The sequence below is a fragment of the Paenibacillus sp. sgz302115 genome (genome assembly GCF_056120445.1).
This window is the reverse complement of the sequence record NZ_JBVYOK010000008.1, coordinates 1-115,343: the sequence shown is the minus strand read 5'-3', so window position 1 is coordinate 115,343 and position 115,343 is coordinate 1. Positions and strand designations below refer to the sequence as shown.

Genomic DNA, 115,343 nt, shown 5'->3' with positions numbered 1-115,343 from the left:
GCGTGCTGTTCTCAAAAAACATATTCGCCACAAAATGCGATCTCAGCACCGGTGTCAGCTTCTCGGCCTGATTGTCCCAGTAGGCCGTTCTGTTCAAAAGCTGCAGAATCTCCGTCCGGTCCAGATCCTTTATTCCCAACAGACTGCGTTCCTTCACCTTGGTTGCTGTCATCATGTTATCGTTCCTCCCGGTTGGAAATAATGTATACCTCGTCCTTGCCATCGAACTCAGTCAGCGCCACTTCAATCTGCTCATGCCTGGAGGTAGGTACGTTCTTGCCGATATAGTCGGGCCGGATCGGAAGCTCCCGGTGTCCACGGTCCGCCAGTACAGCCAGCTGAATCATCCGCGGCCGTCCGCAATCCATCAGCGCATCCATCGCGGCGCGGATTGTGCGTCCGGTGTATAGCACATCATCGAACAAAATCACTTTTTTGTCGTGGATGCCTCCGCAGTTAGCTGGCAGCGTCAGATTGCTGTTCACCACCGCAAGGTCCATAGCTTCGCGGTTGTCGCCACCCTCACGGTCATCGCGGTAATGCGTGATGTCCAGCTCGCCGTAAGGAATTTCGACTCCTTCAATCTCCCTGATGCGTTCCGCAATCCGCTGCGCCAGATATATCCCGCGTGTGCGGATGCCCACCAGCAGACAGTTCTCAATACCTTTGTTCTTCTCCAAAATCTCATGGGCAATGCGTGACAACGCCCGGCGGATTGCCGTTTCGTCCATAATGACATTTTTCTCAGTAACCATAATCCCTGCCATCCTCCTGCTTGATCGCCTGTTCAAGTTCCCCGGATAACAAAAAACTCCTTGCCCAAAGCAGGCAAGGAGTGAAATCCGCAGATTCAAAAAGATGGCGTGTCCGCGCGCAGAGAAAGACCCTCCGTACACATACGGATTCCTCTCTAAAGTCGCGAACCTCGATTCACGTTACCTTGCCAGCCTCACGGGACTGAATTAAAGGCGCATATTCAACTAAAAGAATTATGACAGATGTTGTGGCGGGTGTCAAATGGGTGAAGGAACAAAAAACATAGTTTGTTATGGTGACGGCCGCAGCTGCGGGGAATGTTTGGACTTCCGGCCGCTGTTAGGTTTGGATTTCTTGATTTTATTCCGCTGTCTGCGGTAGAAATCCAAACCTAAAGGCGGACGCTACGCTCCTACAGTTCCAAACTTCCCCTCCACTGCTTACACCATACAATTTGGTTTTTAGTTCAAAGGATAGAAGCAAAAAAAAGCTGCCGCAGATTTCTCCGCGGCAGCTTTTGAGGAAAGCAAGTTAATTAAAATTCAAATTCAACGTCGCTCAGGCGGCGCTTGATTTCGGAAATGACACGCTTCTCTTCCTCTTCGCCCTTGGCGATGAAGGTGACGGAGAAACGGACGAATGCACCGGCATCATCCCAAGGCACGGTGGAGATCAGCTTCTCGCGGATGAGGTATTGTGAGAAATCCTCACCGGATTCAAAGCGGCGTCCGCCCTTAACACCTTTCGGTGCAGCTACGTAGAGGAAGAAAGAGCCCTTAGGCTTCTCAGCATGGAAGCCCAGGCTGTTCAGCGCGTCTACCAGCATGTTGTGGCGGCGGGAATACTTGTCGGCAATCGCTTCGGTGATCTCTGGATGGGCGAGGCCGTAGGCTGCTGCCTTTTGAATAGCGATGAATTGACCGGAGTCATTGTTATCCTTCACATCGCTGAACGCTTTGACAACGAGCGGATTACCGGCTACGAACCCGATTCTCCAGCCTGTCATGTTGTAGGATTTGGACAGGGAGTGCAGCTCTACGCCGACATCCTTCGCACCAGGCACAGACAGGAAGCTAAGAGGCTTCAAGCCGTCATATGTCAAGGCAGAATATGGAGCATCGTGAATAACTACTACATTATATTTCTTCGCCCAGGCTACAACCTCGCTGAAAAATTCTGGAGTTGCGCTTGCGCCTGTCGGATTGTTCGGATAGTTCAGGTAGAGCAGCTTTGCCTTATGGGCAACGTCCTCAGGAATAGAGTTCAGGTCAGGCAGGAAATTGTTTTCCTTCTTGAGCTCCACTGAGTACACTTGTCCACCCAGATATTTGGTGTGGGTGCCCAGCACCGGATAACCCGGAACTGTCATGATGGTAATATCGCCCGGATTGATGAAGCAGGATGGCAGCATCGCCAGTGCCGGCTTCGAACCGATAGAGTGCACAACCTCAGTAACAGGGTCGATGCCTTCCACACGGAATACTTCCTTCAAATAAGCTGCGGCAGCAACTTTAAACTCTGGAATCCCGTTGTCGGAATATCCGCGGTTTTCTTCTTTGGCAGCTTCGGCAGCAAGCTTCGCAACAATGCCTCCATCCGCCATTTCATCCGGTTCACCAACACCCATATCGATAAGCTCAATATTCGGAAAATCCTGCTTCGCCGATGCTTTGGCGCGTTTGATTTTCTCAAATTTGTAGATGGCTGTGTCTTTGCCATAGTTCGCACCGCCGATGCGGTCCGCAAAATTAGTCTGAATAAAAGTATCCTGATATTGTTCAATACTCATAATCTTCATTTCATCTCCTGGTTTGTATTATTCTCATAATCTAAATATGAAGCAAAGCTGCCTTCAAAACCATAGATTTATAATCACTTAATTTGTATTTATCTGCTGCGCAGCATGAACAGCACTTCTTCCATATCCGCCGGGATTGGCGCACTGTACTCCATATATTCACCGGTGGAAGGATGCACAAATCCCAGTACAGCGGCGTGCAAAGCTTGTCCGTTCATCGTGATCCCCTTGCTGCGTCCATAGACCGGATCGCCAACGAGCGGATGACCGATAAACTTCATATGCACACGGATCTGATGGGTACGTCCGGTTTCGAGCTGCAGCTCCAGCAAGGTGCAATCCCCAAATCGCTCCAATACGGTAAAATGGGTCACGGAACGTTTACTGTTCTTCTCCGTTACCGTATACAGCTTGCGGTCATGCGAATCACGGCCGATAGGTGCATCCACCGTTCCCTGATCATGGGACAGATTGCCGTGCACAATCGCTATGTATCGGCGTGTTACACTATGCTCCTTAAGCTGGGCGGCGAGTGAAGCGTGGCTCAGATCATTTTTGGCCGCCATAATCAGCCCTGAGGTGTCCTTGTCGATTCGGTGCACAATGCCCGGACGGATCTCGCCGTTAATGCCGGACAGATCCTTGCAGTGATACATCAGCGCGTTGACCAATGTGCCGGAAGGGTGACCAGCCGCCGGATGCACGACCATGCCGCGGGGTTTGTTCACCACAATAACATCGCTGTCTTCATATGCCACTTCAAGCGGAATATCCTCCGCAATCAAATCTGTTACCTCGGCTTCTGGAACCGTAACAACGACCACATCGCCTTCCGCCAGCTTATAGTTGGCTTTTACCGGGCCTCCGTTGACTGTAACATGTCCGCCGCTGATCCACTGCTGCACCTGGGAGCGCGAAATCTCCTCTTCCCAGGACTCCGTAATGTATTTATCAATCCGCTCCCGGGCATTCTCCCCGGCAACCGTCCATTCGGTGACGTCCCTTTCTTCTTCGAGGGCAGCGGATGCCGCCTGCTCATTGACGTCCTTGTTCAAGCTATTCATTCCCTTCCTTAACATCCTTGGATTCCTTGACTTCGGTAATTTCTTCTCCGCCCTTCATATCGCGCAGTGTATCGAGAATAATCAGCGCCACCCCAATGACAATGCAGGAATCGGCCACATTAAAGATCGGAAAGGTGTAGCTGCCGAAATTGAACATCAGAAAGTCAACCACTTCGCCGTTAAGCATCCGGTCCAGAAAATTGCCCACAGCTCCGCCCAGAACCAGTGCTAATGCGGTAGGCAGCAGCTTCCGGGTGGCTTTGGCCTTATTGAGGTACCAGACGATACCAGCAACAACTATAACGGTGATCAGGAAAAAGAACCACTGCTGTCCCTGAAGAATCCCAAAAGCGGCTCCTTGGTTGCGGTGGGAGGTGATAATGAAGAAATCCTTGATAACCGGAATCTGTTCAGCGATCTCCAGCCGGGTAGCAATCAAATACTTAGTACCCTGGTCGATCAAAAATACGATTAGCGCTATCAGATAGTACACCACAGAAGTTGTCACTCCGTTCTTATTTTTCCCGCTGAGGGCGGTGCGAATTCTGTATAAAGACTTGTATATTGTAGCACAGGCCTCAAGAAGCCGTCTATTGCGCGCGCATACAATGCATCCGGTCATAGGACTATTTTCCAGCGCTAAAAATGGGCTTCCCCGGTCAAGCTATCAGAGAAGGAAGCCGGTGTACGCCGGTGAAAAGCCTGCCTTAAGCAATAGAAAGGAGCGACCTCCTATGAGCCATCTGACATCACAGCAGCTCTCCGGGCTGCATGTAGAACTACTGCGGCAGCAGCAGGAAATCAGCCACAGACTGCGGAACAATGAGCACTACGGATTGCAGGATGCCATGCGCGATTCAACCGGAGAGCTGTCCGAAATCGACAACCATCCCGGCGATGCCGCCACGGAGCTGTACAACCGCTCAATAGATATCTCCCTGCTGGAGCGGGATGAACATGAGCTGGATAATATTGAAGCCGCACTGTCCGCCATGAAAAAAGGAACCTACGGGAGCTGTGCCGTTTGCGGTGAAGCGATTTCCTTCGAACGTCTGTCGGCAGTCCCGGCTACCCGTTTTTGCAAAGAGCATAACCCCCGCCAAAACGCGCATTTCACGCGCCCGGTTGAAGAAGAGCTGCTGTCTCCGCCCTTTGGACGCACCAGCCTGGACGAGCGCGAGGATCAAAATGGCTTTGACGGCGAGGACGCCTGGCAAATTGTTGAAAGCTGGGGCAGCTCGAATTCCCCTGCTATGGCCGAGGACAGTGACATTTCTTCATACAATGATATGGAGATTGAAGCTGACGAAAATGAAGGCTTCGTGGAGCCTTGGGAGAACTTTATTGCCACAGATATCGCCGGAAACCATGTGACTGTCATCAAGGGATCAAGCTACCGCCACTATATGGACAGTGAGGAAGGCAGCCATCTGCTGGACCCGCTGAGTAAAAGAGAAAGGGAGTAGCCGGTGCTGCTCCTTTTTGTTGTTGATCTCCCGTCAAAAGGTCTTCAGCTCAAGCTGATGCTGTACAATCCGCACGATGTCAGCAATATAATCGCCGATGATCGGCAGATTTAGCGCACCAAGGACCTGAAGCACATAAATAATCGTCGCCGCAAAAAAAGTAAAGCCCAGCGCAATCCCCAGTCCACGCGCGACGCCTGACAAAATATTCAGCCAAATCAGCCTCAAGGGAGAATTGAGCAGCTCTGTATACTCGGCAATCCTGGCCTTCTCCATTTGCTGGACCAGTCCCCTGGTCAGCCGGTAGACGGCGTTCAGCTTCTCTTCCTGCGGCATGTCTTGCAGATCACGGTTTCCCCCACCGGAATCCGCCGGAGAATGAACATTGCGGGCTGCATTCCGGCTCTCTGAGCGTTGCTGCTTATGCTGAACCGGCTCTGAGGAATGAACCTCCCGCCGGATCTCCCCAAGCCTATCCGTGCCGCTGCCTGCCCCTGCTGTCCGAACCGAAATTCTCCCGGTTTTCCAAGTGCCCTGCTTGTCCTCTTTCCGTCCCTCCATGGCGTTTGATTCCTCCCTAGCGTCACTTCTTTAGTTCCACAAAGTAAACGAGCCCGGTCAAAAGAGAGAAGACTCTCTTTAAGCACCGGGCTCGCCGTTTTGCTTCTAACCCATAGAACCTTTTCCTTTGCCGCTAGTATGCCTGCGAACTGTAGTTGAATGATCAACAGCGGCATTTTTATCAGCAAAACGGAAGTTTATATACTATTTGCGCTGAACGCATACTTAGTATATGCCATTTAGGGACAGGTAATGCAGAGGATTAGACTCCGATATGAATTCCGATGGTTTTGCCGCCGGCATCCACCGACTCAAAGGTTTGCTCCCCGTCAAAATCAACCGTGGTCACCAGCACATTCTCGCGAAGCACATGTTCAAACGCCGTTACCGCAGCCTTCAGCTCATCGTCTACCTTCAGAGTCAGCGCAACCCGCTTCTCGATTGGCAGATCCAGACGTTTGCGGTAATCCTGGACCGCCCGCACGACCTCGCGGACCCAGCCTTCCTGCACCAGCTCAGGCGTGATTTCGGTATTCAGCGCCACAGTAAGCCCGTAGCCGGATGCCGCAGCAAAGCCCGATTTGGCCTGTTTCTCCACAAGCAGCTCCTCGGCGGTGATTTGCAGCTCTTCCCCTTCAGGCGAAACAATGGAAATAGCGCCATCCTGTACCGTTTTACGGGTAGCGCCGCTGTCCAGCCCTTTCAGGAAGCCTTGCAGGAAGCCAACGTTTTTGCCGTATTTTTTTCCGGCTACCTTGAGGTTCAGCTTGAGTGTAAAATCAACAAACCCGCTGTCGCTGTTCTCCACCACAATCTCTTTGACATTGATCTCATCCTTGATGATCTCTTCATAATCCGCCACATGGAAGCTGCGGTCAATCGACACAATCAGCTCAGACAACGGCTGGCGCGTCTTGATGCCCGATTCGTTGCGGACGTTGCGGGCCAGCTCAACGATTTGTCTCGCGCTCTCCATGTCACGTTCCAGCTCAAGATCGATCAGGCTCTCATCGGCAGCCGGATAATCAGCCAGATGCACGCTTTCTCCGCCGCCCAGGTTCGTAAAGATATCCTCGGACAGCATCGGCATAAATGGAGCCAGCAGTGTAGCTGTAGTCAAAAGCACATGCGTCAATGTACGGTAAGCGTCAAGCTTCTCTTCTCCAAGGCCGCTGCCCCAGAACCGGTCGCGCGAACGGCGGATATACCAGTTGCTCAGCTCATCCACGAAATTCTCAACCGCTTTGGACGTATTGACAAAATCATTGACGGACAGGCCCTTATCGACCACAAGGATCAGACTGTTCAGGCGGGACAGAATCCAGCGGTCCAGCTTGTGCTTGGATACCTTGAACGGATGATCCGCAGGATCATAGCCGTCGATGCCGGCATACAGCGTCAGGAACGCATGCGTGTTGACGAGCGTATCCACAACCTTGGATTTGGTCTCACCGACCAGGCCGCGCGAAAAGCGTTTGTTGTTCCAAGGCGCGCTGTCGGACAGGATCGCCCAGCGGAAGGCGTCAGTGCCGTATTCGTTCATGATTTCCCAAGGGTCGATGACATTGCCTTTGGATTTGGACATTTTTTGGCCATTCTCATCGAAGATATGGCCGTGCGCGATAACCGCTTTGTAAGGCGCTTTGCCCTTGAACAGCGTAGATACGGCAAGCAGGCTGTAGAACCAGCCGCGGGTCTGGTCGATCCCTTCGCAGATCATATCCGCCGGATACTGATCCTCGAACGTATCTTCATTCTCGAACGGATAATGGCTCTGCGCGAACGGCATCGAGCCGCTATCGAACCAGACGTCGATGACCTCGGAGGTCCGTACCATCACTCCGCCTTCACTGAACGGGCTGCGCAGCTTGATGTTGTCTACATACGGCTTATGCAGCTCGATATCCTCGGCGACTTCGCCAATCGCCATTGAACGAAGTTCCGCGATGCTGTGCGGCGCAAATTCCTTGCCCGTGTCCTGGCAAACCCAGATATTCAGCGGAGTCCCCCAGTAGCGGTTGCGGCTGATATTCCAGTCCACCAGCTCCTCCAGGAACTTGCCGAAGCGGCCTTCACGCACATGTTCAGGATACCAGTCCACACTGTTGTTGTTCGCAATCAGCTCATCCTTGATGGCTGTTGTTTTGATGAACCAGCTGTCTGTTGCATAGTAGAGCAGCGGAGTATCGCAGCGCCAGCAGAACGGATAGCTGTGCTCGTATTTCTCCTTGCTGTACAGCAGCCCTTTCTCGGAGAGCACCTTCACGATATCCAGATCGCATTCCTTCACGAACCGTCCGGCAAAATCCGAAACCACATCGGTATATTTACCGGAAGCATCCACCACATTCACGAAGCTGATGCCGTTCTCACGGCAGCTCTTATAGTCATCTTCGCCATGCGCCGGAGCCATATGCACGATCCCGGTACCACTGGAATCCGTAACAAAAGATGCACCGACGATTACATTGTGTTTCTCCGCCTTGATGTAGCCAAACGGCGGAGTGTAGCTTTGGCCGATAAAATCCGTACCCTTGTGTGTGGACAGGATTGTAAAATCACCCTTCAGCACATCATCCACAAGGTTCTTCGCGAGTACATACACGCCGTCTTCCTGCTGAGCGCGGACATATTCCATGTCCGGGTTCATCGCCAGCGCCATGTGCGCCGGAAGCGTCCAAGGCGTGGTGGTCCAGGCCAGCACATAGTCGCCGCTGCCAGCCAGCTTGAACTTGGCGGTTGCACTAAGATCCTTGACCGTCTTGTAGCCCTGCGCCACTTCATGCGAGCTTAGGGTAGTCTGACAGCTCGGGCAATACGGGCTTACGCGGTGTCCGCGGTACAGAAGCCCTTTCTCATGCACCGTAGCCAGGATGTTCCATACACTCTCAATGTAGGTGTTGTCCAGGGTAACATACGGATTATCCAAATCAGTCCAGTAGCCGATGGCTTCCGTGAACTCGCGCCACTGCTTCTCATACCCAAATACGCTGTCCTTGCACTCCTTGATGAACTTCTCTACACCATATTCCTCAATCTCCTGCTTCCCGGAGATCCCCAGCTTCTTCTGTACGCCCAGCTCTACCGGCAGGCCGTGTGTATCCCAGCCCGCTTTGCGTATAACGCGGTAGCCCTTCATCGTCTGGTAGCGGCCGACAAAGTCCTTGATTACGCGGCCCAGCACGTGCCCGATATGCGGTACGCCATTTGCGGTAGGCGGCCCTTCATAGAACACGTAGTTCGGACGGCCTGCGCGGTTCTCCATAGATTTGCGGAACGTATTTTCGTCGCTCCATTTCTTCAGAATGCGGACGTCTCTCGCCCGCGCTTTTTCTCTGACATCTACTTTTTGCATAGTGATGGTCAATCCTTCCTTAGTGATTTCGATCCCTCCCAAACCCTCCCTTAGCCAAGGGAGGGCCCCAAGGGCTCCGCCCTCTGGACACCTGGAATGTTGTCTAAGTTCCGGGGAGAGAGGGATTTTGAGTTACTGTTGTTGTAATGCCCGCTTATCGCCGCAAGCGGCACGCTCCACCTCAGGCCCCCCGGCCCGCGAACCCGTCAGGGCAGCACTGGGCCGGGGGCCTCTTGCGGCGTGGGGCGAAGCCCGCCGCTGCTCTTTGCTTTGCCTTGGGCACCCGGCCCGCGAACCCGCAGGGCAGCACTGGGCCGGGGGCCTCTTGCGGCGTTGGCGAAGCCCGCCGCTGCTTTTTGCTTTGCCTTGGAGACCCGGCCCGCGAACCCGAAGGGCAGCGATGGGCCGGGGACCTTTGCGGCGTGGGACGAAGCCCGCCGCTGGGGTTGCACTTACGCATGTAAGGCCCCGCAGGCGTCCCCGCCAGGGGAGCCTAAGAAGGGCCGCTCGCCCGCCGAACAAATCCTTTCCCTTCCGCAGACGCCCATCTTTCCGCGATGATCCCTTGTTGCGGGTGTCCAGAGGGCGGCCAGCCCTTGGGGTCCCCCTTAGAAGGGGGATTTAGGGGGATGCCCACACACAAAAAGGCGTCCCCCCACCCCCAAAGGGGCGAGACGACGCTCGCGATACCACCCTAATTCTGCGCCTCATGCACGTCCTCAGGGGAAGTGTATTCAGCACAATCTCAGTTCCGCGCACAGATTACCGCGCGGGTCCGGGATAACGTCCGGCAGACGGCCAGGCTTACACACGTATTCTACGCTTCAGCTTGGCTTCTAGGGGAAGATCTTCTGAACAAGGCTTGAACCATCGGCTCGCAGCAACCACCGACTCTCTGGAGAACGTTACCTTGCCCTTACTTGTCCCGTCATCGAATAGATATAACGATACAGATATGATCTAGTTATAGACGTTTTCGGGTGAAAAGTCAATATTGGAGGAGGTGTGCAGCATGAGCTCTCCGGCAATACAGGATGTACCCATTACAACCTTTACAGCGCGTTCTCACTCACTTCACGGCTCTCCAAAGCATTCCAGTCATCTGTGGACAGCAGCTCCAGTTGTGCTTCCAGCAGGGTCCGGAACCGGGTACGGTAGATCGAAGCCTGCTTACGCAGCTCCTCCGTCTCAATCGCTACCTTGCGGGATTTGGACAAGGCTTCGTTAATGATCCGGTCTGCGTTTTTCTCAGCTTCCTTGATGATCAATTGTGATTCTTTTTTGGAGTTATTCTTCACATCATCTGCAGCTTCCTGAGCAACGAGGATCGTCTTGGACAGGCTCTCTTCGATATTCACAAAATGATCGAGACGCTCCTGCATGGACAATAGCTGGTTATGCAGCTCTTTGTTCTCACGGATGACGCTCTCGTAATCCTTGATGACCTGATCCAGAAATTCGTTGACCTCGTCTTCATCATAACCGCGGATTCTCCGGGAGAACTCCTTGTTATGTATATCGAGCGGTGTTAATGGCATGCTGTGCACCTCCTAGAAATTTCGGACCTCTTATGCCCCTGAACTCTAATCTGTCCCGCAGACATAGAAGAAAGACTGTATCAAGTAAAAACGGCTGCGCCGTCCGCACATCCATATAGTTCAAGTATACGGCGAATGGCAAGATTTCATTCGGCTGCCGCTTCAGGGTCCGCCTCTTCTACAAATATCGGCGTACAGCATTCAAAATGTTTGCTTCCCTAGAGATAATCAATTTCGACAAGCAAAGCCGGATTCCTGCATGCCTTTCAGACAAATTTGCCGATCCGGACACGGTAGCGGCCTTTTTTCGTCAAACTGCCGATCTCCAAAACCTTAAACCGTCCAAAGCCTTGGATAGAGATCATATCACCGTCTTTAAGCCCGCAGGAAGGGTCCTCTTCCACTTTCCAGTTGACACGGACTCTTCCGGCTTTGATAGGTGCAAGAATTTTACTCCGGCTTAGCCGGGTAACATCCGCAGCGATGCCATCCAGCCGCAGGGAAGCGACTGTCAGCTCCATCATCTCCAATTTGACACTGCTTCTGCGCAGAGCAGACAGCGGCAAGATTTCCGTACTGACGTTAATCCGGTGCACACCGGTTAAATTCATAGCCAAATAATCCGCAATGTCCGCTGCCACAACAACATGACAACCGTCCTCCAGCACATGGATGTCGCCGATTTTTCCTCTTTTAATACCAAGTCCAAGGATAGCGCCCATATAATCGCCATGCTCCAGATCCAGAAATTTCTGTTCTCCCGAGGAAATGGCCAGAACCTTCAGCTCCATATCCTCACCTGCGAGCTCGCGGTAATCAGGGGCCACCAGCGCCCGCTTTCGCTCAGCCTCTTCAGAACCGCCTTCCCATCTTACCGATACGTCGGGATGCCGGTTCACAAGCGTCTGCAGTATATAGCACTGCCGGGGGTCCAGAAATTCAGTCAGCTTCGTCTCATGATACTCACCTGCATGGGTAACCCATTCCCAGGCCTTATCTACAAATTGCCGCTCATCGGGGTGAAAATGTCCGTAAATTTCATTCTTCATCTTAGCTGCCTAAAATATATACCAAATTAGATACTTCAATCCGTTCTTAGCGAACTCAAGCACGAACAGCGCAATGATTGGAGAGACATCAATCGTTCCGAAAAGTGCCGGAATGAACCGCCGAAACGGAGTCAGGTAGGGCTCTACCAGCTTGCCCAGCAATTCTCCGATAAAGCTGTCACGAACATTCGGCAGCCAAGACATAAGAACGTAGAGAAAGATCATTGCAAAGTAGATGTTGTAGAGAATATCAATAATTAGATTTATTTGGGACAAAGCCCATTCACCTCATTCTGTTATAGTCTTGATCGTCACTCAGAATTTCCGTAATGGAGCCTTGGATTTCAACCGTATCCGGTGTGCACATAAATATATTGCCCCCAATTTTGGAGATTCCTCCACCCAGGGCATAAACAGTTCCGCTGAGAAAATCAATAATACGCATCGCCTGATCATTGCGCACCCGCTGCAGGTTGATGACCACCGTACGGTGGGATCTCAGATGATCGGCAATTTCCTGTGCTTCCTCGTATGAACGTGGCTCATACAGCACGACCTTCACATTTTTCTGCGAATGGATACTGACGACGTTGGCCCGCTGATTTTTGCGGGTTTCTACAGGGGCGGGCTCGTATTCTTCCTCATCGCGGGAAATTTGCTCCCGCTCTACAATTTCCTCTTCCTCCTGCAAGCCCAAAAAACTCATAAACCGGTTCATCACGCCCATCAGGCTCCCTCCTCATGACCTACTAATACCGTACCCAGGCGCACCTGGGTGGCTCCTTCCTGAATAGCCACTTCAAAATCATTCGACATTCCCATCGACAGCTCTTGTATAGGCTCAGGTGTCAAAGCTAGCAGATTGAGCTCATCGCGCAGCTCACGGAGCCCCCGGAATACCGGGCGGGTCTCCTCTGGTTCAGCTTCATAAGGCGCCATCGTCATAAGTCCAACCACCTTAATGCGGTCTAGGCCTGAGATTTCACGCAGAAACCCCGGTACCGCTTCAGGCGGCAATCCAAACTTTGTATCTTCTCCTGAAATATTCACCTGGAGAAAAACGTTTACGGTAAGTCCCAAAGCCTCAGCCTTTTTATGCAATTCCCGGGCCAGAGACAAGCGGTCAAGCGAGTGTATATATTGAAATTTACCGATAACATCCTTAACCTTATTGGTCTGCAAATGTCCGATGAAATGCCAGGTTCCCTTATGCCCCAGGGCGTTCCATTTGTGTTCGGCATCCTGCCAGCGGCTTTCCGCAATATCCTCAAGACCGGCGTCCAGCACAGCGGATACTGTTTCCAGAGACACATATTTTGTCACTGCGATAACCTTGACGTCCGCCACATCCCTGCCGCTTGCCGCACAGGCCCGTGCTACACGTTCCTCTACCCCGGCTATTCTTTCCTGTAGTGTCGCCAAGTTTCAACTCTCCTTTATTCCGATCCAGCTCGTCATTCTCCCTGTAACACCATTTTCCTTCCGGTAAGAAAAGAACAAATCGTGATTACAGCTTGTACACCATGATGTACATTCGATATGAGTCGGCAATATTCCTGCTTTAATCATAATGCGTCGATTCATTTCTTTCAAGTTCAGCATGCTTTTGCCTGCGTCTGCTTCCGACTTTCTGTATAAGCTCTGTCCAGCCCCGTTAGCAATCCCTGCCAGTTCCACCTCAAGGCGACGGACGTGATTCATCACATAATCATCCACCTCATAGCAGCAGTCGCCGATAGAGGGACCGATACCCGCAAGAATATCCTGAGGGCGGCTGCCGTACACCGATTCCATTCTGGCCACCATCGCAGCAGCAATCTCCGCCACCGTTCCTTTCCAGCCTGCATGAGCCAAACCAATCACCTGCTGATGCGGATCGTAGAAATACAGAGGGACACAATCGGCATAAAAGGAGGTCAGCAGCACTCCAGGCACATTGGTAAGCAGACCATCCGTAGCTTGAAAAGCAGATGCTCTATCCTGGCTGCCGCGGCCGCAGTCTTCCGCTTTAACCACTGCTATATCTTTTCCATGTGTTTGCTCTCCGCAGGTCCAGTCCTGTAATGTAAAGCCAAGGCTCTCGGCAAGCAATGAACGGTTCCCGAGCACAGCCTCCGGCTGATCCCCAACATGAAAGGCACAATTAAAGCTGTCATAAGGCGCCTTGCCTATACCGCCCTGCCTGCCTGTGAACCCTGCTGTGATTGCTGAATGCTTCGTACGCCAAGGCTCCAGATGAAGCAGTGCGGGCGTTCCGCCCTTTTGCATAAACGGTTCCATATCCTCACCTCCGCCTAAGTGTACCACAAGATTCCTTCCCTTTCCGCCACGACTCCATGATTTAATACATCCCCAAAATCCAGAAAAAAGACGCACCCCTCAATAAGTGCGCCGTTCACTGCGGTCTCCCCGCTCCAGATACATCGTTTCCCGTTCCTCCTGCCCTTGAGACATCCTCGGCTCTTCGATCCTCACAAGAACGACATCAGCGCCGATCTTCACAATATTCCGCCACGGAATAATCAGATCGGTTCCGCCTCCGAACAGCCCCATGAAGCGCGTGAAACCCGGGACAATGATTGCATCAATGACGCCGCGGCGAAGATCCAGCTCCAGATCACTGACTTGCCCGAGCCGCTTCCCGTCGACTATATTGATCACATCCTTCGTCTGAAAATCGGAGATTTTCATTTTTTTGCCGCTTCCCAAGGAATCCTCGTTCACCTCGCCACCCCTGTACATTCAGACGTATAGTCCAATATATGTTCCCCGGGCTTGGCAACATGCCAATCTGGATTGGATTCCCCCGCACAAAGGGGCATCCCGTGCAGCAACGCCGCTCCCGGAATACCCCTGTCACTTTCCGCTAGGTTTGTTTAAGACTTAACATGCTTCTGCATTTGCTGGATAGCCGATTTCTCAAGCCGCGACACCTGAGCCTGGGAAATGCCGATTTCATCCGCTACCTCCATTTGGGTTTTCCCTTCAAAAAACCTCATCGACAAAATCCGTTTCTCCCGCTGGCCCAGCCTCTGCATAGCTTCACGCAGTGCAATTTCCTCGATCCACGATACATCCTTGTTTTTGTCATCGCTGATCTGGTCCATCACATAAATCGGATCGCCACCGTCGTGGTAAATCGGCTCGAACAGGGAAACCGGGTCCTGGATAGCATCAAGCGCAAACACTACATCTTCTTTGGGAACACCAAGCGCTTCGGAAATTTCAAATATCGTCGGCTCCCGTGAATTCTGATTCGTCAGGCTGTCACGTACCTGAAGCGCTTTGTAGGCAATATCGCGCAGTGAACGCGACACCCGGATCGGGTTGTTGTCACGCAGGTATCTGCGGATTTCACCGATGATCATCGGCACTGCGTAGGTAGAGAATTTCACATTTTGCGATAGATCAAAGTTATCAATGGCTTTCATCAGACCAATGCAGCCTACCTGGAACAGATCGTCAACGAACTCTCCCCGATTATTGAACCTTTGAATAACGCTAAGAACGAGTCTAAGGTTACCGTTTACCAATTTCTCTCTGGCGGATCGCTCGCCCTGCTGCTGCAGCGAAGTGAACAGTTCCCGCATTTCCACGTTGGTCAGAACGGGCAGCTTGGCGGTGTCCACACCGCAAATCTCGACTTTGTTTCGGGTCATGATGATTTACCTCCCAAGGAGAAACATTACTGTACATTATCTCCCCGGCCGGGCATTTTATTCCTTGCTTTCATAAGCTTACACCATCTTGTTGAACTCCTTGCGGAGCCGCTTGATAATTCTTTTCTCCAGGCGCGAGATGTAGGATTGGGAGATGCCGAGCAGATCGGCTACGTCCTTTTGTGTCTTTTCTTCGCCACCGCGCAGCCCAAAACGCAGCTCCATAATCAGCCGTTCCCGCTCGCTGAGCTTCTCCAGCGCCTTTTGCAGCAGCTTGCGGTCTACCTGCTCTTCGATGTTCCGGTAGATGGTGTCATTCTCCGTCCCCAGCACATCCGAGAGCAGCAGCTCGTTGCCGTCCCAATCAATGTTCAGCGGCTCATCAAAGGAGACCTCGCTCCGGGTTTTGCTGTTGCGCCGCAGGTACATCAAAATCTCATTTTCGATGCAGCGCGAGGCATAGGTCGCCAGCTTGATTTTTTTCTCCGGGTCAAAGGTATTAACCGCCTTAATTAGACCAATCGCCCCGATCGAAACCAGATCTTCGATATTGATGCCGGTATTCTCGAATTTACGGGCGATATAGACCACCAGCCGCAGGTTGCGTTCAATCAGCATGGCCCGGACTGCCGCATCGCCGCTTGACAGCCGCTGCAGCAGGTACTCTTCTTCTTCCCGCGTCAGCGGGGGTGGCAACGCCTCACTGCCGCCGATATAATAGATTTCCTGGCTCTTCAGCCCCAGCAGAAACAGCATGCGGTAATATTGCAGTTGCAACGCAATCTTCCATTTGACCATTATTGTTCCTCCTCCAAGAAGTGCACAGTTACCCTGAGTTAGTTGCTCGATCCCATATTCCCATTTCGGAAGCAGCTTGCGGCATAAGCGATGCTCAGGAAGGCACCGCCGCCTCTGCAGCAGACTCTTTTTGAGTCAGGTCAGGATGGATGATCGCCCGGTACGCTCCTTCTCCCGACAGTGTCCCGCCATCCAGCCCGATAAGAACCCTCTGAATATAAAAACTCTCTTCACCCAGCTTTATCGTCACCAGATCAGGCTTCAGCGCCAGCATAAATGATGCCCCGCGGTTAACCCCCCTATAGGGTACAAGCCGCATTCTGTCCTGCCAGGCAAAAGACTGCCCGTCCGTTTCCAGCAGAAGCTTATCGGCGCTCATTTGAGTCATTTTCCCTTTCCATGAGGCCGGCAAATGCCCCTCCCAAAGTGACGCCTCCATCACCATCACCGGTATCCTAGTCAGAGGATCGTTCAGACGATTGCCGGTGTCCAGCAGGCCGGGGCAGGTCACACTCACCCCATCAATCTCAACGCACACTTCGCCGATGTACGTTTCAAGCCGCTCTCTCCTGTTTTTTGAGGACTGGATGAACTTGAAGATGAGCAGCACCAGAGGCAGGACCGCAAGCACGAACCAGAAGCCGATTTTTAGGCGGTAAGCTTGGCCTCCCGAAGAGGTGAACAGAATACCGTTCCAGATTTCGCCGGAGCTCTGCAGCAAATAGTGAATCCCGACAATCCCGCCCGCTGCTGCAAAATTAATAATATAAAAAGCCCCCAGCACCCGAAGGTAGCTTTGCAGACTCCTGAATCCAAAAGCAATCCACAGCATCACCACCGACAATCCAAACTTGATGAGGAAGGTGTACAGGAAAGAAAGCTCCGGCACAAACATCATCACCACATAAAGTGCGCCAACCAGCGCGGAGAGGGAGAGCCGCCACCAAGAGACTTTAAGCTTGACCAGCCAGCCCGTCAGCCATAAAAGAATTCCGTCGATCAGCAGATTGGCAGCGAAAATCAAGTCAATATAAACAACCAGTGTACTCACCTGCCTGCAAACGGATAGTATGCGAAAGACTGAAGATCAGGCTCTCTTTTTGGACGATATGATTAGTATAGAAAGACCCGCATCCAAAGTCTGTCTAAACTTGGGGGGCATTCCTGAGGTTTTTTTGTCGATTTATAGAGGCATCCCCCATTCTCACCTATATATTCATAGCGGTCCTTTCTGTCCTTACCGCTTTGTCACAATACGCTCACAACCCCCGCCAACCGGTGAAAATCTCAAACACTTCCCACAAGATATTCCATTCTTGAATAAATCAGCAGTCCGTATAATGAGGTCACGCCCCGCAGCAAAACGGCTTCAGATCTCTTCATGTGAAATAAAGTGCAAACCAAGCGACTGGGGCTTAAATAACAACGAGGAGTGTTAAACCATGAGTATGGCTCTGAAAGAGGGATATGATGAGCTGGAGCAGTCGGTGACCGGGAAGAACCAGAGACTTAGTATGAAAGAGAAGATATCCTATGGATTCGGAGACTTCGGCAATGGCTTTATGTTTGACCTGGGGCAATTGTACCTGCTGAAATTTTTCACGGATGTAGCAGGAATTCCGGCAACGGCGGCAGGAGGAATCTTTCTGGCCAGCAAGCTGTTCGCCGCCGTCTGCGACCCAATCGTAGGCTCTTCCATCGACTATCGCAAAAACATCGGCCCCCGCGGCAAGTTCCGTCCCTATCTTTTAATTGGCAGCATTATTCTTGCTATATTGACTGTGCTGACGTTTATTTCGCCGAATGTCTCGCCCACCGGCAAGCTGGTCTACGCCTATGCTTCTTATATGCTTTGGGGCCTTGGCTATTCCTTCGCGAACATTCCCTATGGCTCCCTGAGTGCATCTATGACACAGAATTCAGCAGAACGGACCTCCTTAGCCTCCTTCCGGCAGGCGGGCTCCCTGGGCGCCCTGTTCTTCACCAGCGTCATCGTCATGCCGCTTATCCTGCTGTTTTCCAACGCACATCTGGGATATCCGGTAGTAATGGGAGCCATGTCGTTAATCGGCATCGCGTCCTTCTATATCTGCTACCGCAACTGCAAGGAGCGGATTGTTCCGCAAAGCCCGCCCAAGGAGAAGCTCAGCGCCAAAGCCATTATCAAGACCTTTGCTGCCAACAAACCGCTGCTTGTCCTGGTGCTGATGACCGTCTTCACCATCTCGGCCTATAATCTGAAATCGGCTATGCTAATTTATTTCGCGCAATATAATCTGGGCAATGTGAAGCTTATGTCTTACATGAACTTTATCATCATCGGTTCCTCCTTCCTCGGCGTATTTCTTTTGCCCAGACTGGTTAAGCGGTTCGGTAAAAAGCAGACCGCCATTCTCGGAATGCTGATCAGCGTCGCGGCGGACAGCCTCAACTTCTTTATGCCGTCCAACATCTATATCTTCACTATTCTCGCAAGCATTGCCTTCATCGGCATCAGCATCCCGAACGGCATCACCTGGGCGCTTGTGTCCGATATTATCGACTATGGCGAATGGAAGTCGGGAGAGCGCAAGGAAGGCACCACTTACTCCCTGTTCAACTTCTCCCGGAAGCTGGCCCAATCGCTGTCCGGTTTTCTCTCGGGGATTGGCCTGGGCTTGATCGGATATATTCCGAATGTGGCGCAATCTGCCGGCACCCTGCTTGGAATCAAAGGACTGCTGCTCCTGTATCCGGCATTTGCTCTGACCATTGCCATGCTGGTTATCGGCCTCATGTATAAGCTCACGGACCAAAAGCATGCAGAGATTGTCTCCGAGCTTCAGACCCGCGGCTAAGCAGCTCCACAACGCAAAGAGGATGTACCTAAAGCCAAGCATGGCTGTCGGTACATCCTCTTTGTTTTGCCGCCCTTGTATAATTTTTTGCAGCACTGTTACCGGGACTGCCGAAATTCCGACGGAGTCATGCCGGTATGCTTCTTGAAGCTGACACTGAAATACTGCGGGTTCCCGTACCCTACCCGCTCTGCTACCTCGTAGGTCTTTAAATTCTCTTTGCCCAGCCATTCCATAGCCGCCTGCAGGCGGGTCTCCGTCAGGAAATCGCTGAAGTTCACCCCGGTTATCTTTTTGAAAATGGTGCTTAAATAGGTAGTGCTCACATGCACGTGATCCGCCACCTCCTGAAGAGACAGGCCCTCCTTGCCATACCACTCCCGGATGTAGGCTACCGCCTGGTCGGCCAGATGATTCTGCTGGCTGCAGCGGCGCTCCCGCACAGCCGCCGACAGCTTGATGACAAAGAGGCGGATACGGTCAAATATCTCCTTCGCGGTGCGGAGACGGCGGATTTCATCAAATAGGATCTCCGCTGCATTATGCGGATAAGGCGGCTCCTTCCAATCCGAGAAAGCATTAATCAGTATAAATGCCATTTCCATGCCAAAGAGATGCAGGCGCTCCAAAGTCACGTTTGCTCTGACCCGTATTTCTTCCTCCAGCCGGTCTATGACGGTTAGCGCCTCCTGCTCGAGGCCGGCCTTGATTTTCATGGTCAACTGCGCTTCCCACCCCGCCAACTCTCCCGGCGCAATCTCAACAGGCGGGCGGATCAGGCTGTCCCGGTACAGGAACACCTGGTTGGTTCCGGTTAAATGCCGGTATTCGGTAGCAGCCAGAGCACCCCGGTAAGATAAGGCCAGTTCTTCCAGCCGGTTGACTACAGAGCCGATGCCGACCGTTACCGTTGTTTTCAGATAAGTCTCAACATGGCACCGAATCAGCTCGGCCAGGAGCAGTGCCTCGCGTTCTGACACCGAATCATCAGCACCGTGCTCATGACCATACAATATGATGATGGCCTCCTTGATGGATTCAAAGACCAGACTGCCATTCCCACCGGTACACGGCACTCCTCCTTCGCCTTGGAGAACCTCTTCAGCCACATTATGAATGCAATATTTCAACAGCTCCTGGCTGTAGCGGCTCTGTTCCCCTGTCTCATAATACTCATCGGCCAGCAGCAAAATTACCGAATAACGGGAGCAGTGCAAATGCAGGTCAAGAAAAGCCAGCTCCCGCTCGATTTCCTCCTGCTTGTAGCGCCTGTACAGCAAATTCTCAAGGAAACGCTGTTTTAACAGCGGCACTCCTTCCATGACCTTTTTGGCGAGAACATGCTCCCGCTCCCACTCTTCAGCCGCCCGGTTGACGGTTTCGATCAGCCGGTCTTCGTCAAGAGGCTTCAAGATAAAATCAAATACCTTAAGCTTCAGCGCCTTCTGCGCAAATTCAAATTCATCATAGCTGGTCATCATGATGATCTTGATGTCCGCATACCGCTCTTTAAGCAGCTCCGTCAGCTCCAGCCCATCCATAAACGGCATTCGTATGTCCGTCAGCACAATCTGGGGGCGCTCCCGTTCAATGGCAGCCAGTCCGTCCTCCCCGTTGGTATGGGCAGCCACAAGCTCAAACCCATGCTGCTCCCAGGCTATTCCCTTGGAAAGTCTTCTTAATATGATCTGGTCATCGTCCAGTATCACCAGCTTCCTCATGGCTTCTTCCCCTCTCCGACCTAATCTCAGACGGCTCTTCCAAGCTTTATCAGCATTCAGCACTCCTTGGATGACGCCTCTGCAAGCGGCGGCTGAACAGCGAATTTCACCGTCACCGTCGTTCCTTGTCCCAGCTTGCTCTCATAAGTGAGGCCGTAGCCCGGCCCATAGTGAAGCCGGAGCCGACGGTGCACATTGCGGACCCCGTAGCCTACCTGTGAGGACTCCTCGGCATGGACGTCTGCTGCAGCAGCATCCTGCTCCAGCCCTTCGCGGAGCGCCTGGAGACGCTCCGGTTCCATGCCATATCCATTGTCCCGCACCTCGAAGTAACCGTCGGCCCCCGACAACCAGCCCCGCACCTCAATCAGTCCCGGATGCCGGATCTTTTTCACCCCATGATAGATGGCATTCTCCACCAACGGCTGCAGTGTCAGCTTCACCACGGGACAAGAGAGCATCCTCTCCTCCAATTCCAGCTCATAACGAAAGGTGTCGCCATACCGCATCTGCTGAATGTACAAGTACTGAATGATATGCTCCCTTTCACTTGTAACGGGTATAATTCGGCTGCCCTTGCTAATGCTGATCCGGTAATAATGGGACAGCGCCGTCAGCATGCGTGAAGCGTCTTCTATTTCATTCATTTCGCACAGGCTTTTAATTGAATACAGCGTATTGTACAAAAAATGGGGCTGAATCTGCGCCTGCAGCACTGACAGCTCGGTCAGCCGTTTCTGCTCCTGCTCCTGCTCAACCTGGCCGAGCAGCTCCTGGATACGTCGGAGCATATCCCGGATGCTTTTGTTCAGAATGGAAATTTCCTGATTGGGATGCTCGAACAGCTTCACCTCCAGATGGCCCTGGTCGATGGCGTTCACCGCCCGGGTGAGCTGGGATAGCGGTTTTGTGATTTTGCCGGCAATCCATCCCGACAGGATCACGGCGAGAAAAAGTACAGCTCCCATAACAGAGAGGATCGCCACCCTGATCGAACGGAACTTGGTGTACAGATCCTGCTGGGGATAGACGGCTGCAAGCTTCCACTTGTTCATCCCTATGGTATCGTATATCACCGTCAGCTTGCGGCCGGTCAGACTCTCCGTTTCAAAACGCCCTTTCCCGGCGGGAGCTGCCAGCAGCTTCTTCTGAAGTGCCGTTTCATCCATCGCATAGAGGTTTTTCACTGTCTTGAAGCGGACAAGCCCGTCCTGGCTGGCAGCCAGCAGGTAGCCGTTAGGACTGATCTCAGGCGCGGACAGCAGGCTTTGAAGGAGCCGTTCCTTCAATTGGATCACCAGAATGCCTTCCCGGGGCCCCTCCTTGCCCTCCTCCCATTTGTACAGGCTGATCACCTGCTCCCCCGCTGCATCCCTTTGACTCGGATGAAGATTCAGCCAATACACCCAGGAGGAGGTGGTGTAAGGCAGGGACTCGAATTCAGCAGGAGGCCTGACATTCTCTGTCTGCAGATAATCCTTGCGGTAGAAAGCAAGCTGCCCGTCTTTGTAGTAAAAATAGACCGAATCAATGATGCTGTACAGATTGGCGTATGCCGTATCCAAATGGCGGCTCAGCACCAGATAATCCTCCGGTGTCATTTGAAAATCGGGCTTATCCGCCCGCTGCATCAGAGCGCGAAGCTCGCTGCTGTTGTCGATAGCCGTTAACTCGGCCAGTACAACGGATAATTTCTCATTCAGGTAATTCTTGGTCTGGGTCAGCGTATCCTGAATGCTGGATTCCGCATTAGCCCGCAGTTGTGATGACGCAAGAAAGTAGGATACCATGCCAGTCACAGTAACAAACACCAGAATAAGCGGAATGAAAAACAGCAGAAAGGTCGATTTCAGCGTTCGTTTGAACATGTGATTCCAGGTCCTCCTCTTTCCGGTCATGCATACAGCAGGATCATTGATGATAATGGGAATAGGCCTGCTCCATTACCTGCGCCCAATCGTTGAGAAAATCCTCTGCCGTCATGGAGCCGGACAGAACCTTCTGAAAATTAGGCTCCAGCCGCTGTTGGATAATGTCGGTATAATTGGGCAAATTATAAGGAACCCGCAGCATCACTGTACGGCTGTCCTCCATTGCCAATAAAGCCTCTTTCAAGAAAGGGGTGTCCTGAATAAAGTTCTGCAGCAGCGCCTGCTGATTCGTAGGGAGCTGTCCCACATTGCGGTTCCAATAGGTTTGGCTCTCTTCCGACAGCAGAAATTTCACAAGCTCCCAGGCAGCGTCCGGATTGGCAGAGGAGCGGAATATCCCATAGCCGTTGGCGGTCAACGTCATCACGCGATTCCCGTTTACCGACCGGGGTAATAGCGCTGCTCCTACGTTGGCTGCTCCAAGAGCGGACAGATGGTCCCGATAGGAGCCAAAATTATGGGTGAACATAGCCGAGGCTCCCGAATCAAATGCCGCCACCATCTCCTTGTAGCCGTTCAGAATATCGCTAGTTTTCGTGCGGCTGCCGTAAAGAGCCGTATACCGGCGCAGAAACTCCAGATGGCGCGGATCGTTGATCGTGCAGCGGCCATCCTTCGTGAAATATTCCGTAATGCCGGAATATGCATAGAGCAGAGACGTGAGCTGTGTAATACTGCCCGCCCCACCGCGGAGGCTATAGCCGTGCCGGCCCTGATCCGGCTTATCCAAACGGTCCACTGCCTGGAAGAAGCCATCCCAGGATTGCGGAACCGCAAGCCCCTCCTCCCGCAGCAGGTCGCTTCTGTACCACAATACATCGAAGAAGAACGTGCCGGGAATTTGATACAGCTTGCCGTCCGGGGCCAGCCCCCGGTTGAACGCAATGAACCGGTCCGCGATTTGCTCACGTTCAGGCCACTGCGCATAATAGCCGTCCAGTGGAAGAAGAACGCCCTTCTCAGCAAATCCGGCCAACCACTCCGCGTTCATTGAGGCCACATCCGGCGTATCGCCGGACAGGATGGCCATATCGAACTTCAGCTTATTGAAGCTGACCGGAATCCCCGCATACTCTACCTTGAGATTTGGATGCAGCTTCTCGAAGCGGCGGAACAGCTCCAGGTAATATGGAGTGCGGCTCGGACCGGCATTCTCATCCCAGAAACGGATGACAGTCTTCTCCGCCTTCGCCGCTTGTTTGTCTCCATGAAAGGGAAAGTAGCTGCAAGCCGACGTGAGTGCAAGCATTACCGCAACGAGTAACGCCTTGCCGGTTGTTGAATTTATTCTGTTACCCATCAGCTTCCCCTTCTTCATACAGCCTCCGCAACGGATACGCCTCTCAGGCTTCCATCTTCCAAAAGCATCATATTAACAGCGCTTTCAACTAGAGCAATCAAACGTATATATTCGTCAGCCTTCTTAAAATACTCCGGTCCTTATCAGCTTCATACTCCGGGTTATGCCCGGGCTGCAATGTCCCGGCCCCGCCAATAGATAGATCTACACGCCGTTCTCGCCAAGACTCACTAACATCGAAGAGGCTGTCCCAAGCACCTGTTTACTGGTCTAATGGACAGCCACCCTCACTGAATTTTACGTGCATTCACTACTTACTGGATCTTCGGTGATCTCTGCTGGGAGTGCTGTTTATTTGTATCAGATAGACTTCATTTCCTCATCCGTCAGCCCTGTCGCTGTCTGTATAGCTGAGCGGTCTAGCCCCATAGCCAGCAGATTCCTTGCAACTTCCAGTTTTCCTTCTCTTAAGCCTTCTACTTTTCCTAATTCTAAGCCTTCTTCTTTCCCTAATTTCAAGCCTTCCACTTTACCTAACTCTAAGCCTTCCTTCTTACCTTCTTTAATCCCTTCCATTCTTCCTTCCTTAATCCCTTCCTTAATCCCTTCTTGCAATCCTTTAGCAAAACCTTCTCTTTGTGCACCGTCCCGTTGCGAGGCTTCGTCATGCAGGAACTTCTGACGGTCTTCATATTTACGCCGGGCTTCCGAATCCTGACTCAAAAACTCCAGCGTTTCCATCGCCTTTCTCAAAGCCGGTTCGTTCATCCTGAGTACCTCCCAATTCGAATTATCGTTCCCTTTCAAAAAAAGCAGCCAGTTGATCAGACCGCCTTCACCGGGGACAGCAGGCTGAGTCAGCTTGGGCAGTTCCAGAAAATGAATCTCTATGTCGTCGTTAAGCGGGGCTCCACTGCTATCTTCCCGCAGATGAAAAACGCTGTGGGTGTGTTCATTCGGCAGCACCTTATAATTCAAAATATTTATCGTCACACATTTTTTGAGTTCCGAGTATCTGCCCCCGGTCTGCAGTTGGCCTGAGTACCGCTTGCTCCAGTAATATAAGGTCCGCTTTTCCATATCATATTTGTTGAAGAGCTGCATCTCAATATTAATCAGCTTTCCATCTACTGTCTTAGCCCATATGTCAAAAATAGATTGTTTATCCAGAGGATCATCCTTATCCGTATACGGATTGAGCAGCACCACTTCTTCCAGCGGTGAGTCTCCGGCATCCATAAATACACGGTTCAAAAAGGCGAGCAGTACATCCTTATTATTCTCGCTTGCAAATATTCTTTTAAACACAAAATCCACCCGGGGGTCCAGCAATTCCATCATATTCACTCCCGTTATCCGTATTATAACAGCCTGTAAATCAAAAAAACACCGTATCCGGCATAGCTGTTCGCTATGGCAGATACGGTGCTTCCGTAAGTTGGTATAAAATTAGGGCTAGTCGTTGTTGCCGCGTGTCCGGTTGCGCAGGAACGTCGGAATATCGAGCTGATCAGACGTGGTCTGATTGCCGAAAGGGCGCAAATTAGCATTCTTGTCTGCTGCTGCAGGCTCACTGCCCGCCGCCGGACGTCTATTTGGGGCAACAGGGGATGTCTTATGCTCAAAGCCGGTGGCAATCACCGTAACTTTAATTTCATCCTTCATGCTCTCCTCAATAATGGCCCCGAAGATCATGTTGACTTCAGGATCAGAAGCAGAGGTCACAATCTCGGCAGCTTCGTTGACTTCATACAAGGAGAGGTTCGAGCCGCCAGTTATGTTCATGATAACACCGCGCGCACCCTCGATAGAGGTTTCCAGCAGCGGGCTCATGATAGCTTTGCGGGCCGCCTCCGAGGCACGGTTCTCGCCGGTGGCAATTCCGATGCCCATCAGTGCCGAGCCGCGTTCTGTCATAATCGTCTTCACATCGGCAAAGTCAAGGTTGATCAGACCCGGAACGGCAATAAGATCGGAGATCCCTTGCACAGCTTGCCGGAGCACGTTGTCCGCTTCGCGGAAGGCCTCCAGCATCGGTGTTTTCTTATCAACAATTTCAAGCAGGCGGTCATTCGGGATGACAATTAAGGTATCTACCTTTTCTTTCAATGCTTCAATGCCAAGCTCTGCCTGGTTAGAGCGTTTTCTTCCTTCAAAAGTAAACGGGCGGGTTACAACTCCAACGGTCAGCGCTCCGCATTCTCTGGCGATTTCAGCAATAACAGGCGCTGCGCCTGTACCTGTACCGCCACCCATGCCAGCGGTCACAAATACCATATCTGCGCCCTTGAGCGTATTGGAAATCAGATCGCGGGATTCTTCGGCCGCTTTCTTGCCCACCTCAGGATTGGCACCAGCACCTAGTCCCCTGGTCAGCTTGTCCCCGATTTGCAGCTTATGCTCCGATTTGGCCATATGCAGCGCTTGGGCATCTGTATTAACTGTGATGAATTCAACACCCTGAACGCCGTTTTCAATCATCCGGTTGACAGCATTGCTTCCGCCGCCGCCCACGCCGATGACTTTTATTTGAGCCAAGCTCTCCATTTCAAAATCAAATTCCAACATATTGTTCCATCTCCCCCTAGAATAGTGCTTGGATGGCCGGTCCAAGTATATCTGGACTTACACTTATATGAACTCGCTGAACATATTCTTTAGACGTTCTACCAAGCCGGGCTTCTTCGCAGTATCCTGGCTTGGTACGGCGTTCTGCTTGTTTCGGCTAACCGTCTTCTTGTTGCCGCTTCCGCCGCCGCTGCTCCGCCCGCGAAATCTGCGGACGACAGTGTGCAGAATGCCTACACCACCGGTAAATCCGGGATCCCGGACACCGATATAATCCGGCACAGCAATGCGCACAGACGCAGCCAGCTCGGTCTGAGCCGCCTTCAGGACGCCCGGCATGGATACCGTGCCGCCCGTAAGGATATAACCTCCCGGAAGCTCAGTGTAGCCAAGCCGCTTCACTTCCTGACGGATCAGGTGAAAAATCTCCTGTACCCGCGGCTCAATAATCGCCGCCAAATCTTCCTGATTGAATTCCTTTTCCACATTGCTGCCGATACGCAGAACCTTGAACACTACGTCAGAAGCGGCATCGTCTATCCAGGCGCAGCCATATTTCAGCTTTACCTTCTCCGCCTGATCGGTAAGTGTACGGAGTCCGTATGCAATATCATTGGTAACAAATTCTCCTCCGATCGGGATCGTGGAGGTTGCACTAAGGGAACCCTCTTCATATACGGCTATCGTCGTTGAACCTGCACCGATATCTACCAGTACAGCGCCCATGGATTTCTCATCTTTGGAAAGCGCCAATCCGCCGGCTCCAAGAGACATCAGCACAAGATCTTTAACTTTCAGCCCTGATTTCTCTACACAGCGAAGCAGATTATGTATTGGCGTTTTGGCTCCGGTAATGATCGTCGCTTCAACCTCCAGACGAACACCTATCATTCCGCGAGGATCCTGGATGCCTTGAAGACCGTCAACGATATATTGTTTGGCGACAACATCGATCACTTCACGTTCAGGAGGCAGTGCAATGACTTCCGCAGCCTTAATTACGCGGTCGATATCATCCTCGCCGATCTCACGGTCCTCATTCTGGACGGCTACAACACCATGACTGGACTGCAGACCGATATGATTACCGGATATGCCGACGTAGACCTCGGATATTTGAATGCCGACCATTTGCTCCGCATGATCCACAGCACTTTTGATAGATTGAACGGTCTGGTCGATATCTACGATCGCACCTTTGCGGATTCCTTCCGAATCGGCAGATCCAACGCCAATAATATTAAAGGTTCCATTGGTAACTTCCCCAATAATTGCCCGAACTTTGGATGTACCGATGTCCAAACTAACAATGATGTCATTGTTGCTCAAGCTCTATGGCACCTCCTGTTATAATCAAAATAAAAATGTAATAAAATTTCTCGTTCCCGGTCCCGGGAAACATCTCTGTACATATTCAACATACCTAATCCTTTCCCTCTTTTTTCTACAAATTTTTTGAGTGGAATAATATGACAAGCATTCCGCATATACATAGATGCTTACTAGAATCTGTAAAATAAGCGTTTTTAGCAAGAAATATATATATAATAAAGAAATGATATCCAAATTTATGCCTTCACTTCAAAAAATCCGGAGAAAAAAGAGGGATAGTGCTTATTGCCCGTAAATCCGATTGTAGCATTTTTTCGGTCCTAATAGTAGGGACTATTTACTCTAGTGTGTCCGCATTCTCTTCATTAGCAGCCGGTGCAGCTTGAAAAGGAACATACGAATCCGCTTCAAGCATCTTGATCAGCCCGGGCTCTTCCGTCTCTATGACCTTATTCAAATATTCCACCTTATCCTTAAGCAGGGATATTGCCGTTATGACTTCAAAATGAGAACGTGTGTACAGCTTAATCCGGTCTGGAAAAGAGAGCGTCGGCGACGGCACAATTTCCGAGATGTCACTCGTAAGCTCATTGGGAATGTCGGCGAGCGCCTGGCACAGCTTAGCCTTGTACGGGTCGGAATCTTTCCAATTGGTCAAGATAGGCTTCTCCACGGCAATTCCGGTCTCATTTACGGATACAGCAGCTCCACTGGATAAAATCGCCTTAAGCGTACCTCCCTGGTCCAATTCGTAAGCGACCGCAGGATACTCATCAATGCTTATGGTTACAACTCCGGGAAATTTCTTCTGCACACTTACATCCTGTATCGTCTTAAGCTTTTTCAGAGAGTCCTTAACAGACGCCTTGGAGACGGCAAAAAACTGTCCTCCAATCGTAAGGCCGCTCTGAGACAGCAGCTCCTCCCGGGTGGTATATTTGCCCCCTTGGAAATGGATCTCAGTAATGCGGCTGACGGACGAGCGAAAAAATATCACGGCCAGCAGCGCAATGAACAGCAGCAGCAGGATGATTGTAATTTTGCGGCTCACTTTCTTAGGTGGCTTGTCCTCTTTAAGTAGAGGTAAACGGGTTTTAGGCATTCTCATATCTCCGTAATAAGGCCCTGTCTCCTTCCCTCACAACAAGCCGAAGGAGACAGGGAGCTTTAGTTGGCCAAATCTAACGGACCCGGCACAGGTATTTTGCGAGTGATGTGTGCGCCAAGCTTCTGGAACAGCTTCTCAATGCCGTCATATCCGCGGTCAATATGGTGTGCCTGCTCAACAACCGTAGTGCCTTGAGCCGCGAGACCGGCGATCACCAGGGCAGCCCCCGCCCGCAGGTCGGTAGCTTCCACAGTGGCACCGTACAGCCTTTGCACCCCGCGGATAAACGCACGGTTAAGGTCTATGGAGATATCGGCACCCATCCGTGCCATCTCCTCCACATGCTTGAAGCGGCCCTCAAATACCGTTTCTTTGATAACGCTGAATCCGTCGGCCAGCGACAGCAGAACCATAATCTGAGATTGCAGATCAGTGGGAAAAGACGGGTAGGGAGAGGTTACAATCCTCTCCACCGCACGGGGACGCCCCATGCAGCTAATATTAATTATATCATTGCAAACTGTGATTTGAACACCAGCCCGCCTGAGCACATGAATGAGTGAGGATAAATGCCCGGCATTGGTATGGGTCAATGTCACACTTCCCCGTGTAGCTGCAGCGGCGATCATAACTGTTCCGGCTACAATCCGGTCGGGTATGACCTCGTACGTACAGGGGGAGAGCTTCCTGACACCTTGAATCGTAATGGTATCGGTACCCGCACCGATGATCTGAGCCCCCATTTGGTTCAGATAGTTTTGCAAATCCTGGATTTCCGGTTCTCTGGCCGCTCCGGATATCGTAGTCGTGCCTTCCGCCATGGCAGCGGCCATCATGATATTCTCCGTCGCTCCTACGCTGGGATAATCGAGATGAATATCGTTGCCGATCAGCCTTGCGGCCCGGCAGGAAATCTGCCCGCCCGATTCCTCGATTTCCGCGCCAAGCAGCCTCAGCCCCTGCAAATGCAGGTCAATTTTGCGTTCTCCGATTGCACAGCCCCCAGGCTGGTAAATCGTCACCTCTCCAAACCTGGACAACAACGGTCCCATCAGAAAAATGGAGGATCTCATCTGCCGCATCAAATCCTCAGGAACATGGGAGGTAAAGGCAGCCGAAGTATCTAACGTTACTGTCCCTTCAGCATGCACTCCCCTGCACCCCAGCCGTTCCAGAATATTCAGCATGGTTTCGATGTCCAGCAGCTCCGGCACATTATGCAGTGAGTGAACTCCTTCGGCCAGCAGGCTAGCCGCCAGAATCGGCAGTGCCGCATTTTTTGCTCCATGGATACGTATGGTGCCTGACAGGGGATTTCCACCCTCAATCACCAATTTGTCCAATGTATCACCTCCGAGATTACCGCTCACCCACCACCGGGCACTTTCCATACGGGGATTAGCGAAATGTCTGTGAGAGCTTTCCCGCCCCGCATTTCACAGTCCGAAAGTGCTCTGGGTGATTGTCACGATTATAGGATTATCCTATGTTCGTAGCCTCAGGTGTGTGACAATGAAGGCCAACAACCAGCTACAGCCTTCAGCAGCCATGTGCAAAAATATTCATATCTGGCCACAGCGGCGCCAGAAGAAGTGGTTAAGACCGCTTCTTCTGGGCCGCCAGTCTGCGCAGCTCGCTGACTACCAGCGCAGCGGCGTCTCTTTTGCCAAGACGCCGGGAGGCTTCCGACATTTGAGAGCGTACAGACTCCGCACTGATAATCTTCTGAACCGCCTCCATAAGAGACTGGCCGGTCAAGTCCTTCTCAAGCAGCACTGCGGCCGCGCCTTCGCGCTCCAGTTGTCTAGCATTCGCCTCCTGGTGATTGTTCGTCACATTAGGGGACGGAATGAGGACAGAGGGAATTCCCAGCGCTGTAATCTCAGCCAGAAAAGAAGCGCCCGCCCGGTTCACGATAAGGGAGGTACAAGCCAGCACCTCGGGCATATTGTGAACATACGGGAGAAGGTGCAGCCAGTTCGGCACGCCGCCCAGCTTCTGGCGCAGAGCCTTGCGGGTTTCTTCGAAATAGGACTCACCGGTCACATATACATAGTGGACACCATTCCCCTTACCTACAAGCGGGGCCATTTCGATCATTGCCTGGTTAATCGCTCTTGCTCCGCCGCTGCCGCCAACCATAAGCACAACCGTACTGCCCTCAGGAATGCCCAGGGAAGCGAAGCCGCGCTGCGGATTGGCGGTTGTTACAGTGGTCGCCCGGGGATTCCCAGTATAGATCACATTTTTCCCTCCGGGAAAAGCCGATTCCGTTCCTTCGAAGCTCACGGCAACCGTGTCGGCATAACGGCTGAGAAAACGGTTCGTCAGCCCCGGAATTGCATTCTGCTCATGAATGAGCGTGGGAATGCCCAGCTTGGAGGCCGCATACACCACAGGGCCGCATACGTATCCTCCGGTGCCAATCACGACATCCGGCTTAAACTCCCGGAGCATCTCCTTGGAGGCTTTAACCCCTTTCAGAAAACGCATCACGGTCTTCACATTGTCCATTGAAATCTTGCGGCGGAAGCCGGTAATATCTATTGATTTGAACGGGAGATTCTCTTGGGGTACCAGCTTGCTCTCCAGTCCCCGCTTCCCTCCAATATACAAAAAGGACGAGTCTTCCTCTTCAGCCTCAAGCTGCCTGGCGACGGCTACGGCGGGATAGATATGTCCGCCTGTACCGCCGCCGCTTAATACGATACGCATGTCGTCTTTCACCTCGCATAACGGGATAAATTAAGCAATATTCCAAGTGCGGTGAGCATCAGTGTCAGCGATGAGCCCCCGTAGCTGATCAGCGGAAGCGTAATGCCGGTGACCGGCATGAGGCCGATGACAACGCCGATGTTGATGATAACCTGAACAGCCACCATACAGACAATCCCAACCGCCAAGTAGCTGCCAAAACGGTCAGGCAGGCTCATCGCCACCTTCATGCCGCGCCAGATCAGAATCAGAAACAGGACCAGCACAATCAGCCCGCCGATGAACCCCAGCTCCTCCGCCAAGATGGAAAAAATAAAATCGGTCTGCGGCTCAGGCACGTAGCTGTACTTTTGCCGGCTCATGCCAAGCCCCAGCCCGCCAAGCCCGCCGGGACCAATCGCATATAGCGACTGGATAATCTGATAGCCCGCCCCCAGCGGATCAGACCAGGGATCGAGGAATGCCGTAATCCGCTTAAGCCGGTAAGGCGCTGCAGCGACCAAGCCGGCGAAGCCAACGACTCCCAGCGCGCCCAGAGAGAACAAATGCTTCATCCGTGCCCCTGCTGTAAAAACCATCATCAAGGCAGCGCCGAACATGACGGTACCAGTGCCGAGATCCGGCTGGAGCATAATCAGCGCAAATGCGGAGCCGATCAGCGCCAGCGGCGGGAGCAATCCGCGTGTGAAGGTGGAGATGTCATAATCGTCTTTTCCAAGCCAGTTAGCCAGAAAAAGAATCATCCCCATCTTCATGAACTCGGAGGGCTGAATCCCGAAGGAACTGATCCCCAGCCAGCTGCGCGCTCCGCCGCGTACAACGCCGATTCCGGGAATCAGCACCAGAACGAGCAGTATGAAGCAGACGATCAGGGCCGGTCTGGCGAATTTCTTTAGCACCAGATAGTCGGTGTTCGCGGTGACGAACATGGCTCCCAGCCCGAGCCCTGCGAACAATAGTTGCCTTTTGACAAAATAAAACGAATCTCCATAATTGCGGAAGCCCAAAACGGACCCGGCGCTGTATACCATCACCATACCGATGGCCAGCAGGGAGAGTATAGCCACCAGTATCCAGATATCGGGCGCATGACGGGATTTATTCATCAGGAGCACACCTCTTGCATCCGTAGTAGGGGCTTATCCACCCCCCTACTTAAAGGTTATGCACCGCCTCTTTAAAAATACGCCCGCGCTCCTCATAGGATGTAAACATATCCCAGCTGGCACATGCAGGAGAGAGAAGAACAATATCTCCCGCTTCCGCCAAGGCGGAAGCCTCCCGCACAGCCTCCTGCAGCACGGCGGCGGCGCTCTCCCCAGTATCGACGGAGATAATCCGCTTTACTCCTGCTAACTGCGCGACTTTAACAAGCTTGTCCTTCGTTTGACCCAGAGCCACCAGCGCTTTGACGCCGCCAAGGACAGGCACAAGCTCCATATAGTCGGAGCCGCGGTCTAAGCCCCCGGCAATCAGCACAACCGGTGACCGGAAGGAGGACAGCGCCATGGCTGTTGCTTTGGAGTTGGTAGCCTTGGAATTGTTATAATAGACGGCTCCTGAATGATCGGCCACATATTCAAGCCGGTGCTCCACCCCCCGGAAGGAAGCCAGCACTCCGCCCAGCACTGCCGGGTCAGCCCCGGCGGCGATGGCAATTCCGCAGGCAGCCAGCGCATTCTCCACATTGAACCGCCCCGGCAGGCCGATGGAAGCGACATTGGCTATTTCCGTCTCACTCTCTGTGTAATCACGGTAAATGATAACCCGCTTCAGGTCATCATTGGTACCCGGCACAAAGGCCGGGCGGACAAATATCCCCTGAACCAGCTCCTCGGTCATCGAGAAAGGCAGAATCCCGGCCTTCATATAAGGCACCAGTTCCCGGCAGACCGGATCATCCCAGTTCAGCACCGCCGTATCGCTTGGCTCCTGATTGGCGAACAGCTTGGCTTTGGAGGCTACATAATCCTCCATACCGCCATGATAATCCAAATGGGTTTCGGCCACGTTCAGCAGACAGCCCACTTTGGGGCGAAACGTCTCTGTCCCCTTAAGCTGGAAGCTGCTGAGCTCAACGACCATCCAATTGTCCTCGTGGGCCTCTTGAGCGGCCTGGCAGAGCGGTGTGCCTATGTTGCCAGCAACGATAGGGTTCATCCCGGCAGCCTCCAGCATACGGCCCACCCAGGTTGTTGTTGTCGTCTTCCCGTTCGAGCCGGTAATTCCGATCATTGGTGCCGCGCAGAGACGGTACGCCACTTCTACCTCGGTCACAACTTCGATGCCCAGTTCCAGCGCCCGCACTACAGGTGCTGCCGAATAGGGAATGCCGGGATTTTTGACCACAAGGCTGACTCCCTCGTGAATCAGCCCCTCGGGATGCCCGCCGCATATAACAGAAATTCCCAAAGACTCCAGTTCGGAAGCTTCGGGACTTTGATCTCTTTCCTTTTTATCATTGACCGTTACGATTGCGCCGCGCTCATGCAGCACCTTGGCCACCTGGACGCCGCTTTTGGCAAGCCCCAGGACCACCACCTCTTCACCACGGTACTCATCTGGATGTTTCATTCTTTACAACCCCTTGCTGATATATAGTCCAACAGCCGCCAGGACCAGGCTCACCGCCCAGAAGGAAACGACAACCCGCCATTCCGACCAGCCGCCAAGCTCAAAGTGATGATGGATCGGGCTCATTCTGAATATACGTTTGCCGCGCGTCTTGAAAGAGGTCACCTGCAAAACAACAGACAGCATTTCAATGACAAATACCCCGCCGATCACGATAAACAGCAGCTCGCTTTTGGTCACGATGGCGATAGCGCCGATCGCGCCGCCGATGCCGAAGGAGCCAAAATCACCCATGAACACCTTGGCCGGATGTGCATTAAAGACCAGAAAGCCAAGCACCGCCCCGATCATCGCAGCCGCGCAGACTCCAGCCGCAATAGAGGTAGCCTGCATAGCCACCACAGCAAAAGCAGCCAGTGCAATCGCGCTGACACCCGACAACAGCCCATCTACACCATCGGTAAAATTAACCGCATTTGTTACAGCCATCATCATGACGATAATAAACGGATAGTAGAACCAGCCGCCCCAGTCAAAGCTCAGGTCAGTTCCCGGTATGCTTATGCCGGTGTTGTGACCGGCGGAGATCAGCAGGCCGCACATTACTGCCCCGACCAGCAACTGGCCCAGCAGCTTCTGCCGCGGCGTCAGTCCCAGTGAGCGTTTGAATACGATTTTGATATAGTCATCCAGGAAGCCGATCAGCCCGTAACCAAGCGTAGCTACCAATAGAACATAAAAGTCTGAGTCCACTACAGAAAATTTCAGAAAAGACAAGGTGAACGCCACCATGATGATAATTCCGCCCATCGTAGGGGTTCCGGCTTTTTTCAAGTGAGATTGAGGTCCGTCATCGCGAACCTGCTGTCCGAATTTCATCCTCCGCAGCAGCGGAATGAAGAGCGGAGCGGCAATGACCGCAAGGATAAAGGATACGGCAATAGTCAGCAAAAGTAGTTGATAATCCATGGGTACACCCCCTCCATTAGTTTAGATCTGCCCGAGAATGCTCATTTAAGCTGTGCAGCACTTCCTCCAGGCGCATTCCCCTGGAAGCTTTGAACAATACAACATCCTTGGGACTGCATTTGCCAATTAAGGCAGAAGTAAGCTCCCCTTTATCTGAAAAAGCAAACACCCGCTCCGGTCCGAATCGCGCTAAAGCTGCATCGGCGATATGTGCAGACAACGGCCCGTAGGTAAACACCAGATCCGTTTCTGCAGGGTTCAAATAGCCGCCGATTTCCGTATGGAAACGCACTTCGTCCGGCCCAAGTTCCAGCATGTCCCCCAGCACAGCGATTCGGCTTCCGGCGCATTTCATAGACTGAAGCACATCAATTGCTGCTCTCATGGAGGTGGGACTGGCATTATAAGCATCATTCAGCAAAATAAGGCCGGATGCCGCCTGAATCATTTCAATCCGCATACCGGTCAGTTTAAGCTTGCTTAATCCGTCCTTGATATTGTCCTCTGTTACGCTGTAGTGGCGTGCAACCGCGAGCGCAGCCAAAGCGTTGACGACATTATGCTGTCCCGGAAGCGGCAGAGAGAAGGCTTGCTCCGGATGAAGGCTGGACGTAAAAGTCATTCCTCCCGTATGCGACATCATTCCCGTCGGGTAATCATCGTTGTCAGGAGACAACCCGAAGCGGAATGACTTCATTTCCGCTGGGGCGCGGAACGCAGGCTCTGCAATGACTTCGGCAAGCAGCGGCTCGTCGCCGTTATAAATCAACAGGCCCCCGGGTTTCAGCCCTTCGGCGATTTCCAGCTTCGCTCTGGCAATCTCCTTGCGGGAGCCGAGCTGCAGCAGATGTGATTCACCTACATTGGTAATCACAGCCACATCAGGCGGTGCCAAAGAAGCAAGAAGAGCTATCTCTCCACGCGAACTCATCCCCATCTCCAGAACGGCAATCTGGGTTTCCTCGCTCATTGAGAGAATCGTAAGCGGCAAGCCGATGTGATTATTGAAATTGCCCTGTGTTTTGTGGACTCTATACTGTCCCTCCAGCAGGGCTGTAATTATGTCCTTGGTTGTTGTCTTGCCGTTGCTGCCTGTGACGGCAACAACCTGTGGAGCAATTTGGCTTAAATAGGCTGAAGCCAGCCTCTGCAGCGCGGCCAGTGTGTCATCCACCAGGATGACTCCGCCGCCTTCAGGCGCCCCCTCTTTATCCCGCTGCCACAAGGTGGCGGCGGCTCCTGCCGCCAAAGACGCGGCACCATAATCGTGCCCGTCGAAATGTTCCCCGATCAGCGGAACGAACAGGCAGGCAGGCGTGATTTTACGGGAGTCGGTAACGACCCCCGCAATCTCCGTATCCATATCCGCAGCGGAGATCAGCTCTCCTCCGCACATTTCAGCGATGTTTTGCAGCGTTCTTTTAATCAATAGCTTCGGCCCCTTATAACTTCTTTGGCGATGACGCGGTCATCGAAATCATGAACCACTCCGCCGATCAGCTGATAGGTCTCATGACCTTTCCCCGCAATCAATACTACATCGCTGGGGCTTGCCATTTCAATAGCTTTTGTGATAGCTTCCCGCCGGTCCACAATCATTTCATAGCGGTCCAGCGCTACCCCATCCGCCTGCAGTCCAGCTTCGATATCCTGCAGAATTAGCAGCGGATCTTCGGTCCGGGGATTGTCGGAGGTTACAAATACATGATCGCTGTACTTCGCAGCAATTTTTCCCATTAGAGGACGTTTGGTAGTGTCTCTGTCTCCGCCGCAGCCAAAGACTGTAAGCACCTTGCCAGCCGCAAATTCACAAACCGCCTTCAGCACATTCTCCAATCCGTCCGGTGTGTGGGCATAGTCTACGATAACCGCGAAATCCTGGCCTTCATCCACAGATTCCACACGTCCGGGTACGCCGGCAACCGACTCCAGACTGGCCTTGATATCCGCAAGCGGCACATCCTCCAGCAGAGCAGCCGTGATCGCGGCAAGCGCATTGTACACATTGAACTTTCCGACCATACGCAGAGAAATGTCAGCCTCTCCCTTAAACGTATCCACATGGAAAAAAGTTCCTTTGGAGGTGATGGAAATTTGCGAGGCCCGGACATTGGCGCCGCTGTCGATGCCGTATGTAATGACCTCCGCCGCAGTCTGTGCAGCAAAATAGGCGCTTGCCTCGTCATCCGCATTCAATACGGCATATTTGCGTTCTTCCTTCCATGGCGAAATCACATTGCCAAGCCGGGAAAAGAACAGCCCTTTAGCCGCACGGTACTCCTCCATTGTATGATGATAATCCAAATGGTCCTGGGTCAAATTCGTAAATATCGCTGTACGGTAGTCCGTTCCCTTTACCCGTCCCTGCTGGAGCGCATGGGAAGAGACCTCCATCACACAGCATTGCACTCCCTTCGAGACCATGTCACTAAGCGTGCGCTGCAGCTCAAGCGATTCCTGCGTCGTGCCGGACATCGGATAGCTCTGACCGTCATAGCGCATCTGAATCGTCCCGATCAGCCCTGTCTTCACATTATGATCCTGCATAATCCGCTCAATGAGATAAGTGGTCGTCGTTTTGCCATTCGTTCCGGTAATCCCAATCATTCGCAATCTGCTGCTTGGCGAGCCGAAAAATGCGCCCGACAACACGGACATCGCAAACCGGCTGTCATCCACCACAATCTGTGGCAGATCAATCTCAAGCTTACGCTCACAGACAATGGCAGAGGCGCCATTCGCGGCGGCCTGCGGCGCAAAATCATGCCCATCCACGGTAAAACCCGGCAGACAGATGAACAGGTCACCCGGCTCAATGCGGCGCGAATCCACCTGAATATTGGTGATTTCCGTCTCTCCATCCCCATAGAGACGCGAAGCTGCAAGACAAGATGATAATTCATTAACTTTCATAGTAATCCCTCACTCTGCATTTTCGGATAAGACACACAGCCTTATACCTTATTTTTCGCTGTCAGCACCCATATAGATCCTGATCGTCGAGCCCTGCTCGACTCTGGCACCCGCTTTTGGCGCCTGATTGATTACTGTATTGCCGGTTCCTGAACGGGCGAGCGTAAAATTCATGTTCAGATCCTCGTAAATATCCTGGACTGTTGCCCCCGTAAGGTCGGGAACCGTCACAATTGGAGTTTCACCATACTTATAGGTTTTGGGAAGCTGATCCTTACGCTCAGGGATCTTCAAATAATGCAGGGAGTCTTCCAGAATATTTTGTACGATTGGAGCTGCCACTACCCCCCCGAACTGAATCCCCATAGGATTATCAACTGCCGTGTATACGACAATTTGCGGATCATCGGCAGGCGCAAACCCTATAAAAGATACGATATGCTCGGTAGCTGAATAGCGGCCGTTAACTACTTTTTGTGCCGTCCCTGTCTTGCCTCCCACACGGTAGCCGTCAATAAATGCCGGCCGGCCGGTTCCTTTGGCAACTACGCTCTCAAGGGCAGCGCGTACCTTCTTCGAGGTTTCTTCCGAGATGACCTGCCGCACCATCTCCGGCTGTGGCTCCGATACGATCTTACCGGTATCGGGATTAATCCATGCCTTGGCGACATGCGGCGTATAGAGCTTGCCGCCGTTAATGGCTGCCGATACAGCGGCAATCTGCTGAATCGGTGTGACCGACACCCCTTGACCGAAGGCTGTGGTCGCCAGCTCCACCGGCCCCACCTGTGCAGGCTTGAACAGAATCCCGCTTGCTTCGCCGTTCAGATCTATGCCGGTTTTGGCGCCGAAACCGAAATCACGGATATATTTAAACAGGGTATCCTTGCCCAAGCGCTGTCCAAGCGCGACAAAGCCGGGATTGCAGGAGTTCTCCACCACCTGAAGAAAGGTCTGGCTGCCGTGGCCGCCTTTTTTCCAGCAGCGCAGCTTAGCCCCGGCAACCTCAATATAACCGGGATCATAAAAGTGGTCATTCTGCAAGTCTACCTTGCCCTCCTGCAGCGCAGCAGCCAAGGTTATGATTTTGAACGTGGAACCCGGTTCATAGGTCATCCAGATCGGCAGGTTACGGTTATAGACCTGAGCGTCATATTCCTTGTAGGCTCCAGGCTCATACCCCGGTCTGCTTGCCATGGCCAGGATTTCGCCGTTCTTCGGATTCATCGCAATCGCCCAGCTGCCCTGGGCCTGATATTTCACCATCGCCTGATCCAGCTCGCGTTCCATAATCGACTGAATCTGCTTATCTATCGTCAGTTGCAGATTGAGACCGTCCTGGGGGGCCGAATATTTCTCGGATGACCCGGGCATCAGCCTGCCCCCGGCATCGGACAAATAGGAGATATTACCCGCGCTGCCTTGCAGCAGCTTGTCATAAATATTTTCTACCCCGGTAATCCCCTGATTATCTATGCCTGTGAAGCCAAGGATATGTGCCGCCAAATCGCCGTAGGGATAAAACCGCTTGTTATCCTCAGCCACAACGATGCCCGGCAGCTGCAAATCACGGATGCTCGCGGCCAGCTCCATCGTAATTTTGCGGCCGCCGGGCTGCAGCTTCACCGATGACTCACTTTTAGACAGCAAAGTCACCAGCTTCGTCTCGCTCATACCCAGCAGCGGAGCCAGCGTCTGTGCTGTCTTTTGCTTCTCCTTCACCTGCACGGGGACCGCGTAAACGGTAGGGGAACTGATATTGTAAGCCAGTGCAGTCCCTTCCCGGTCCAAGATTTCACCGCGTTTGGCGGTATAAGGAATATTGCGGCGCCACAGATTTTCCGCCTTGGCGCTCAGCTTCTCGCCTTGGGATAACTGCACATAGGCAAGACGCACGGCCAGAGAGCCGAACAATACGGCAAGTCCCAGCAGCGTCCACAGCATTCTCCGCCGAGTTACGACCTTCGAAACCTTCATTCCGTTCTCCCCCGCTTTCGCTTCATAGACATGAGCTCTTATCTTCATGACTATTCGGGACAAACAGGGGTTAGAACAAGCCTGGGCTTATACGCTATTCTGCCTTCGTGTCTTTCTTTGTGTCTTCCGCAGCAGGAGGGACAGGAATATTCTCGCCATATTCATTGAGCGGTTTAAGCGTCAGGGTAACCAAGGTTTTCCCATTCTTGATGCCCTGCGTTTGCTGAGACACATAACCTTCGCCCTCAACGGCAATGCCTACCTTAAGCAGACTGAGAATCTCCAGCCCGTCACGCAGGGACTGCCCGCGCAAATCAGGAATAACAGGTTTATCGCCCTGCTGGCCCAGCAGATAGATACGCTGTCCTGATGCCAGCAGGGTCCCCTTCTCAGGGTATTGGCTGACAACCGTTGCTCCCTCGCCGACCGCCTCGAAATCATAGCCTTGATCAATCAGCAGTTGTCTGGCCGCCTGCATCGTTTTACCGGTCAGATCAGGTGCAGAGCGCTGCTCGGACACCGTGCTTTTGACTGTTTTTTCACTTCTGTCTTTAGAATCCGCAACCACTTTGGGTACTCCCATATAAGGCAGAGCCTGCGACACAATCTCTTTAAAAATTGGTGCAGCGGCAGCACCGCCGCCTTCTCCGTCTTGCGGCTCGTCAATGATTACAATGACTGCAATCTTTGGATCATTGACCGGAGCATAACCGATAAAAGAAGCAAGCACCTTGTTCCGGTCATAATCCTTGCCTTGAACCTTGATTGCCGTACCAGTCTTACCTGCTACACGGTAGCCTTCAATGTAAGCATGGCGTCCGGTCCCCTTGACCTGATCGGCAACAACCTGCTCCAGATAGCCACCCGTTTCCCGGGCACTCTCCTTCGAGATTACCTGGCGTACCACCTCGGGCTGGGTAACCGTTGTCTTGCCGGTGTTCGGGTCGGTAATTTCCTTGACCACATGCGGAACCATCAGCTTGCCGCCGTTGGCAATGGCTGATACTGCCGTAAGCTGTTGAATCGGAGTAACCAGCACCTTACCATGACCATAGGCGAGCGTGGCGTTTTCCGAAGCAATGTTCGGATCAGGGTTAACGATACCGATGGTTTCACCCGGCAGGTCAATTCCCGTTTTCTCATTAAAGCCAAAATCGTTGATGTACTGTTTCAGTCTATCCTGACCAAGCATCTCATAGCCAAGCTTAACGAAGGCTACGTTACTGGATCGCTTCACGCCTTCAAGGAACGAAATCTTTCCCCAGCCGACTCTGTTGATATCGTGAAGCGGCTTTTTGTACCCCTTAATGTAAATTTGGCCGGACTGGAAGGTAGCATCAGGATTAAAGAGCTTCTCCTGCACGGCTCCAGCCAGAGTCACAATCTTAAAGGTTGAACCCGGTTCATACCTGGACTTGATCGCGTGATTGTAGAAGCCGGCGGCATTCTGATTAGTATCCCAGTATTCATTCGGGTTGAAGGTAGGCATATTCGCCATGCCGAGAATTTCCATCGTATTCGGGTCGGCGGCAATGACACTCATGCTTTTGGGCTGGTATTTGTCATATGCCTTTTTCATAGCCTCTTCAATATAATATTGAATTGTACTGTCAATCGTCAGCTTGAAATTGTTTCCATTGACTACTGGCTGGTATGAATCATTGGAATCCGGAAGCTTGATCCCCTTGCCATCGCTCTGATAGAGAAGCTCGCCGTCCGTCCCTTTGAGCTGCTTATCAAAATACTTCTCCAGCCCCATAATCGCATTGCCGTCTCTGTCGGTATAGCCCAAAATATGCGCAGCAAGTGTATTCTTAGGATAATAACGCTTCTGTTCTGTGACAAGTCCTACACCCGTCTCCTGAATCTTGTGCTCTTTCGCGAGCCCCTTGTTGAAGGCGTCTACTTTGTCCGCGAGTTCTTTGCTTATCTTCCAGCCCTCGTTGCGGATCTCACGGTTCTTGAGGTATTTACCTTTATCATCCTTAGCCTCTACCAGCTTCTTCAATTCGTCCACCGGCTTACCCAGCAGCTTATTCAGTCCCTCGATGACCTCTTCACTGATCCCCCGCTCAGCAATAACTTCAGGGTCAACGACAACGGTATACGCAGGAACATCACTGGCCAGAACATTTCCGTTACGGTCCTCGATTTCACCGCGTACAGCCTTAATGATTGATGTATGCGCCCACTGCTTGGCTGCTTCTCCCTGATAGTATTCACCATGCAGAATCTGAATCCAGAATACCCGGGCAATTAAAACAAGAAAAAAGAGGGTAATACACCCTCCTATAAACAGCGTGCGAAGTTTTATTCTTTTCACCATACGCAGACCTCACAAACTTTATTATTACGATTGCTGCCAATCGCCAACTAGTTGCCTCCGTCTGTGGCTGTATTGCTCAGTGGAACATGAATGGTCGAACCTTCATCAGGTGTTTTAAATCCCATTCCACTAGCACGTTCGGCTACTGTCTGTTCGAGACCCTGCTTCTCCATCTGATAGGTAGCGATCTGCTTCTTCGTCTTGGCAATATTGCTGTCCAGCTTCTGCGCCTGCAAGTTCAAATCGTAAATATGCACGTAACGCCAAATCAGGGTGGCAGCCACCAGCACAAATACACCAAGTGTCAGCATATAGAGCAGCTTCTCCTTCAGCGGAAGCACCATGCGTCTGGTAACTACTTTCGTCTTCTCGCGGTAAAGCCTGTCCGCCTCTTCTTTTCTTTTGGGTTGAACTGCTAAATTGCCGCGGGTATAGGCCATCTCTGACTCTCCTTTATCGTTATTTACAATTTTTCTGCGATGCGCAGCTTCGCTGAACGGGCGCGCGGGTTAAGCTCCAGCTCTTCCTCGGAAGGCACTAGCGGCTTGCGGTTAATCAGCTTCAAGGTGCCTTCTGCACCGCAAACGCAAAACGGAAAGTCAGGCGGGCAGGTGCATTTGCTTAAATAGCTGCTGAAAATCTGTTTGCAAATCCGGTCCTCCAGCGAGTGAAAAGTAATCACCGACACTCTTCCTCCGGGTGCCAGGCAGCGTACCGCCGCATGCAGCCCTTCCTCAAAAGCGCCAAGCTCGTCGTTAACCGCAATGCGCAGCCCTTGAAAGCTCCGTTTGGCCGGATGTCCTCCCGTTCTGCGCGCTGCAGCCGGAATGCCTTCCTTGATCAGCTCAGCCAGTTCCCCCGTGCTCTCCACGGGGCTTACTTCTCTGCGCTCAACAATTTTACGGGCAATCCGCCGGGAGAATTTCTCTTCTCCATATTGGAAAAGCACACGTGCAATCTCCTGCTCCGGCCAGGAATTCACAATTTCTGCTGCGGTCAGCTTCGCGGACTGGTCCATCCGCATATCGAGCGGAGCATCGTGGTTATAGCTGAATCCCCGCTCGCCCTCATCGAACTGAGGCGAGGATACGCCCAGATCGTACAGGATTCCATCCACTTGGGGAACACCATCCTTTTGCGGAACAAAAGGGATTTCCTTCAGCACCTGCTCAAGCTCCCGGAAGTTGGTCTTAACCAAAACCACCTTGTCGCCGTATTCAGCAAGTCTCTCTTTTGCATTGTCCAGGGCCCAGTCATCCTGATCCAGACAGATCAACCGGCCTTGGCCGCTAAGCTTCGAGGCAATCAGCGAACTGTGTCCGGCTCCTCCAAGCGTGCAGTCGACATATATGCCATCCTTCTTGATGTGCAGCCCTTCTGTCGCTTCTTCCTTAAGCACCGTGATGTGGTGAAACAAGCTGCATCCCTCCAGGGCAGTATTCGAATTGTTGTTGTGTTGTTATAGATCGAAATTGAAATCCACCAGTTTCTCGGCAATCTCATTGAACGTTTCCTCTGACTGTTCGAAGTACTGCTCCCATAGCTCCTTGTTCCAGATCTCCACCCGGTTCGAAACGCCCAGAATTACACAGTCCTTGTCCAGCTTGGCATATTGCCGCAAATTCCCCGGCAGATTCACCCTGCCTTGCTTGTCCCATACACATTCGGTCGCTCCCGAGAAAAAAAAGCGGCTGAAGGCACGGGCATCCGATTTCATCAGTGAAAGGCTTTTAAGCTTTTGTTCCATGATTCCCCATTCTTCCATGGGATAAACAAATAAGCAGGTGTCGAGGCCGCGGGTCGCTACGAAGGAGGCTCCGAGCATTTCCCGGAACTTGGCAGGGATAATGATACGTCCCTTGTCATCAATGCTATGCTGGTACTCACCCATAAACATGATTTTTCCCCACCTCTAGCTCCCAATTCCCCACTTTACCCCACTTTACACCACCTAAGCATAATAGATTCGCCATTAAAAATCAAAAACCTTTTTTTAGAGCAAAGTAATTTTTCATAAATGTCAAGCCGCAAAAAAACAAGGTGCCCGAACCATTCACATGGCCGGACACCTTGCTTCAGTTCTATAGATTATGCGTTCAGATTCCAACTGTCCAAATATTTAACCTGCTCTGGAGTCAGGCTGTCAATAGCAATCCCGAGACTCTCCAGCTTATAGCGCGCTACCTGCTCGTCCAGCTCATAAGGAACATTTTCAACCTTTACTCCGATGTTTTTGTAATTATCATTCACATATTTCAGGGAGAGCGCCTGCAGCGCAAAGGTTGTGTCCATGATCTCTGCCGGATGGCCGTCAGCCGCACCCAAGTTTACCAGCCGTCCTTCTGCCAGCAGATACAGCTTGCGTCCGTCCTTCAGCTTGTACTCCTCGATGTTCTTGCGCACAGTGCGCTGGGATACCGCCCGTTCGGACAATTCAGGCTTATTCACTTCAACGTCGAAATGGCCGGCGTTGCACAGAATCGCTCCATCCTTCATCACATCGTAATGCTCACCGCGGATCACGTAACGGTTGCCTGTCACTGTAACGAAGAAATCACCCAGCTTCGCTGCTTCCAGCATCGGCATCACATGGAACCCGTCCATATGGGCTTCCACTGCCTTGATCGCATCCACCTCAGTGACAATGACATTGGCTCCAAGCCCTTTTGCCCGCATAGCCACTCCTTTGCCGCACCAGCCGTAACCGACTACAACCACTGTCTTGCCAGCCACAATAAGGTTAGTTGTGCGGACGATGCCGTCCCACGCCGATTGGCCTGTACCATAGCGGTTGTCAAACAGATATTTGCAGTAGGCATCATTAACGGCTACCATCGGGAACTTGAGAATGCCCTGTTTCTGCAGTGCTTTTAGCCGGATAATGCCTGTAGTCGTTTCTTCTGCACCACCGCGGATATTCTCCATCAGATCAGGCCGTTCGGAATGCAGCAGCGTGGCGAAATCGCCGCCGTCATCAATAATCAGGTCCGGTTTGCTTTCCAGTGCCTTGATATTGAGCGCTTTGAATTCTTCAGGAGTAGGGTTGTATTTGGCAAACACTGTAATGCCGTCCTCCACCAGCGCCGCACAAACATCATCCTGCGTAGACAGCGGATTGGAGCCTGTAATCGTGACTTCTGCGCCGCCCGCCTGCACAACCTTCGCCAGATAAGCTGTCTTTGCTTCCAGATGAAGCGTAATGGATACCTTCAAGCCTTTGAAAGGCTGCTCTGCCTCAAACTGCTCACGGATGCGGTTCAGCACCGGCATATGCTGGCGAACCCAGTCGATTTTGAGATGACCCTGCGGAGCCAGCGACATATCTGCAACAATACTGTTTTCCTTCGATAATGAACTCATAATGATACCTCCTGAAAGTTTAGTTACATATAAATGATACGGTGTGTTCCGCTGTAATCTGCGGGTATATTCATCAGCTCATCCAGCCAGGCGGGACCGTAACGATTTAGATAATACATGATATTGTACACTCTTTCCTGCAGTTTACCCAGCGGCATCAGCGACAGCTCAATCCGCTCCCACTGGCGGAGCGCAGCTTCATTCTGCTTCTCCATCGCATCCTGGGCTTTGGCTTGAAGAAAGGTTATCTGATCCAGGATTTTATCTTTATTATTGCTGCCCAGCTTAAGCAGTCCCGCTTGAATCGTTCCAAGCTGTTCAATCAGCGGCTCGTACATTGCGGAGAAAGCTGCCTTGGTCTCTTCGAATCGGCGTCCCAGCTCCAGCTCATCCTGGGCGGCAAGCCATTCTTGTCTTCTTTGATCTAATCCTTCACGGACATCGCCAAAAGAGAGCCCGTACTTGTCCATATGCTTGTGCAATGTGCCTTCCACGACCGTAAACGACATGCGCGGTATAATCAGCGGCATCCGTTCACCGACCACCTCAAACGCCAAACGCGGAATTGCCCAATAGGCCATCTCCCCCTGTCCCAGCACAGTCGCGAGAACCGGAAGCAGATAATCCTGCATGAGCGGACGTGTCAGCACATTATTGCTGAACCGCTCGGGATGGCTCTCCAGCAGCCCCAGCAATTCTTCCGGGGAAAAGGAAATCGTGCCCTTGCGGTCGGTAAAGCGACCGGCTTCCTTATGAAGCAACAGGCGTGTACCTTCATGAATATAGAAAAGATTGGCGCCGCCAGGGACCACAGCAGCCTGCAGCTCATATCCGCCGCCAGTGATATTTGCGGCTGCCGTTTGATAAGCGGCCTCCAGCTCATCATTGTTTGCAATCAGTGAAGCAAACAGCGGAGCCTCCAGCCTGCGCAGCTCAGGATCTGCAGAATCCAGCAGAATGAGTCCAAATCTGCCGAACAGCGAGCCCATCAGCTTGGCAAAAGCATCACTCATGCTGCCACCGGTACCCGAGGATTCACGGATAAACTCCATAATCTGCGGTTTGAATTCACTCTCCTGCAGCAGTCCGTCCAGTTGCCCGGTGACTTGAACCCAACTGGCTTCATCCACCTTGATGGCGCTGACGGAGGAGCGGGGGCCATCTATTTTATCCAGCTTCAGCCTCGTAATTTCTCCGGCTCGGTTCAATACGTATGTGTGATTGACCTCATCCCAGTCATGATCCTCACCGGCAATCCAAAACAGCGGAACCACCGGCCGCCCCAGCTCCGCCGCTGCCTCTTTCGCCGCCTGAATCGTTGTAACTGCTTTGTATATGACAAAAAGCGGACCCGTGAACAGGCCGCTCTGCTGCCCGCCGGTCACAACCAAAGTCCCTTGCTGCTCCAGCAGCGCCAGGGAATCCATCACCGCAGCATCAGGATTGTGCCGCAGATTGTATTTCCGAAGGCATGCTGCAAGCTTGGCACGGTCGGCCCGCAAATTTTCACTGCTGTCCAGCCATTCCGCGCGTGTCGCCCTGCTCTCTTCGCTACGGAAATCTCCACCGTACAAATGTCCTACCTTTTCATAATGATGTATATAGTCGCGGGCAAGTGCTGATCCGCCCGGGAGAGGTTCCGGTACTACATTCATGAACAACTGCCTCCTGTTCTACAATAACTGCTGTATGTAATCACTTGAGCCAATAAACTCTTTATGATTGTATCCAAAGTTAGGGGCGGCGTCAAAGATGTTGTACCTTCCGCAAACAGTCCCCAATAAAATTCATTGCACATTCATCTGCTGACGCATAATAGGCGAGAGCTGAATGCTCCCGCCTACGATAGTAATTACTGCGCTAAATTGTATTATGCTATTATACCGAAAGGCTCGCTTTAGGCATAATTTCTTGAAACAAAATGTCCCTTGGACACTTCAACCAATTCAAAATCACTGTCATTGGTTTTTTCGCCTGCAGCAAAGATTGGAGAACCCAACTCATCATGCAGATGAATACGCTTCTTGTTGACTTCAACTTCCGGATCGGGAATTGGAATAGCCGACAGCAGCGATTTGGTGTAAGGGTGGATCGGGTTGGCATACAGCTCTTCACTTTCCGCCAGCTCAACCATTTTGCCCAGGTACATAACCGCTACACGGTCACTGATATGCTTAACCATGGACAAGTCATGCGCGATAAAGAGATAAGTAAGACCGAGACGATCCTGCAGCTCCTTGAGCAGGTTGACCACCTGTGCCTGGATAGATACGTCCAGTGCGGAAATCGGTTCGTCACAGACGATGAACTTTGGATTGACCGCAAGCGCGCGGGCGATCCCGATACGCTGGCGTTGTCCGCCGGAGAATTCATGCGGATAACGGGTTGCATGGTCATGGTTAAGTCCAACCATATCCAACAGCTCTTCAATCCGTTTTTTACGTTCTGCACGGCTTCCGGCCATTCCATGAATGTCCAGCGCTTCGCCGATAATATCCGAAACCGTGAACCGCGGATTAAGCGATGCATAAGGGTCCTGGAATATCATTTGCATATCACGGCGCATAGCCTTCATTTTGCCCGAAGACAATTTGTAGATGTCCGTACCATTGTATTTCACGCTTCCGGCAGTCGGTTCGTAAAGACGAAGGACTGTCCGGCCGGCAGTAGTCTTACCACAACCGGATTCCCCTACCATCCCCAGGGTTTCGCCTTCGCGAATTGTGAAATTAATATTATCAACAGCCTTAAGAACTTTCCCCTTGCCTACATTAAAATACTTCTTAAGACCTTCTACTTCAATCAGGTTCTTACTCAAACGTACTGCACCTCCTTGGCCATCGAATGCAGATTCCAGCAGCGCGCCATATGCGTCTCACTGAATTCTGTTGCACCGGGATCGATTTGTTCGCAGACATGCATCGCTTCGCTGCAACGCGCTGTGAACGGACAGCCGACCGGCGGTTTGATCAGATCCGGGGGAGTTCCGATGATCGGAATCAGCGGCTCACCCTTCTTTTGGTCCAGACGCGGCATCGACCGCAGCAAGCCCTTAGTGTACGGATGCTGCGGATTTCTGAAGATTTCCCATCTTGTACCTGTTTCCACCACTTCACCAGCATACATGACGATGACCCGGTCACACATCCCGGCAACGACTCCGAGATCATGTGTGATCAGAATGATGGAGGTCCCCAGCTTGTGCTGCATCTCTTTCATTACTTCCATGATTTGCGCCTGAATCGTTACGTCAAGCGCTGTTGTCGGCTCATCTGCAATGAGCAGAGCCGGGCGGCAGGCAAGTGCAATAGCGATCATTACACGTTGGCGCATCCCGCCGGAGAATTCGTGGGGATATTGGTTAAAGCGAGCTTCAGCATTTTTGATACCGACCAAATTCAACATCTCGATACCTTGCTTTTTCGCTTCAGCCGCTGACATATTCTGATGTTTGATCAAAACTTCGGTTATCTGTTTGCCCACCTTGATCGTTGGGTTCAAAGAAGTCATCGGGTCTTGAAATATCATGCCAATATCTTTGCCGCGAATAGTTTCCATTTGCTTCATGCTTTTGTTCAGCAGATTCTGTCCTTGAAAAATAATCTCGCCCTGTTTCACTTTGGAAGGAGGCGTAGGAATGAGCCGCATAATGGATTGTGCCGTAACACTTTTGCCGCTGCCGGATTCACCGACGATTGCAACCGTCTCACCTTTGCCTACTTCGAAATTCATACCGCGAACAGCCTGTACTTCTCCGCCTTTTACAAAAAAAGAAACATGCAGATCCTTGACTTGCAGAATGGGTTCCATCAATATTCACCTCCTATGCTATTTTTTCAGTTTAGGATCCAGTGCATCGCGAAGACCGTCACCAAAAATGTTAAAGGAAAGCATGGTCAAGCTTATCAAAATAGCCGGGAACAGGAAGCGCCACGGATAATAAAGCCAGCCAGTCAGTGAATCATTAATCATCGAGCCCAGGGAAGCGATAGGAGCTTGTACCCCAAGACCCAAGAAGCTTAAGAACGCTTCGGCAAAAATGGCATTTGGTACAGATAGGGTAATCGTTACGATAATCGGACCCACCGCATTTGGCAGCAAGTGACGGAACAGCAGTCTGCCTGAGCCAGCGCCCATTGAACGCGAGGCCAGAACGAACTCACGGTTCTTAAGCTGCATAATTTCACCGCGCACAATCCAGGACATGGTAATCCAGCCTGTAATGGTCAGCGCCAATATGATCGTTCCTAAACTTGGTTCCATTACTACCAGCAGCAAAATAACAACCAGCAGATAAGGAATGGAATACAAAATTTCAGAAATTTTATTCATGATATTATCTACACGGCCGCCAAAGAAGCCCATAATACCGCCATAGATAACGCCAATGAACAAGTCGATTGCCGCTGCCGCCAAACCAACGATCAGTGAGATACGTGCTCCATACCATGTACGGACAAAGATATCACGGCCCAGATCATCGGTACCAAACCAATGTTCAGATGAAGGAGGCTTATTGGTGCTGAGCAAATCGTTAGAGTAATAATTGTATTTCGAAAACAACGGACCAATCAGCGAAGCCAGAACGATCAAGCCAAGAATAATCAATGCCGTCATGGCCATTTTATTTTGACGCAGCCGCTGCCAGGAATCCTTCCAGGCTGAAAGACTTTCACGCTGAATAACCTCCGCCTGCTTCTCATCAATACCGATTTTCTGGAAATCTTCCGGTTTCAGGTCCGCATCCAGCGATACCATGTTTTTGTCAGTTGCCAATCTTTAGCCCTCCTTTCCTCCAGTTAGTTTGATCCGCGGATCTACAAATACGTATGCAATGTCAGTAATAAAGCGGGCCACCATGAGCAGAATACCGTAGAAAATAGTAATCCCCATAATCACGGTATAATCACGGACACCGATGGCTTCCACAAACTGCTTACCGATACCGCCGATACCAAAAATCTGCTCAATAACTACAGAACCGGTTACAATGTTAGCGGTCATTGGTCCCATGTAAGTTACAACTGGCAGAATCCCGTTACGGAGAACATGGCGGCTCAAAATTGCGAACCAGCTTAGGCCTTTAGCCTTAGCCGTCTTAATGTAATCGGCATGCAAAACCTCCAGCATGCTGGAACGGGTCAAACGGGCTATAAAGGCTATCGGCTGGGCCGAGAGCGCCGCTACCGGAAGGAAATAATACATTGGCCCCTTGAAGCCCGAGACCGGAAATATGCTGAATTTGTAGGCAAATACATATTGGAGCAAAGACGCGACAACAAAGCTCGGAACCGCAATCCCCAGCACCGCCAGCACCATTGCAGCGCTATCAATAAATTTGCGGTGATATAGTGCCGCCAGCATGCCGAGAATGACCCCGACAATAACCGACACAATAATTGCGACAACTCCCAGCTTCAAGGACGCTGAAAAGGTCTGTCCAATCAAATGTGTTACATCCTGATTCAGACGTTTCATCGACACACCCAAATCACCCTGGGCAACTTCACCCAAATACTTAAAATACTGATGATAGAGCGGCTTGTCCAAACCATATTGCTCATATAAACGCGCTTTAATTTCCGGTGGAACTTTCTTTTCAGAAGTAAACGGGTCCCCCGGAATAGCTTTCATCAGAAAAAAAGTCGCTGATATTAGCACAAACAGCGATACGAGCATGTAAAAAAACTTATTTGCAACATAACGAACCATCCCCATCAACACCTCCCTCGACATTTTTTTAGACACATAATTTGATTTTATGAAAAAATCGGGCTTTTGTCCATTTTCTAATTTTGTAAACCAGAACAATCTTTAACAAAAAGCCGGAAATGCAAAAAAAAGGGATATATATGGAATTCCACATATATATCCCGAAGTGTAATGCTAACTTCAGACGGCTAACTATTCAATTTAGCTGCTGGAGACAAATCTTAGTGCTCAAGCAGATAAGCGCGGGTGAAGTCAACTGCACCACTGAAGTCAAGAGTTACACCTTTGAGGTAACTTTTAGTCAGGGAGTTGTTAGTGTAGTAGTAGATCGGCATAATAACCATATCGTCTTGAACCAGCATTTTTTCTGCTGCTGCAAAGTCTTCTTGGCGTTTAGCCAGATCAGAGCTTGCTTTCGCATCAGTGATCAGCTTGTCATAAGCAGGGTTGGCGTAACCAGCATCATTGTTACCTCCACCTGTTACAAACATATCCAGGAAGGTCATTGGATCATTGTAGTCCGCTGTCCAGCCGGCACGTGCAACTTGGAAGTTCTGGTTTTGACGGTTGTCGATAAATACAGCCCACTCTTGGTTCACAGTGTTTACAGTAATACCAAGGTTGTTTTTCCACATATCAGCAATCGCAAGAGCGACTTTCTTGTGGTTTTCACTTGTGTTGTAAGACAGTTCTACTGGAGGAAGAGCAGTCAGACCTTCTTCTTTCAGACCTTCGGCAAGCAATGTTTTTGCTTGTGCAACATCTTCTGTGAAGTAGCCGCTGTCTTTAACAGAATTACGATATTCACCGTCAGCACCAGCAATACCTGGTGGCACGAAGCCAAAGGCAGGAAGCTGTCCGCCCAAGGTAACGTTATCGATCAGGGCTTGGCGGTTAATTGCCATTGCAAGTGCTTTACGGATCTTAACATTGCTGAAAGGTTTTTCAGTTGTGTTGAATTCATAGAAATAAGTTGCAGCAATACCTTTAGAAACGAACTCATCAGGAAGCTCTTTTTTAACAATAGGAAGCTGCTCGGAAGGAATTTCACCATTCGGAGCGCCTGCGCGATCCAATTCACCGTTCTTGTAGCTCAGCAATTCAGTTGCACCGCTGTTAACAAGGGAGAAGTCGATTTTGCTCAATTTAATGGAAGCTGCATCCCAGTACTTGTCGTTTTTAGTTACTTGGATAGCTTGACCTGTAGTCCATTCAGTCAATGTGTATGGTCCGTCTGTAATCATAGTGTCTTTGCTTGTTGCCCATTTAGCATTACCCTCAACGGATTTGTGTACAGGGTAGTAGGTATAGAAGGAAAGCAGTCCCAGGAAGTAAGGTGTTGGCGATTTCAGCGTAACTTCGAGAGTTTTCGCATCAACAGCTTTTACGCCTACTTGACTGAAATCTGTAACTTTCTTAGTGTTGTATTCTTCACCATTCTTGAGGTAGTACAATTGATAAGCATAAGGTGCTGCAGGATCTGTTGCAGGATCAAGCACGCGTTGCCATGCACGAACGAAGTCAGCAGCTTCTACTGGATCGCCGTTGCTCCACTTGGCATCACGCAGGTGGAACGTATATACCAGACCGTCAGCGGAAATATCCCACTTCTCAGCAATACCCGGTTCAGCTTGGCCAGTTTCATCATTCGTACGAGTCAAGCCTTCATACATAGTTTTCAGGACAGTGTTTGCTTGGCTGTCTTGAGCTTGTGCAGGGTCGAATGTAGGTGGTTCTGCACTCAGGTTAACTTTAAGCGTTTGGTCAGCGGCCAATTTCTCGTCGCCAGTTGCAGCATTGCCAGTGTTCGTGCCTGCATTGCCCGCATTAGTTGCTGCGGCTTCGTTGCCTTTGTTTGCATTGTTGTTTCCGCCGCAGCCAGCAAGCACTGTGCCGATAACGAGAACCAATGCAATCATGAGCAATAGACTTTTACTCTTCTTCATCTAGCAGTTCCCCCTAAATAGAATGTGGTATATGGTTTATGATTATACAACCAGTGGTCAAAAAAATCTACAGCAATATTTTCTGAAAACCCTTTTTTTTTAAAACTTAAAAATTTTGTGACATTGACGCTTTACCGGAGCAATGGAACATTACATCGCTTGTGATATGTACTTAATAAGGCCAACGGCCATGAACAGAACATATCCAATGCCCATGAACAAGAAGGAAAGTCTCCAGACTGCCCGAAGCAGACGCTTGCCGTCCACTTTTCCCTTTAAGCGATTTTGGGCGCCTCCAATCAGTCCAGCGCATATTAATACAATAAGTAGTATAAGATAAAACCCAAACCCCGATTTGAAAATGTTATTGAATAAGGCCGATACGGATAGAAATAAAAACAAGGTTGTCACGTCCATAGCCAATAAAAATGTCTTCTTCTTCTCTTGTTTGAGGCCTATCCCTATGAAATATACGATCAAAAAAGGAATAACCGGAATAACGCTTAACAGCGTGAAAGAATTCCACAGAAATCCCAAACAGCCTCACCTCTCCTTCACATTCATGCCTTCTACCAACCGGCAAATCCAGCGGTGTAAAGGGACCGTGATTCCAGCGCTCTCTGCCATCGCTACAATGCTGCCGTTAATCCAGCGAATTTCCGTTGCTCTTTTAGCAAGCACATCCGCAAGCATTGACGAGATATTGCCCGAGGTTGCCCGGCAAACTTCAAGAATGCCCTCCCATGCATCAGCATCATAAGCAATGCCGCAGGCATCATATACGCGAATAGCTTCTGTATACAGCTCTTTCATTAACTGAATACGCTCTTCAGAAGCCGGCAGCTCACCGTTCCGAATACGCCAAATCGCCGTCAGCGGATTGATCACAGCATTGATCAGCAGCTTCCGGTAAATCATGGTATCCACTTCTTTCGACATCAACGCGTAGAATCCTGCTGCTGTAAGGGCCTCAATCAAACTAATTGCAGCGGTATTCTCCTCATTTTGAGCATTTTTATGCGAATCCTGTCTGGGGACTGTTCTTTTCCCTATACATATTTCCCCTTTGCCAGCATGGATAACCTCTGTTAATGTTTTCCTTTTTGCAGCCTCGGTGGTTACCGCCGCCCAGATTGAAGCCTCAGGCAGCAGCTCCTGAAGCAGCTCCAAATGGCCGTTGCCATTTTGAAAGCAAACCGCATTAAGCTTGCTGTTCCTTAGAGGAACGAGAATCTCCGGCAAAATCCGATGAAAAACGTTCTGTTTGACCGTTATCGCCACCCAGTCGCCAGGCTCACGAAGTACGGTTTCAGCGAATTTGCTTATGGGTGCTGCCTGAAAGCGGGTGCCCTTAAGCCGAATGGCTTTACTCCCGTCTTCATAGCTTATGGTTAAGCCTTCTTCGGTAAGTTCTCTGCTCTGTTCTTCACTCCGGCACCATAGCCTGACTTCCGTTCCAGCATCAATCAGTTTTCCTGCCAGCAGCAGACCCAGTGAGCCCGCACCGATTATATCTATCCTCATTCCTGCACCTGCCGTTTCACAGCAATTTTTCCTAATTATATCCTCCTTCCGGCAAAAGCAAAATAGCATCGCAAAGCGGAGCATTGAGTATGTATGCAAAAAACCCGCAAACGGGGCAGGAGCCACTGCATGCGGGTTTCACAAAACATGTGAATTTATTCGATTCGTTCCAGATTGCCGTTCGCGTCCATTTTGAACCTCGTCTTCATTTCTTCATCCTCTTCATTAAGAAAAGCGAGCCTCCGGGCACGGTCCATAATCTGAATTAAAGCCTTGTAATCGTCGTTCACAACACGGTAGTCACTCTGGGCAAGGTTAACCTCTTTGGATAATCTTTCATTCTCCGCCCGAAGCTCGGTTAGCTCATCCTCTTTCTCGCGCAAATCCCTTTCGAGCATCTTGAGCTGGCGGCCAGCTTCCTGAAAACTTCCTTTCCATTGTCTTAAGAAGCGGATCACCGCATCGATTGACAATGAATTTTCGCCCAGCCCCTCGCTGCGCCCGTATTCCTCTTCAATGTCTCCGAGAATCAAGCCGGCTACCTGCGCACCTCTGCTGGCAGGCTGCTTTTTCAGATAGCTCCGCTTCTGGCGCTGGCCTTTGGCGATACCGATTGCATCTTCGTAGCTTTTGCGAACACAGCTGTTCCAGCGAAATCCGCATGCTGCCGAAGTCCTGCCGATTTTTTCACCCACCTCTTCAAAAGCTGCGAGCTGTGTACTGCCCTCCCGGATATGACGCAGTGTTATTTCTGCTAGTATCAAATCATCTTCCGCGCTCCAAGCATCCTGTCTAACGGCTGTCATAAAGCCAAACCCTCCTAACAACATCATGAAATAACCATCTTCATAACCGGCAGCTCCGCCGGATAGTGAATAGGATAAAAGCTGCTTACTCCATTTCTATGCCTCTATTAGAGTTCATAGAATCTATTTGATACTAAATTGTATTTCCATTTTGACGTAACCTCATACTTGCTGAGTGCTATAATTTCTCTTTTTGTATTTCAAGCTTGCATGTCAATAATAAAAATCATATTTTTCCAATAATTTCAGCTTTTTTTCGATGAATTCGTTTACAAGGTTAGCTCTGGAAGGTATAATTAATTTCAAAGAAGGTATTGCCGGAACCATACTGGAAGGGGGATGTTCTCTTGGACCGCATGTTTCGTGTGCTGGGTTTTTTTACGCTTGTGATCGGACTGATGGCTTTTGCCGGGGATCTGACGGAGATGGCCCTGCTCTTCTTTTTGCAAACCGCTTTTTTCGTCATTCTGGGGTATATGAAATTTACCGAAAAGACTTACGTCCTGCTTTTCTGGGGATATATGCTTCTGACCTTTACCGGCTTCAGCTACTGGACGATTTTTGAGATGGGGCTGCCGCTTTAAAGCCATTTATATTTGAGACGGATGCTATTCCTTACATTAAGGAGGGCCTCCGTTTTTTTGTTTTGCGTTTTTGCAGGTCTTCCACAAGGAATGCAGGTATGATATTTTAACAAAGGTAAACATATTATTAGTACATACCTGTCTATTCCTTCTAAGGTGGTGGTGTGGTGCTTTTCCGCAATAATAGATGCCGATTTTCTGCCGTTCTGATCTTCCTTGTATGCTTCACAATACTGCCTCTGACGCCCCCTGCCTTTCTCTCTGCTGATCCCGTCACGGAGCTTAACGCCGCTCCCCCGGCTATGCCTGATAATGAGGAGACACGCAAGCTGATGGAGCAGACGTTATCCTCGGCTGAAATTGAACATGAGATCACCCGCATAAACGCTGAGCAGCAGACGCTTGAAGCAAAGGTGTCCTTGCTTGAGAAACAGGCAGATTCCCAAAAAACAGCAATTGCCGATCAACGGGAGCGTGCCGGCGCCATTGTGCGTTCTTATTATATGGGTGACAGGGACGGATTGCTGACGGCTGTTCTCTCCGCTAAAAGTATTGGCAGACTGCTCGCCTTATATGACTATTATGAAATTGTAATCGGGCGGGACCGTGACATTCTGTCTCAATATGAGCAGGAATATAAGAAGCTGAAAGCAACATTAGCTGCGGCGCAGCGCAGTTCACAGGAGCTGGCGGAGCTGAAAACGGCTCTGGAGGAACAGAAGGCCCGGGTCACGGCGCTCAACGCAGAGATCAAAGGCGGCATTCAGGGCAGCAGTGATCCCGAACGCATGAGTGCTTTACTAGAGGAATTTACGAAGTATTGGGAAAATATCGGCATTCATGAGGTTAGAACGTATTTCAAAGCTTTGTCGTCGGCCATGAAGAATTTGCCGCAGTTCGTTCAGAGTCATGACGGGATGCTGACGCGCAAAGGAATGACTTACAATCTGGCGCTAAAGGAAGAGGATCTGAATGAGTTCCTGGTGGCGCAGAATTCATTATTCAAGGACTTTGCTTTCCATTTTAATGATAATGAGATTACTGCAACAGGAAAAAGCGGGGGGTTGTCACTCACGCTGACCGGCCATTATACGATTCAAAATGATCCGGTCAACGCGCTGATGTTCCATGTCGATGAGGTTGTATTTAATGGACTGAAGCTGCCGGATACTACCCGTAAGGCGCTTGAGGAAGATTTCGACCTAGGCTTTTATCCGGAGAAAATCATCTCTTTCCTGCGTGCTACTGATGTGAGCAGTGCAGCGGGTGTGCTGCATGTGAAGCTTGGGCTCTCATTTTGAGGCCTGTACTAAAGCTGCGGCATATCCTGCAGCATTGACTTTCCCTGTAAGCAGCAGGGTGACTGCCGCCGTAAGCTCCGACCAGCCTCCCGCTGTCTCCTTGCTTATGGCGGTTTCCTCAGTAAGCAGCAATTTGACGTCAAAAGGAAGCTTCGTTCGCTCGGGCAGACCGGAGCGGTAAAGCTCATCGAGGGCGGGCAACCGCCCTGTATTCTCCAGCCAATCGAGCTGCGCCGTGCTTGAGGTGACATAAGCAAGCCATTTCACGGCAGCCTCAGGATCGGCGGACTGCGCCGGAAGAGCGAAAAAGCGGCTGTACAGCGCTTGGTACCCTATTTTACTGCCGGCGGCCACCGGCGCTTCAGCAGCCAGTGAAGAATTCCCGTGCTGCTGCCACTCCGAAAGCGGTAGTGCCGCAACCGCAACCTTTCCATCCTGAAGCATATCCCAGATGCTTGTATTATAGCGGCTTGTCAGATAAAAATAGCTGCTTGCATTTTGTGTCCATTCCAGCAGGGCCGAATTAATGTTCAGCAGGTTGCCCCCCATACTCTCCAGCACTGCAGAATAGCCATAAGGATTGCTGCTATCCATTGCCAGCAGATATCGTTCCTTGCCCTGCTGCTCAAGGATGCGCTTCAATAACTCATTCCACTGCTCCATACTTCTCGGAACCTCTGTCAAGCCCAGCTCGCTGAGCCGCTGAGGAGAGTACACCAGTACATATGGATCAATATCAAGCGGGACTCCCCAGTCATATCCGTTCCATTGCATCTGAGGAATTAACGTAGTTAGCGGCGCACTTCCGGGAAGACTCTGATAAATATCTACCGGCAGCAAATATCCCCGGGTTGCCAGATCAGTGATGCTGCGGCCGTCGATCATCACAATATCCGGGCTATCCCCAATCGTCATATCCTGCTTCAGTTTCTCATCGGCATCCCCGCTGTCCACATTGCTCAGAATGACCTGAACTCCCGTGGACAAGCTGTAGTTATTGCTGATCCGTTCCAGCTCCTTAAATTCCTCATTGCTCAGAGACACCCGGATACTCAGCTTTTTGACACTGTCCTTATCGCCGGAAGCAGGCCGCTCCGATTGATTCAGCGGCTGCCTTAGCGGATGGGAATCGTCACGGGTATCCAGCTCCATGCTGGGGGACAGGCTTGTCAGCGACAGCAATAAAATAGCAAACAGCAGCCAGTAGTTTCTCCTTCTCAGCACGTTCCTTCTCCTCCCGCCTTGACTCGTCTCCCCTATTTTACCAGATGCATCTCCGGTTGTCTGCCGGTAGTGAAAACGTTCTCTTTCTATTATATGGGTGTGAACGGCGATGGGTAATACGATTGCGACATTTGACCATTCCAAGAAAGCTTTGGACTTCCGATCGCTGTTATCCTCAGATTTCCTGATTTGAATTACCGCTTCTGCGGTAGAAATCTGAGGATAAAGGCGAACGCTGACGCTTCTCCAGTTCCAAACTTTCTTTCCATTCTGTTGTCGCAAAAGGATTTGCCCCTCGCCGTTCCTTGGGGGCGGCAAAAGCAAACAGCCGGGAATGATCTCCCGGCTGTTTACTCTAAATCAGATTGCCTGCAAACCATATATACCTTATTAGCTGGTATATGGTCGTTAACAATCTATTGTACTTCGTACATTCACATTTACAATATTCTGTCCCATTTTACGTTCTATTGTACTCTGTACAATAGTTTTATCGAATTCTGCCCATAACGGTGGATTTCCTTAAAATCAGTTGCATGAAATACAGCAGAATGTGTTTTGGAAGCCATTTCCCCTTATTCTATTGCACATAGTGCAACCACACCAGCCTTTACTCTAGCAAACAGTGGGCGGAACTGGTATATAAGGCAAAGCCTGCAGCTACAGCAGGTCAGCGGCCAGTTGGGCCAGGTGCGAACGCTCGCCTTTTTCCAGAGTAATGTGTCCGCTGATGCCCTGCTGCTTGAACTTCTCAACGATATAGCTAAGCCCGTTGCTCGCAGCATCGAGATAAGGATGATCAATTTGCTCCGGATCGCCCATCAGAATGACTTTGCTGCCTTCACCGGCTCTGGAGACGATAGTCTTCACCTCATGGCGGGAAAGATTCTGCGCCTCATCAATAATGATGAATTGCGATGGAATGGAACGCCCGCGAATATAGGTAAGCGCCTCGACCTGAATGCTTCCCAGGCCCATGAGTATTTTATCAATGTCTCCAGCCTTCTTGGTATCGAACAGGAATTCCAGATTATCATAAATCGGCTGCATCCACGGGCGAAGCTTCTCGTCCTTCTCACCAGGCAAATACCCGATATCCTTGCCCATCGGCACCACCGGGCGGGCGATCAGCAGCTTTTTATATTTATGCTCATCTTCTACCTTGAACAGTCCCGCAGCCAGGGCCAGCAGCGTTTTCCCTGTTCCCGCCTTGCCGGTGATGGTCACCAGCGGAATGTCATCATTCAGCAGCAATTCGAGCGCCATCCGCTGCTGGGCATTGCGGGCACTGATTCCCCACACTGCATCATTCCCAAGATAGAGCGGCTCCAGACGGGAGGCATCGCTGTTCACTCTGAGCAGGGCCGACTTGCCGGTGCCGATCTCATCCTTCAGAATAATGAATTCATTCGGATACAGTGAGTACGATAAGCCTAATTGTTTGACTGACAAGGAACGGTGGCTATAATATTCGTCGATCAGCGAAGGATGGACCATCAGTGACTGGCAGCCGGAGTACAGCTCGTTCAGGTCACCAGTACGGTCGGACAAATAATCCTCTGGTGTAATGCCAAGCACATCCGCCTTGATGCGGACAAGCACATCTTTACTTACGAGTACCACAGGTCTGGGTTCAGCCTTTTCATTCTCCTCATGGAGATAATTGAGCGCCACAGCCAATATCCGGTTGTCGTTGGACACTTCCCCGAACATTTCCTGTACCTTGACGAAGCTGCGGTGATTAAGCTCCACCTTCAGCGTACCTCCATGCTCCAGCTCCACACCGCTATGCAGGTGGCCCAGTTCACGGAGTCCGTCTAATAAGCGCGACACGGTGCGGGCGTTGCGGCCGATTTCATCGGCATTACGCTTCTTGGAGTCGATTTCTTCCAGCACTACAGCGGGAATGACAACCTCATGCTCCTTGAAAGCAAAGATCGAATTGGGATCGTGCAGAAGCACGTTGGTGTCTAGTACAAATATCTTTTTCATGTTATCCCCTCCACAGCGCCTGGTTTGATTGGTCATACATAACTCTTTTCAGCGGGGGCAAGATATAGTAAAAAACTGATCTTTGGCTGAAAGGAGTAAGCACATATGAGAAAATCAATGTGTCTGTTGCTGGTACTGCTGCTGCTGACAAGCTGCGGTATCGCTAATAAAGGAACATCACCCTCTCCTCAGGATAAACAATCGGCGAAAGCTCTAAGTAACCAGGGGAACCGCGGGGTACGGCCACTAACGACTGCAGGGGCAGCTACACTGAACCCCACAGCGATGCCTGGTCAAGCTTACAACACTTCAGGTGAGAGCGATATTGCACTGAAGAATCATTTTGAACAGCTGGCCAAAAGAGTACCGGGCGTAAACGGCGCCCACTGTGTCGTAATGAACAACATGGCTGTAGTCGGCATAGATGTTGATGGATCACTGACCCGCTCGCGCGTCGGAACCATTAAATATTCCGTAGCTCAAGCTATCCGGAAGGACCCGAGAGGTGTAAGGGCGCTCGTCACTGCTGACATGGACCTTAACAGCAGACTTGCCGAGATGGGCCGTCATATCAGCAAGGGACGCCCGGTTTCCGGATTCGCCGCCGAGATGGCCGATATTATCGGCCGGATCATACCACAGCTCCCTAAGGACGTCAGACCGCAAGGGAAGTAAATTTCAAAAAAAAGCCTAGTGAGAATATCACTGGGCTTTTTGCATGGCGGCAAACACTTGTCCGTCCAGCTTGTCAGCCGCACGTGCATCGTATACCTTCGCATATTTTGGGGCAGATTCCAACTGTGCGCCATAGAACAGCGCATTGCGGACCGCTTCAATTTCAATATCAAAACAGCACATCTTAAACGGGACATCGGACAGCGGGTCCTGCCTCACGACAGCGCGGCCGTTAATGGCATGTACGGTACCCTCGTCAAAAACCGTAATCGTCACCAGCGGATTAACCTTCATGTTGTTCACAAGCCTGGAGCGATGGTCCACCGCCAGACGCACAATGGATGGGCTCACTGCATAGATCCAGGAAATAGCGGTGGATGTAGGTCCACCAGTTTCCGCATCCACAGTGCTTAGAAGAACAAAAGTTTCTGTCTGCAGCATGGATAGCAGGCTTTCATTGAGCTGAGCAACGGCTTCGGACATAGATTCAGGCCCCCTATGATGCTTGTGTGCGTTCAATTAATTATATTATAGCACATGGCCGAACTTGCATTCAATTTTGAGATACAGCCCCGGCAATCCGGTTCTGCAGGCTTTTCTTTGCCGCGTCAAGCTCTTCATTGTTAATATATACATATGGACTGCGCCAAGTTCCGGTCACCGGTTTAAATTCAATATTCGCCTTGGATATTTTCCAATAGGTGGATATCATACTCTTAATCTGCTCATTCTCGATATCGGTCTTCATGTTGTCATCCACCGCATCAAGCACTTTGCCAATCTTGAGTACCCCGCCCAATGACTGCATTTGTCCGACTAATGAATTGAGCACCTCGTTCTGGCGTTTATTGCGGTCAAAGTCATCCGAAGCCTTCGTCTTCGGGCTGCAGTTGGACTTGCGGTAACGAACATAATCAAGTGCATCGTCGCCGTTCAGTTGTGCCGGACCCTTTTTCAGGTTGATATCCGTGCCATCCACACTATCCGTATAACACATATTCTCACTAATATTGACGTCCACTCCACCTAGCTCATCGACTACATCACGGAAGCCTTGGAAATCAAGCACGGTAGCATAATCAATGTCGACTCCGAGATATTTGCCCATCATTGTCTTCATTTCATCCTCGGCAAGTATACCCGACTTCTTCTCCTTGCCCTTGAACCGGGCGTAGAACTCGTTAATCTTAGTCTTCTTATAACCGCTAAGCTCCACATAGGTATCCCGGGGAAGCGAGACCACTGTAGCGGACTGGGTACTCGGGTTAAGCGCTGCGACCATAATGACATCCGTCAGATTCGAAGGATGCTTCGGGCGGTTGTCTGTTCCCAGCAGCAGCATCGTGATCGGTCTCTCTGCAGCCGAATGTCCTGCCGGAACCGGCCGGTCGATACCAAAGCTGCCTTGATCAAACTTCCAATACAAATAACCTGCATAACCAAGCACTGCAAGTATTACAATCAGGAGGATCACAAGCAGCGTCCTTCCTGCTCTGGCAAAAGTTCCACGTTTCTTAACTATCTTCTTGTTCTGCGCGGGTCTGGCCGCGCTGCTTGGCTGCGGTCTGCCGTTTCTTTGGTTCCCGCTGGATCTTGGAGGCAAACTTCCCTTACTTGTACTCATATCAAATAAAGTCCTTTTCATATCAATTGGAATTATATTGCTACGTATTAAATTAGACGGAAGTTCGTGGTAAAAGTTGCGTTTACTGTCTTTTAGCTGCTGCTGTTGCCTTTCGCTTCTGCCGCGCTTCCACCATATAACGGACCCGCACAAGCAGCATCAGCCCTACAGCCACAAGGAGACACTGGATGATCGGCAGCTTGTCGTGCTGAAAAATGAGCAGCATGCCTGAACCCAGCGCCATCATGATATACAGTACGATTTCCTTGCCGATGGTAAGCTTCTGATTGACGCGGAAAACACGGTTGTACACATAGGTCAGCAAGATAAAAATAACAATGTAAGCGACAATAGGATGCTCAGCGAACCAGCTCTGCACAGCTCGTCACTCCTCCCGGGAATAAGTTCGCTTACATTATATCATCCGCCGCAGGTTTTTCCGCTAATAATCCTTAGAATTTTAAGGACCTCTTGAAAAGCGCACAAAAGCCGCCGGACTGGCCGGCGGCTTCAAGAAGAAGGATAAACAGCTTAGGCTTGGCTGGCTTGCGCCGCTTTGCGCTGCTTTTCTGCACGTTCGCGTTCGCCCTTATTCAGGATCTTTTTACGCAGGCGGACAGATTTAGGAGTAATTTCGCAATATTCATCATCGTTCAGGTACTCAAGCGCACCTTCCAGAGAGAACAGGCGAGGTGTCTTCATCTTCACCGTTTCATCCTTTGTAGCGGAGCGGACGTTAGTCAGAGCTTTTTCCTTGCAAATGTTGACGATGATGTCGTTGTCGCGGGTATGCTCACCTACGATCATCCCTTCGTAGATTTCAGTCCCAGGCTCCAGGAAGAGGATACCACGGTCTTCAACACCCATCATGCCGTAGAATGTGGAGCTGCCGGTCTCGCTGGACACAAGCACGCCTTGATGGCGTCCGCCAACCTGGCCGCCGATCAGTGGAGCGTAGCTGTCAAATGCATGGTTCATTACCCCATAGCCGCGTGTCAGCGTCAGGAAGTACGTATTGTAGCCGATCAGGCCGCGTGCCGGAATCAGGAACTCCAGGCGCACCTGTCCGGTTCCGGTGTTGATCATGTTGACCATTTCCGCTTTGCGAGTTCCCAGACTTTCCATTACGGCGCCCATGCTTTCTTCCGGAATATCAATCAGCAGGCGTTCCAGCGGCTCCATCTTGACGCCGTCAACTTCCTTGATGATAACCTCCGGCTTGGATACCTGCAATTCGTAGCCTTCACGGCGCATATTCTCAATCAGAATCCCGAGATGCAGTTCACCGCGTCCGGACACGATAAAGGCATCAGGGCTGTCGGTTTCAAGCACACGCAAGCTGACATCTGTTTCCAGTTCTTTGAAGAGACGCTCACGCAGCTTGCGGGAAGTCACCCACTTGCCTTCTTTACCAGCAAACGGACTGTTGTTCACGAGGAACGTCATTTGCATGGTCGGTTCGTCAATCTTCAGTACAGGCAGTGCTTCTGGGTTAGCCGGATCGGCAATTGTCTCACCGATGTTGATATCCTTGATACCGGCAATGGCTACGATGTCGCCTGCACCCGCTTCTTCGGCTTCCACACGCTTGAGGCCCTGGAAGCCGAACAGCTTCTCAATGCGGGCAGTTTTGCTCTTGCCGTCGCGCATGATAACTGTAACGGATTGGCCTTGCTTGATTACGCCACGGTTTACGCGTCCGATAGCAATACGGCCCAGATATTCATTATAGTCCATCAATGTTACAAGGAATTGCAGCGGCTCATCCACTTTTTCAGTTGGAGCCGGAATGTGTTCGGTAATTGTCTCATACAGTGCAAGCATGTTGTCGTCCTGCTTCTCAGGGTCCAAGCTGGATGTACCGTTAAGTGCGGAAGCATAGACAACCGGGAATTCCAATTGATCGTCGCTGGCTTCAAGTTCAATGAACAGGTCCAGCACTTCATCAATAACTTCCTTCGGACGTGCAGCCGGGCGGTCAATCTTGTTCACGACTACGATTGGTGTCAGGTGCTGCTCCAGCGCTTTGCGCAGAACGAATTTTGTCTGCGGCATGCAGCCTTCATAGGCATCGACAACGAGCAGTACGCCGTCAACCATCTTCATGATACGTTCTACTTCACCGCCGAAGTCGGCGTGTCCTGGTGTATCTACGATGTTGATCAGGAACTCTTTATAGGTAATAGCTGTATTTTTGGCTAGGATAGTTATTCCGCGTTCCCGCTCCAGGTCATTCGAGTCCATAGCGCGTTCTTGAAGATGCTCGTGAGCGCTGAAAATACCTGATTGCTGCAGAAGCTGATCGACGAGTGTTGTTTTGCCATGGTCAACGTGGGCAATGATCGCAATGTTGCGGATATCTTTTCTTGAATGCATGATTTGTATCCAAATCCTCTCATTTATCAAATTAAAAATGTTCAAATTTATAGCGTGTCGCAGCAGTCTCACAAAAGAAGCGCCAGGCAGAAAGCCGACGCTTCAACATATCCTTAATATTATAGTGAAAGCACTATGAAAAGCAAGTCTTTTTATGAAAAAAACGCTTACCAGCCTCCATTCCACTTCTTGCGGCCTCCCGGTTTGCCCCGGCCGAACATCAGCCAAGCGCCTGCTGCGATTAGAACCGCACCAATTAGGTAGAGCGCTCCGGTACCCAGAAGACTAAAGACCAGCAGTATAATGCTTAACAGTCCAAGAATGACGGCTGTAGTCGTAAGTCCGCCGTTTCGGCCCGTAGAATAGAGCGAATACTCATATAGTCCGACAGCAATGCCCAGCAGCAGCAGCGGCCACAGATGTCTCATCAGCCCCCAGCCCCACGCATTGCATAATCCCAGCAGCAAGCCGTATACAGTCAGAATTCCGGCGGGCAGCAGCACAGATGCCGAAGCACGACGGCTGAAGAAAAGCACATGCAGGAACAGGCCTGGTATCAGAATCACGAGTGGCCACAGGGCACGCCCGAGGAATCCGAACACCCCCAGCTTTCCGAGTAGAATTACGATGCCGGCGGCGGCGATAAACACACCCAGTTTCATGTCGTTTTTGGAAGACATTTTTCACCCATCCCTTCAAAGTTCTCATCTTTTATGACAGGATTCCATTTATATTTTATCTGAAAAAAGAATAAAACACCATCACCAGCATTCTTCATGCTTTTGGCAGAAACGCCAAAGAGGCCGCGCCAAAGCTTATTCAGCTCTGTCTCAGCCTCTAGTATTGCCAGATTTCTACTTTAACGATACGGGTCTGCGCTTAATTGCACCGGATACCACAACTGCGATGCCCAGTAAGAGCGGCAATGTGGAATGAAGCGATGGCAGCAAAAAGGAAATCACCGGTCCGAACTTGGCATCCTGCAGCAGCATTTCACCGGCGGTATGCGCAAGGATATATGCCCCGATGTAGATCAGCACCGGAAAACGGTGCAGCCAGCCTACGATAATCCCGCTTCCCCAGACCACAATCGGAATGCTTAAGGCGATGCCGATCACAATCAGCGCAAGATCCCCTTTGGCCACTCCCGCAATCGCCAGCACATTGTCCAGGCTCATAATGAAGTCGGCAAGCAGAATGGTGCGGATCGACCTCCAGAGGCTCAAGCTTTCCTCCACCCTGACATCTTCCTCTTTCTCAAGCAGCAGCTTGAACGCGATCCATAGCAGCAGCATCCCCCCGCCCGCTTCAATATAGGGAATTTTCAGCAGCAGCACCGCAGCAAAAGTCAGCAGGCAGCGCAGCGCAACGGCTCCCGCAGCTCCCCACCATACCGCCAGCCTGCGGTGGTTCTCCGGCAGATTCTTGCTGGCCATCGCAATCACCATTGCGTTATCTCCGCTCAGCACAAGATTGATCATCAGTATTTCACCAAGCAGCAATAAGGAATCCATTGTTTTTAGCCTCCCCGAACTACATGTAATTACATGTATGTCCAAGGGCGACAAGCTATGCTAACTGTGCGGGCTTTTTTCCGCGGGGACGAATGTCCGGCGCTTTTCCAGCGTATACAAAACTATGCAGGCACAGCCGCCTTGTCTCCACACCTTTAGCATACAAAACTTTAGGAGTGACCCCCACTTGAGCACATCCGTTCTGGATTTCATATTGTCGCTGCTGAACATCGTCTTTCTGGATCTGATCCTGGCCGGCGATAATGCAATTGTCATTGGCCTCGCTGCCCGGAATTTACAGGGGAGTACACAGAAAAAAGCAATTCTGCTGGGTACGGGCGGAGCCGTCGTGCTGCGGATTATCGCTACCATTCTGGTCGTATGGCTGCTTAAGGTTCCCTGGCTGCTGCTCTTTGGCGGATTGCTGCTTATTCTCATCGCCTACAAGCTGCTGACGGGAGAAAGTAACGGTCCTGATATAAAAGCTGGAGGGACGCTGTGGTCCGCAGTCCGGACAATCATTGTCGCCGATGCAGCCATGGGCCTTGATAATGTTATCGCCATTGCCGGGGCAGCCAATCACAATATTGTCCTTGTCGTGCTGGGACTCCTGATCAGCGTGCCGATTGTAATCTGGGGCAGCACGCTTTTTATTAAGCTGATTAACAAATATTCTTGGATTATTTATATCGGTGCAGGTGTGCTTGGATTCACAGCCTCCAGCATGATTGCGGGAGAACAGCGAATTGAGCCTTTTGTGCGGGAGCATCCGCTGCTGCATATTCTTTTCATCATTCTGATTATTGCTGGAATTCTTGCGGCAGGTCACTTGAAGCGGGTACGCAATGACAGAAAAGCTGCTCACAGCCACTATTTTGACTAAAACCACTCTTCCTGCAGTCCGGCTTCGGCCGTGACTACATCGCTGGGCTTCTCATTTCCGTAAGGCGTAATGGTGACCGTTTCGGTCCCGGCGACCGCCGCATCCAGCAGCGCAGAGTAACCTGGAAGTGTGGCTTCGATTTTATCCACGATTCGCAGATTCGGGTTCGTCGTTGGAGATTTTGGGACAAACAGTGTACAGCAATCCTCATAAGGCAGAATGGACAGCTCGTAAGTACCGATCGTTTGGGACAGCTCCACGATTTCACTCTTATCCATCATAATCAGCGGACGCAGCAGCGGAAGTGCTGTGGCACGGCCAATGACATTCATGCTGGAAAGCGTCTGGCTGGCCACTTGCCCGAGGCTTTCTCCTGTAACGAGTGCCAGCGCGCCTTCCTGCTCCGCCAGTCTTGTAGCAATCCTCAGCATAGCCCGCCGCATCAGCGTAATAATCAGATTATCCTGACCGATGCCGGTAAAAGAGGTCTGCACCTCCGTAAACGGGACAAGATGCAGCTTAATGACTCCAGCATAACGCGACAGTACCCGCGTCAAATCCACGACCTTTTGCCTTGCCAGCTCGCTCGTATAGGGATAGCTGTAGAAGTGAACGCATTCTACTTCCAGCCCCCGGCGCATGGAAGACCAGCCGGCAACAGGGCTGTCAATCCCGCCGGACAGCAGCAGCATCGCTTTGCCGTTAGTGCCCAGCGGGAAACCGCCGACACCGGCAATATTTTCGCAGAAAATATACGTATGTCCTTCACGGATCTCAATCTTCATCTCCAGTTGCGGGGACCTTACATCCACGAGCAGACCGGGATAACCCTGAAGAAGCGGAGTTGCGATCAGCTTGTTCATTTCAAGCGAGCCATACGGAAATCCCTTCCACACCCGGCGGGCATTGACCTTGAAGCTGGTCCCTGCAGCCGGTGCGATAATCTCCAGAAAGGTGCGGCTGACCGACAGAATGTCTTCGAATTCAGACCGCGCAACCTTGACCGGACTTATTGAGGCAATGCCGAACACATTTTTCAGCGCCGAAATCAGTTCTTCCGCCGGTTCACCGTTCAGTTCTACATAGATTCGGCCGAATTCCTTGCTCAGATTTGCCTTGGGATAAGGCTTGACCATCTCCTTCACATGGCGGAACACGGTTTTTTCAAAGCGGGAGCGGTTTTTCCCTTTTAAAGTAAATTCTCCAAAGCGCAGCAAAAGCATGTCCGCGTATTCAATACTGCGTCCGTCAGCTTCTGCTTGTGTATCTATCTCTCTCATCTGTTACTTCATGCCTCCTTGAGCTTTCTTCAATGACTGTACAGCAGTCAGCAGCGCTTGTTCAAGCTGGGCAACATCAGCCTCCGTATGACGGTCCCCCAGGCTGATGCGGATACCGCCGAGCGCTGCCGAGGCGTCTCTGCCCATCGACAGCAGAATCCGGCTTGGTTCAGCAAGGCGCGAGGAACAGGCTGAACGTGTCGAAACGGTCATCCCCAGCTCCTCCAGCTTGCGGGCCAGAACTTCCCCCTTCATGCCCGGGTAGGAGAAATGAACGATATGCGGCGCTCCGTCCTCACTGCTGTTCAGAATCAGCTCAGGTATCCCGGTTATAAAACGCAAGAGCCGATTTCGCAGTGGAATCAGGCGTTCGTTTAACGCGAGCCTCTGTTCACCGCTCATCCGCACAGCTTTGGCCGAACCGACAATCGCCGGCACATTCTCCGTTCCGGCTCGCAGGCCATCTTCATGAGAGCCTCCGGTTATCAGCGGAAACAGCGTAACACCTTCCCTGACATATAGTATTCCGGTACCGCGCGGTCCGCGGATTTTGTGCGGCGACAGGCTGTATAGATCGGCCTGCCATTCCTTCAGCCGCGTCTCCAGCTTGCCATAGCCCTGTACACCATCGACGTGAAACAGCGTCCTGCGGTTAACAGCTTTAATCTGCTGCCCAATCTCTTGCACTGGCTGCACGGTGCCGATTTCATTATTGACATGCATGACGCTGACAAGCACAGTATCCTGGCGGACGGCAGCGGCAATACGCGCAGGATCAACAACACCGCTGCTCTCCGGTGCGACAAAGGTGATCTCCCAGCCCAGCTTTTGCAGCTGTAGACAGCTCTCATACACTGAGGGATGCTCCAATTCGGTAGTTATGATATGTCTTCCCCTCGACTGAAGCTCCAATGCCGCCCCTTTAATCGCCAGATTGTTGCTCTCGGTAGCTCCCGAAGTAAACAGAATTTCCTGTGGCTGCACTCCAAGTGCAGCGGCGCATACTTCCCGTGCGCGTCTGATCAGCCTCTCCGCTTCTACGCCTGCACGGTGAAGAGAAGAGGGGTTGGCATAATGCAGCCTCATGATTTGTTCCACGGTCTGCACCACCTCATCGTAAGGCGGCGCTGCGGCGGCATAATCCCAGTAAAGCATATATCGGCGGTCTCCTTTACATTTCCACTTGTGATGAAGTGAAACAATTCCATCCTTATCATTTGAAAAAGGATCAAACGGCCCTCTGCCACCCCGGTGGTTTAAGGTTAACCCGTTTGATCCTTTTATTATACCGCGTATTGCGCGCGGGCGCGTTCTATTTTGGCGATATAGGACTGAGTTTCAAGCGGAAGCTGCGACAAACTGGCCATCAGCTCCATGTCATTGCTTACACCAAGCTTGTTCACCCGCCCCGGACCGGCATTATAAGCCGCCAGCGCCATTTTCTCCTGCCCGCCATACCGCTGCAATTGATAGGACAGATAACGAACACCGCCATCAATGTTCTGCGCCGGATCGAAGGGATTAGAAACGCCCAAGCCATTCGCCGTTCCATCCATTAACTGCATCAAGCCCTTGGCTCCGGCCGAGGAGACAACATTCGGATTAAAGGAGGACTCGGTGTCGATTACAGCTTTGATCAGGTCAACCGGAACTCCGTATTTCGCGCTTGCCGTTTGAATCAAATCTTCATAATCGGTAGGCTTGGTTCCCGTTATTTCCCCGGAAATTGAACTGTAGTCATTCTGCATTCCCCCAAGCTGCTGCCATAGCAGACCGCTCAGTGAAGAGTTGTCCATTGAGGTAAGCGCGCTGCCGCTGCTTCCACTGGCATTCTGCAGAGCAAGCTGCTGCAGCATGGCGGCAAATTCTGAAGCGGATGTCCCCGACACTTCCTTGCTGGCGGTCGAAGCACCCTTCCTGACGTTTGACGAAGTCCTCAAATCAACCCATTTCAACTGCCCGAGTCCGCTTCCAGCAGCGGTATTAATCTCCATGCTGCGCACTCCTTCTTTCCGGTTTGTCTTTTATGTTAAGAATCTCAATTTCAAATTTGAAATGCGCCTTCATTTTACAATTTTTTCACGGGAAATGCTATATACTGACACGCAAAAACAGACTTCAGACCCGTATAGTTAGGTCTGTAAGCCTGTGTCTGCTTCATATTTCCGGCTGCAAATGCTGCTACCGCGCAAAAGGAATCATAACAAAATAGCTGAGTGTAGATACAATGCCAAGCCCGATCGCCCACGCTCCGGAGGTTTTTTGCCCTCTGGCATAAGCGAAATATCCGAGTATTGCAGCAATTGGCCCTAAGATGACCGACCAAATAAATAAGGAGACCACGCCAAAACCAAGGCCTGTATAACCGAGGGTACGACTGTCACTTTGGGTCTCATCTTTCGTGTCTTCCGCATCCTTGATATGCGTTCTTTGCACATGTGCGGGCAGCGGGGTAACTTCAGCAGCGTACTCTTCGTTCAGCGTCCGGTCACGGCGGGGATAGTCCATCCGGCGCGGACGCAGAACGATCTTTTTCCGCTCTGAGCGGTCCAGCTTGGATTCATCATTGTGATTGTCCATGGTATCCTCCTAAGCGTTAGGCTTGAACGTCAGGCAACAAGTGGCAGAGGAAGTTCCGGCAATGTCATGGTGGTTGCGATCCGTCATTTCTTCGGCATATTCTTCCTTGAAGCGGCTGCCGACATGCTTGTCGATTTCGATCACAATTTCATTAGCCCGGCACAAGTTCTGCTCTCCCCAATAATGACAGTTGCTCACACTGCATTTCACAAGCGTTTTTGCGTTTGTCATGTTTATCACCTCGACTTCATTATGCCCTTGGCCGGCTGCCTCTATGCTGTAAAAGGGTTACCAGTCCGCCCAGCACAAAAAGGACCGTGCCGTCATCCTTCCATGACAGACACGGTCCTGGCTGTAGCTGAACAGATAAGCAGCTGCTACACCTGGTTCTGCATACGCTTTTCGGTCAAATAATCATTTTCATAATAGCTCAGATCATCACGAAGCTCTTCATAAACCTTGGTGATATCCAGAATAATGTCACGTACCGGACGAACCGGCTTCTTACGGAAGCGGATGGCATCCTGGCCTGTGTAGGCATAACGCCCATCTTCGGAATAGCTCTCATTCTTAGGATAAAAGAAGTTGTTCACACCGAAATGGTATACGTTATAAAGCGCTTTTTGCGCAAAGGCTTCGTCAAAAGTGGCGCGGCGCAGAGCTACCCCCAGCTTCTCATAGGACATTTCCGAGAACACCAGCAGATGGCGGAGATCGGACAAGAAGCCTTGATAAAACAGCAGGGTTTCCTCATCATCTTCAGTTACCAGTTGCGGCAGCGCATGCTGGTTCAGGAATAATTCCATTTTTCCGATTACGGCGTTTAGCTTTTCTCTCGTCGTTTCACACAATTTCTGCACGTTGGCTGCTGACATGGCAATTGGTCCCCCTTATTAGTCCTAGCTCGGTAAGCACTTACTTTTTTGATATTAACATAAATCTTTGGACGGCGGTATCCTTTTCTGACAAGCAGCAACGGCTTCTCTGTCCTCTGCTTTCTTCTATTTGATGCATAAAACAGGTGCTCTCTTCTAAAGCTACAGGTATTACGATGCCATGAAGGGGCGGAAAATATGTCACGAAAAAATGTATTAATAGCCGGTCTGGTCACCGCTGCAATCTCGGCAGTCCTACTAACATTTACCCTTCGGCCTGAAGGGACCGGGGGGCTTCACCAAACCGCCGTGCCTAATCCGGCACAGGAGAAAGCGATCAAGAAAACATCGCTTACCCAGGATGTCAGCGCTACCGACCGTCTGAACAGGGTGGATGTCAGCAAGCATTTAAGCACGATGCTCACTGAGACGGATGGCGCTTCGCCCGGAGATATTTCAGCATATGCCAAACGTCTCCAGCAAGGACACGGACATATCACCATGCTGATGTGGATTGATTTCCGCACAGAGAAGACGAGCACCTTCAAGTCCTCGCTTCCGGAGGGCAGCGATCAGGAGAATCAACAACTGCTGAAATACCTGAATACCGCGAAAACTGCGATCAAACGGCATCAGGCTTATGAATCCCCTACCTTTATTATCGGGAAGAAGAAATATTACTTTATGGCTCAGCGCGATAAGGCCGGACATTTCGGTGTTATTGCCCTGATCAATCAGAAGATTCTGGACCGGGTTGCCGAACATCAGCTCAAGAACCTGCGCCTCATCCCTTATCCCAAGGAAGGCAAATACCGCGTTGAATCGGTTCACACCGATACCTTGAAGGACATCACCGTCAAAACGGGCCATGACAACGAGAACGCCAGCCATTATTATGAGAATGAAATCGTTGTCCGGTTCCAGAACGGCCATCCTACTGCGGGACAGCTTCAGACCATTGCCGCAGATATCCAGTCCAAGGAGCCGCGCAAGCTGGGGTATGCCTATATTTTCCGCTCGGAGAAAATGAACTATACAGAGCTTAAAGCCTATTTCGCCAAAAAATGGAAACCCGAATACACAGAGCCTCACTATATGTATTTAACCAATGATGCGGTGAACGAAAAGACCGGAGCGAATGTGCTTACGCCAAATGATCTGCTGTTCTCGACCTATCAGTGGAATTTGCCGGCTATCGAAACCGAGCAGGGCTGGAATTTGTCCAAAGGCAGCAAGGATGTAGTAGTGGCTGTGGTGGATACCGGTGTGCAGGCCAGCCATCCTGACCTCAAGGGCCAGCTGCTGGCCGGGTATAATGCGATCACAAAAGGCTCGAAGCCTGATGACGATGTCGGACATGGCACCCATGTAACAGGCATCATCGGAGCTTTGACGAACAACAAGGAGGGCGTGGCCGGCATTAGCTGGTTCAATAAGATCCTTCCGGTAAAAGCACTCGACAACTCGGGAGCAGGCACTACCTACTCCGTTGCCGAAGGAATTATCTGGGCTGCGGACAAAGGAGCGAAGGTGATAAACCTGAGCTTGGGGAATTACGCCGATTCACAGTTTTTGCATGATGCGATTAAGTATGCCTATGACCGTGACGTGGTGCTCGTGTCCGCTTCCGGCAACGACAACACCGAACGTCCGGGCTATCCGGCAGCTTACCCGGAGGTAATTGCAGTTGCTGCAACAAATGCCTCCGGCGATAGAGCTTCCTTCTCCAATTATGGCGATTATATTGATGTCGCTGCCCCGGGAGAGAGCATTGCCAGCACCTACCCGGACAACCAGTATGCGGCTTTATCCGGAACGTCCATGGCAAGCCCTCATGTGGCAGCGCTCGCCGGACTCATCCGCTCGCTGAATCCGGCCCTGACCAACAAAGAAGTGATGGATCTAATGACTACCAATGCGGTGGATCTCGGCACCCCCGGTCATGACAAATATTATGGCTGGGGCCAAGTCGATATCTACAAAACACTTCAGGCAGCCACCGGAGGCGAAGTGCCGTTGCAGTTGTTTCCGCAGCAAGTCGGCCGGCAGCTCAAATCACTTAAGCAGAGCCTTCAAAACAGCTATTAAGACAAAGAGCTGAGATGCTTGCCCAGCAGGATCAGGAACAGCTTGAGCCCCCGCTCCATGTCGGCTTCCTTCATTTGCGCATAGCACAGCCGGATATGCCGGGAGGGAGTATCACCGGCATAACACACATCGCCGGGAAGAAAGGAAATGCCCTCCTGTTCGGCCAGTATATGCAGCCTGTCGATGCCTGCTGCGGATGGGAGCTGCAGCCAAAGATTCAATCCGCCATCGGGCAGATTCCAGGTAACACCCGGAGGGGCGTACTGCTTCAGCAGCTTCGCCGCCTTCTCCATACGTCTGCGCAGAGCAGCCCGCAGCTCGCCGGCATAGCTCTCGTATTTATGGGAGATGAACGGAAGGACTGCCCCTTGTGTCAGCAGCGGGCTGCCGAGATCACTCGCCGACTTGGCGGCGATGAGTCTGGAGAGAATATTCCCCGCTGCGGCAACACAAGCGATTCTGCAGCCGGGGGCGAGCACCTTGCTGAAGCTTTTCATATAGACCACATGTCCGTCCTCATCCATGGATTTGATCGAAGGCGGCGGAGGTGCGCGGAAATACAGATCACTGAACGGGTCATCCTCCACAATCAGACAGCGGTAGCTGCGGGCAAGCTCCAGCAGCCGCTGTCTTCTTGGCATGCTCATCGTGACGCCGCTAGGATTCTGAAAGGTAGGATTCGTATAAATCAGCTTGGGCGGTCTCTGGTCGCACAGCTTCGTCAGCACATCAATCCGCATTCCCTCCTGATCCATCGGCACAAAGATCATCTCCGCACCCCTCCCGGCAAAAACATCAATCGCCCCGGTATAGCTCGGCGCTTCCAGATAAACCGTATCCCCGGGACCGATAAAGGTCCGGGCTACCAAATCAATCCCCTGCTGCGTCCCGCTGGTAATCATCAAATCAGCGGAGCTAAGAGTAATGCCGCGCTGCTGCAGATGCTTGCGCATGATTTCCCGCAGCTCCAGATTGCCCTGGAAATTGCCGTAGGAAGCCATCAGCTCGGGCTGCTCTGTCACTAGTAGGGCCATCGTCGCACCGATAGACCTGAGGGGGAGCAGCTCGCCATGAATTGATGCCATATGGAACGGGTACTCCACCTCTGAGTAATCAAAATTCCTCCACAGCTGCGCCCGCGGCAAATAGTCGTCATAAACGTTCTGCCAGCCTGTGCCGGTATCGGAGCCATTCCGTTCATGCTCCGCGACAAAGCAGCCTTTGCCTTGGCTGCAAATAATATGTCCCCGCTTCTCCAGATCGGCGTAGGCCTTGCTCACAGTAACCTGGCTCACCCTCAGACTGACTGCCAGACCTCTGACGGAAGGCAGCCGGGTACCCGGCTGCAGCAGCCCTGAAGTAATCCGCTGAGCCAGTGTATCGCAAATTTGCTGCGGCAAGGATTTCGTGCCGCTGCGAAGCAAATCGATATGCATCCTTCCGTCCTCCTTACTGTTATATTCAATGCTTTACTGTTATACCGCTATGCCGTTATGATACAACAAAATTCAAAAGCGGGGAGCATTTTTTATGAAGATTAATTTCTCAACGGCTGCTAACCATTTGGGTTCTTCGGCAGTCCGTGAAATTCTCAAGCTTACTCAAGGCAAAGACATTATCTCCTTGGCCGGGGGCCTGCCCGGAGAAGATCTGTTCCCGATGGAGGCGGTCCGTGATGCATACAGCCGTGCTCTATCTGCGGATACATCAGCGCTGCAATACGGATTAACTGAAGGATACGCCCCGCTGCGGGAGCAAATTGCCGCAAGGCTGACCAAGCAGGGGATTCCTGTGGCCGCCTCTGAAATGATACTGACAACAGGTTCCCAGCAGGCCATTGATTTGCTGTGTAAAATCCTGCTTGATCCAGGTGATGCCGTACTGGTGGAAGCGCCTACTTATCTTGCCGCCCTGCAGGTGCTTGGCTCCTACCGTGCGGACATCCATATTGTCCAGAGTGACGAACATGGCATGCTGCCGGACCACCTGGAGGAGCAGCTTCGCAAGCAGCGCCCCAAGCTGCTGTATGCTGTTCCAACGTTTAACAATCCATCGGGAGCCACCTGGAGCAAGGAGCGCCGGGAGAAGACCGTGGAGCTATGCCGGCGTTATAATGTGCTTATCCTTGAAGACAATCCGTATGGAGAGATCACCTTCGATGAGGCGCCGGGCGCTTATCCCCCTACCCTGGCGGAGATTGACAGAAGCAGCAGCAGTGAGCCTTGTGTAGTCTATACAGGAACCTTCTCCAAAATCGTCGCCCCCGCGCTGCGCACAGGCTGGATCGCCGGTCCCGCTGAACTGATCAAAGTGATCATCAAAGCGAAGCAGGCGGCGGATTTGCACTCCAGCGCCATTGATCAGCGCGCGCTGTCTGAGCTGCTGGGGTTCTTTGATCTCGAAGGGCATATCCGCAAGATCTCGCGTGAATATTGTTCGCGGATGAAGCTCTTGTCCGCCGAGCTCTCCTCCCGCAGTTGGAAGGGCACCCGGTTCCACGAGCCACGCGGCGGCATGTTTCTGTGGCTGACATTGTCCGAGCAGATTAACACTACGAGGCTGCTTCCCTTTGCTGTAGAGCAGGGCGTTGCCTTTGTACCCGGAGAGGTTTTCTTCTCGGCGCAGCCGCTCACAAATACGATGCGGCTTAATTTCACCCACACCCCGCCAGAGCTGGTTCCGCTTGCCGTGCAGCGGCTGGAAAAAGCGCTGGCTCTATATGAGCAAAGCGAGCTGTCGCATCTTCACTGATAGCTATACTTTTATAGAATTGCAAAAAGCGGCCCTCCTCGGAGGGCCGCTGTCTTATAGGCTGCTTACATCTACAAATGCTTAGAAGTTGTCAGTTAGGAAAGTTTGCCGTAAGCCGGGTTCTGTGCTCGTCGTGGTTCGAACGGGAACTACCCTCCCACCATAAGCGACAATCATCTATCTAGGCCGTACATTACTGCACAGCTCCAGCGACCAACCTAGACGCGCCTCAGGCGAAGGCTGCCCCTTCCCGTTAAGGAGGATGCTGCGTCTCATTAGGTCTTGCTCCAGATGGGGTTTACCAGGAACGAAGTCACCAGCGTTCCTCGGGGTCTCTTACACCTCGGTTCCATCCTTGCCTGTGCCGCCCGAAAGCGGCCATCGGCGGTCCATTTCTGTGGCACTATCCTTCGGCTCGCGCCGACTGGATGTTATCCAGCACCCTGCCTTATGGAGCCCGGACTTTCCTCCCGCAGCGTCTTCACGCCGCCGGCGATTGTCTGTCAAACTTCCCGTACAACATTGTATATTATACAGACTTGCGTAAGCCGGCACAAGTGTAAATTAAAGGAATCTACAGGAATATAAAAGGCTCTGTGTCCACCTGCGAGGCATGCACCGCTGTAGCATACTTATGCTCAGTCAGCTTGCCCGAAATCCACTCGGCTACTTTTTCCTTCATAATCTTCTCCGCATTATGTCCCGGATCTATCAGCGTAATGCCGGCCAAAAAAGCATCCTGAGCCGTATGATAGTCAATATCCCCGGTCACCAGCACGTCGGCACCCTTGAAGATGGCGCTGTTGTAATATTTAGCACCCGATCCGCCCATCACCGCCGCTTTGCGGATGGGACGGTCCAGGTCCCCAACCACGCGCACCTTGTCAACCTTAAGGCCGCTTTTGACCGTTTCAACGAATTCGCCCAGGGTGGTCGGCTCCTTAAGCTTGCCTACTCTGCCCAGGCCGAAGCTGCGGCCCTTGAGGTCCATCGAATAAAGATCATAGGCCACCTCCTCGTAAGGATGGGCTTTCAGCATCGCCTGCACTACCTTATTGCGGATAGGCTGAGGAACAATCGTCTCAATACGGATCTCCTCGGCATGCGTAAGCTTGCCTTGCTCACCGAGATAAGGCTCGGAGCCCTCTCTGGGCATAAAGGTCCCGTAGCCTTCGATATTGAAGCTGCAATGGCTGTAATTGCCGATCCAGCCTGCCCCGGCATTCAGAATGGCATCCAGCACCTTCTGATGATGATCCTTCGGCACGAACACCACCAGCTTCGAGAGCTGCTCGGTATGGATATCCTTAATTGGCGCACCGTCCTGAATACCAAGCGCTTCGGCCATCCAGTCGTTCATTCCGCCTTCGGCCACATCCAGATTCGTATGGCTTATATATACGGCTATATCATTTTTGATCAGCTTCTCATACAGCTTACCCATCGGGTTATCAGTCTGTATTCCCTTGATCGGGCGGAAAATAATCGCATGATGCGCGATGATCAGGTTGCAGCCCTGAGCGATGGCTTCATCCACAACTGCGTCATTGACATCAAGCGCGACCAGCACTCCCGTAATCTCCTTCTGCAGAGAACCAAGCTGGAGGCCGACATTATCCCATTCCTCCGCCAGATGTTTGGGAGCAAGCTGCTCCATATACCCGATTACAGTTTGTCCTTTGGCAAACATTCCAGCACCTCCGTAATTCGCTTGATCCGCGCCAGGATCTCATTGCGTTTGTCCTCTGCAGCCGCCTGGCCGGAACGTGACAACGAAGTCAGAATCCCTTCCAGCTTGGCAATTTCACCCTGCCACTTCTTGTGAAACACTGCATTTGGTGCTTGCAGCAGATAAGGTCCCATCTCCAGGAGCAGCTCACGGTCACATTCGATGCCTGAGGCCAGCTTCAAATCACGGTATAGCTGATCATTCGTAACATCGGCAGCAGCTTCAGGAACGGCTGTCAGAATTTCATAAATCTTGCCGTCTTCCTCCAGGATATGCTCCGCAGTAAGCACCCAGCCATGATTCAATAGCCAGCGGCGCAAAACATCCTCGCCCACGTTCGGCTGCAGCGCCAGCGTCTTCACACCTTCAAGCCTGCCCAGGCTGCGGCCGCGTTCCAGGATGGCGGCAATCAGCGACCCGCCCATTCCGGCAATGGTAATACAGTCGGCTTCTCCCGGCTCCAGCACCTCCAGCCCGTCTCCGCGGCGGACAGAGATAACCTTGCCTAACCCAGCCTCAGCTACCCCTCTGCGGGCCGCTTCGAACGGCCCCGTGGTTACTTCGCCGGCAATGGCGGACAGCGCCCGCCCGCTTTCTATAGCCGCTACAGGCAGCAGCGCATGGTCTGAACCGATATCGGCGACAATGCTGCCCTGCGGAACCTGCTCCAGCACAAGCTGAAGCCGGTTTGATAATTTTGTGTTGTTCATGAAGCCACCCACGTTATCCATTTTTTTCGGAAAATAAACAGCAGAGCAAGTCCTGCCGCAATCTTCAGTATCAATAAAAGCGAAACCCATTGCGGATAATCCTGCCTTAGCATCAGCGCATCAATTTCAGGCATAATCCACAAAGAGACACCAACCCCCAAATATACGCCCGATACACCGTTTACACGATGGTACAGCAGCCAGCTCAGCCAGATCATCAGCACACAGATCGGCAGCCAGAGCAGCTCCAGCTCAAGGATGGAGGCATCCGGACTTTTTTGGCCAAAAAAACCGGCATAGAGCAGCGCCCAAAAGGCAAAGCCGCAGTAATGAAGCAGCCCAATCCGCAGTAAAAATCCTAAAACCACCCACAAAAGTCCGCAGCCTGCAATCAGTATAGGCCTCCACAGGTCAGTGTCCAGGTTATGCAGATCAATCAGCCATAATCCGAAGCCCAGCGTAAGCACACTCCCGGCCCCTGCCAGCACCAGACTGATCATCTTGTTGCGGTCCTGGTAAATCGCCGAGTATCCGTAACAGACAATTAAGACACAGAGCGCCGTACCAAGTTGCAATGGCCAGGGAAAAACGCTAAAATATAGACTAATCAAGAAAATCAAGGAAATAATTCCAAAACCAAACAGCCATACTTTGATGCTGCCCTGTTGAAGATTCTGGAGTGAAATCGGATTGCTGTCCTTTACCTCGGTCCCTTCATCATAAAGGTTGGTCAGGAAATCGCAATACTGCTCCGGCAGCACCTTGCTTCTTCTCCAGTACTGAATTTCTCTTAAAATAATTTCACGTTTTTCCAGATTCAACGGCTCATCCCTCTTTCGGACCTTGAGTCTCCGGCTTCATTTAAGCTAAAAGGACCTCCTGCCACCGTGCAGCAAAAGGTCCGGGTCATGTGATACTATTCGAGGAAATCCTTCAGCCGCTTGCTGCGGCTTGGATGACGCAGCTTGCGCAGCGCCTTGGCTTCGATCTGACGGATCCGCTCACGGGTAACGCCGAACACTTTACCCACTTCCTCGAGCGTTCTCGTCCGTCCGTCATCCAGACCGAAACGCAGACGAAGCACATTCTCTTCACGCTCAGTAAGCGTGTCCAGCACGTCCTCCAACTGTTCCTTCAGCAGTTCATAGGCTGCCGCATCCGCAGGAGCAAGCGCCTCCTGATCCTCGATGAAATCACCCAAATGCGAATCATCCTCTTCACCGATCGGTGTTTCCAGCGATACCGGCTCCTGGGCAATCTTCATAATTTCTCTAACCTTCTCGACCGTAAGTTCCATCTCGGCGGCAATTTCCTCCGGCGATGGCTCGCGGCCCAGCTCCTGCAGCAATTGACGGGAGACACGAATCAGCTTATTGATCGTTTCCACCATATGCACCGGAATCCGGATCGTCCGCGCCTGATCCGCAATCGCCCGGGTAATGGCCTGACGAATCCACCATGTGGCGTAGGTACTGAACTTGAAGCCTTTGTTGTGGTCGAATTTCTCCACCGCTTTGATCAGACCCATGTTGCCCTCCTGAATCAGATCCAGGAACAGCATGCCGCGTCCGACATAACGTTTGGCGATACTGACCACGAGCCGCAAATTCGCTTCAGCGAGCCGGCGCTTCGCTTCCTCGTCACCGTTCTTGATTCTCATCGCCAGCTCTACCTCATCGTCGGCCGACAGCAGCGGCACGCGTCCGATCTCCTTCAGATACATCCGTACAGGGTCATTGATCTTGATTCCCGGCGGGAGTGACAAATCATCGTCGAAGCTGAAGTCATCATTGTCGCTGCCTTCATTGTCATCGTTCGGACGAAGCGTATTGACCTCTTCATCATTCTCATTCACAACCTCGATGCCGTGGTCGCTCAGTTGCTCGTAGAATTCCTCCATTTGCTCGGGGTCTTGATCAAACGGCGACAATTTCTCCATAATATCTTTGTAGTTCAATGATGATCTTTTCTTGCCTTGCTCAATAAGCTGATCCTTAACCTGATCCAGAGTAAATTCCGCTTCCAGTTCAGTGTGCTGATCGTTCGCCATAATTCGACTCCCTCCTCCCTAGGTACATCCTGTCAACTGCTCATTGTCTCTCTAGGGCAATAATCTCACTTGCTATTTGTGCCGCACGCAAAAAGTCACCGGACTTCTCAGCCTGAATCATCTCTTCGCGTTTCTGTTCCATCCCGCGCGTTACGGGGTATTTCCGCACTTCACGGATACAATCGTCCAAGACCTGAGTGTTCCAGTCTGGAGGAGTGTCCATCATGGAAATTGCTGTTGCGGTTTTTTCCAGACGGTCATCCTGAAGCGATGATAAAAACCGGCTGATGCCGGGGGGCTTGCCTTGCGCGTAATAGGCATATAGATAAGCGGCAATGGCCGCATGATCATCGATGTTGAACTCTTCACCGAGGCGTTCTCCCACATAAGCAGCGGCTTCAGGGTCCTGAATCATTATGGACAGAAGTCGCCGTTCCGCAGCATGATAAGCGGGCAGCAACGTTGGTGCTTGCACCTGCCCTTTTTTATGCCTACCATTATTCCACCTTTTGTCGTTATTATCCCCTTCAGGGATGTTTTTTTGCATCGATGCCCGAAGTAAATTGCAGTCCTGCTTTAAGCTATCATATGACAGATCCAGCTCGGAGGCGATTTCCCGCAGGTACACCTCTCGTTCTGTGGAGGAATGCAGCGTGGCGATAATCTCCAGCGCCTCCTTGACGTAGGCGATTTTGCCGTCTTCCTCTAGGAGTATATGGTTTTTTTTCAGATATATAAGCTTAAATTTTATGGATGAAACCGCCGAATCAATTACCTGATCCCTGAAGCGCTCTCCGCCATGCCGGGAAATGAATTCATCGGGGTCCAGTCCGCTTGGAAGCACGGCTACCTTTACCCGCAGGCCATTGTCCTCCAGCATCGGAATAGCTTTCATCGCTGCGGCTTGTCCAGCCTTGTCGCCGTCATAGGCCAGAACAATTTCGTCGCCCAGGCTCTTCATCAGCGCCACATGTCCATCCGTAAGTGATGTTCCCATGGTAGCCACACCGTTATGCACACCTGCTTCCCAAGCCGAAATGACATCGCCGTATCCTTCAAAAAGGACGATTTGCCGCGTTTTGCGGATGGATGCTTTGGACTGGTGCAAATTGTACAGAATCCGGCTCTTGTTAAACAATCTGCTCTCGGGGGAGTTCAAATATTTCGGCTGCCCGTCTCCGAGAATTCTTCCCGCAAAGGCAATTACCTTGCCCATACGGTTCGCAATCGGAAAAATAACACGTCCGCGAAAGCGGTCGAGATACCCTTTGCCCTCGCCCCTGGCAGACAGAAGCCCGCCTTTCTCCATCTCAGCGAGATCAAATCCCCGTTTCTCCAGGAACTGCAGCAGTGTGTCCCAGCGGTCCGGCGCATAGCCGATCTGGAACTGGTCAATCATTTTGTCGCTGAAATTACGGGCTCTTAAATAATCCATTGCGGCAGTGCCGTATTCCGTATTCTTCAGCAGAAAATGATAGAACTTCGCAGACAGCTCGTACGCCTGAATGAGACGGTCACGCTCCGGATCAGGAGGAGACAGGAAGCCCCCCTTACCCTCGGGAATAGGGATATCGCTTTCTTCCGCCATTATTTTGACTGCTTCGGGGAAGGATAATCCTTCGATTTCCATCCTGAATTTGATGGCATTTCCACCCATACCGCAGCCAAAGCAATGAAAGACACCCCGTTCAGGGGTTACCGTGAAGGAAGGGGTTTTCTCCGAATGGAACGGGCAGAGGCCCCATAAATATTTCCCCTGCTTGGACAAATGGACAACCTTACCGACTGTATCGACAATATCATGCCGCGCCAGCACGCTTTCGATAACCTCTTCCGGAATATTACCTTGTCCGTTAGCCACTTTTAGCCACCTTCATCTCTTAACAAATAAATATAATTCGCTATAGCTGGACATTCTCCTGCAAAAGTGTTAAAAGTTTTGTCAGTTTATGTTGAAAATAATTTTTTTCCTCGGCGGTGATCGCTTTCGGCCCTTTGGAATAATGGCCTCTCCGGCGTTCAACCGCTCTGGCATGCCTGCCCTCCAGCATAAAATCCATTTTGGAATCCTCATACTCCTGCCCGCGGTTCGAAAGCACCTTGCAGCGTTTGGCGAGCGCCAGTGCAGCAAGGCCATAATCCTGCGTAATAACTATATCCCCCGCAGAAATATGGTTGGCAATATACAGATCAGCGCTATCGGCTCCCCGCTCCACCTGAACAACCGAGACACCTTCTTCAGCCTTCAGCACATGATCGTACGAAGAGACCATAATTACCGGTATGCCAAAGCTTCGGGCAACAGCAATAATCTCTTGTTTGACCGGACAAGCATCCCCGTCGACCACAATCGTTCTTCCTTGGGGCCTCTCCATGACATCACCAATTTCCCGTGTAATATATATACGCTTTGCCGGACAGAAATCCTTCTTTGTAAAGCATAAATACGGAACGGATGTCAACCTGTTCATTGGCACCGTTCCGTATATTTATACCCTAAACCATCGTTCTATACCATAAGCTGCACAAAATTGTACATTTTCCGTGTCAGACAGCACCCTTAAGGTGTGTCAGTAGGAATTTACCACACCAGCTTGCCGAAATCGGCGAAGGCTTTGGAGTCGGCATCAATGGCCGCCAGCAACGCCAGACGGTTGGCGCGGATCTTCTCATCTTCAGCCATAACCATCACGGAATCGAAGAATCCGGTAACAGCATCCTTAAGTCCGGACAGAATCTTCAGAGCTTCCGCTGCATTTCTGGCACTCAGCGCTACCTGATATGGCGTGTGAATGGCCTGCCAGGTTTCATATAGCTTCCGTTCGGCTTCTTCCTGCAGCAAAGACGGCTCCACAGTAGCACCATTGTCTGCTTTGGCAGCCAAATTGCTAACCCGGGTCAGCGAATCGACGGTAACTTTGAAATCAGCCTGCCCGTTCACGGTATCCATAAGCGCACGGCTTCTGCCTACCACGTCCACGATATCATCGAAGCCTGCAGCAATGACCGCATCCACAACATCATAACGGACATTGTCGGATAACAGGCGTTTTACACGCAAACCGAAGAATTCGTAAAGGTTTATACGCAGGTCAGTGGCAAAATGTTTCTCTGAACGTAAATTTTCGTGAACCTCTACCGCTGTGTCGAAAATTTCCTGCAAAGTGATCGGCAGTTTATGCTCAAGCACCATCTGTACAATGCCTGCCGCCTGGCGGCGAAGCGCGTAAGGGTCCTGTGAGCCTGTCGGGATAATGCCAATGGAGAAGCAGCCGACAATGGTGTCGATTTTATCGGCAATGCTGACTACCAGACCTGCTTCTGTTGAAGGAACGGCGTCTCCGGCAAAACGCGGCTGATAGTGCTCAAAGATGCCTTTTGCAATCGTCTCGGATTCACCGGCTTTGCGCGCATAATCCTCACCCATCGTGCCTTGCAGCTCAGGGAATTCATAGACCATCTGGGTAACCAGATCGAATTTGCAAATATCGGCGGTCCGGCTTACCGCTGCGGCTGCAGTCTCGGACAGTGCAAGCTTAGATGCCAAACGGTCGGAAATTGCCCGTATCCGGCGAACCTTATCTCCGACAGAGCCCAGTTCTTCGTGATAAACGATAGTTTCCAGCTTCGCCAGCGCATCGCTGATCTGCAGCTTCTGGTCCTCTTCATAGAAGAACTTGGCATCCGACAAGCGGGCGCGCAGCACCTTCTCGTTCCCTTTGGCAATGACATCCAGCGATTCGGCATTCCCGTTGCGCACTGTGACGAAGAACGGCAGCAGCTTGCCTGATGCGTCAAAGACCGGGAAATAACGCTGATGCTCGCGCATCGAGGTGATCAGCACCTCCTGCGGGATATTGAGGAACGAAGGATCGAAGGTGCCAAATAGTACCGTTGGAGTTTCCACCAGGAATAATACCTCTTCCAGCAGATCTTCCTTGATGCCAATCGTCCAGCTTTTTTCTGCAGCCAGCTTGTTGATCTGGTTCAGAATCAGCTCTTCGCGTTCCTTCACATCCACCAGCACATGCTGGGTGCGCATTGTTTCCACATACTGCGCCGGCTCAGCAATGACCGCTTCCGTACCCAGGAACCGGTGTCCCCGGCTCACATTACCAGCTTTAACGCCGGTGATTTCCAGATCTACAATCTCTTGGCCGAATAGAGCAACCAGCCATCGGATCGGGCGCACAAACTTGAAATCATAAGCTCCCCAGCGCATATTTTTCGGAAAAGTCATCGAGCTGACGATTCCGTTCAGTCCCTCGGACAGAAGTGTGGAGGTTTCTACGCCGTCACTGTTTTTGGTGGCATAGATATATTCCACTCCAGCCAGCTCTTTGAATGTGAACTGCTCCGGTGACACCCCTTGGCTGCGGGCGAACCCGAGCGCCGCCTTACTCCATTCGCCGCTGGCATCCAGAGCGATTTTGCGTGACGGGCCTTTTACTTCTTCGCTGATATCTTCTTGTCTTTCGGCAGCATCCTTCACCAGCACCGAAAGACGGCGCGGCGTGGCATAGGCGGTAACTCCGCTATGGGTAATGCGTGAGCTTTCCAGCCACTTCTCCGTTTTGTCCTTCAACTGCTCCATCGCCGCACGGATAAACCGCGCAGGTATTTCTTCCAGACCAATCTCGAACAATAGATCCTTAGACACGGTCAGCACCTTCTTTCTTCAGCAGCGGGAAGCCGAGCTTCTCGCGTTCCTCGAGATATGTCGCCGCTACGGTACGGGCAAGATTGCGTACTCTTGTAATAAAGCCCGTGCGTTCGGTCACACTGATCGCTCCGCGCGCATCCAGAAGGTTGAAGGTATGCGAGCATTTCAGCACATAATCGTAAGCCGGGAATACCAGATGGCGTTCCATCGCTCTGCGTGCTTCTTCTTCGTAGGTGTTGAAGAGCGAGAACAGCATTTTAACATCCGATACTTCAAAGGTATATGTCGAGTGCTCCACCTCAGGCTGGTGAAAAACATCGCCGTAGGTCATGCCATCCACCCATTCCAGATCAAATACATTTTCCTTGTCCTGGATATAGGAAGCCAGCCGCTCCATCCCATATGTGATTTCCACGGCTACCGGATGGGTCTCAATTCCGCCGACCTGCTGGAAATAAGTAAACTGCGTAATTTCCATACCGTCGAGCCATACTTCCCAGCCAAGACCTGCGCAGCCCAGCGATGGATTCTCCCAGTTGTCTTCGACAAAACGGATATCATGCAGCAGCGGGTCCACGCCAAGCGCCTTCAGACTCTCCAGGTACAGCTCCTGGATATTGTCCGGTGAAGGTTTGATAATGACCTGGAACTGGTGATGCTGGTACAAGCGGTTCGGGTTCTCCCCGTAACGTCCGTCTGACGGGCGGCGTGAAGGCTCAACATAAGCAACCTTCCACGGCTCAGGTCCGAGCGAACGCAGGAATGTCATGGGATTCATCGTTCCCGCCCCTTTTTCCGTATCATACGGCTGGACGAGAATACAGTTCTGAGCGGACCAGAACTGCTGCAGCGTCAAAATCATCTGCTGAAAATTCATACTACCGTCTCCTTCGCTTTTACAAGTTAATCTTCGCCTCTTGCCATGAAACTTGGTACTGCTGCGCGATGGAGGCAGCCATTCTTCTATCCCTGCAGTGCCAGGCGCATACTATCCCACGTCCCCACCACATGGCAAAAAAACTCCCGCCCCCATGCCTGTTATACAGACATAGGGACGAGAGTCTGAAATATACTCCCGCGGTTCCACCCTACTTGATTCCGTCAGTAAATGACGAAATCCACTTTCATTCAGCCGCTTCCCGTGCTCCCGGGTGCCATGTTCATGAACGTTGTCCCGCCAGGCTTCCACTCTCCCCGGCTCGCTTAAGCGACAATGATGTTCACTACTTTCCCGATCGCTGCACGTTTCTCCATGTTAGGAGTCATCACGGCGCAACTATAAAAAGAAACTGAACCTATAGTAACGGATATTTCGCATTTCGTCAAATGTTGTATTTATCGAGCTGATCCAGGAAATTCTGCGATTTCAGCTTCAGCCCCAGTTGATGGTCCATAAAGGCCCGCATGATTTTCTTGAGTTCGGCCCGGGTCCCTTCCTTCACATCGACGCTGCCAAGCCGTGTCAGATCAAGCGCGGCGAACAAGCGCAGCAGCTTGAGCGCACGGGGCGACACCTCCATCGCCGGAGGGTCATTATGTCTGCAGCTGCGGCACAGCCCCCCGCCAAGGCGGGGGCTTAACCGCAGTTCCTCGTCAGGCTTATCCTGGCCGCAGACGATACAGGCATCAAGCTGCGGGCCGTAGCCTGCGGCCTGCAAAATTTTCATCTCAAATACATTGATGATGACACCGGGCTCCTTGTCTTCCTCCAGCGCATTCAAACAGGCTGCGAGCTGGCGAAACCAGAAGCTGCCGGTCTCCTCGTCATGCAGCACACGGTCAAGCAGCTCGCAGGCATAGGAAGCATACGCCGCCTTTACCAAATCCTCGCGCAGCGAATGGTGGGACTTTGCAATTTCACCGGCATTCAGTGTTCCAAGCCCCCCATTGTTGCGGAAAAACACAAATTCACCAACGGTGAACGGCTGGATCAGAGCAGCATGGCGGCTTTTGACCTTTTTGGCGCCACGCACAAGAACGCCTACTTTACCGGCGTTCTCGGTGCAAAGCGTAATGATCGCGTTCCCCTCACCATAGTCCATGCTGCGGATGACGATCCCTTCCACCCTGTATAACATGCCTCTTCCCCCAGCCACTCGGCAAGCAACCAGTCCTTATTGCGCTTCTTCATCAAGGGCCTTCTCTTCCTCCGCAAGCAGCACGCCGCTGCTCTCAAGCGGGCCTACAGCTTCTTTGTACAGCAGATAAGCATCGACATCTCCAGTCATTGCAAAATACTTCCACGAAAAATCTCGCATTCGTATTCATCCTTTCTTCGGAAACACGATGTCTCTTCAGAAATAGGATGTGCCATAGGCCAGGATCTATCCTTGCAATTCCTGCCAAGCAGAAGCGGGAAAATCAGGATGATTGTTGGCGGGAAGCCGATGCAGCCATATTTAGCAAGAAGCTGAAGAAGCGGAGGTTAAAGGTCCTTGTGGAAACCCAAATCACGCAGAACGCGTTCCTGATTGCGCCAGTCTTTTTTCACTTTTACCCACAGCTCCAGAAAAATCTTCGATCCCAGCAGGTTCTCGATATCCGTGCGGGCCCGTCTGCCGACTTCCTTGAGCATTGCGCCCTGCTTGCCGATAATGATCCCTTTCTGGGAATCGCGCTCGACAAAAATCACCGCAGACACGTGCACAACGCCGTTCTCCTCCACGCGCATGTCCTCGATAGCTACAGCGATGGAATGCGGCACCTCTTCACGGGTCAGATGCAGAATCTTCTCGCGGATCAGCTCCGCGCAGACGAATTGCTCCGGGTGATCGGTAATCTGATCGTCAGGATAATACTGCGGGCCTTCCGGCAGATACTTCACTACCTGGTCCAGCAGTGTGTTCACATTGCTGCCCAGCTTGGCCGAGATCGGTACAATCTCCGCAAACTTATGCAGCTTGTTGTATTCGGTAATCAGCGGGAGCAGCGCTTCCGGCTCAATTTTATCAATTTTGTTCAACACCAGAATGACCGGTGTCTTGGTTTCATTCAACTGCTCAGCAATGTAGCGGTCACCACCGCCCATGCCTTCGGATGCATCCACGAGGAACAGCACCGCTTCCACCTCATGCAGGGTGCTCATCGCCGTCTGATTCATGTAATCGCCCAGCTTGGACTGTCTTTTATGAATGCCCGGCGTGTCCAGGAATACAATCTGGGAGTTGTTCGCGGTGTATACACCGTGAATTTTGTTTCTGGTTGTCTGCGGCTTGTCCGACATGATGGCGATCTTCTGTCCAATCACCTGGTTCATGAGTGTCGATTTACCTACGTTCGGTCTGCCGATAATGGCGACAAACCCTGATTTGAATTTCATATGATCTTCCTTCCTACTTCCTTCTTGGAAACTTTTTAGAAACCTTCAAAAAACTTTTTGCCCGCTAAAGGCTTTTCGATCCCCCTAAATCCCCCTTAGCCAAGGGGGACCCCAAGGGCCCCGGCCCTCTGGACACCCGGAAATGGGCGTGAGTGCGGCTTTCGGCGCATGGGGGTTAAGGAAGAGGGAGGAGCGCTTACGTTCCCTGCGGGAACACGCTTGACGGTGGTGAAAAATCTAAATTTGTTAAAAACACAGTAGCGACACAGTGCGTCACCCTTAGTTAATTGTATTTTGTACAGTTATTCCGGCTTGAATCTACAACTTTGCTGGTTTAGCTGTATTTCGTGCAATTATTTTTGGCAATAGGGGCTGTTTTTGCAGCAATTAGCCAAAATAACTGCAGAAACTGCAATTAAATACTCTTATAGCCTAATAATTTGTGATTTAACTGTACGAAATACAATTAAGTCGGTCAGCATATGTGAGCATCAGCGGAGTTCAAACTATTCACTCAAGTAATCCGAATTTACTCAGGAGCCTGTCCCTGCTCCAGATCAGCCGGGCCAAAAGCGCCTGGCAAAAGTTCACGGACAGTAGTTTCCTGAACATCGCCTTTCAGGTTGCCGAGAATGACCTTCATATCGGGAGGGCACAGCTCCACCATCACTTGGCGGCATACGCCGCAAGGGGACACCGGGCCATCTGTGTCAGCAATGACAGCAATCGCCTTGAACGATCCAGCCTTGTGGCCGTCCGCAATAGCGCGGAACATGGCGGTCCGCTCGGCACAGTTCGTCGGGCCAAAAGCGGCATTCTCAACATTGCAGCCGTGATGAACATGGCCATCCTGGTCCAGCAACGCTGCGCCGACGCCAAAGCGGGAATAGGGTATATAGGCATTCGCCCGTGCTTTGATCGCTTCTTGTAGAAGTAGAGCAGAATCCATAGTTGTCCTCCTCAGAGTTTTGTTAGCATATACTTCTTCGATTCGCTTCGTACAAAACTTACTTCGGAAGCATACGCTTAGTTTTATGGAGCTACGCTCCTTGAATAAACTACGCAATAAAACTCGCTTCGTAAGCATAAGCTTAGTTTTGTTAGCATATACTTCTTCGATTTACATCGTACAAAACTTACTTCGAAAGCATACGCTTAGTTTTATGGAGCTATGCTCCTTGATTAAACTGCGTAATGAAACTCGCTTCGGCACGTAAAGACAATTAAAGACGGAGTGCAAAACGCAGGTCCGCCTCACCCACAAGTTGAAGTTGTAAACTGATTATGACATAAGTCCGGTGATCCAGTCCATCACGGGATGATAAAACACGTAGATTCCTACAATGACAGCAAACACCGCCGTAAGCAGTACGGCGCCTGCGGCGGTATCCTTGGCGGTCTTGGCCAGGGGATGAATATCCGGCGAGACCAGATCAATCGTCGCTTCAATCGCCGTATTCAGCAGCTCGGCGGTCAGAACGAGTGTTATAGCGAGCAGCAGCAGCATCCAACTGGGCGGCGGAAGCCTGAAGATGGCGGCAGCGGCAAGTACGAGTACAGCCATGCCGCAGTGCACCTTCATATTCAGCTCGGATTTGAACGCGGAGGCAATGCCTTGCGCCGCAAACCGAAAGGAGTGCCAGAACTTTTTGTGGCCCACTGCCGTATTCTTGACCATTAGCGAGTCAACCCGACCTGAGCCAGCACATGCTCCTGTTTCGCCATCATCTCCGCTTCGGAATCTGCATCCTGATGATCGTAGCCTAGCAGATGCAGGAACCCGTGAACAAACAGGAAGCCCAGCTCCCGTTCCAGGGAATGCCCATATTCCAGAGCCTGCTCCTGCGCCCGGGTCACCGAAATAATGATGTCTCCCAGCACATAAGGCATATCTTCCAGCTCTTCTCCGTCTTCGAGATCGTAAATAATTTCAAGCTCGTCTTCCCCGGATTCATTCATGGCAAAGGAAAGCACGTCCGTCGGACGGTCAATTCCCCGGTACTCCAGATTAAGCTCGTGGATGCGCTCATTGTTGACAAAAGTAAGGTCCACTTCACCTTCGTCAATCCCTTCGGCTTCTCCCGCTTTTTGCAGAATGCTCTCCAGCAGGGCGATCAATTCATCGCTTATATGATGTTCTTCCTGTTCGTTGCTCCACACGATTGCTAGGCTCATGTTGTTATAGCCCCTTCCTCTTTTTTCGGTTTCTTCACATCCTCGGGATATTCAATCCGTGAATGAAAAATGCCCATCACCGTTTCTTTCAGCGTCCGAGCAATGATATCCAGCTCCTTGATCGTCAGGTCGCACTCGTCGAATTGATGATCATCCAGCCGGCTTTTGATAATTTTCTCAATCATCGTCTCCACCTGCACGACTGTAGGCTTGCGGAGCGAACGTACCGCTGCTTCCACGCTGTCGGCGATTCCGACTACGGCCGCTTCCTTGGACTGCGCCTTCGGTCCGGGATACCGGAAATCCTCTTCGGTGAAGTCAGGCTCCACGCCCTTTTCTTCAGCAAGTGTCAATGCCTTATGATAAAAATAATGCAGGAACGTCGTGCCGTGATGCTGCTCGGCAATGTCGCGGATCGGCTTCGGCAGCTTGTACTCCTTCTGCATCTCTACTCCGTCCCGGGCATGGGCCACAATGATCGACTTGCTGAGCATCGGTTCTATCGAATCATGCGGATTCTCCATATTGTTCTGGTTCTCTATGAAATAAAAAGGCCGTTTCGTCTTGCCGATATCATGATAATAGGAGCCCACCCGGCAGAGCAGGCCATCCGCGCCTATCGCCTCCGCCGCCGCTTCCGACAGGTTGCCGACCATTACACTGTGATGATAGGTTCCCGGCGTTTCCGTGAGCAGCTTGCGCAGCAGGGGATGGTTGGGGTTCGACAGCTCCACCAGCTTCAGCGCTGACAGTATGCCGAAGGAAGCCTCGAAGAAAGGCATCAGCCCGATAACCAGCACTGCAGTCAGCAGACCACTGGCAAAGGAGAGGCCGATGGCATATAACGTCTGCGTCTCGTTCCAGTTGCCTCCGCCGAGTACGGTCAGCATAAAGACAGACACGCAGCCGAACAGGGATACCATAATTCCGCCTTTAAGGAGGGTGGAACGCTGTCCAGCACGGTGTGTGGCAAAAATGGCGACATAGCAAACGATAAGAGCAAAGAAGCCGAATTTAAAATCAAATATGGTATTCTGCTGCACATTCAGAATAATACTAGAAAGAACGCTGAATAAAATCGAGCAGAAATAGGCCAGGGTCATATCCAGCAGCATGGTTATCAGCATCGCGCCAATCGCTACCGGGGCCAGGAAACCAGCGTAAGACCGGGCATCCCCCTGCAGGAATGCAGCCAGCTGCAGCGTGATTATAGTAATTACAAATACCAGAACCAGCATCAGCAGCTGGGAATTATTATACTTGAAGCCCGATGTTCCACCCGTATAGCGAATGAACGTCAAAAGACCAAAGGACAGCAGTGCAGAGAGCAGCAGCAGGCCGAATTGCGGCCAGTAGTTGACCTCGTTGCTCAGCAGGCCATTTTCGTCGAGAAGGGCATACAGCTCCGGAGTAATCAGCTCGCCCTTGGCAACAAGCGGCTCACCCTGTTCAATATACACATCCGGTGTGTTCTCGCGGGCCTGCACCTTTGCTTCCTTGGTAGCTACCTCGTCATTGAACTTATTGCTTGTAATGACCAGCCGCACCAGTTCCTGAACGACCTCACGGGCGGTACGCTGGCTCAGCGAGCTGACGCTGACCTGTTCCGCCACCTTGGCGCGGGCAGTTTGAGCGTCCATAATCTGGTCATTCATCAGCTTGGTAACGATATCGCGGGCAACCGGCTTCATCTCAATGATATCCTGAGAGGTCAGACGCGGTATTTTGATATAAGTCTCATCCGGAATAACATAGGTCTGGTCCTTGATGACCTTCTGCATCTCATCCAGCAGCGTATCGGAATAAGTCCCGGCACTTCGGCTGGAGGTCACGAAATTCAAGATAAAATCATTGGCCCGCTGGGGGATTTCCTCCCGGTATATGGCGGTCTTGTCGCTTTGCGAGATTAAATCATCCTGGTTCAGCCGGTCAATCCGGTCCAGTAAAGAGGTTATCAGATTATCCGCCCTAAGCGGAATGATCGTATAGCGGTTGGTCACATTCTCAGCCGCTTCTTCCTGAGCCTTCAGCGTGGCTTTGGTGTCCAGGATTTTCTTGGGGGCTGTGATCTCCTTGGCGCTGTGGGTACCCTCTTTGATATCGTACTTCTTGGGTACCAGGTCTGATGACAGGCTGAAGTAGAAAATAAGCCCCAATAACAGGAAAAGAGCATAGCGCGTAGCCGCGCTATACTTCCAGCCGTTGTTGCTGTATACAAATCCGCTTAATTTTGTTGGTTGCTTTGAGGCCATGAAGACAGTCCCCTTTTTTATTCGAGGTTTTCGGCAGAGCGTTCATAGGCGACAATAATTTTCTGCACTAGGGAATGCCGTACTACATCCTGTTCTGCAAAATAAACAAATCCCAGCTCTTCAATACCGGATAAAATCGCTTTGGCTTCGATCAGGCCGGATTTTTTGCCGCGCGGCAGGTCTATTTGGGTAACATCGCCCGTAATGACCATTTTGGAGCCGAAGCCAAGGCGGGTCAGGAACATTTTCATTTGCTCGGGTGTTGTATTCTGCGCTTCATCCAGGATGATGAAAGAATCATCCAGCGTGCGTCCCCGCATATAGGCGAGCGGCGCGATTTCAATCAGCCCCCGCTCAAGCGCCTTGGCGACCTGATCAGGCCCCATAACGTCGTATAAGGCGTCATAGAGCGGACGAAGGTATGGATCGACCTTTTCCTGCAAATCCCCCGGGAGGAAGCCCAGGCTCTCTCCTGCTTCCACTGCCGGACGCGTAAGCACAATACGCTTGACGGAGCCTTCCTTAAGCGCGGTAACCGCAAGCACAACGGCCAGATAGGTTTTACCGGTACCGGCGGGGCCGATGCCGAAGACAATATCACGCTTCTTAATGGTGGTTACATAATGCTTCTGTCCAATGGTTTTGACGCGGATTGGCTTGCCGCGGAAGGTAGTCGTGATTTCACCCTTAAACAGATCAAGCAGCTGGTCGGCACGGAAATCCTTGGCCAGTTCGACCGCATACTGCACATCGCGCTCACTGAGTATGTAACCGCTGCGAATCAGCGACAGCAGCACGCCAAACAGCTGTTCCAGCATGTCCACTTCCCGTTCCGCTCCACGTATCGTAATTTCGGCTTCACGCGAGTCAATAACCGCCGGAATTTCACTTTCGATCATTTTCAGAAATCCATCCTGCGGGCCGAACAGGGATTGCGCTTCTCCCGCATTTTGCAAAGCTATACGAATGCTTGAAGTCTGTTCTGCCAAGTAGCCTCATTCTCCTCAGTTGTTTACTATCGGAAGTTCCTCCGCAATTCTCTCTTCCACTTCAAAGAGCACTTTCATATAAACTTTACCATTGTCTTTCTTCTCATGCAAAATTTTTTGACTTTTTATGGTGCTGTCTGTGCCGTACCGGGCAAAAATATCATTTTTCGCCCGCGTAATCCCCTCTTCCTGTGCGGCCTCCGGCGTCAAGGTTTCAGTGGTGCTTTTGACCTCCATCTCCTTCTCGGTCATCACTCCCAGCGGAAGCTGGAAGGTGCGCCAGGTCAGCGGATCATGCTCCGTAAGCGTCCGTGATTCCGCAAAATCCGATTCGCCGTAGCCCCACAACTGGATCGCCCATTTGCCCAGCACCAGGTAGGTCCGGTCCTTTCTCTCACCCGTGAAAGAGCTGCCGGTTGTTTTCAGCGGAACCTCTATATTGTATTCATGCCAGACCAGGCCTTTAACCTCGCCTTTGGCAACCACATATTGCGAGTTCCCTTCGTCTCCGATCATACCGGAGATCAGAATTTGCCCTTTTTTAACCCGGGTATTGCGGCTTACTACCGGCCTGCCCTGCTCGGCATAGATTTCAGTCACAACCGCATCGGTTCTGCTGACCAGATGGCGCTTGCTGAGCAGCGGTCTGTTCTCCGCCTGGTCAGATTCAACCACCTGAATCGTAACGCTCGTCCCCGTCCGCGACACCCCGACCCAGGATACGCCCGGCAGCCCGGAGTTCAGCTTCTTGGAGAGCTTGTCCGGATCATCCATGCGCCAAATCCATTGAAACGGATAGATTCCCTCCCGGCGTGCGGCATCCAGAATATCCTCGGACGCGAGGCGGTTGTTCCCTTCGATCTTGACCGTCCATACCATCGAGCACAGCAGCAGCAGCGCAGCTCCGAACAGCAATATCCCCGCGCCAAAAAACTTCCGTTTCCACAGACGCGCCGCCTTGAACGGCAGCCCGTTCCTGCCTGTGACATGCATGCGGCAGCCTGTCTTTTTCAAGAGCGGCCGAAGGGCAAAAAAGTCATCCAGCAGCAGGCTCAGGGAAGCGCCGTTCCCGGCAGGCCTCACATCCCAGATGACGATGCCCGCTTCGGTTACAGCGTTAATAAACTTTTCCACCTGCGGTCCCGTCACATGCAGTGTAACGAACCCCCGCAGTGATGACAGAGGCGGCTGCTTCATGAATTCTCCTCGCTTCCCTTATATCTGATTTCTCTGACAATGCCTTCTACGGCCAGCTCCTGGCCCAAAATATTGCGGATCACAAGTCCTTCGCCGGCAATCTCCAGCGAGCCTTTCACTAACGCGAGCCTTAGCTGCTCGGAGGAAAAATGCAGCACGCCGCGATGGTTCTCGATATACAGCTCCTTATTGCCGATCAGGGTGATACGGGGCAGCTCCTCCAGCACATCCTGCGGAAGATCCAGCATCCCGTTTGTCCATCCCCGCAGCCTGCGGCCAATACGGGTCATAAGTAGACTTCTCCCCCTTCCTGCCTTCTGTACACCTTATGCGGGAACGCTTTTTTTTATGAGAGGAACTCACATCATAGCTCACTGCCGCAACAAAAAAAGCCCCTGAACTCCTGATCAGGAGTCCAAAGGCTTGCAATCATCCCGCTTATATTCTGAACTGCACAGGCTTATCTGCGTGAGGAATGGGGCTGCTTGGAGCGGGGAGGGCCAAGAATCTCCGCCCACACCAGCCCCGTGCGCAGCGCTTCACGCCCGCCTGCAAGCTTTGGCGGGCCAGCCGCCGCTGCCGCCGAAGCGGCTTCAGTCTCGGCTCCGGTGCTTGACGGCACTGCGGCCGCTGCTCCATCAAACCGGGCCTGCAGCCGCTCCAGCTCCCGCTGCATTCGCTCTGAGCGCGCCCGGACTCCGTCTTCCTCCCCGGATTGCTCCAAAGACAATCCTTCTCCGGTTTCATAATCGGGAGAAGGGGACTCGGGCGCATCCGGCCAGGCTGGAGATGCGTCATATTCGCTCTCCGGCGCAGGCGGCGCTGGCCGGCTTGGAAAGCTGTCACCGGGAGCAGGAAAGCCGCTGCTGTCCCGGGCAGGGCGCATTGCCTCCGGCTGCCGTTCAACGGGCCGGACCCGGCGAGGGGAGCCATCCCCTCCGCCAAACGTCGGCATGCCTCCGCCCGGAGCGCCTTTGCCCTTATTTTTGACCGCTTTGTTCACACTGGAGATGATCGCGACGATAATTACCACCGCTACATAAATTAAGCTGCCCATGGGAATTCACATCCCTTTATTTATTGGTTGGACGGCTGCCATCCTCACCGTCGCCCATTTTGCCGAGCGAACCGCGCATTTGTGTGTCGGCTTCAATATTTTTGAGATTCATATAGTCCATGACACCAAGCTTGCCGGAGCGCAGCGCTTCTGCCATAGCCAGCGGCACCTGGGATTCGGATTCGACCACCAGCGCCTTCATCTCAACGACACGGGCCTTCATTTCCTGCTCATGGGCAACAGCCATCGCTCTGCGTTCCTCCGCTTTGGCCTGGGCAATGCGTTTGTCCGCCTCAGCCTGTTCGGTCTGCAGATAAGCTCCGATATTCTTGCCCACATCAACGTCGGCAATATCAATCGACAGAATTTCAAAAGCCGTACCGGAGTCAAGCCCCTTGGACAGCACGGTCCGCGAGATCGAATCAGGATTCTCCAGCACATCTTTATGGGAGCTGCTTGAACCTACTGTAGTTACAATCCCCTCGCCAACACGGGCGATAATCGTTTCTTCGCCTGCACCGCCGACGAGACGGTCAATATTGGCCCGGACGGTTACTCTCGCCTTTACCTTAACCTCGATGCCGTTCTTGGCTACAGCGGCGACAACCGGGGTCTCAATCACCCGGGGATTGACGCTCATCTGCACCGCCAGCAGCACATCACGTCCGGCAAGATCAATCGCAGCGGCGCGTGTGAACTCAAGCGGAATATCCGCACGCTGTGCAGCGATCAGCGCATTAACAACCCGGTCCACGTTACCGCCTGCCAGGTAGTGGCTTTCGAGCTGGTTAATGCTAAGTCCCAGCCCCGCCTTCGTCGCTTTGATCAGCGGATTGACGATCCGGCTCGGCGTAACCCGCCGCAGTCTCATCGCCACCAGCGTGATAATGCTGATTCTAACACCGGACGCCCACGCGGATACCCACAGCATTACCGGGAAGAAACTGAAGAACACGCTCAGCACAATGATCACAACAACCGCGATCAGCAAAAATGTAATTATAGAAGCTTGACCCATATTATTCATCCTCCGTTACCCTTTTAAAATCCATTAATTCTCCGCTTCCTTCACAACGACACGTCCGCCTTCGACCTTCACAACGGAAATGGACATGCCCGCGCTGATAAAGCTGCCTTCCGTAACCACATCCACGCGTTCACCGCCCACCATAGCCGTTCCGGCTGGACGAAGCGGCGTAAGGCTGACTCCCATAGAGCCGATCAGATCCAGCTTCTCCAGCACAGGCACAAAGCCCTGCTCCTTAGTTAAGCTGTCCTGCAAAATAAACCGGTTCCAGATGCCCCGCTCCTTGAAAGTGACGGCTACAATAATAATCACCACTGCCGCTGCTGCAAAAGCGATGCCTAGACTGAACAAAGCATGCGTATAGCTGTAAGCAGCCCGTACAACACCCGCTACAAGGCTGACTGACCCCAACAGCCCCAGAATACCGAAGCTTGGGACGAACAGCTCCAGCACAAGCATGACCAGGCCCAGGATGAACAGCAGCCAGGTCTCCGCACCGGCAAAACCCGCCACATAGTTGCCGAAAAAATAGAGGGCAAAGGCCAGTGTACCTATAATGCCCGGAGCGCCAAATCCCGGCACCAGCAATTCAATGACAATTCCTGCGATCCCGACGAAGAGCAGAATCGTCATAATAATCGGATTTGTCAGAAAATGCGACATTTTTTCCGCACCGGTATGCTCCACGCGAAAAATGTCGGCAGTGGAATACCCAAGCCAAGTAATCGCCTCTTCCGGCGTGCTTGCAATGCTGTCCGCATATCCGGCTTTGAGCGCTTCGCTGCTGCTGAGCGCGATAATCTGCCCCTTCGACTTGCTCACACCAAGCTCAGGCTTGTTGACACTAAGATTGACATCCATCATTCCGGCAGCAATTTCAGGATCACGTCCATTCAGCGAAGCTGCGCCAACCATTTTGGATTTCCAGTAGGATACCATCTTGGCGTCGTTTACGCTTTTTCCACTGCCATCTACGAGCGAAGCCGCACCGATCATGCTGCCGGGCTTCATGATGATGCTGCCCGCATTCAGCGCTATGTAACTGCCGGCGGAAGCGGCATCGCCTTTAATATAGGCAGCGGTCGGGATTTTACTGTCCCTTACCAGCGTGCCGATTTGCTCGGCGGAATTGACAAGTCCGCCCGGTGTATCAATCTCCAGCACAATCAGAACCGCCCCGTAATTGGCCGCCTCCTGAAATCCCCGCTCCAGAAAGCTCTGCAGCCCCCGCTCAATCTCCTGGTCAACCGGAATGATAAATACCGGACCGCTTTTGGTCTCACCGGCGGCTGCTCCCGGTGCGCGCGGCGGAGTGTTATCTGCGCTTGCTGTTCCGGGCAAAGGCACAAAAAGCAGCAGCAGCAAAAGGACAGAGATGGCTGCCACAGCTATTTTTCGAAATCTGTTCAAGCTTTAACCCCCTTTCCTTAGCATATCTCCAATTCTTAATGCTTAGTACGCCTATTATGTAAAGGAGTTTCAAAAAACGATATAATGAAAAACACCCCTTATCAAAGGGGTGCTAGCGTTATATTATTGCAGAAATTGCTGAACCGCCTGGTTCACAAGTTTACCATCGGCGCGACCCTTTACCTTAGGCATCAGTGCGCTCATCACCTTACCCATTTCACTTTTCGAAGAAGCACCGGTTTCCTGGATGGTCTGCTGTACAATTACTTTAATTTCTTCTTCGGAAAGCTGTTCAGGAAGGTATTTAATGATAATCTCGATTTCTGCCTTCGTACTCGCGGCAAGCTCGTCGCGACCCGCTGATTCAAATTCTTGGAGGGCATCTTTGCGCTGTTTGATTTCACGACTAAGGATATCAAGCACTTCGTTGTCGTCTAATGTTCTCTTCAAATCTATTTCAAGATACTTTATTGTAGAACGAACCATTCGAATCGTGGAGAGTGTGAACTTGTCCTTACTCTTCATCGCTTGCTTCATATCTTCGTTCAATCGTTCGCTAAGATTCATGCTTGGGTAATCCTCCTAAAACTTTCTCTTACGAGCAGCCTCAGACTTCTTCTTGCGCTTTACGCTTGGCTTTTCATAATGCTTGCGTTTCTTCACCTCAGCCAAGACACCATCTTTAGCAATGGAACGTTTAAAGCGACGAAGTGCAGCATCAATTGTCTCGTTTTTACGAACTTTCGTTTCAGACACCAGTTTTCCCTCCCTCCGACCAGACCGTCCAAGAGCATAACAACACGGTTCATCAAATTTCATTATAGGTCAAAGCGAAATATGGTGTCAACCTTCGTGTCATTCTTTTTTTGGGCTGGCGCTTCCGTATTAAAAATCTGTTACGCGTGAGATGTCGAGGTCCCGACGAGGGCGCCCAATTTGGCTCCGCCAAGCAAGTGATAATGAAGATGAGGCACGGCTTGTCCGCTGTCCGGTCCACAGTTGTTAATCAGTCTGTACCCGCTCTCGGAAATCCCCAGCTCCACCGCAATTTGCTGCGCCACAGCGTGAATCTCTGCGATCAGCGGCAGATCCTCAGGTGTGACATCTTTCATGGAAGCGATGTATTTCTTCGGGATGATCAGCACATGCACCGGAGCGGCAGGCTCAATGTCATAAAACGCCAGAATCCGCTCATTCTCAAACACTTTCTTGGATGGGATTGATCCTTCAATGATTTTGCTAAACACAGTTTCCATAGGGACTTCCTCCTATAATTTGTTAGCTGCTGTCCTGGGATTCATTATGTAACTAATCATACAGGATAATTCCGGATTGGGAAAGCCGCGGGCAGCAGTCATTGGGGCAGCCGTTAACGGGACAGCAGATGTGAGGACTGTGGGTAGTCTTTACCGGGCTGTATCAGGTACAGAATAAAGTACAGAGTGAGGTGCAGAACCAGGTACAGAGATAGGTACAGACTCACTTTGGAGAGGATATTGTGTTCTATGCTCCAGCAGCAATTGTATCTGATACAGCAGGTGCAGCTGAGAGAAGCGGCACTTTTTCCGTTTATTTTGATCCAGGCATTCCAAAGTGCATATAAAAAAAGACAAAAAAAAGAAACACCCTTCACAGCTCAGAAAGCTGATTCGGCGGCGGACGTATGAAAAGGAGAGAATTCCCGGTCATACGTCCGCCGAGGTGTTTCAAAATGATGTCGGCTTAGCTGTATTATAACAGGGGGTTGAAGGTGTCTCTGTGACAGATGTCACACTCAACCCCACTCATCACATTTTTTCCAAAAGAATCCGCGAACCCCCGCCGCCCTGCTCTGCCGGCACGATCACCAGCTTGCGCGGCAAGCGGGCCCGCAGCTCGGGAACGTGGCTGATGATGCCGACCGACAACTGATCATTATGCAATCTTTCGAGAGAAGTAATAACTGTATCCAGCAAATCCGGGTCGAGTGTGCCAAAGCCTTCATCCAGAAAAAAGAATTGCAGCGGATACTGTCCCCGTAGTTGAATCTGCGCCGATAGGGCCAGCGCCAGCGACAGGGAGGTCAGGAAGGTTTCTCCCCCGGATAAAGTCGAGACCGGACGTCTCACTCCCCCGTTTCCGTCATCACGGATGACAAAGCCCCCGCCGGAGTCCACCTCCAGCGCATAACGCTGTTTGCTCAGGAAGCGCAGCCGCTGCGAGGCGGCCTGGCATACCTGCATCAACTGCTCCTCGGCAATGTACTCCACAAAGGCATTGCCGCGAAGCACTGTCTGCAGCTTGGACAGCCGATCCTGGAGCGAGGCATGCTCCACACGCTCTCCTTCAAGCTCCATCCAGCGGATGTGGCGGTGCTGCAGGTCCTCCAAATCACGCTCCGCGCGCGCACGGCTCTGCAAAGCACTCTCGTCTTCTTCCTTGCATCTGCGCAGGGTCTCTTGGCTTTCCTGCCATTCCTCCCCGCTCACGAAGGCTCCGCCCAGCTTCTCTTCTATGCTCCGAAGCTGCAATGCGACTTCTGCTTCATCGTCACGATGAGCCTTCACACGGGCAGCAGCCCCGGTGCGTTCTTCCGGCGACAAGGCTGCTCCTTCCACCTCTGAAGCCGAAGCAAACGGAGAAGATTGCAAGCTGTTCTCCCACTGGGCTGCAGCGGCTGCGCAATGCTCGCGGGCGGACTCCGCCGCCTGGCGGGCAATAGCCGCCTCCTTCACCGCATTCTGGGCTTGTTCCGCCGCCAGCCGGTGGCCCTGCTTGCTGCTCTCCAGCGCAGCCTGCAGCGCCTGCAGGCGCTTCTCACACTCCGCCAGCAAAGCGGCAGCGGAGCGGCCGCCTGTCCATTGCTGCAGGCGCTGTTCCTTCTCCTGCTCCAGCGCCTCTTTGCCCTCAAGCTGAGCATTCCACTGCGCCAGTTCCTTGTCAAGGCTGGCTATTTCCTCCTGCAAGGCCTGTACGGCAGCGCTTTTCTCCTCCAGGAACTTGACGCTGATCTCCAGTCTTCCTCTGATATCATCGGCCTGCTCGTCCTTCTTCAGCATTTCACGGTATGCCTGCTCCGCAGCATCCGGCTCCAGTTCAGGAAAGAGCCGGCTCCACTCTTCACGCAGCGTTGCCAGTTGCCGGCTCTGTTCACCGGTTTTGGCAGTGATGCCCTGCAGCCAGCCTGCTTCAGCTTCCACCCCGGCAGCTTCCTTGTGTCTCATTTGCTGCTGCTCCTGCATAGAACGCTGCCACTCCACCGCTGTACGGCGCAGCTCCCCGGAGCGGGCCTTCAGCCCGGCAAGCTCAGCTTCAAGCTGAGCCAGCGCCACCTCATCTGGGACAGGTGAGGTGGTGGAGAAAGGATCAGAAACAAAGACTCCAGAGGAGTCAGAAGAAGCTGAACCTGCCGTGGGATTGGAAAGACCTGCGGCGACTGAGAGATCAGGAAATGCTGGAGATGCCGACAGATGGGTAGGAGCAGCAGCGACTGACGGATCAGAAGCATCGGGCAAAGCTGAGAGTTCAGATGCATGAGATGCTGACTGACCAGTTGCGACTGAGAGATCAGATGGTGCATGAGATGCCGACAGACCAGGAAGAACTGTAGCTTCAGTTCCGCTACTCCGCTCCAGTCCTGCAGCGGCAGGCGACTTCATGAGCTCCGCAGCTCCTTCGCCATAAACCTGCTCCAGCCATGCCCCGGTCTGCTCCAGCAAGTTATGGAACTGATGGCGGACTTCGAGCGCACGTCTGCCCAGTGTCCGGCTGAGCTCAAGCCGGGCTTCCAGCTCTTCCTGCGCGCCGCTGTCTTCCTCCAGCGCAGGCAAGGGGTGATGGGGGCTGCCGCAGACCGGGCAAGGCTGCCCATCCTGAAGTTCACGGGCGAGCGACAGCGATAGCCTGTGCAGCTCTTGCCCTTTGAGTGCCGCCGCCACTGTGCTTCCATGAAGCTCCAGGCTGTCCACGGCGGCTTCTGCTGCGGCCTCTCCGGCGCGCAGCTTCTCCAGGTGCAGCGCTGCGGCGGCGATCCCCCCGCCGCGCTGCGCCTCCAGCGACTGCCGCCGTTCCTCGGCGGCAGCAAGGCGCGCCTCCGCCGCCGCGAGCACCGCGGCGCGCTCAGCGCGCTCCCGTTCCGCCGTCTCCCACTGGGAGGAGGCGGAACGCAGGACCTGCAGCCGCTGCATCGCATCCTGCAGCGACTGCCGCTCCTGGGAGCGGACCGCGAGCGGCTGCAGACTCATCTGCAGCTCTTGCTGCCGCTTTTGGCCCTTGGCCAAAAGCTCACGCTCCCGGGCCATGCCCTCCCGCCGGGCAGCCAGCCCGCGGGAGGCCTCGTCGCGGCGCTCCAGCACAGCGGCGCGCTCCTGCCGCAGCCCGCGAAGCTCGGCTTCCAGCTCGAGCGCGCGGCGGTACGTGCCCTCCGATTCCCGGAGGGCAGGCTCCTCTGCGGCCAGCGCGGCCTGTGCCGCCGCTTCAGCCGCTGCCAGCCCCGCCGCCTGCCGCTCGGCAGCGGCGGCGGAAGCCTCCTGGCCCTCGGCCCGGGCCAGACGGCTCTTCCAGGCCTCTTCCGCGCTGCGCCAGGCCTTCAGCGCGGGCAGCATCTTCTCGGCTTCGTCAGATTTGCCGAGCTTCTGCTCCAGCAGGAGGATGTCCGCCTCCTGCGCGAGCAAACCCCGCCGCTGTTCTTCGCGGCGGGCACGCTCATCCTGCAGCTCGCGGATTCGGGCGTAGCGTTCCGCCCGCTGCACCGCCTCATCCAATCTGAGGCGGCAATCCGCAGCATGGCGGGCCGCTGCCTGCAGGCGTTCGGCCGCAGCCTCAACGTCTGCCTGCCCGGCGCTGCCGAGTCCCTGCTGCTCGGCCTCCAGCGCCCGCAGCGCCGCCTCGTTCTCCTTAACCCGGCGGCTGAGCTTCAGCGCCAGCCCGTCGCCGTACTGCTCCAGATGAAAGAGACGCTGAAGCATCTGTCTGCGGTCTACGCCGCGCAGCGACAGGAACTCGGCGAATTTGCCCTGGGGCAGCACCACGGCACGGGTGAAGTCATCCATTTTGAGTCCAATATGCTCTTCCACACATTTCGTCACATCCGCGAGCTTGTCAGCCATCACCTGGTCGCCGTCCGCTGTAACCTCGATGAAGCGGCTGATCGTATTGCTGACCGTTTGATCCCCGGTGCGCTTGAATTTACGTTCGACCCGGTAACGGCGCGGCCCGGCAGCGGAAACAAGCTCAAAAGTGAAAGCCACGCTAAGCTGATCCTCGGAATGGTTCATGATGCCCTGAGTCCCATTCACTGCACGTTCTACTTTGCCATACATGGCCAGTGTGATCGCATCCAGCAGACTGGACTTGCCGCTGCCCGTCGGTCCGAAAATGCCGAACAGCCCGGTCTCGGTCAGGCTCTCAAAATCAATCTCCTGCTGCTCTCGATAGCTCTGCAGCCCGGCTACTTTTAATAGAATCGGCTTCACCTTAGTTCTCCTCCCCTTCTGCAGGCTCGCGCCGGTCTTCTTCCGCCAGCTCCAGGAACAACTCAATCAGGCTGTCCTCAGGCTCCGCCCCGCCGGTCTGCCGCTGGTAGAACCTGCGGAACAGCTCCTGCACCGGCATGCGCGAACGGGACAGCTCCTCCAGTTCCTGCTCCATCTGCGGATAAATCGGCCGGATGTGTATAATCCCTTCGCGCGATTTACGCAACCGCTGGATATCATTCAGCGACATCGCTTCCGTCAGGCGAAGCTCCAGATCAATAAAGGCCTCAGCATCCCTGCCTTCATCCAGCCACTTGTAGACCTCCTGCAGTCCGCCGGAGGATTTCCATTCCACTAGCGGACGGCCGCAGCGGAGATAGATTTCCTCAAAAGATGGCTCGCCGCCTGGAGCAACCTCAATCATCGCCACCGATTTGGCCTGCCCGGCTTCCGAGAAGCTGTAAGCGAGCGGGGACCCGCTGTAGCGGATCATGCCGTCGCCTTTGACCCGCTGGGCGCGGTGGAGATGTCCAAGCGCTGTATACTGGGCGCCGCAGGATAGCGCTGAGGGATCTACGGTGTACGCCCCGCCGACCTGAATCGGCCGCTCCGAATCGCTCTCTACGCCGCCAAGTACATAGATATGGCTCATCGCCAGATTCACCGTCTGCGGCGAAAATTCCCGGCCCAGCAGCTTCATCAGCCTGCCGACCCGGGCGCTATAGGCGAGACGCAGTTCCTCCTCTGCACTGTCTCCGGCGAGCAGTTCACCGAGCCGGGCTTCGGAGGGGTAGGGGAGAGCAGCGATTTTGGCGATTTCTCCTGTGCGGACAGCGTGAACCGTCACCGGCTCCGAGGTAGGCAGGCCCACCAGAGTAATGCCCTGTCTGCGGACAAGCGGGGACACGGAAGCTACGCGCTCCGGCTGATCATGATTGCCCGAGATGACAACGAGCGGCCTGCCGTTCGCCGTCAGTCTGGCGGCAGCATCGTAGAACAATTGCTCCGCCGCTGCCGGAGGATTCACTGAGTCATAGACGTCACCCGCCATTAATATAAGATCCGCCTGGGAGGAATCGGCAATTTCCACCAGCTCATCAATGAACTGCTCCTGCTCCTTCTGCCGGCTTCTTCCTTCCAGCGTCCGGCCAAGATGCCAGTCCCCCGTATGCAATATGCGCATGTTCGCCCTCTTTTCCCCGCCAATCACGCGGCATTAATAGATTGATAGATTCCTGCACAAATTAAACTTAGATTTTCATATTGGGATCTGGTCGTAACTGCGAGAAAAGTTTGGACTTCCGGCCACTGTTATGATTGAATTTCCTGATTGAAAACGCTGGGCGCAGTAGAAATCCAAATATAGCCTATGCCTATGATGCCAGCTTTCCTACGGAAAGCTCTCAGGCGAACGCTGCCGCTCCGTAAGTATCCAAACTTCCCGTCACTTCTACCCAGGTCAATCGCTTACGGATTTTTTTGAACACCTGTGCTCAAATGCTTCAGGAATACATGGTTGCGGAAGCTTTTATCCTATTTGCCAGGTTCTGAGGTGGAATTTCCCCACTTCCCCTCCTCACTCCAACAACGGCATTTCTGCCGTTATTCCTGGTCAGACCACCCAATCTCGCTCCAACAACGTCATTTCTGCCGTTTTTTCTGATCGGACCACCCAATCTCGCTCCAACAACGGCATTTCTGCCGTTATTTCTGGTCAGACCACCCAATCTCACTCCAACAACGGCATTTCTACCGTTATTCCTGGTCAGACCACCCAATCTCGCTCCAACAACTGCATTTCTGCCGTTATTTCTGATCGAAGCACCTATTCACGGTTCTCCTTGTTTTACCTGTTTCTAGTTCATTTTGTAAGCGATAGCCCTGCACTTCTACCCTTTTTATTAGACAAACCCAATTCTAAATTTACAGCCTCACAGCATGTCCGCCGTCAAAAAAGTACAGCCAGATCTCACTGACCGGCTCGCCCAAAATATCAAGCAGCGCCTTGCTGTACAGCTCCAGTTGAAAACGGTACTTCTCCTTCAAAACCTCCAAGCCGCCCGGGTGCCTCTGTACCGAATCTGTCTTGTAATCCAGCAGAATCAAACGTCCCTCTTCGCGGAACAGACAGTCGATCACGCCCTGAATCATGACGGATTCCCCAAAGGCCGTGCTGCCGTCAGGAGCTTCAAGTCCCGAAGCCGCTTCACGCAGATAGGCAAGATCACTGTAGGCTTCACTCGCCGGGACCATGTAGCTGAAGGGCTGCTCTCTTCTTTTCCAGGGAGCCTTCAGTAGTCTACGGCCGATTTCCGCACTATAAAAAGCCTCTACTTCAGCTAGCTCAACCGCTTCGGCCTGCTCATCGCTTAGAATCGCAAGCCGTGTTAGGCGTGCCACTGTAGCTTCCAGCACAGCGCGGTCCACCGGCCCCTCCAGCGGAACATGCTGCATAACCATATGATAGGCCGTTCCCCGCTCCGCAGGCGACAAGCCCCGCTTCTCCATAAATTTCGGGCGCTGCAGATGCAGGCTGTCTCCACCTGCTCTACTCCATACAGACTCCCCTGCTCTTGCCGCATGCTGAGCCTCCTCCAGCAAGTCGTACGAAGGCTGCTCCTGCATGGACAGCATGGCCTTAAGCTCCGTTACGGAGGTTTTGGCTGGAATGCCGGAAGCGGCAGCATATGGGTACGTCCACTTCAATCTTGCGGTGATTTCCGCCTCTGCAGGAGTACTCTTGGAAGGTACACGGCGGCCGTGCCGCATGGCTTCAAGCATTGCATACCGCTCTTCGTCCGTCTCCGCATTACCATCCTTGGCCAGAACAGACCCGGAGCTGAGCTCAGAGGCGTTCAAGGTTGAAATACTCCAGTTGGAAGCATCCCGATGCAGCACTGTAGATACCGGTCCTTCGGCTCCGGCCAGCTTGCGCAGAATAGCCGCACCCGGGTGGCGGATCAGAGCCGGTCCCACCCAATCCAGATAGCTGCGGCCACGGGCCAGCAAATGATCCGCCAGCAGCAATTCCTCACGGTCCTGCACGCTGCTCCAGCCTGCAAGGGTACGCGGCAAATCTCTCACCGTGCCGACGAGGATCATTTTGTCGCGCGGCCGGGTTAACCCGACATAGAGCACACGCATTTCCTCCGCGAGCAGCTCCAGACGGGAACGGCGGTTAATAGCCAGATAGGGCAGTGTCGGATAGCTGACCCGGGTCTCCCGTTCCACAAAACGCGGCCCAAACCCAAGCTCCTTATGCATCAGGAAAGGGGAATGCAGATCCTGGCGGTTAAATGGCTTAGCCATTCCGGCCAGAAATACCACAGGAAACTCCAAACCCTTGGACTTGTGAATAGTCATAATTCTGACGCCGCCAGCTTCTTCGCCTGCTCCTCCGGCCACACCAAGGTCTCCTCCGTTTTCCCTCAGCCGGTTAATAAACACCAAGAAACGGAACAGCCCGCGCGAGGAGGTGTCATTTTCAAACTGTACCGCCCGGTCATACAGAGCGGTAAGATTATTCTGGCGCTGGAATCCACCCGGCAGGCCGCCAACCCATTCCAGATAGCCGCTCTCTCCATAAATACGCCAGATCAAAGTACTGAGACTGCCCTGGCGTGACGCATTTCTCCAGCCATCAAGCAGCATCAAAAATTTCTTAAGCTTCGCCTGAAGCTTCAAGGAAATCTCCGGCATGGCGGCAACGCCCGCGTTCTCCGCGCCGCTGCTTCCCGCGATTCTTGCTTCATCAGCCACAATTAAATGATCTATTACAGCAGCCGTCCCGGCTTGGGCTGTTCCCGTCTCATTTCCTGCCGCAGGCTGCACTCCCGCAGCCGCCAGCACAGCATCGAAGAACGAACCGTTGCTGCACAGCCGCACCGCCGCCAGCTCTTCTTCGCGCAGGTTCACCACAGGAGAACGGAGCACCCCGGCCAGCGGAATGTCCTGGCGCGGATTGTCAACAATCTGCAGCAGCGATAGGGCAACTTCGACCTCGGTCGCCTGAAAATAGCCCTTCGTCTGGTCTCCATGCGCCGGGATGCCTTCAAGCCGCAGCTCCTCGATCATCAGCGGTGTCCAGATCCGCGCGGACCGCAGCAGAATCACGATATCACCGTACACGACCGGCCGCATCATGCGCAGCGCTTTATCATAGATCAGCAGCGGCTCGCCGCCGGCCATGCCGGTCATCTGCGAGATGCGCCGGACAATGGCGCGCGCCTCAAGCTGAGCGGTTTCGCTCTCAATAGCTTCATTCTCCTGCGGAGGAAGGTCTCCATCCTCAGCGGCTTCCTCCGCGCGTCCGGCGGACGACGTTCCCCGGTCGATAATGAGCAGCTCGGGGGCAAAATAAGTATCCGGCCCCTTGTCCTCCGCACCCGGGAAGCTTGCTCCATAGACCAGCTCCGCACGCTCGTCGTAGCTTATTTCGGCAACCGTGCGGTCCATGATCTGCCGGAAGATCATATTTACAGCATTTACAACCTCCCGGCGGCTGCGGAAATTACGGGCCAGATCAATGACCGAGCCCCCCGCAGACTTAACCGGCCTAGTGCCTTCTCCAGTACCCTCCTCCGCTTCGCTGCCATCTCCGCCTGAACCGAAGCTCTGGTATTTATCCAGGAACAATCCCGGCTCGGCCAGCCGGAAACGGTAGATACTCTGCTTCATATCTCCAACCATAAACCGGTTGCCCGGCGATTCGCGGGAGATCAGCCTTACGATCTCCTCCTGTACGCTGTTCGTATCCTGATACTCGTCCAGCAGCACCTCGTCGAACTGGTCACGGTATTCCATCGCCGCATCCGAAGGTACGGAATGGCCGGGTACAGAATCCTCATGACGCAGAATCTGCAGACAATAATGCTCCAGATCGCTGAAATCGACCAGTCCCCGGCCTGCTTTCTCGGCACGGTATCGTTCTCCGAACTCAATCACCGTTTCGGCCAGCTCCTGCATCAGCGGAGCCGCCTCATGCAGCTCTCTCAAGAACGTCTCTGCTGGACGTCCAAAGAGCGACTTTTGCAGCTCCAGCAAGCTTTTCTTCACGCTGTCGCGCAACTCCTTAACCGTCTCCTGCAGCCCGGGGTCCGTCGAATCCTTCTTGCAGGCCTTCAGCTTCCCAAACGATATTTCTATAAAAATATCATACAGCTCCGCCCACGGGCGGAACTCCAGCGCCTCTTGCAGCGACTGGACCATGTCCAGATCCGCCGCCAGATTCTCGGCATAAGGAGCCGGTCCGCCAGGCTGCAATGCGATTTCCCGGCCCTGCTGGAGCTGGCTTACAGCCCCGTCCAGCGTCAGCTTCGCTTCCGCCAGAATGCTCTGCACCCAAGGCGTACGGCTTAAAGCCTCCGTATCCGGCAGCGAGAAATCTGCAGCCGTATCCCGCAGCCACTCTGCCGGCCAAGGATGGCTGCGCGCAAAATCGTGCAGACGCTGCACCAGCGCATGCACGGCATCATCGCTGCGCTCGCCGCTGAACCAGTCAGCCAGCCGTACAAAGACAGTATCTTCCCCGTCCTCGCGGACTTCTCCATACTTCTCTTCCAGCAGCTCCTCCAGCAGCTCCTGGCGCATCATCTCCGCCTCATGCTCATTCAGAATCCGAAAGCCCGGATCAATCGGAATAAGCTGGTAATAACGCCGGATCACCTCCAGGCAAAAGGAATGCAGTGTCGTGATCGAGGCTTTGCCGAGCAGAGCAAGCTGGCGGCGCAGATGCTCATTGCCCCGGCTTCCTTCCCCATCCCCGGACTCCGCTTCCTCCAGCTTCCGTTCCAGCGCCTCACGGATGCGCTGGCGCATCTCGGAGGCGGCAGCCTTCGTAAATGTGGCTACCAGCAGCCGGTCCACGCTGAACCCGCTCTCCCCGCTGCTGATTTTACGGATAATCCGCTCCACCAGCACCGCCGTTTTGCCGGAGCCTGCCGCCGCCGCGACCAGGATATCGTCACCGCTCTCGGCAATGGCACGCCACTGGTCGTCGCTCCATAGGCTTCCTTCCGGCTTGGGCTCGATTTCAGCTCTCCGTATCATGGCTTCTCTCCTCCTTCGCGGGACAGCAGGTCCCAGATAGCTTCCTTGCCCGGCTTGCCCAGATTGTTGTAAGCATTGCCTTCCACGGCCTCATCGAACTGGCATACCGGCCGGAAAGCGCAGAAGGTGCAGGCCGTTTCCTGCTGAATGCGGTAAGGCGCAATCGCCACATCGCCTTCGGTAATGCGTGTCCCGATATCGGAAATCGTGCTGCGCACCGAAGACAGCAAATGTCCCCACTGCTCGGGGGTAGCCACCGAAGCGCTGCTGTAGAAGCTGCCATCGCTCTTTAGCGCCACTGGCACAATTGAGGAATATCCCTTGTCGAGCGTAGTATCCATAAGCGAGACCACTTCACGGTCAGCCGTCAGCAGGCCCTTCATTTTGAAACGCTTGAGCAGCTCCTGCTCCGCCTGCTCGCGGTTCATGCCGTTCGCCGAAGTCAGCAGCGGATCATGCACGTGAAAATAAAGTGTTCCGGCCGGCAAAGCGGTTTTGCCCAGCCACTGCTCTGAATAGGTAAGCAGCACATCCAGGTAGGTCAGCATTTGCAGCGACAGCCCGTAATACACCTCGTGCAGCTTAAGATCCTTCTGGCTTGATTTATAGTCAATGACCCGCAGCAGGACACCCTGCTCGCCTTCAGCCATGTCCACCCGGTCAATCCGGCCGACCACTTCCATGACACAGCCGTTTGGCAGGGTGATTCTCAGCGGCGGCAGGTCCTTGCCGGGACCAAAATCCAGCTCCAGCCCTACCGGCTCAAAGCTGCCCCGTCTGGCATGCTCGCCCAGAATGACGGAGGCGCGGCTGACGATGCTCTTGAGCTTGCGGGAGATATAGCTGTAGCGCTTGCTGCTCATCAAGATTTCGCCCTGTAGGAGCGGCGAGAGCTTGTCCACGGTCTCGCCCGCCTCACGGCGGCATTCCTCCGCCGTCAGACTGCCCCAGCCGCGGCCCTGCTTCTGCAGCCGCTGCGCCATATCACTGAGGGCGGCGTGGAACAGCTGCCCAATATCCGGTGCCTGCAGCTTGTATAGCTGGCGCTCCCTCAATCTCAGGCCATAGGAAGCAAAATGCGAGAAGGAGCACGCGGCGAACTTCTCCATGCGGGACACGCTGCCGCGCAGTGTGGTTCCGCCGTAAAGCCGCAGACTGGTCTCCCGTTTCAGCCGGATTCCTTCATTGCGGTAGAACAGTGAGCCGAGCAGGCTTTTCAGTTGCGGTCCATGCACCTCGTCCGCAATAAACCAGTTATATACATCCCACCACATTTCAGGAATCTGGGCGCCCTGGCGCCACTGCCGAAGCTGCAAAATCAGCATGCGCAGCGTCTGCTCCGGCGCTCCGACAAAGCTCATATGCAGAGCTGCGGCCGTCCCGGCTTCGCCAGCCGCTCCAGCCGCTGGGAACCCGGAAACAAACTGCTCCTTAAGCGCCCCCGGAAACATCCCCTGCAAATGCCGGATAATTTCAGATGGCAGATGGGCTTTGCCCTCATCATCCGCAGTAGTGTAGCTTACCCAGAGCTTGCCGCTTGCCGCAGTGAGCGCATTGTAAATCAGAAAACGCTCATCCAGCAGCTTGCGGGACGCACCCGAAGCTAGCTCCATTCCGGCATTCTCCAGCAGCAGACGCTCTCCTTCCGAGAGAATACCGTCATCCTTGAACTGAGCGGGAACGACACCTTCATTGAACCCCAGCAAAAAGGCGTACTTCACACCCGATACCCGGGTCCGGTCCATATTCCCAACCAGCACCTGATCCAGCGCAGGCGGGACCAGCCCCATTTTCAGCTCAGCCAGTCCGGTCTCCAATACCCCGGAGAAAACGTCAAAGTCCATTCGTTCCTTGCCCATCATCTCGGCAATCTGATCCAGCAGCCCCAGCACCGCTCCCCAGAGCTGACTGTGCTCGCGGGCCGACTCAGGCCGTCCAGCCTCTAATGCCTCCACACCCATCCGCTCCAGCTTGCGCGCCGCATCCGTATCCTGAAGCAGAGCATATACTGCTTTACATAGATCCAGGCCGCTGCGGCTTTTCTTAACCAGCTTCTCAAAGGCTTGCAACGGGCCTGTAATAATTGCCCGGCAGGCCTCCATTCTCGCCAGTTGCTCCTCGTCCACGACTCTCTCGCCTTCCAGCGAAAGGCTGGGTATTCCTTTCCAGGAACGTCCATCCGTCCAGCGGTAGCCCTGAATGCCGCAGGCCAGCACATAGTTCTCCAGCTCATCCATATCCTCACGGGTCACGCTATGGTCAAGCGGAAGCAGCAGCTCGGTCTTCACACAGCGGAACACATCCTCATAACGCCAGCGGCGGCGGACCACATCAATGGCAGAGCGGATAAATTCCACCAGCGGGTGATGCAGCTCATTCATCTTCTGGTCAAGGAAGAAGGGGACGCCGTAGTCCTGAAACAGCGGAACCACAAGCTGCTCATAATCGGCAATATTTCGCATAAACACAGCCATCTCGCCATATTTCGCCCCTTCGTCACGGACAAGCCGGATCATTTCCCGAAGGCTTCCTTCAACCTCGGCCCTGCGCGAAGCCGCCGCAGTGAGGGTAATAGCATCCGCAGCCTCTGCAGCCTCGCCGCTCCAGCGGTTCCGGCGGCCGAAGCCCCGCTCCAAATGGGCGAGAACCGGACTTCCGGCAAACCGCGGCAGCACTTGCGGAGCGAGCTGCTCGTCCCATACCGCCTGGCCCATCTCCTCGGCCATTCCACGCAGCTTGATGTAGGTTACAGCCGCAGGATGAAACAGATCCAGCTCATGCGGCTGCATCCCCGAAGGATAAATCCGGTCCAGGGTCAGCGCTATCGTCACACTGGAGGCATACTGCATCAGCTCGCGGAGTACGATAAACTCCTGGGGAGTAAAGCCATGAAAACCATCCACCCAAATCTCCGCTCCGCGTATGTATGTGGATTCCTTTATATGCTCAGCCAGCTCATTCAGCCGGTCTTCCTCGTCAATGTACAGCCGGGACATCTCCTGCTCCAGCTCGCTGAACACCAGATGCAGATCATCCAGCTTGCTGGCAAGAATCGGACTTCTTAGGGTGGAGTCCCGCATCCTTGACAACTGCTCCTCCAGATCGGCTGCACCCAGGCAGCAGCGCTTCAGCTCCGTGTGCAGCTGGCTCAACCGCTCCACAAACCCCGGTCTGTCACTCGATGCGCCGAAGAGCTTCAGCTCCTCCTTGCGGCGGCTGATAATCCGGTAGATAAGCATCTTCTTGCCTTCTTCTGAAATGGGCAGACTGGCGCTGCCTCCGGTTTCCTGCCGTACCCGGTAAGCAAGCCGCGAGAAGCTGAGCGTCTGCGCCCGGACGCTTCCCCGCACCTTCCCCGCTGTTAGCAGTCCGCGCTCCGCTCCAAAGGAGCCTTGCTCCGGAACAAGCACAATAATCGGCGCGCCCAGCGGCTCCTGCTCCAGAGCGGAGGTTACTTCCCTCCATATTTTCGTAGTCTTTCCGCTGCCCGAGCGGCCTGTTAACAAGGTTACCGGCATAACGACAAGCTCCTTCCGTAGCTCTGCATTTCTTCGTCCCATTATTATAGCATACTAACAATAACCGGAACATGCGTTTGCCATGAAATTCAAGAAACTTACAGTCCTTCTCTGCACAAAAGCACAAAAAAAACGCCGGCAGATCATTCCCATGAGGAACAACCTGCCAGCGTCGTGCCGTTATTGTTACACCGCTTACAGTATATAGCCGAGAAAGCCCAACGTCTTCAGGCATGGGATGAATCGGCTTAGGACAAGGGCTGTCTTTGGACAGCTTAATTGTCCTACATGGTTTGATCTGATATAATCAAAACAGGTGTTCGCTCTTTTGAAAAC

At 52.4% G+C, this 115,343-nt stretch carries 98 protein-coding genes and 1 other RNA gene (1 of these 99 running past the window's edge); 9 read left to right on the top strand and 90 right to left on the bottom strand.

Going from position 1 to position 115,343, the window contains the following annotated elements; translation table 11 throughout:
* From AC0LWN_RS16990 to lspA, 5 genes are all read right to left on the bottom strand, one after another.
* Window positions 1-175, bottom strand: partial view of an aspartate carbamoyltransferase catalytic subunit gene (locus AC0LWN_RS16990; RefSeq protein WP_474667279.1) — the beginning only. It extends 734 nt beyond the left edge of the window; only the first 175 of its 909 coding nucleotides appear in the window; its start codon is at window positions 173-175; the stop codon falls past the left edge of the window.
* Between the two features lies 1 nt (window position 176).
* Entirely contained in the window at window positions 177-755 is a 579-nt protein-coding gene (gene pyrR, locus AC0LWN_RS16985; RefSeq protein ID WP_474667277.1) for a bifunctional pyr operon transcriptional regulator/uracil phosphoribosyltransferase PyrR, read from the bottom strand.
* 536 nt (window positions 756-1,291) lie between these two features.
* The gene (locus AC0LWN_RS16980) at window positions 1,292-2,545 is read right to left on the bottom strand and encodes an LL-diaminopimelate aminotransferase (protein ID WP_474667488.1); all 1,254 of its coding nucleotides are present in this window, start codon (window positions 2,543-2,545) and stop codon (window positions 1,292-1,294) included.
* A gap of 98 nt (window positions 2,546-2,643) precedes the next feature.
* Window positions 2,644-3,618: an RluA family pseudouridine synthase gene (locus AC0LWN_RS16975; RefSeq protein ID WP_474667275.1), complete on the bottom strand. Its 975-nt coding sequence runs from the start codon at window positions 3,616-3,618 to the stop codon at window positions 2,644-2,646.
* Window positions 3,611-4,114 carry a signal peptidase II gene (gene lspA, locus AC0LWN_RS16970; protein WP_474667273.1) on the bottom strand — a complete coding sequence of 168 codons (504 nt, stop codon included), beginning with the start codon at window positions 4,112-4,114 and terminating at the stop codon, window positions 3,611-3,613. The genes AC0LWN_RS16975 and lspA overlap by 8 nt, the downstream gene beginning before the upstream one ends.
* A 238-nt stretch (window positions 4,115-4,352) precedes the next feature.
* Between lspA and AC0LWN_RS16965 the strand changes: the two genes are divergently transcribed.
* The gene (locus tag AC0LWN_RS16965; RefSeq protein ID WP_474667271.1) at window positions 4,353-5,084 is read left to right on the top strand and encodes a TraR/DksA C4-type zinc finger protein; all 732 of its coding nucleotides are present in this window, start codon (window positions 4,353-4,355) and stop codon (window positions 5,082-5,084) included.
* 33 nt (window positions 5,085-5,117) lie between these two features.
* Here the strand turns inward: AC0LWN_RS16965 and AC0LWN_RS16960 are convergent, their stop codons facing one another.
* The 12 genes from AC0LWN_RS16960 to spoIIGA form a co-directional block, all read right to left on the bottom strand.
* The gene (locus AC0LWN_RS16960) at window positions 5,118-5,420 is read right to left on the bottom strand and encodes a DUF5665 domain-containing protein (RefSeq protein ID WP_051128246.1); all 303 of its coding nucleotides are present in this window, start codon (window positions 5,418-5,420) and stop codon (window positions 5,118-5,120) included.
* A 487-nt stretch (window positions 5,421-5,907) separates the two neighbouring features.
* On the bottom strand, window positions 5,908-9,000 hold the full coding sequence (gene ileS / locus AC0LWN_RS16955) for an isoleucine--tRNA ligase (protein ID WP_474667486.1): 3,093 nt from the start codon (window positions 8,998-9,000) through the stop codon (window positions 5,908-5,910).
* A gap of 1,052 nt (window positions 9,001-10,052) precedes the next feature.
* Entirely contained in the window at window positions 10,053-10,538 is a 486-nt protein-coding gene (locus AC0LWN_RS16950) for a DivIVA domain-containing protein (protein ID WP_019909345.1), read from the bottom strand.
* Between the two features lie 266 nt (window positions 10,539-10,804).
* On the bottom strand, window positions 10,805-11,587 hold the full coding sequence (locus AC0LWN_RS16945) for a YlmH family RNA-binding protein (RefSeq protein WP_474667269.1): 783 nt from the start codon (window positions 11,585-11,587) through the stop codon (window positions 10,805-10,807).
* 9 nt (window positions 11,588-11,596) lie between these two features.
* Window positions 11,597-11,863 (bottom strand): YggT family protein, encoded by a 267-nt coding sequence (locus AC0LWN_RS16940; RefSeq protein ID WP_474667267.1) that lies wholly within the window; start codon window positions 11,861-11,863, stop codon window positions 11,597-11,599.
* 7 nt (window positions 11,864-11,870) lie between these two features.
* Window positions 11,871-12,314, bottom strand: coding sequence for a cell division protein SepF (locus AC0LWN_RS16935; RefSeq protein WP_019909340.1), 444 nt, complete (start codon window positions 12,312-12,314; stop codon window positions 11,871-11,873).
* Complete coding sequence (locus tag AC0LWN_RS16930; protein WP_458963653.1) at window positions 12,314-13,009, bottom strand: YggS family pyridoxal phosphate-dependent enzyme; 696 nt, start codon at window positions 13,007-13,009, stop codon at window positions 12,314-12,316. The genes AC0LWN_RS16935 and AC0LWN_RS16930 overlap by 1 nt, the downstream gene beginning before the upstream one ends.
* A gap of 3 nt (window positions 13,010-13,012) precedes the next feature.
* Window positions 13,013-13,867: a peptidoglycan editing factor PgeF gene (pgeF, locus tag AC0LWN_RS16925; RefSeq protein WP_474667265.1), complete on the bottom strand. Its 855-nt coding sequence runs from the start codon at window positions 13,865-13,867 to the stop codon at window positions 13,013-13,015.
* A 99-nt stretch (window positions 13,868-13,966) separates the two neighbouring features.
* Window positions 13,967-14,278, bottom strand: a complete 312-nt coding sequence (locus tag AC0LWN_RS16920) for a YlmC/YmxH family sporulation protein (protein ID WP_458963918.1) — start codon at window positions 14,276-14,278, stop codon at window positions 13,967-13,969.
* 185 nt (window positions 14,279-14,463) lie between these two features.
* Window positions 14,464-15,246, bottom strand: coding sequence for an RNA polymerase sporulation sigma factor SigG (gene sigG / locus AC0LWN_RS16915; protein WP_019909334.1), 783 nt, complete (start codon window positions 15,244-15,246; stop codon window positions 14,464-14,466).
* A gap of 78 nt (window positions 15,247-15,324) precedes the next feature.
* Window positions 15,325-16,047 carry an RNA polymerase sporulation sigma factor SigE gene (gene sigE, locus AC0LWN_RS16910; protein WP_028530613.1) on the bottom strand — a complete coding sequence of 241 codons (723 nt, stop codon included), beginning with the start codon at window positions 16,045-16,047 and terminating at the stop codon, window positions 15,325-15,327.
* A 91-nt stretch (window positions 16,048-16,138) separates the two neighbouring features.
* Window positions 16,139-17,086 (bottom strand): sigma-E processing peptidase SpoIIGA, encoded by a 948-nt coding sequence (gene spoIIGA, locus AC0LWN_RS16905; RefSeq protein ID WP_474667484.1) that lies wholly within the window; start codon window positions 17,084-17,086, stop codon window positions 16,139-16,141.
* A gap of 472 nt (window positions 17,087-17,558) precedes the next feature.
* Here spoIIGA and AC0LWN_RS16900 point away from each other — a divergent pair, with 472 nt between their 5' ends.
* Window positions 17,559-18,881 (top strand): MFS transporter, encoded by a 1,323-nt coding sequence (locus AC0LWN_RS16900; protein ID WP_474667482.1) that lies wholly within the window; start codon window positions 17,559-17,561, stop codon window positions 18,879-18,881.
* Window positions 18,882-18,979: 98 nt separating this feature from the next.
* Here the strand turns inward: AC0LWN_RS16900 and AC0LWN_RS16895 are convergent, their stop codons facing one another.
* The 29 genes from AC0LWN_RS16895 to AC0LWN_RS16755 form a co-directional block, all read right to left on the bottom strand.
* The gene (locus AC0LWN_RS16895) at window positions 18,980-20,602 is read right to left on the bottom strand and encodes a response regulator (protein WP_474667263.1); all 1,623 of its coding nucleotides are present in this window, start codon (window positions 20,600-20,602) and stop codon (window positions 18,980-18,982) included.
* A gap of 56 nt (window positions 20,603-20,658) precedes the next feature.
* Entirely contained in the window at window positions 20,659-22,470 is a 1,812-nt protein-coding gene (locus AC0LWN_RS16890) for a cache domain-containing sensor histidine kinase (protein WP_474667261.1), read from the bottom strand.
* Between the two features lie 43 nt (window positions 22,471-22,513).
* Entirely contained in the window at window positions 22,514-23,833 is a 1,320-nt protein-coding gene (locus AC0LWN_RS16885) for an ABC transporter substrate-binding protein (RefSeq protein WP_474667259.1), read from the bottom strand.
* Window positions 23,834-24,193: 360 nt separating this feature from the next.
* Complete coding sequence (locus AC0LWN_RS16880; RefSeq protein WP_474667257.1) at window positions 24,194-25,174, bottom strand: Rpn family recombination-promoting nuclease/putative transposase; 981 nt, start codon at window positions 25,172-25,174, stop codon at window positions 24,194-24,196.
* Between the two features lie 114 nt (window positions 25,175-25,288).
* Window positions 25,289-26,401 carry a cell division protein FtsZ gene (gene ftsZ, locus AC0LWN_RS16875; protein ID WP_474667255.1) on the bottom strand — a complete coding sequence of 371 codons (1,113 nt, stop codon included), beginning with the start codon at window positions 26,399-26,401 and terminating at the stop codon, window positions 25,289-25,291.
* Between the two features lie 63 nt (window positions 26,402-26,464).
* Window positions 26,465-27,730, bottom strand: a complete 1,266-nt coding sequence (ftsA, locus tag AC0LWN_RS16870) for a cell division protein FtsA (protein ID WP_474667253.1) — start codon at window positions 27,728-27,730, stop codon at window positions 26,465-26,467.
* 340 nt (window positions 27,731-28,070) lie between these two features.
* Window positions 28,071-28,835, bottom strand: a complete 765-nt coding sequence (locus AC0LWN_RS16865; RefSeq protein WP_474667251.1) for a cell division protein FtsQ/DivIB — start codon at window positions 28,833-28,835, stop codon at window positions 28,071-28,073.
* Window positions 28,836-28,900: 65 nt separating this feature from the next.
* Entirely contained in the window at window positions 28,901-30,184 is a 1,284-nt protein-coding gene (gene murA / locus AC0LWN_RS16860) for a UDP-N-acetylglucosamine 1-carboxyvinyltransferase (RefSeq protein WP_474667249.1), read from the bottom strand.
* Window positions 30,185-30,437: 253 nt separating this feature from the next.
* Window positions 30,438-31,556 (bottom strand): undecaprenyldiphospho-muramoylpentapeptide beta-N-acetylglucosaminyltransferase, encoded by a 1,119-nt coding sequence (murG, locus tag AC0LWN_RS16855; RefSeq protein ID WP_458963661.1) that lies wholly within the window; start codon window positions 31,554-31,556, stop codon window positions 30,438-30,440.
* Between the two features lie 8 nt (window positions 31,557-31,564).
* Complete coding sequence (spoVE, locus tag AC0LWN_RS16850; protein WP_474667247.1) at window positions 31,565-32,662, bottom strand: stage V sporulation protein E; 1,098 nt, start codon at window positions 32,660-32,662, stop codon at window positions 31,565-31,567.
* 49 nt (window positions 32,663-32,711) lie between these two features.
* On the bottom strand, window positions 32,712-34,130 hold the full coding sequence (murD, locus tag AC0LWN_RS16845; RefSeq protein WP_474667245.1) for a UDP-N-acetylmuramoyl-L-alanine--D-glutamate ligase: 1,419 nt from the start codon (window positions 34,128-34,130) through the stop codon (window positions 32,712-32,714).
* A gap of 3 nt (window positions 34,131-34,133) precedes the next feature.
* Window positions 34,134-35,099: a phospho-N-acetylmuramoyl-pentapeptide-transferase gene (gene mraY / locus AC0LWN_RS16840; protein ID WP_474667243.1), complete on the bottom strand. Its 966-nt coding sequence runs from the start codon at window positions 35,097-35,099 to the stop codon at window positions 34,134-34,136.
* A gap of 16 nt (window positions 35,100-35,115) precedes the next feature.
* Entirely contained in the window at window positions 35,116-36,528 is a 1,413-nt protein-coding gene (locus AC0LWN_RS16835; RefSeq protein ID WP_474667241.1) for a UDP-N-acetylmuramoyl-tripeptide--D-alanyl-D-alanine ligase, read from the bottom strand.
* Window positions 36,525-38,012 carry a UDP-N-acetylmuramoyl-L-alanyl-D-glutamate--2,6-diaminopimelate ligase gene (locus AC0LWN_RS16830; protein ID WP_474667239.1) on the bottom strand — a complete coding sequence of 496 codons (1,488 nt, stop codon included), beginning with the start codon at window positions 38,010-38,012 and terminating at the stop codon, window positions 36,525-36,527. Before AC0LWN_RS16830 ends, AC0LWN_RS16835 begins: the two co-directional genes overlap by 4 nt.
* 48 nt (window positions 38,013-38,060) lie before the next feature.
* Window positions 38,061-39,989 carry a stage V sporulation protein D gene (locus AC0LWN_RS16825; RefSeq protein WP_474667237.1) on the bottom strand — a complete coding sequence of 643 codons (1,929 nt, stop codon included), beginning with the start codon at window positions 39,987-39,989 and terminating at the stop codon, window positions 38,061-38,063.
* Between the two features lie 94 nt (window positions 39,990-40,083).
* On the bottom strand, window positions 40,084-42,315 hold the full coding sequence (locus AC0LWN_RS16820) for a penicillin-binding transpeptidase domain-containing protein (RefSeq protein ID WP_474667235.1): 2,232 nt from the start codon (window positions 42,313-42,315) through the stop codon (window positions 40,084-40,086).
* Between the two features lie 47 nt (window positions 42,316-42,362).
* The gene (locus tag AC0LWN_RS16815; protein WP_474667233.1) at window positions 42,363-42,755 is read right to left on the bottom strand and encodes a cell division protein FtsL; all 393 of its coding nucleotides are present in this window, start codon (window positions 42,753-42,755) and stop codon (window positions 42,363-42,365) included.
* A 23-nt stretch (window positions 42,756-42,778) separates the two neighbouring features.
* Window positions 42,779-43,732 carry a 16S rRNA (cytosine(1402)-N(4))-methyltransferase RsmH gene (rsmH, locus tag AC0LWN_RS16810; RefSeq protein ID WP_474667231.1) on the bottom strand — a complete coding sequence of 318 codons (954 nt, stop codon included), beginning with the start codon at window positions 43,730-43,732 and terminating at the stop codon, window positions 42,779-42,781.
* Between the two features lie 42 nt (window positions 43,733-43,774).
* Window positions 43,775-44,212, bottom strand: coding sequence for a division/cell wall cluster transcriptional repressor MraZ (mraZ, locus tag AC0LWN_RS16805; RefSeq protein WP_019909307.1), 438 nt, complete (start codon window positions 44,210-44,212; stop codon window positions 43,775-43,777).
* A gap of 191 nt (window positions 44,213-44,403) precedes the next feature.
* Window positions 44,404-45,675 (bottom strand): adenosylhomocysteinase, encoded by a 1,272-nt coding sequence (locus tag AC0LWN_RS16800; protein ID WP_474667229.1) that lies wholly within the window; start codon window positions 45,673-45,675, stop codon window positions 44,404-44,406.
* A 23-nt stretch (window positions 45,676-45,698) separates the two neighbouring features.
* Window positions 45,699-47,330 carry a bacillithiol biosynthesis cysteine-adding enzyme BshC gene (gene bshC / locus AC0LWN_RS16795; protein WP_474667227.1) on the bottom strand — a complete coding sequence of 544 codons (1,632 nt, stop codon included), beginning with the start codon at window positions 47,328-47,330 and terminating at the stop codon, window positions 45,699-45,701.
* 242 nt (window positions 47,331-47,572) lie between these two features.
* Window positions 47,573-48,493: an ABC transporter ATP-binding protein gene (locus tag AC0LWN_RS16790; RefSeq protein ID WP_474667225.1), complete on the bottom strand. Its 921-nt coding sequence runs from the start codon at window positions 48,491-48,493 to the stop codon at window positions 47,573-47,575.
* The gene (locus AC0LWN_RS16785) at window positions 48,490-49,485 is read right to left on the bottom strand and encodes an ABC transporter ATP-binding protein (protein ID WP_474667223.1); all 996 of its coding nucleotides are present in this window, start codon (window positions 49,483-49,485) and stop codon (window positions 48,490-48,492) included. Before AC0LWN_RS16785 ends, AC0LWN_RS16790 begins: the two co-directional genes overlap by 4 nt.
* A gap of 18 nt (window positions 49,486-49,503) precedes the next feature.
* Window positions 49,504-50,433 (bottom strand): ABC transporter permease, encoded by a 930-nt coding sequence (locus AC0LWN_RS16780; protein ID WP_474667480.1) that lies wholly within the window; start codon window positions 50,431-50,433, stop codon window positions 49,504-49,506.
* A 21-nt stretch (window positions 50,434-50,454) separates the two neighbouring features.
* Complete coding sequence (locus AC0LWN_RS16775) at window positions 50,455-51,387, bottom strand: ABC transporter permease (RefSeq protein ID WP_474667221.1); 933 nt, start codon at window positions 51,385-51,387, stop codon at window positions 50,455-50,457.
* A 221-nt stretch (window positions 51,388-51,608) separates the two neighbouring features.
* The gene (locus tag AC0LWN_RS16770) at window positions 51,609-53,333 is read right to left on the bottom strand and encodes a peptide ABC transporter substrate-binding protein (RefSeq protein ID WP_474667219.1); all 1,725 of its coding nucleotides are present in this window, start codon (window positions 53,331-53,333) and stop codon (window positions 51,609-51,611) included.
* Between the two features lie 150 nt (window positions 53,334-53,483).
* Entirely contained in the window at window positions 53,484-53,870 is a 387-nt protein-coding gene (locus AC0LWN_RS16765) for a DUF3397 domain-containing protein (RefSeq protein WP_474667217.1), read from the bottom strand.
* Window positions 53,871-53,876: 6 nt separating this feature from the next.
* Window positions 53,877-54,857 (bottom strand): ketopantoate reductase family protein, encoded by a 981-nt coding sequence (locus AC0LWN_RS16760; protein WP_474667215.1) that lies wholly within the window; start codon window positions 54,855-54,857, stop codon window positions 53,877-53,879.
* A 155-nt stretch (window positions 54,858-55,012) separates the two neighbouring features.
* The gene (locus AC0LWN_RS16755; protein ID WP_458963678.1) at window positions 55,013-55,663 is read right to left on the bottom strand and encodes an RsfA family transcriptional regulator; all 651 of its coding nucleotides are present in this window, start codon (window positions 55,661-55,663) and stop codon (window positions 55,013-55,015) included.
* Window positions 55,664-56,010: 347 nt separating this feature from the next.
* On the opposite strand from AC0LWN_RS16755, the gene AC0LWN_RS16750 reads away from it, so the two are divergent.
* Window positions 56,011-56,247 carry a DUF2626 family protein gene (locus AC0LWN_RS16750; protein WP_458963921.1) on the top strand — a complete coding sequence of 79 codons (237 nt, stop codon included), beginning with the start codon at window positions 56,011-56,013 and terminating at the stop codon, window positions 56,245-56,247.
* Between the two features lie 332 nt (window positions 56,248-56,579).
* Window positions 56,580-57,548, top strand: coding sequence for a coiled-coil domain-containing protein (locus AC0LWN_RS16745; RefSeq protein WP_474667212.1), 969 nt, complete (start codon window positions 56,580-56,582; stop codon window positions 57,546-57,548).
* On the opposite strand, the gene AC0LWN_RS16740 is transcribed toward AC0LWN_RS16745, so the two are convergent.
* Both AC0LWN_RS16740 and AC0LWN_RS16735 read right to left on the bottom strand, forming a co-directional pair.
* On the bottom strand, window positions 57,540-58,772 hold the full coding sequence (locus AC0LWN_RS16740) for a sugar ABC transporter substrate-binding protein (protein WP_474667210.1): 1,233 nt from the start codon (window positions 58,770-58,772) through the stop codon (window positions 57,540-57,542). The genes AC0LWN_RS16745 and AC0LWN_RS16740 overlap by 9 nt on opposite strands.
* Window positions 58,773-59,432: 660 nt before the next feature.
* Window positions 59,433-60,764, bottom strand: a complete 1,332-nt coding sequence (locus AC0LWN_RS16735; RefSeq protein WP_474667208.1) for a PhoH family protein — start codon at window positions 60,762-60,764, stop codon at window positions 59,433-59,435.
* 105 nt (window positions 60,765-60,869) lie between these two features.
* Between AC0LWN_RS16735 and AC0LWN_RS16730 the strand changes: the two genes are divergently transcribed.
* The gene (locus tag AC0LWN_RS16730) at window positions 60,870-61,439 is read left to right on the top strand and encodes a YhcN/YlaJ family sporulation lipoprotein (protein ID WP_458963682.1); all 570 of its coding nucleotides are present in this window, start codon (window positions 60,870-60,872) and stop codon (window positions 61,437-61,439) included.
* 27 nt (window positions 61,440-61,466) lie between these two features.
* Here the strand turns inward: AC0LWN_RS16730 and AC0LWN_RS16725 are convergent, their stop codons facing one another.
* From AC0LWN_RS16725 to AC0LWN_RS16700, 6 genes are all read right to left on the bottom strand, one after another.
* Complete coding sequence (locus AC0LWN_RS16725) at window positions 61,467-61,922, bottom strand: pyridoxamine 5'-phosphate oxidase family protein (RefSeq protein WP_474667206.1); 456 nt, start codon at window positions 61,920-61,922, stop codon at window positions 61,467-61,469.
* Window positions 61,923-61,992: 70 nt separating this feature from the next.
* Window positions 61,993-63,063, bottom strand: a complete 1,071-nt coding sequence (locus tag AC0LWN_RS16720; RefSeq protein ID WP_474667204.1) for an LCP family protein — start codon at window positions 63,061-63,063, stop codon at window positions 61,993-61,995.
* An 82-nt stretch (window positions 63,064-63,145) separates the two neighbouring features.
* Window positions 63,146-63,442, bottom strand: coding sequence for a YlaH-like family protein (locus tag AC0LWN_RS16715; RefSeq protein WP_474667202.1), 297 nt, complete (start codon window positions 63,440-63,442; stop codon window positions 63,146-63,148).
* A 152-nt stretch (window positions 63,443-63,594) separates the two neighbouring features.
* Window positions 63,595-65,439 (bottom strand): translational GTPase TypA, encoded by a 1,845-nt coding sequence (gene typA / locus AC0LWN_RS16710; protein ID WP_474667200.1) that lies wholly within the window; start codon window positions 65,437-65,439, stop codon window positions 63,595-63,597.
* Between the two features lie 167 nt (window positions 65,440-65,606).
* A complete protein-coding gene (locus AC0LWN_RS16705) occupies window positions 65,607-66,119 on the bottom strand; it encodes a hypothetical protein (RefSeq protein ID WP_474667198.1) in 513 nt (170 codons plus the stop codon).
* Between the two features lie 174 nt (window positions 66,120-66,293).
* Complete coding sequence (locus AC0LWN_RS16700; RefSeq protein ID WP_474667196.1) at window positions 66,294-66,953, bottom strand: TerC family protein; 660 nt, start codon at window positions 66,951-66,953, stop codon at window positions 66,294-66,296.
* 187 nt (window positions 66,954-67,140) lie between these two features.
* Here AC0LWN_RS16700 and AC0LWN_RS16695 point away from each other — a divergent pair, with 187 nt between their 5' ends.
* On the top strand, window positions 67,141-67,836 hold the full coding sequence (locus tag AC0LWN_RS16695) for a TerC family protein (protein ID WP_474667194.1): 696 nt from the start codon (window positions 67,141-67,143) through the stop codon (window positions 67,834-67,836).
* Here the strand turns inward: AC0LWN_RS16695 and thiI are convergent.
* The 6 genes from thiI to AC0LWN_RS16665 all read right to left on the bottom strand — a co-directional run bounded on the left by thiI (window position 67,833) and on the right by AC0LWN_RS16665 (window position 72,571).
* Window positions 67,833-69,116, bottom strand: a complete 1,284-nt coding sequence (gene thiI / locus AC0LWN_RS16690; RefSeq protein WP_474667192.1) for a tRNA uracil 4-sulfurtransferase ThiI — start codon at window positions 69,114-69,116, stop codon at window positions 67,833-67,835. The two genes, AC0LWN_RS16695 and thiI, sit on opposite strands and share 4 nt — an antisense overlap.
* Before the next feature lie 3 nt (window positions 69,117-69,119).
* A complete protein-coding gene (locus tag AC0LWN_RS16685; RefSeq protein ID WP_474667190.1) occupies window positions 69,120-70,271 on the bottom strand; it encodes a cysteine desulfurase family protein in 1,152 nt (383 codons plus the stop codon).
* 128 nt (window positions 70,272-70,399) lie between these two features.
* Entirely contained in the window at window positions 70,400-71,110 is a 711-nt protein-coding gene (locus tag AC0LWN_RS16680) for a lytic transglycosylase domain-containing protein (protein WP_474667188.1), read from the bottom strand.
* Window positions 71,111-71,297: 187 nt separating this feature from the next.
* Window positions 71,298-71,696 carry a hypothetical protein gene (locus tag AC0LWN_RS16675; RefSeq protein ID WP_474667186.1) on the bottom strand — a complete coding sequence of 133 codons (399 nt, stop codon included), beginning with the start codon at window positions 71,694-71,696 and terminating at the stop codon, window positions 71,298-71,300.
* Window positions 71,697-71,705: 9 nt separating this feature from the next.
* On the bottom strand, window positions 71,706-71,927 hold the full coding sequence (locus AC0LWN_RS16670; RefSeq protein WP_474667184.1) for a DUF1540 domain-containing protein: 222 nt from the start codon (window positions 71,925-71,927) through the stop codon (window positions 71,706-71,708).
* A 146-nt stretch (window positions 71,928-72,073) separates the two neighbouring features.
* Window positions 72,074-72,571: a YpuI family protein gene (locus tag AC0LWN_RS16665; protein ID WP_458963695.1), complete on the bottom strand. Its 498-nt coding sequence runs from the start codon at window positions 72,569-72,571 to the stop codon at window positions 72,074-72,076.
* 198 nt (window positions 72,572-72,769) lie between these two features.
* Between AC0LWN_RS16665 and AC0LWN_RS16660 the strand changes: the two genes are divergently transcribed.
* A complete protein-coding gene (locus tag AC0LWN_RS16660) occupies window positions 72,770-74,659 on the top strand; it encodes a S8 family peptidase (RefSeq protein WP_474667181.1) in 1,890 nt (629 codons plus the stop codon).
* Here AC0LWN_RS16660 and pdxR read toward each other — a convergent pair.
* Window positions 74,656-76,095, bottom strand: a complete 1,440-nt coding sequence (pdxR, locus tag AC0LWN_RS16655) for a MocR-like pyridoxine biosynthesis transcription factor PdxR (RefSeq protein WP_474667179.1) — start codon at window positions 76,093-76,095, stop codon at window positions 74,656-74,658. The genes AC0LWN_RS16660 and pdxR overlap by 4 nt on opposite strands.
* 94 nt (window positions 76,096-76,189) lie before the next feature.
* Here pdxR and AC0LWN_RS16650 point away from each other — a divergent pair, with 94 nt between their 5' ends.
* The gene (locus AC0LWN_RS16650) at window positions 76,190-77,410 is read left to right on the top strand and encodes an aminotransferase-like domain-containing protein (protein WP_474667177.1); all 1,221 of its coding nucleotides are present in this window, start codon (window positions 76,190-76,192) and stop codon (window positions 77,408-77,410) included.
* 96 nt (window positions 77,411-77,506) lie between these two features.
* Here the strand turns inward: AC0LWN_RS16650 and rnpB are convergent.
* The 25 genes from rnpB to AC0LWN_RS16525 form a co-directional block, all read right to left on the bottom strand.
* An RNA gene (gene rnpB, locus AC0LWN_RS16645) (RNase P RNA component class A) lies at window positions 77,507-77,922 on the bottom strand.
* A 62-nt stretch (window positions 77,923-77,984) separates the two neighbouring features.
* Window positions 77,985-79,100 carry a Nif3-like dinuclear metal center hexameric protein gene (locus AC0LWN_RS16640; RefSeq protein ID WP_474667175.1) on the bottom strand — a complete coding sequence of 372 codons (1,116 nt, stop codon included), beginning with the start codon at window positions 79,098-79,100 and terminating at the stop codon, window positions 77,985-77,987.
* Entirely contained in the window at window positions 79,076-79,849 is a 774-nt protein-coding gene (locus AC0LWN_RS16635; RefSeq protein WP_474667173.1) for a tRNA (adenine(22)-N(1))-methyltransferase, read from the bottom strand. The genes AC0LWN_RS16640 and AC0LWN_RS16635 overlap by 25 nt, the downstream gene beginning before the upstream one ends.
* Complete coding sequence (locus AC0LWN_RS16630) at window positions 79,846-80,670, bottom strand: hypothetical protein (RefSeq protein WP_458963701.1); 825 nt, start codon at window positions 80,668-80,670, stop codon at window positions 79,846-79,848. Before AC0LWN_RS16630 ends, AC0LWN_RS16635 begins: the two co-directional genes overlap by 4 nt.
* Before the next feature lie 95 nt (window positions 80,671-80,765).
* Entirely contained in the window at window positions 80,766-81,899 is a 1,134-nt protein-coding gene (rpoD, locus tag AC0LWN_RS16625; RefSeq protein WP_474667171.1) for an RNA polymerase sigma factor RpoD, read from the bottom strand.
* 40 nt (window positions 81,900-81,939) lie between these two features.
* Window positions 81,940-83,760, bottom strand: a complete 1,821-nt coding sequence (dnaG, locus tag AC0LWN_RS16620; protein ID WP_474667169.1) for a DNA primase — start codon at window positions 83,758-83,760, stop codon at window positions 81,940-81,942.
* Between the two features lie 40 nt (window positions 83,761-83,800).
* On the bottom strand, window positions 83,801-84,274 hold the full coding sequence (locus tag AC0LWN_RS16615) for a YaiI/YqxD family protein (RefSeq protein WP_474667167.1): 474 nt from the start codon (window positions 84,272-84,274) through the stop codon (window positions 83,801-83,803).
* 206 nt (window positions 84,275-84,480) lie between these two features.
* Window positions 84,481-86,559: a glycine--tRNA ligase subunit beta gene (gene glyS / locus AC0LWN_RS16610; RefSeq protein WP_474667165.1), complete on the bottom strand. Its 2,079-nt coding sequence runs from the start codon at window positions 86,557-86,559 to the stop codon at window positions 84,481-84,483.
* Window positions 86,552-87,439 carry a glycine--tRNA ligase subunit alpha gene (gene glyQ, locus AC0LWN_RS16605; RefSeq protein WP_019909259.1) on the bottom strand — a complete coding sequence of 296 codons (888 nt, stop codon included), beginning with the start codon at window positions 87,437-87,439 and terminating at the stop codon, window positions 86,552-86,554. Before glyQ ends, glyS begins: the two co-directional genes overlap by 8 nt.
* A gap of 445 nt (window positions 87,440-87,884) precedes the next feature.
* Window positions 87,885-88,640, bottom strand: a complete 756-nt coding sequence (gene recO, locus AC0LWN_RS16600; RefSeq protein ID WP_474667163.1) for a DNA repair protein RecO — start codon at window positions 88,638-88,640, stop codon at window positions 87,885-87,887.
* Between the two features lie 36 nt (window positions 88,641-88,676).
* Window positions 88,677-88,820, bottom strand: coding sequence for a YqzL family protein (locus AC0LWN_RS16595; protein WP_474667161.1), 144 nt, complete (start codon window positions 88,818-88,820; stop codon window positions 88,677-88,679).
* 167 nt (window positions 88,821-88,987) lie between these two features.
* Window positions 88,988-89,881, bottom strand: coding sequence for a GTPase Era (era, locus tag AC0LWN_RS16590; protein WP_474667159.1), 894 nt, complete (start codon window positions 89,879-89,881; stop codon window positions 88,988-88,990).
* A gap of 529 nt (window positions 89,882-90,410) precedes the next feature.
* Entirely contained in the window at window positions 90,411-90,830 is a 420-nt protein-coding gene (gene cdd, locus AC0LWN_RS16585; RefSeq protein ID WP_474667157.1) for a cytidine deaminase, read from the bottom strand.
* Window positions 90,831-91,163: 333 nt separating this feature from the next.
* Window positions 91,164-91,559 carry a diacylglycerol kinase family protein gene (locus AC0LWN_RS16580; RefSeq protein ID WP_474667155.1) on the bottom strand — a complete coding sequence of 132 codons (396 nt, stop codon included), beginning with the start codon at window positions 91,557-91,559 and terminating at the stop codon, window positions 91,164-91,166.
* The gene (gene ybeY, locus AC0LWN_RS16575) at window positions 91,559-92,056 is read right to left on the bottom strand and encodes an rRNA maturation RNase YbeY (RefSeq protein ID WP_458963711.1); all 498 of its coding nucleotides are present in this window, start codon (window positions 92,054-92,056) and stop codon (window positions 91,559-91,561) included. The genes AC0LWN_RS16580 and ybeY overlap by 1 nt, the downstream gene beginning before the upstream one ends.
* On the bottom strand, window positions 92,053-94,308 hold the full coding sequence (locus AC0LWN_RS16570; RefSeq protein ID WP_474667152.1) for an HD family phosphohydrolase: 2,256 nt from the start codon (window positions 94,306-94,308) through the stop codon (window positions 92,053-92,055). The genes ybeY and AC0LWN_RS16570 overlap by 4 nt, the downstream gene beginning before the upstream one ends.
* A 17-nt stretch (window positions 94,309-94,325) precedes the next feature.
* A complete protein-coding gene (locus AC0LWN_RS16565; RefSeq protein WP_458963713.1) occupies window positions 94,326-95,297 on the bottom strand; it encodes a PhoH family protein in 972 nt (323 codons plus the stop codon).
* A gap of 15 nt (window positions 95,298-95,312) precedes the next feature.
* On the bottom strand, window positions 95,313-96,494 hold the full coding sequence (yqfD, locus tag AC0LWN_RS16560) for a sporulation protein YqfD (RefSeq protein ID WP_474667150.1): 1,182 nt from the start codon (window positions 96,492-96,494) through the stop codon (window positions 95,313-95,315).
* Window positions 96,491-96,784: a sporulation protein YqfC gene (gene yqfC, locus AC0LWN_RS16555; protein ID WP_458963715.1), complete on the bottom strand. Its 294-nt coding sequence runs from the start codon at window positions 96,782-96,784 to the stop codon at window positions 96,491-96,493. Before yqfC ends, yqfD begins: the two co-directional genes overlap by 4 nt.
* 170 nt (window positions 96,785-96,954) lie before the next feature.
* Entirely contained in the window at window positions 96,955-97,551 is a 597-nt protein-coding gene (locus tag AC0LWN_RS16550; RefSeq protein WP_474667147.1) for a hypothetical protein, read from the bottom strand.
* A gap of 16 nt (window positions 97,552-97,567) precedes the next feature.
* The gene (gene floA, locus AC0LWN_RS16545) at window positions 97,568-98,569 is read right to left on the bottom strand and encodes a flotillin-like protein FloA (protein WP_458963717.1); all 1,002 of its coding nucleotides are present in this window, start codon (window positions 98,567-98,569) and stop codon (window positions 97,568-97,570) included.
* Between the two features lie 33 nt (window positions 98,570-98,602).
* Window positions 98,603-99,934 carry an NfeD family protein gene (locus tag AC0LWN_RS16540; RefSeq protein WP_474667478.1) on the bottom strand — a complete coding sequence of 444 codons (1,332 nt, stop codon included), beginning with the start codon at window positions 99,932-99,934 and terminating at the stop codon, window positions 98,603-98,605.
* A 177-nt stretch (window positions 99,935-100,111) separates the two neighbouring features.
* Window positions 100,112-100,555 carry a GatB/YqeY domain-containing protein gene (locus tag AC0LWN_RS16535; protein ID WP_019909242.1) on the bottom strand — a complete coding sequence of 148 codons (444 nt, stop codon included), beginning with the start codon at window positions 100,553-100,555 and terminating at the stop codon, window positions 100,112-100,114.
* A gap of 15 nt (window positions 100,556-100,570) precedes the next feature.
* On the bottom strand, window positions 100,571-100,744 hold the full coding sequence (rpsU, locus tag AC0LWN_RS16530) for a 30S ribosomal protein S21 (protein ID WP_005547957.1): 174 nt from the start codon (window positions 100,742-100,744) through the stop codon (window positions 100,571-100,573).
* Between the two features lie 140 nt (window positions 100,745-100,884).
* Window positions 100,885-101,244, bottom strand: coding sequence for a histidine triad nucleotide-binding protein (locus AC0LWN_RS16525; RefSeq protein ID WP_458963719.1), 360 nt, complete (start codon window positions 101,242-101,244; stop codon window positions 100,885-100,887).
* 249 nt (window positions 101,245-101,493) lie between these two features.
* Here AC0LWN_RS16525 and AC0LWN_RS16520 point away from each other — a divergent pair, with 249 nt between their 5' ends.
* Complete coding sequence (locus tag AC0LWN_RS16520) at window positions 101,494-101,655, top strand: hypothetical protein (protein ID WP_474667144.1); 162 nt, start codon at window positions 101,494-101,496, stop codon at window positions 101,653-101,655.
* 120 nt (window positions 101,656-101,775) lie between these two features.
* Here AC0LWN_RS16520 and AC0LWN_RS16515 read toward each other — a convergent pair whose 3' ends face one another.
* The 4 genes from AC0LWN_RS16515 to addB form a co-directional block, all read right to left on the bottom strand.
* Window positions 101,776-105,441, bottom strand: coding sequence for an AAA family ATPase (locus AC0LWN_RS16515; protein ID WP_474667142.1), 3,666 nt, complete (start codon window positions 105,439-105,441; stop codon window positions 101,776-101,778).
* Window position 105,442: 1 nt separating this feature from the next.
* Complete coding sequence (locus AC0LWN_RS16510; RefSeq protein ID WP_474667140.1) at window positions 105,443-106,624, bottom strand: exonuclease SbcCD subunit D; 1,182 nt, start codon at window positions 106,622-106,624, stop codon at window positions 105,443-105,445.
* 740 nt (window positions 106,625-107,364) lie between these two features.
* Window positions 107,365-111,489 carry a UvrD-helicase domain-containing protein gene (locus AC0LWN_RS16505; protein WP_474667138.1) on the bottom strand — a complete coding sequence of 1,375 codons (4,125 nt, stop codon included), beginning with the start codon at window positions 111,487-111,489 and terminating at the stop codon, window positions 107,365-107,367.
* Complete coding sequence (addB, locus tag AC0LWN_RS16500; RefSeq protein WP_474667136.1) at window positions 111,486-115,007, bottom strand: helicase-exonuclease AddAB subunit AddB; 3,522 nt, start codon at window positions 115,005-115,007, stop codon at window positions 111,486-111,488. Before addB ends, AC0LWN_RS16505 begins: the two co-directional genes overlap by 4 nt.
* Window positions 115,008-115,343 lie beyond the last annotated feature (336 nt).

Coding starts and splice junctions, on each gene's coding strand:
- pyrR (WP_474667277.1), bottom strand. CDS start 755: ATGGTTACTGAGAAAAATGTCATTATGGACGAAACGGCAATCCGCCGG.
- AC0LWN_RS16980 (WP_474667488.1), bottom strand. CDS start 2,545: ATGAGTATTGAACAATATCAGGATACTTTTATTCAGACTAATTTTGCG.
- AC0LWN_RS16975 (WP_474667275.1), bottom strand. CDS start 3,618: ATGAATAGCTTGAACAAGGACGTCAATGAGCAGGCGGCATCCGCTGCC.
- AC0LWN_RS16965 (WP_474667271.1), top strand. CDS start 4,353: ATGAGCCATCTGACATCACAGCAGCTCTCCGGGCTGCATGTAGAACTA.
- AC0LWN_RS16960 (WP_051128246.1), bottom strand. CDS start 5,420: ATGCCGCAGGAAGAGAAGCTGAACGCCGTCTACCGGCTGACCAGGGGA.
- ileS (WP_474667486.1), bottom strand. CDS start 9,000: ATGCAAAAAGTAGATGTCAGAGAAAAAGCGCGGGCGAGAGACGTCCGC.
- AC0LWN_RS16950 (WP_019909345.1), bottom strand. CDS start 10,538: ATGCCATTAACACCGCTCGATATACATAACAAGGAGTTCTCCCGGAGA.
- AC0LWN_RS16945 (WP_474667269.1), bottom strand. CDS start 11,587: ATGAAGAATGAAATTTACGGACATTTTCACCCCGATGAGCGGCAATTT.
- AC0LWN_RS16935 (WP_019909340.1), bottom strand. CDS start 12,314: ATGGGCGTGATGAACCGGTTTATGAGTTTTTTGGGCTTGCAGGAGGAA.
- pgeF (WP_474667265.1), bottom strand. CDS start 13,867: ATGGAACCGTTTATGCAAAAGGGCGGAACGCCCGCACTGCTTCATCTG.
- AC0LWN_RS16920 (WP_458963918.1), bottom strand. CDS start 14,278: ATGAAAATCTCCGATTTTCAGACGAAGGATGTGATCAATATAGTCGAC.
- sigG (WP_019909334.1), bottom strand. CDS start 15,246: ATGACCCGAAACAAAGTCGAGATTTGCGGTGTGGACACCGCCAAGCTG.
- AC0LWN_RS16900 (WP_474667482.1), top strand. CDS start 17,559: ATGAAAGAGAAGATATCCTATGGATTCGGAGACTTCGGCAATGGCTTT.
- AC0LWN_RS16895 (WP_474667263.1), bottom strand. CDS start 20,602: ATGAGGAAGCTGGTGATACTGGACGATGACCAGATCATATTAAGAAGA.
- AC0LWN_RS16890 (WP_474667261.1), bottom strand. CDS start 22,470: ATGTTCAAACGAACGCTGAAATCGACCTTTCTGCTGTTTTTCATTCCG.
- AC0LWN_RS16885 (WP_474667259.1), bottom strand. CDS start 23,833: ATGGGTAACAGAATAAATTCAACAACCGGCAAGGCGTTACTCGTTGCG.
- AC0LWN_RS16880 (WP_474667257.1), bottom strand. CDS start 25,174: ATGATGGAATTGCTGGACCCCCGGGTGGATTTTGTGTTTAAAAGAATA.
- ftsZ (WP_474667255.1), bottom strand. CDS start 26,401: ATGTTGGAATTTGATTTTGAAATGGAGAGCTTGGCTCAAATAAAAGTC.
- AC0LWN_RS16865 (WP_474667251.1), bottom strand. CDS start 28,835: ATGCCTAAAACCCGTTTACCTCTACTTAAAGAGGACAAGCCACCTAAG.
- murG (WP_458963661.1), bottom strand. CDS start 31,556: ATGCGTATCGTATTAAGCGGCGGCGGTACAGGCGGACATATCTATCCC.
- spoVE (WP_474667247.1), bottom strand. CDS start 32,662: ATGAATAAATCCCGTCATGCGCCCGATATCTGGATACTGGTGGCTATA.
- murD (WP_474667245.1), bottom strand. CDS start 34,130: ATGAAACATCCAGATGAGTACCGTGGTGAAGAGGTGGTGGTCCTGGGG.
- mraY (WP_474667243.1), bottom strand. CDS start 35,099: ATGGATTATCAACTACTTTTGCTGACTATTGCCGTATCCTTTATCCTT.
- AC0LWN_RS16830 (WP_474667239.1), bottom strand. CDS start 38,012: ATGAAAGTTAATGAATTATCATCTTGTCTTGCAGCTTCGCGTCTCTAT.
- AC0LWN_RS16825 (WP_474667237.1), bottom strand. CDS start 39,989: ATGAAGGTTTCGAAGGTCGTAACTCGGCGGAGAATGCTGTGGACGCTG.
- AC0LWN_RS16820 (WP_474667235.1), bottom strand. CDS start 42,315: ATGGTGAAAAGAATAAAACTTCGCACGCTGTTTATAGGAGGGTGTATT.
- AC0LWN_RS16815 (WP_474667233.1), bottom strand. CDS start 42,755: ATGGCCTATACCCGCGGCAATTTAGCAGTTCAACCCAAAAGAAAAGAA.
- mraZ (WP_019909307.1), bottom strand. CDS start 44,212: ATGTTTATGGGTGAGTACCAGCATAGCATTGATGACAAGGGACGTATC.
- AC0LWN_RS16800 (WP_474667229.1), bottom strand. CDS start 45,675: ATGAGTTCATTATCGAAGGAAAACAGTATTGTTGCAGATATGTCGCTG.
- bshC (WP_474667227.1), bottom strand. CDS start 47,330: ATGAATGTAGTACCGGAACCTCTCCCGGGCGGATCAGCACTTGCCCGC.
- AC0LWN_RS16785 (WP_474667223.1), bottom strand. CDS start 49,485: ATGGAACCCATTCTGCAAGTCAAGGATCTGCATGTTTCTTTTTTTGTA.
- AC0LWN_RS16780 (WP_474667480.1), bottom strand. CDS start 50,433: ATGGTATCGCTGGATGCGGACCTGAAACCGGAAGATTTCCAGAAAATC.
- AC0LWN_RS16775 (WP_474667221.1), bottom strand. CDS start 51,387: ATGGTTCGTTATGTTGCAAATAAGTTTTTTTACATGCTCGTATCGCTG.
- AC0LWN_RS16770 (WP_474667219.1), bottom strand. CDS start 53,333: ATGAAGAAGAGTAAAAGTCTATTGCTCATGATTGCATTGGTTCTCGTT.
- AC0LWN_RS16760 (WP_474667215.1), bottom strand. CDS start 54,857: ATGAGGATAGATATAATCGGTGCGGGCTCACTGGGTCTGCTGCTGGCA.
- AC0LWN_RS16755 (WP_458963678.1), bottom strand. CDS start 55,663: ATGACAGCCGTTAGACAGGATGCTTGGAGCGCGGAAGATGATTTGATA.
- AC0LWN_RS16745 (WP_474667212.1), top strand. CDS start 56,580: ATGGAGCAGACGTTATCCTCGGCTGAAATTGAACATGAGATCACCCGC.
- AC0LWN_RS16735 (WP_474667208.1), bottom strand. CDS start 60,764: ATGAAAAAGATATTTGTACTAGACACCAACGTGCTTCTGCACGATCCC.
- AC0LWN_RS16730 (WP_458963682.1), top strand. CDS start 60,870: ATGAGAAAATCAATGTGTCTGTTGCTGGTACTGCTGCTGCTGACAAGC.
- AC0LWN_RS16725 (WP_474667206.1), bottom strand. CDS start 61,922: ATGTCCGAAGCCGTTGCTCAGCTCAATGAAAGCCTGCTATCCATGCTG.
- AC0LWN_RS16720 (WP_474667204.1), bottom strand. CDS start 63,063: ATGAGTACAAGTAAGGGAAGTTTGCCTCCAAGATCCAGCGGGAACCAA.
- typA (WP_474667200.1), bottom strand. CDS start 65,439: ATGCATTCAAGAAAAGATATCCGCAACATTGCGATCATTGCCCACGTT.
- AC0LWN_RS16705 (WP_474667198.1), bottom strand. CDS start 66,119: ATGTCTTCCAAAAACGACATGAAACTGGGTGTGTTTATCGCCGCCGCC.
- AC0LWN_RS16700 (WP_474667196.1), bottom strand. CDS start 66,953: ATGGATTCCTTATTGCTGCTTGGTGAAATACTGATGATCAATCTTGTG.
- thiI (WP_474667192.1), bottom strand. CDS start 69,116: ATGAGAGAGATAGATACACAAGCAGAAGCTGACGGACGCAGTATTGAA.
- AC0LWN_RS16685 (WP_474667190.1), bottom strand. CDS start 70,271: ATGCTTTACTGGGATTATGCCGCCGCAGCGCCGCCTTACGATGAGGTG.
- AC0LWN_RS16680 (WP_474667188.1), bottom strand. CDS start 71,110: ATGGAGATTAATACCGCTGCTGGAAGCGGACTCGGGCAGTTGAAATGG.
- AC0LWN_RS16675 (WP_474667186.1), bottom strand. CDS start 71,696: ATGGACAATCACAATGATGAATCCAAGCTGGACCGCTCAGAGCGGAAA.
- AC0LWN_RS16670 (WP_474667184.1), bottom strand. CDS start 71,927: ATGACAAACGCAAAAACGCTTGTGAAATGCAGTGTGAGCAACTGTCAT.
- AC0LWN_RS16665 (WP_458963695.1), bottom strand. CDS start 72,571: ATGTCAGCAGCCAACGTGCAGAAATTGTGTGAAACGACGAGAGAAAAG.
- AC0LWN_RS16660 (WP_474667181.1), top strand. CDS start 72,770: ATGTCACGAAAAAATGTATTAATAGCCGGTCTGGTCACCGCTGCAATC.
- pdxR (WP_474667179.1), bottom strand. CDS start 76,095: ATGCATATCGATTTGCTTCGCAGCGGCACGAAATCCTTGCCGCAGCAA.
- AC0LWN_RS16650 (WP_474667177.1), top strand. CDS start 76,190: ATGAAGATTAATTTCTCAACGGCTGCTAACCATTTGGGTTCTTCGGCA.
- AC0LWN_RS16640 (WP_474667175.1), bottom strand. CDS start 79,100: ATGTTTGCCAAAGGACAAACTGTAATCGGGTATATGGAGCAGCTTGCT.
- AC0LWN_RS16635 (WP_474667173.1), bottom strand. CDS start 79,849: ATGAACAACACAAAATTATCAAACCGGCTTCAGCTTGTGCTGGAGCAG.
- rpoD (WP_474667171.1), bottom strand. CDS start 81,899: ATGGCGAACGATCAGCACACTGAACTGGAAGCGGAATTTACTCTGGAT.
- AC0LWN_RS16615 (WP_474667167.1), bottom strand. CDS start 84,274: ATGGAGAGGCCCCAAGGAAGAACGATTGTGGTCGACGGGGATGCTTGT.
- glyQ (WP_019909259.1), bottom strand. CDS start 87,439: ATGAATTTTCAGCAGATGATTTTGACGCTGCAGCAGTTCTGGTCCGCT.
- recO (WP_474667163.1), bottom strand. CDS start 88,640: ATGTTATACAGGGTGGAAGGGATCGTCATCCGCAGCATGGACTATGGT.
- AC0LWN_RS16595 (WP_474667161.1), bottom strand. CDS start 88,820: ATGCGAGATTTTTCGTGGAAGTATTTTGCAATGACTGGAGATGTCGAT.
- era (WP_474667159.1), bottom strand. CDS start 89,881: ATGAAATTCAAATCAGGGTTTGTCGCCATTATCGGCAGACCGAACGTA.
- cdd (WP_474667157.1), bottom strand. CDS start 90,830: ATGGATTCTGCTCTACTTCTACAAGAAGCGATCAAAGCACGGGCGAAT.
- AC0LWN_RS16580 (WP_474667155.1), bottom strand. CDS start 91,559: ATGGTCAAGAATACGGCAGTGGGCCACAAAAAGTTCTGGCACTCCTTT.
- ybeY (WP_458963711.1), bottom strand. CDS start 92,056: ATGAGCCTAGCAATCGTGTGGAGCAACGAACAGGAAGAACATCATATA.
- AC0LWN_RS16570 (WP_474667152.1), bottom strand. CDS start 94,308: ATGGCCTCAAAGCAACCAACAAAATTAAGCGGATTTGTATACAGCAAC.
- yqfD (WP_474667150.1), bottom strand. CDS start 96,494: ATGAAGCAGCCGCCTCTGTCATCACTGCGGGGGTTCGTTACACTGCAT.
- yqfC (WP_458963715.1), bottom strand. CDS start 96,784: ATGACCCGTATTGGCCGCAGGCTGCGGGGATGGACAAACGGGATGCTG.
- AC0LWN_RS16550 (WP_474667147.1), bottom strand. CDS start 97,551: ATGGGCAGCTTAATTTATGTAGCGGTGGTAATTATCGTCGCGATCATC.
- floA (WP_458963717.1), bottom strand. CDS start 98,569: ATGGGTCAAGCTTCTATAATTACATTTTTGCTGATCGCGGTTGTTGTG.
- AC0LWN_RS16535 (WP_019909242.1), bottom strand. CDS start 100,555: ATGAATCTTAGCGAACGATTGAACGAAGATATGAAGCAAGCGATGAAG.
- AC0LWN_RS16525 (WP_458963719.1), bottom strand. CDS start 101,244: ATGGAAACTGTGTTTAGCAAAATCATTGAAGGATCAATCCCATCCAAG.
- AC0LWN_RS16520 (WP_474667144.1), top strand. CDS start 101,494: ATGCTCCAGCAGCAATTGTATCTGATACAGCAGGTGCAGCTGAGAGAA.
- AC0LWN_RS16510 (WP_474667140.1), bottom strand. CDS start 106,624: ATGCGCATATTGCATACGGGGGACTGGCATCTTGGCCGGACGCTGGAA.
- AC0LWN_RS16505 (WP_474667138.1), bottom strand. CDS start 111,489: ATGATACGGAGAGCTGAAATCGAGCCCAAGCCGGAAGGAAGCCTATGG.
- addB (WP_474667136.1), bottom strand. CDS start 115,007: ATGCCGGTAACCTTGTTAACAGGCCGCTCGGGCAGCGGAAAGACTACG.